At 42.3% G+C, this 115,343-nt stretch carries 93 protein-coding genes and 1 tRNA gene (1 of these 94 running past the window's edge); 48 read left to right on the top strand and 46 right to left on the bottom strand.

Annotation, left to right across the window (positions count from 1 at the left end; translation table 11 throughout):
- Positions 1–25: 25 nt before the first annotated feature.
- The 5 genes from porN to EJN84_RS05220 all read right to left on the bottom strand — a co-directional run bounded on the left by porN (position 26) and on the right by EJN84_RS05220 (position 6,311).
- Positions 26–1,003: a type IX secretion system ring subunit PorN/GldN gene (gene porN, locus EJN84_RS05240; protein ID WP_129594428.1), complete on the bottom strand. Its 978-nt coding sequence runs from the start codon at positions 1,001–1,003 to the stop codon at positions 26–28.
- 308 nt (positions 1,004–1,311) lie between these two features.
- A complete protein-coding gene (gene porM, locus EJN84_RS05235; RefSeq protein ID WP_129594427.1) occupies positions 1,312–2,871 on the bottom strand; it encodes a type IX secretion system motor protein PorM/GldM in 1,560 nt (519 codons plus the stop codon).
- Positions 2,872–2,929: 58 nt separating this feature from the next.
- Positions 2,930–3,856, bottom strand: coding sequence for a type IX secretion system motor protein PorL/GldL (gene porL / locus EJN84_RS05230; protein ID WP_129594426.1), 927 nt, complete (start codon positions 3,854–3,856; stop codon positions 2,930–2,932).
- Positions 3,857–3,878: 22 nt separating this feature from the next.
- On the bottom strand, positions 3,879–5,297 hold the full coding sequence (gene porK, locus EJN84_RS05225; RefSeq protein WP_129594425.1) for a T9SS ring complex lipoprotein PorK/GldK: 1,419 nt from the start codon (positions 5,295–5,297) through the stop codon (positions 3,879–3,881).
- A 36-nt stretch (positions 5,298–5,333) separates the two neighbouring features.
- The gene (locus tag EJN84_RS05220) at positions 5,334–6,311 is read right to left on the bottom strand and encodes a PorP/SprF family type IX secretion system membrane protein (protein ID WP_129594424.1); all 978 of its coding nucleotides are present in this window, start codon (positions 6,309–6,311) and stop codon (positions 5,334–5,336) included.
- 1,545 nt (positions 6,312–7,856) lie between these two features.
- Here EJN84_RS05220 and EJN84_RS05215 point away from each other — a divergent pair.
- From EJN84_RS05215 to EJN84_RS05145, 15 genes are all read left to right on the top strand, one after another.
- The gene (locus tag EJN84_RS05215) at positions 7,857–9,680 is read left to right on the top strand and encodes a DUF349 domain-containing protein (RefSeq protein ID WP_394343084.1); all 1,824 of its coding nucleotides are present in this window, start codon (positions 7,857–7,859) and stop codon (positions 9,678–9,680) included.
- A 463-nt stretch (positions 9,681–10,143) separates the two neighbouring features.
- Positions 10,144–13,152, top strand: a complete 3,009-nt coding sequence (locus EJN84_RS05210) for a SusC/RagA family TonB-linked outer membrane protein (RefSeq protein ID WP_129594422.1) — start codon at positions 10,144–10,146, stop codon at positions 13,150–13,152.
- A 27-nt stretch (positions 13,153–13,179) separates the two neighbouring features.
- A complete protein-coding gene (locus EJN84_RS05205; RefSeq protein ID WP_129594421.1) occupies positions 13,180–14,760 on the top strand; it encodes a RagB/SusD family nutrient uptake outer membrane protein in 1,581 nt (526 codons plus the stop codon).
- Entirely contained in the window at positions 14,760–15,719 is a 960-nt protein-coding gene (locus tag EJN84_RS05200; RefSeq protein WP_129594420.1) for a glycoside hydrolase family 43 protein, read from the top strand. The genes EJN84_RS05205 and EJN84_RS05200 overlap by 1 nt, the downstream gene beginning before the upstream one ends.
- A gap of 35 nt (positions 15,720–15,754) precedes the next feature.
- Complete coding sequence (locus EJN84_RS05195; protein ID WP_129594419.1) at positions 15,755–16,093, top strand: DUF1793 domain-containing protein; 339 nt, start codon at positions 15,755–15,757, stop codon at positions 16,091–16,093.
- 156 nt (positions 16,094–16,249) lie between these two features.
- Positions 16,250–18,304, top strand: a complete 2,055-nt coding sequence (locus EJN84_RS05190; protein ID WP_129594418.1) for a beta-L-arabinofuranosidase domain-containing protein — start codon at positions 16,250–16,252, stop codon at positions 18,302–18,304.
- 56 nt (positions 18,305–18,360) lie between these two features.
- Positions 18,361–20,640, top strand: coding sequence for a GH92 family glycosyl hydrolase (locus tag EJN84_RS05185; protein ID WP_129594417.1), 2,280 nt, complete (start codon positions 18,361–18,363; stop codon positions 20,638–20,640).
- Positions 20,641–20,728: 88 nt separating this feature from the next.
- Positions 20,729–24,736: a hybrid sensor histidine kinase/response regulator transcription factor gene (locus EJN84_RS05180; RefSeq protein WP_165004082.1), complete on the top strand. Its 4,008-nt coding sequence runs from the start codon at positions 20,729–20,731 to the stop codon at positions 24,734–24,736.
- 172 nt (positions 24,737–24,908) lie between these two features.
- Positions 24,909–25,862, top strand: a complete 954-nt coding sequence (locus tag EJN84_RS05175) for a glycoside hydrolase family 43 protein (RefSeq protein WP_129594415.1) — start codon at positions 24,909–24,911, stop codon at positions 25,860–25,862.
- A 24-nt stretch (positions 25,863–25,886) separates the two neighbouring features.
- Entirely contained in the window at positions 25,887–26,987 is a 1,101-nt protein-coding gene (locus EJN84_RS05170) for a glycoside hydrolase family 2 TIM barrel-domain containing protein (RefSeq protein WP_129594414.1), read from the top strand.
- Positions 26,988–27,029: 42 nt separating this feature from the next.
- Positions 27,030–28,841: a glycoside hydrolase family 2 protein gene (locus tag EJN84_RS05165; RefSeq protein WP_129594413.1), complete on the top strand. Its 1,812-nt coding sequence runs from the start codon at positions 27,030–27,032 to the stop codon at positions 28,839–28,841.
- Positions 28,820–29,983: a sialidase family protein gene (locus tag EJN84_RS05160; RefSeq protein ID WP_129594412.1), complete on the top strand. Its 1,164-nt coding sequence runs from the start codon at positions 28,820–28,822 to the stop codon at positions 29,981–29,983. Before EJN84_RS05165 ends, EJN84_RS05160 begins: the two co-directional genes overlap by 22 nt.
- A gap of 78 nt (positions 29,984–30,061) precedes the next feature.
- Entirely contained in the window at positions 30,062–31,174 is a 1,113-nt protein-coding gene (locus EJN84_RS05155) for a glycoside hydrolase family 88/105 protein (protein ID WP_129594411.1), read from the top strand.
- Positions 31,175–31,182: 8 nt separating this feature from the next.
- Positions 31,183–32,172, top strand: a complete 990-nt coding sequence (locus EJN84_RS05150; RefSeq protein WP_394343083.1) for a family 43 glycosylhydrolase — start codon at positions 31,183–31,185, stop codon at positions 32,170–32,172.
- A 53-nt stretch (positions 32,173–32,225) separates the two neighbouring features.
- Entirely contained in the window at positions 32,226–33,368 is a 1,143-nt protein-coding gene (locus EJN84_RS05145) for an aldose epimerase family protein (RefSeq protein ID WP_165004087.1), read from the top strand.
- A 125-nt stretch (positions 33,369–33,493) separates the two neighbouring features.
- On the opposite strand, the gene EJN84_RS05140 is transcribed toward EJN84_RS05145, so the two are convergent.
- Positions 33,494–34,393: an energy transducer TonB gene (locus EJN84_RS05140; RefSeq protein WP_129594408.1), complete on the bottom strand. Its 900-nt coding sequence runs from the start codon at positions 34,391–34,393 to the stop codon at positions 33,494–33,496.
- Positions 34,394–34,652: 259 nt separating this feature from the next.
- On the opposite strand from EJN84_RS05140, the gene typA reads away from it, so the two are divergent.
- Positions 34,653–36,455, top strand: coding sequence for a translational GTPase TypA (typA, locus tag EJN84_RS05135; RefSeq protein WP_129594407.1), 1,803 nt, complete (start codon positions 34,653–34,655; stop codon positions 36,453–36,455).
- Positions 36,456–36,521: 66 nt separating this feature from the next.
- Here the strand turns inward: typA and folE are convergent, their stop codons facing one another.
- The 7 genes from folE to ndk all read right to left on the bottom strand — a co-directional run bounded on the left by folE (position 36,522) and on the right by ndk (position 41,971).
- Complete coding sequence (gene folE, locus EJN84_RS05130; protein WP_129594406.1) at positions 36,522–37,100, bottom strand: GTP cyclohydrolase I FolE; 579 nt, start codon at positions 37,098–37,100, stop codon at positions 36,522–36,524.
- A gap of 28 nt (positions 37,101–37,128) precedes the next feature.
- Positions 37,129–37,629, bottom strand: coding sequence for an SPOR domain-containing protein (locus EJN84_RS05125; protein ID WP_129594405.1), 501 nt, complete (start codon positions 37,627–37,629; stop codon positions 37,129–37,131).
- 81 nt (positions 37,630–37,710) lie between these two features.
- The gene (gene tpiA, locus EJN84_RS05120) at positions 37,711–38,466 is read right to left on the bottom strand and encodes a triose-phosphate isomerase (protein WP_129594404.1); all 756 of its coding nucleotides are present in this window, start codon (positions 38,464–38,466) and stop codon (positions 37,711–37,713) included.
- Between the two features lie 34 nt (positions 38,467–38,500).
- Positions 38,501–39,775 carry a BT_3928 family protein gene (locus EJN84_RS05115; protein WP_129594403.1) on the bottom strand — a complete coding sequence of 425 codons (1,275 nt, stop codon included), beginning with the start codon at positions 39,773–39,775 and terminating at the stop codon, positions 38,501–38,503.
- Positions 39,772–40,323, bottom strand: coding sequence for a DUF1599 domain-containing protein (locus tag EJN84_RS05110; RefSeq protein ID WP_129594402.1), 552 nt, complete (start codon positions 40,321–40,323; stop codon positions 39,772–39,774). Before EJN84_RS05110 ends, EJN84_RS05115 begins: the two co-directional genes overlap by 4 nt.
- Positions 40,324–40,440: 117 nt before the next feature.
- Positions 40,441–41,457 carry a peptidoglycan DD-metalloendopeptidase family protein gene (locus EJN84_RS05105; protein ID WP_129594401.1) on the bottom strand — a complete coding sequence of 339 codons (1,017 nt, stop codon included), beginning with the start codon at positions 41,455–41,457 and terminating at the stop codon, positions 40,441–40,443.
- Between the two features lie 52 nt (positions 41,458–41,509).
- Positions 41,510–41,971: a nucleoside-diphosphate kinase gene (gene ndk, locus EJN84_RS05100; protein ID WP_129594400.1), complete on the bottom strand. Its 462-nt coding sequence runs from the start codon at positions 41,969–41,971 to the stop codon at positions 41,510–41,512.
- 598 nt (positions 41,972–42,569) lie between these two features.
- Between ndk and EJN84_RS05095 the strand changes: the two genes are divergently transcribed.
- The 8 genes from EJN84_RS05095 (at position 42,570) to EJN84_RS05060 (ending at position 53,683) form a co-directional block, all read left to right on the top strand.
- Positions 42,570–46,037 (top strand): DUF2723 domain-containing protein, encoded by a 3,468-nt coding sequence (locus EJN84_RS05095; protein WP_129594399.1) that lies wholly within the window; start codon positions 42,570–42,572, stop codon positions 46,035–46,037.
- A gap of 80 nt (positions 46,038–46,117) precedes the next feature.
- A complete protein-coding gene (locus EJN84_RS05090) occupies positions 46,118–46,735 on the top strand; it encodes a polysaccharide deacetylase family protein (RefSeq protein ID WP_129594398.1) in 618 nt (205 codons plus the stop codon).
- Between the two features lie 297 nt (positions 46,736–47,032).
- Positions 47,033–47,752 (top strand): ABC transporter ATP-binding protein, encoded by a 720-nt coding sequence (locus tag EJN84_RS05085; RefSeq protein ID WP_129594397.1) that lies wholly within the window; start codon positions 47,033–47,035, stop codon positions 47,750–47,752.
- Between the two features lie 17 nt (positions 47,753–47,769).
- Positions 47,770–49,032, top strand: a complete 1,263-nt coding sequence (locus tag EJN84_RS05080; protein WP_129594396.1) for an ABC transporter permease — start codon at positions 47,770–47,772, stop codon at positions 49,030–49,032.
- 80 nt (positions 49,033–49,112) lie between these two features.
- The gene (locus EJN84_RS05075) at positions 49,113–50,366 is read left to right on the top strand and encodes an ABC transporter permease (protein WP_129594446.1); all 1,254 of its coding nucleotides are present in this window, start codon (positions 49,113–49,115) and stop codon (positions 50,364–50,366) included.
- 48 nt (positions 50,367–50,414) lie between these two features.
- Complete coding sequence (locus EJN84_RS05070) at positions 50,415–51,524, top strand: efflux RND transporter periplasmic adaptor subunit (RefSeq protein WP_129594395.1); 1,110 nt, start codon at positions 50,415–50,417, stop codon at positions 51,522–51,524.
- Between the two features lie 65 nt (positions 51,525–51,589).
- Positions 51,590–52,891 carry a TolC family protein gene (locus EJN84_RS05065; protein ID WP_129594394.1) on the top strand — a complete coding sequence of 434 codons (1,302 nt, stop codon included), beginning with the start codon at positions 51,590–51,592 and terminating at the stop codon, positions 52,889–52,891.
- A 66-nt stretch (positions 52,892–52,957) separates the two neighbouring features.
- Positions 52,958–53,683, top strand: coding sequence for a head GIN domain-containing protein (locus tag EJN84_RS05060; RefSeq protein WP_165004080.1), 726 nt, complete (start codon positions 52,958–52,960; stop codon positions 53,681–53,683).
- A gap of 68 nt (positions 53,684–53,751) precedes the next feature.
- On the opposite strand, the gene EJN84_RS05055 is transcribed toward EJN84_RS05060, so the two are convergent.
- Positions 53,752–54,630: an alpha/beta hydrolase gene (locus EJN84_RS05055; protein WP_129594392.1), complete on the bottom strand. Its 879-nt coding sequence runs from the start codon at positions 54,628–54,630 to the stop codon at positions 53,752–53,754.
- A 106-nt stretch (positions 54,631–54,736) separates the two neighbouring features.
- On the opposite strand from EJN84_RS05055, the gene rlmN reads away from it, so the two are divergent.
- The 3 genes from rlmN (at position 54,737) to pdxA (ending at position 58,030) form a co-directional block, all read left to right on the top strand.
- Complete coding sequence (gene rlmN, locus EJN84_RS05050) at positions 54,737–55,765, top strand: 23S rRNA (adenine(2503)-C(2))-methyltransferase RlmN (RefSeq protein WP_129594391.1); 1,029 nt, start codon at positions 54,737–54,739, stop codon at positions 55,763–55,765.
- A 123-nt stretch (positions 55,766–55,888) separates the two neighbouring features.
- On the top strand, positions 55,889–56,911 hold the full coding sequence (locus tag EJN84_RS05045; protein ID WP_129594390.1) for a DUF4837 family protein: 1,023 nt from the start codon (positions 55,889–55,891) through the stop codon (positions 56,909–56,911).
- Positions 56,912–56,929: 18 nt separating this feature from the next.
- Positions 56,930–58,030 (top strand): 4-hydroxythreonine-4-phosphate dehydrogenase PdxA, encoded by a 1,101-nt coding sequence (gene pdxA / locus EJN84_RS05040; protein ID WP_129594389.1) that lies wholly within the window; start codon positions 56,930–56,932, stop codon positions 58,028–58,030.
- A gap of 17 nt (positions 58,031–58,047) precedes the next feature.
- Here the strand turns inward: pdxA and EJN84_RS12535 are convergent, their stop codons facing one another.
- From EJN84_RS12535 to rpmH, 16 genes are all read right to left on the bottom strand, one after another.
- Positions 58,048–58,278: a DUF2905 domain-containing protein gene (locus EJN84_RS12535; protein ID WP_129594388.1), complete on the bottom strand. Its 231-nt coding sequence runs from the start codon at positions 58,276–58,278 to the stop codon at positions 58,048–58,050.
- A 64-nt stretch (positions 58,279–58,342) separates the two neighbouring features.
- A complete protein-coding gene (gene ilvC, locus EJN84_RS05030; protein ID WP_129594387.1) occupies positions 58,343–59,389 on the bottom strand; it encodes a ketol-acid reductoisomerase in 1,047 nt (348 codons plus the stop codon).
- Between the two features lie 58 nt (positions 59,390–59,447).
- Complete coding sequence (ilvN, locus tag EJN84_RS05025) at positions 59,448–60,026, bottom strand: acetolactate synthase small subunit (RefSeq protein WP_101486359.1); 579 nt, start codon at positions 60,024–60,026, stop codon at positions 59,448–59,450.
- Between the two features lie 44 nt (positions 60,027–60,070).
- Positions 60,071–61,795 (bottom strand): biosynthetic-type acetolactate synthase large subunit, encoded by a 1,725-nt coding sequence (ilvB, locus tag EJN84_RS05020; protein ID WP_238943927.1) that lies wholly within the window; start codon positions 61,793–61,795, stop codon positions 60,071–60,073.
- A 54-nt stretch (positions 61,796–61,849) separates the two neighbouring features.
- Positions 61,850–63,718 carry a dihydroxy-acid dehydratase gene (gene ilvD / locus EJN84_RS05015; RefSeq protein ID WP_129594386.1) on the bottom strand — a complete coding sequence of 623 codons (1,869 nt, stop codon included), beginning with the start codon at positions 63,716–63,718 and terminating at the stop codon, positions 61,850–61,852.
- A gap of 334 nt (positions 63,719–64,052) precedes the next feature.
- Positions 64,053–65,120, bottom strand: a complete 1,068-nt coding sequence (leuB, locus tag EJN84_RS05010; protein WP_129594444.1) for a 3-isopropylmalate dehydrogenase — start codon at positions 65,118–65,120, stop codon at positions 64,053–64,055.
- A 111-nt stretch (positions 65,121–65,231) separates the two neighbouring features.
- A complete protein-coding gene (locus EJN84_RS05005; RefSeq protein ID WP_129594385.1) occupies positions 65,232–66,788 on the bottom strand; it encodes an alpha-isopropylmalate synthase regulatory domain-containing protein in 1,557 nt (518 codons plus the stop codon).
- Between the two features lie 25 nt (positions 66,789–66,813).
- The gene (gene leuD, locus EJN84_RS05000; protein WP_129594384.1) at positions 66,814–67,410 is read right to left on the bottom strand and encodes a 3-isopropylmalate dehydratase small subunit; all 597 of its coding nucleotides are present in this window, start codon (positions 67,408–67,410) and stop codon (positions 66,814–66,816) included.
- A 117-nt stretch (positions 67,411–67,527) separates the two neighbouring features.
- A complete protein-coding gene (gene leuC / locus EJN84_RS04995) occupies positions 67,528–68,910 on the bottom strand; it encodes a 3-isopropylmalate dehydratase large subunit (protein ID WP_129594383.1) in 1,383 nt (460 codons plus the stop codon).
- Between the two features lie 124 nt (positions 68,911–69,034).
- Positions 69,035–70,525, bottom strand: a complete 1,491-nt coding sequence (locus EJN84_RS04990; protein ID WP_394343082.1) for a 2-isopropylmalate synthase — start codon at positions 70,523–70,525, stop codon at positions 69,035–69,037.
- 626 nt (positions 70,526–71,151) lie between these two features.
- Positions 71,152–71,763 (bottom strand): NigD1/NigD2 family lipoprotein, encoded by a 612-nt coding sequence (locus EJN84_RS04985; RefSeq protein ID WP_129594381.1) that lies wholly within the window; start codon positions 71,761–71,763, stop codon positions 71,152–71,154.
- Between the two features lie 20 nt (positions 71,764–71,783).
- Positions 71,784–72,953, bottom strand: coding sequence for a 1-acyl-sn-glycerol-3-phosphate acyltransferase (locus EJN84_RS04980; RefSeq protein WP_129594380.1), 1,170 nt, complete (start codon positions 72,951–72,953; stop codon positions 71,784–71,786).
- 15 nt (positions 72,954–72,968) lie between these two features.
- Entirely contained in the window at positions 72,969–73,952 is a 984-nt protein-coding gene (locus EJN84_RS04975) for a D-alanine--D-alanine ligase (protein ID WP_129594379.1), read from the bottom strand.
- A 15-nt stretch (positions 73,953–73,967) separates the two neighbouring features.
- On the bottom strand, positions 73,968–75,059 hold the full coding sequence (locus EJN84_RS04970) for an RluA family pseudouridine synthase (protein ID WP_129594378.1): 1,092 nt from the start codon (positions 75,057–75,059) through the stop codon (positions 73,968–73,970).
- An 8-nt stretch (positions 75,060–75,067) separates the two neighbouring features.
- Positions 75,068–75,757 (bottom strand): PASTA domain-containing protein, encoded by a 690-nt coding sequence (locus EJN84_RS04965; protein WP_129594377.1) that lies wholly within the window; start codon positions 75,755–75,757, stop codon positions 75,068–75,070.
- A gap of 178 nt (positions 75,758–75,935) precedes the next feature.
- On the bottom strand, positions 75,936–76,082 hold the full coding sequence (rpmH, locus tag EJN84_RS04960; RefSeq protein WP_129594376.1) for a 50S ribosomal protein L34: 147 nt from the start codon (positions 76,080–76,082) through the stop codon (positions 75,936–75,938).
- A gap of 275 nt (positions 76,083–76,357) precedes the next feature.
- Between rpmH and EJN84_RS04955 the strand changes: the two genes are divergently transcribed.
- From EJN84_RS04955 to EJN84_RS04920, 8 genes are all read left to right on the top strand, one after another.
- Positions 76,358–76,429, top strand: a tRNA-Glu gene (locus EJN84_RS04955).
- A 31-nt stretch (positions 76,430–76,460) separates the two neighbouring features.
- A complete protein-coding gene (rpsT, locus tag EJN84_RS04950; RefSeq protein WP_101486347.1) occupies positions 76,461–76,715 on the top strand; it encodes a 30S ribosomal protein S20 in 255 nt (84 codons plus the stop codon).
- A 93-nt stretch (positions 76,716–76,808) separates the two neighbouring features.
- Positions 76,809–77,114, top strand: a complete 306-nt coding sequence (locus EJN84_RS04945; protein ID WP_129594375.1) for a Dabb family protein — start codon at positions 76,809–76,811, stop codon at positions 77,112–77,114.
- Positions 77,115–77,302: 188 nt separating this feature from the next.
- Complete coding sequence (gyrB, locus tag EJN84_RS04940) at positions 77,303–79,261, top strand: DNA topoisomerase (ATP-hydrolyzing) subunit B (protein ID WP_129594374.1); 1,959 nt, start codon at positions 77,303–77,305, stop codon at positions 79,259–79,261.
- A complete protein-coding gene (locus EJN84_RS04935; protein ID WP_129594373.1) occupies positions 79,261–80,169 on the top strand; it encodes a S66 peptidase family protein in 909 nt (302 codons plus the stop codon). The genes gyrB and EJN84_RS04935 overlap by 1 nt, the downstream gene beginning before the upstream one ends.
- Before the next feature lie 4 nt (positions 80,170–80,173).
- Positions 80,174–81,691, top strand: coding sequence for a potassium/proton antiporter (locus EJN84_RS04930; protein WP_129594372.1), 1,518 nt, complete (start codon positions 80,174–80,176; stop codon positions 81,689–81,691).
- Positions 81,692–81,694: 3 nt separating this feature from the next.
- On the top strand, positions 81,695–82,705 hold the full coding sequence (locus EJN84_RS04925; RefSeq protein WP_129594371.1) for a M28 family peptidase: 1,011 nt from the start codon (positions 81,695–81,697) through the stop codon (positions 82,703–82,705).
- Positions 82,706–82,719: 14 nt separating this feature from the next.
- Complete coding sequence (locus tag EJN84_RS04920) at positions 82,720–83,151, top strand: SufE family protein (protein ID WP_129594370.1); 432 nt, start codon at positions 82,720–82,722, stop codon at positions 83,149–83,151.
- A 36-nt stretch (positions 83,152–83,187) separates the two neighbouring features.
- Here EJN84_RS04920 and EJN84_RS04915 read toward each other — a convergent pair whose 3' ends face one another.
- The 3 genes from EJN84_RS04915 to EJN84_RS04905 are packed head-to-tail and all read right to left on the bottom strand — an operon-like array spanning position 83,188 to position 85,956.
- Positions 83,188–83,964 carry a pyrroline-5-carboxylate reductase family protein gene (locus EJN84_RS04915; RefSeq protein WP_129594369.1) on the bottom strand — a complete coding sequence of 259 codons (777 nt, stop codon included), beginning with the start codon at positions 83,962–83,964 and terminating at the stop codon, positions 83,188–83,190.
- A complete protein-coding gene (proB, locus tag EJN84_RS04910; protein ID WP_129594368.1) occupies positions 83,961–84,725 on the bottom strand; it encodes a glutamate 5-kinase in 765 nt (254 codons plus the stop codon). Before proB ends, EJN84_RS04915 begins: the two co-directional genes overlap by 4 nt.
- A 43-nt stretch (positions 84,726–84,768) precedes the next feature.
- Positions 84,769–85,956 carry a glutamate-5-semialdehyde dehydrogenase gene (locus EJN84_RS04905; protein ID WP_129594367.1) on the bottom strand — a complete coding sequence of 396 codons (1,188 nt, stop codon included), beginning with the start codon at positions 85,954–85,956 and terminating at the stop codon, positions 84,769–84,771.
- 231 nt (positions 85,957–86,187) lie between these two features.
- Between EJN84_RS04905 and EJN84_RS04900 the strand changes: the two genes are divergently transcribed.
- Complete coding sequence (locus EJN84_RS04900; RefSeq protein ID WP_129594366.1) at positions 86,188–86,769, top strand: manganese efflux pump MntP; 582 nt, start codon at positions 86,188–86,190, stop codon at positions 86,767–86,769.
- A gap of 22 nt (positions 86,770–86,791) precedes the next feature.
- Here the strand turns inward: EJN84_RS04900 and EJN84_RS04895 are convergent, their stop codons facing one another.
- Positions 86,792–88,849, bottom strand: coding sequence for a S9 family peptidase (locus EJN84_RS04895; protein ID WP_129594365.1), 2,058 nt, complete (start codon positions 88,847–88,849; stop codon positions 86,792–86,794).
- Positions 88,850–89,091: 242 nt separating this feature from the next.
- Here EJN84_RS04895 and EJN84_RS04890 point away from each other — a divergent pair, with 242 nt between their 5' ends.
- From EJN84_RS04890 to EJN84_RS04860, 7 genes are all read left to right on the top strand, one after another.
- On the top strand, positions 89,092–90,021 hold the full coding sequence (locus EJN84_RS04890; protein WP_129594364.1) for a cation diffusion facilitator family transporter: 930 nt from the start codon (positions 89,092–89,094) through the stop codon (positions 90,019–90,021).
- A 179-nt stretch (positions 90,022–90,200) separates the two neighbouring features.
- Complete coding sequence (gene pruA, locus EJN84_RS04885) at positions 90,201–91,832, top strand: L-glutamate gamma-semialdehyde dehydrogenase (protein WP_129594363.1); 1,632 nt, start codon at positions 90,201–90,203, stop codon at positions 91,830–91,832.
- Between the two features lie 114 nt (positions 91,833–91,946).
- Positions 91,947–92,972, top strand: a complete 1,026-nt coding sequence (locus tag EJN84_RS04880) for an FAD-dependent oxidoreductase (RefSeq protein WP_129594362.1) — start codon at positions 91,947–91,949, stop codon at positions 92,970–92,972.
- Positions 92,973–93,097: 125 nt separating this feature from the next.
- Positions 93,098–93,799, top strand: coding sequence for an SIMPL domain-containing protein (locus EJN84_RS04875; RefSeq protein ID WP_129594443.1), 702 nt, complete (start codon positions 93,098–93,100; stop codon positions 93,797–93,799).
- 229 nt (positions 93,800–94,028) lie between these two features.
- A complete protein-coding gene (locus EJN84_RS04870; RefSeq protein ID WP_129594361.1) occupies positions 94,029–95,000 on the top strand; it encodes an HTH domain-containing protein in 972 nt (323 codons plus the stop codon).
- A 195-nt stretch (positions 95,001–95,195) separates the two neighbouring features.
- Positions 95,196–96,602 carry a methyltransferase RsmF C-terminal domain-like protein gene (locus EJN84_RS04865; RefSeq protein ID WP_129594360.1) on the top strand — a complete coding sequence of 469 codons (1,407 nt, stop codon included), beginning with the start codon at positions 95,196–95,198 and terminating at the stop codon, positions 96,600–96,602.
- A gap of 58 nt (positions 96,603–96,660) precedes the next feature.
- Positions 96,661–97,797, top strand: coding sequence for a sensor histidine kinase (locus tag EJN84_RS04860; protein WP_129594359.1), 1,137 nt, complete (start codon positions 96,661–96,663; stop codon positions 97,795–97,797).
- Between the two features lie 117 nt (positions 97,798–97,914).
- On the opposite strand, the gene EJN84_RS04855 is transcribed toward EJN84_RS04860, so the two are convergent.
- On the bottom strand, positions 97,915–98,622 hold the full coding sequence (locus EJN84_RS04855; protein ID WP_129594358.1) for a B3/B4 domain-containing protein: 708 nt from the start codon (positions 98,620–98,622) through the stop codon (positions 97,915–97,917).
- A gap of 152 nt (positions 98,623–98,774) precedes the next feature.
- Here EJN84_RS04855 and EJN84_RS04850 point away from each other — a divergent pair, with 152 nt between their 5' ends.
- The 3 genes from EJN84_RS04850 (at position 98,775) to rny (ending at position 101,133) form a co-directional block, all read left to right on the top strand.
- Complete coding sequence (locus EJN84_RS04850; RefSeq protein WP_129594357.1) at positions 98,775–99,065, top strand: coiled-coil domain-containing protein; 291 nt, start codon at positions 98,775–98,777, stop codon at positions 99,063–99,065.
- 21 nt (positions 99,066–99,086) lie between these two features.
- A complete protein-coding gene (locus EJN84_RS04845) occupies positions 99,087–99,389 on the top strand; it encodes a cell division protein ZapA (RefSeq protein ID WP_129594356.1) in 303 nt (100 codons plus the stop codon).
- Positions 99,390–99,603: 214 nt separating this feature from the next.
- Positions 99,604–101,133: a ribonuclease Y gene (rny, locus tag EJN84_RS04840; RefSeq protein ID WP_129594355.1), complete on the top strand. Its 1,530-nt coding sequence runs from the start codon at positions 99,604–99,606 to the stop codon at positions 101,131–101,133.
- 127 nt (positions 101,134–101,260) lie between these two features.
- On the opposite strand, the gene EJN84_RS04835 is transcribed toward rny, so the two are convergent.
- The 8 genes from EJN84_RS04835 to EJN84_RS04800 all read right to left on the bottom strand — a co-directional run bounded on the left by EJN84_RS04835 (position 101,261) and on the right by EJN84_RS04800 (position 108,268).
- The gene (locus tag EJN84_RS04835) at positions 101,261–102,526 is read right to left on the bottom strand and encodes a DUF6600 domain-containing protein (RefSeq protein ID WP_129594354.1); all 1,266 of its coding nucleotides are present in this window, start codon (positions 102,524–102,526) and stop codon (positions 101,261–101,263) included.
- A gap of 184 nt (positions 102,527–102,710) precedes the next feature.
- Complete coding sequence (rsxA, locus tag EJN84_RS04830; RefSeq protein WP_101486330.1) at positions 102,711–103,295, bottom strand: electron transport complex subunit RsxA; 585 nt, start codon at positions 103,293–103,295, stop codon at positions 102,711–102,713.
- 12 nt (positions 103,296–103,307) lie between these two features.
- On the bottom strand, positions 103,308–103,901 hold the full coding sequence (gene rsxE / locus EJN84_RS04825; RefSeq protein WP_101486329.1) for an electron transport complex subunit RsxE: 594 nt from the start codon (positions 103,899–103,901) through the stop codon (positions 103,308–103,310).
- Positions 103,898–104,527: an RnfABCDGE type electron transport complex subunit G gene (locus EJN84_RS04820; protein WP_129594353.1), complete on the bottom strand. Its 630-nt coding sequence runs from the start codon at positions 104,525–104,527 to the stop codon at positions 103,898–103,900. Before EJN84_RS04820 ends, rsxE begins: the two co-directional genes overlap by 4 nt.
- On the bottom strand, positions 104,520–105,482 hold the full coding sequence (locus EJN84_RS04815; RefSeq protein WP_129594352.1) for an RnfABCDGE type electron transport complex subunit D: 963 nt from the start codon (positions 105,480–105,482) through the stop codon (positions 104,520–104,522). Before EJN84_RS04815 ends, EJN84_RS04820 begins: the two co-directional genes overlap by 8 nt.
- Positions 105,483–105,573: 91 nt before the next feature.
- Positions 105,574–106,905, bottom strand: coding sequence for an electron transport complex subunit RsxC (gene rsxC, locus EJN84_RS04810; protein ID WP_129594351.1), 1,332 nt, complete (start codon positions 106,903–106,905; stop codon positions 105,574–105,576).
- 77 nt (positions 106,906–106,982) lie between these two features.
- Positions 106,983–107,840 (bottom strand): Fe-S cluster domain-containing protein, encoded by an 858-nt coding sequence (locus EJN84_RS04805; protein ID WP_129594350.1) that lies wholly within the window; start codon positions 107,838–107,840, stop codon positions 106,983–106,985.
- Positions 107,837–108,268, bottom strand: coding sequence for a SoxR reducing system RseC family protein (locus tag EJN84_RS04800; RefSeq protein ID WP_129594349.1), 432 nt, complete (start codon positions 108,266–108,268; stop codon positions 107,837–107,839). The genes EJN84_RS04805 and EJN84_RS04800 overlap by 4 nt, the downstream gene beginning before the upstream one ends.
- A 395-nt stretch (positions 108,269–108,663) precedes the next feature.
- Between EJN84_RS04800 and EJN84_RS04795 the strand changes: the two genes are divergently transcribed.
- Positions 108,664–110,823: a S9 family peptidase gene (locus tag EJN84_RS04795; protein WP_129594348.1), complete on the top strand. Its 2,160-nt coding sequence runs from the start codon at positions 108,664–108,666 to the stop codon at positions 110,821–110,823.
- 246 nt (positions 110,824–111,069) lie between these two features.
- The gene (locus EJN84_RS04790; protein WP_129594347.1) at positions 111,070–112,170 is read left to right on the top strand and encodes an NUDIX hydrolase; all 1,101 of its coding nucleotides are present in this window, start codon (positions 111,070–111,072) and stop codon (positions 112,168–112,170) included.
- Positions 112,171–112,223: 53 nt separating this feature from the next.
- Here EJN84_RS04790 and EJN84_RS04785 read toward each other — a convergent pair whose 3' ends face one another.
- The 3 genes in view from EJN84_RS04785 to EJN84_RS04775 are tightly spaced (at most 26 nt apart) and all read right to left on the bottom strand, a layout consistent with a single transcriptional unit that may run on beyond the window.
- Entirely contained in the window at positions 112,224–113,474 is a 1,251-nt protein-coding gene (locus EJN84_RS04785) for a tagaturonate epimerase family protein (protein ID WP_129594346.1), read from the bottom strand.
- Between the two features lie 21 nt (positions 113,475–113,495).
- The gene (gene uxaC, locus EJN84_RS04780; protein WP_129594345.1) at positions 113,496–114,905 is read right to left on the bottom strand and encodes a glucuronate isomerase; all 1,410 of its coding nucleotides are present in this window, start codon (positions 114,903–114,905) and stop codon (positions 113,496–113,498) included.
- 26 nt (positions 114,906–114,931) lie between these two features.
- Positions 114,932–115,343, bottom strand: partial view of a DUF4861 domain-containing protein gene (locus EJN84_RS04775; protein WP_129594344.1) — the final stretch only. The gene runs 797 nt beyond the window's last position; the window shows 412 of its 1,209 coding nt (coding positions 798–1,209); its start codon lies beyond the right edge, outside the window; the stop codon is at positions 114,932–114,934.

The raw sequence follows: 115,343 nt of genomic DNA, 5'->3' as shown, positions 1-115,343 counted from the left end.
AGCAAGTTAAGCAATGACTTTTCTTTCAGAATCTTCTGTCGCGCATCGACACGGTGGGAGAACCGGAATCGGACGATGCCGGGTTTTTTGTTTTTTTGACCTTGTTACCCTTCGGTGGAGTGGGAATGGCGGTGTCCTGCTTCCACAAGTGGTCTTCGAAATCCTTCAATTGTTTTTCGATTTTCTCCTGTTCGGCTTTCAATGCTTCGGGAGAAGGCGCAATTTCGGCGAGAGTTTTGCCTTGCAAATTCAGAGTTTTGTAGATTTCTCCGTTGTAGCGGTGCATGCGAAAGAAGTCGTCCACCGTGCTGTTGATCACATTGTTGAGGCTTGAGGTCATGATCTGCATTTGCAAAGCAAAGGGCTGGATTTCGGAGTAGGGAATCCAGAACAGCGGATAGCGCGCCGGTGAGGTTTCGAAGTCGCTTTGGCGCACCAGGATAGGGCAAACGGCGAGTGTTCGGATGCCAAAACTCGAGGTTACCGAGTCGAAAAAATAGGCTTCCTTGACATAATAACCCGTCACCTCGCTCGAAGGAATGTCCGCGTCGTTCACGACGATACGTGAGTCTTGCACTTCATAATAAATGCCAAAGCGATCGAGAAACTCCCTGAAATCGATTTTGTAGTTGTCGGCAAACACTTCGTTGCCGTCCACGTATTCGTAAGCATCTATTTTTCCTTCGGAAAGCAGTCGGAAAATAGAAGTAAAGAAATTGGTTCGGCCCGGTGCGGGTTGCACAGGGTAGTAGAGTGGAGCATTTCTATCGTCGCTGAGATCGAGATATCGATAAACGACTCGCAACCATTTGGCATTATCGGGATCGAACGACGAATAGCGACCGAGCTGTTCGGCCCGCAGCGAACTCGACGCTAAAGGCGATGAGGTGGAAGTCGCGGGTTGCTGCCGCTGAATTCGTTCGCGCACTGTTTCTTGTGCGTGTGTATGAAAGGCACTCATTCCTACAACTGCCATTGCGATAATCCATGTAAGTCTTTTCATTGCGTGATGGCTATTTTTTTATCATTGTTTAAATGCGAAATGCGAATTGCAAAAGTTCATAAAGTTCCACTTTTCACTTTCTACTTAATTATCCGTTATCCATTAAATCATACCCCCCTTCTGCTTTCGGCAGTACCCCTCTTATCTTAAGAGGGGCGTAGTTTCGGGATTACGCCATCATAACTGTCTCCTTAAGATAAGGGACAAGCGCTGCCGGCGGGCAGTGCAGGGGTTATGATATTTTCATCATCAAATCATCTCTTCATTTTTCTTTCTCGCTTTGCAAATCTGTGAGGGCGAGGAAGAGTTCAATTGACCCGAACTTCGATAACGGAAATTTCGCGTTCGATACCATCGGGGCCAACGGCTCTAACACCGGAAATATAAAAATACTTACCACGCGAGAGGCGTCGGAACTGTTCCTTCTGACGATCGGAAAAACGGTTTCCATTCGAAACTTCGGGAATGGCATTGCCCATAGCATCGAAAAAAACAGTTCGAAAACTCAGCACACGGAATGGTATGTTGAGTATTCCGTCGTCGATAGCCGCCCGGATGCCATCCGCATTCATTAGCACACCTTTGGCTATTGCGCCGCCTTTGAACATTGCCGGGTTGCCATTGGCATCCGTATATTCGATATAAGGCGTGGGATCGGGAAGTGCACGCACGCGAAACTCTTTTTTCGCCAGTTGTCGCACTTGGTCGCCTATCCTTGCCGTGATGGAAATCACGGCGTTTTGTCCCACTCCGGAAGGTTTGGCACTCCACATATTTCCTTTCCTCACCAAACTGCCGTTGGTCATTGCAGCGCCGATATCCTGTGGTGCAACACCCGGAACAGAAATGCTGATTTCGTTATCGATGCCGGCGTAAAGGACGTTCATAAGGGTAGGGGCTACCGTGGCTGTTGGTTCAATAACGGTATAACTGTTGCTAAAATCGCGTCGGAGCACCGAACCATCAGCACGGGGCAGTTCCACATAACCTTGTATGCTGTGTGAGCCGATACTTCCTGCCACAGCCGAAAAAATGCCGTTACTTTCCGGATCGAGGACATTGCCATTGACGAAAATATTCGGATGACGGGTAGAATCTTCTGCCGAAAGCACGATGCGGGCTTTATAGGTACCTCCCTGAATGACAATATTCGACTCGGGAATTACGTAAGCATTGATTTGGTTTACACGGAAATCGCTCACATCCACACTGTTGAGTAGATGTGCTAAAGTTTCACCTTCGGCGCTGCGAACATCGCTTTGCAGCTTAGTAAGTAATGAGACTGCGGCTGCTACAGGCATTTGTTCGAAAAGCGACTGTTCCCAATTGCGGTATTGCTTTCCCCTCGCGGACGAGGGTTGAGTGGAGAGACCCGAGTTGATGATTTTTTTCCTATTTTCGTCCGTTACGAGTTGTGAAAGCGTGTGGCGAAAGGAGTCAACCGCCGAACGAAGACGTTTACCTTCGCCCGAAACCGGCGATAACATCACTTCCGATGCCGCGTTGAGATCATCTTTGTGACGGATATGCCCGAGATCAGCCTTGTTGCCGTCGGCTCTTCTCACCATTTTCAATTTGAGAGTTTCGATATACCTGAACAGCGAGTCGCTCATCTGATGCACCTCCAAACTCTTGCGATACCACGAACCGGCCTTTTCGGGATTTTGTTCGTTGTAAGATGCCAGTTCGTGCATAATAAGCAGGTTGCGTTGCAACGATATGTCCGACGAATTGGCCAGGCTATCTTCCATGAGTTCGAAACCATCGAGCACTTCTGCCGACACGTTGAGCGCAAGCATTGCAATGAAAACCAAATACATGAGGTTGATCATCTTTTGCCGGGGCGAGTTGGGACTGTTGACTGCCATCTGTTACTTGAATCTATCCATTACGAATTACAAATTCTGTTTTTCTGTTCCGAAACATTTAAGGATTATGTCGGTCTGAACCGGCGGTCATGGATTCGATCATACGGGTGTAGATACGGTTGAGCTCTCGCAGCTGATCTGCCAGTTTTTCGGTTTCGTGTCTGATAACCGATCCGTCGGGCACGGAATCGTTATACATGGTTTTGAGACGGAGAAGTCCGGCATTGATTTGATCGATTGTTTCGATTTGACCACTGATGCTGCGCAGTTGGATTTCGTATATCGTATTCAATCCCGAGATATTTCGATTGAGAGCTTCCATTTGCTGAACGTAACCAAGCGAATTTTGGCCGATCTCTTGCGAATGGTCGATGATGTACCGATAAGAGTCTTGCAGCGATTCCGAAATGCGGGTCAACGTCTCGACTGCGTGGGTAAACTTTTGAACATTCTCTGCAACAGCGTCGAGCGAGCCAACGATGTTGTCGTTGACCTCGAGGGAATCTGCTGCACTTGACGAAAGAACAGGATCATGCACGGAGGCTTGTGCCGACTTCTGACGCGTAGAATCGCCACCCTCGGTCGAAGTGGAATGAAAGACGGACGCTTCGCGGGAAACTTTTTCTTTCGGATTGCTGCCGAGATTGGTGACTGCGGATGAAATAGCAGATTTGGCTGCAATTCCTGTCCCCGACGAAAAGTCGGGACGATCGTCGGGATTGTCGGCAGCCAACACGGGAAACACTTCTTCCCAACGATAATCTTTCACGGGGGTATCAAACGCCGACAAGACAAAAACACAAATTTCGGTGATCATGCCGATAGCGAGTAGCACATTGCCAAATGGCAGATACAGCAATTTGGCCATTGCACCGAAGATGACAATAGCGGCACCGAAACTGTAAGCATAGTTGAGAAAACGTTTGCCACGTTCGGTTTGTAAAAACTTTTCGATTCGGTTTCTGTATTTTACATATTTTCCCATTTCGGTAAGGTGTTATAAACAATTATTTTGAAAAGCCGATCTGAGTGCGCACACAGCGAAAGCCGATGAAGGAACGTCCCCTGTTCTGGTATTCCGAATCGCGCAGGTCGGAACGGATGAAAGTAGAAATATCTTTCCATGATCCGCCTTTTACAACTTTCTTTTTCATTGCATACGGATCTTCAGGGGCTGCATTGTATCGATATTCGGGGTTCATGTCGCTCATTTGCAGATTGCCCGATTCGGTATAGGCGGTTGAAGTCCATTCGGCCACGTTGCCTGCCATGTCGTACAGACCAAAATTATTGGGACTGAAACTACCCACCTTAGCCGGAATCAAGAAATTATCGGCTGCATAAGCTCCTTCTCCCGGTTTGAAATTGGCATTATAGCAACCGCTTTCGCCGGTTGTGGCATTGGAATCCCACGGATAGCGATTGTCCGAATTGGCGTTGCGGGCAGCCATTTCCCATTCGGCTTCGGTCGGGAGACGGTATTTTTCGATTAGAACATTTTTTTCCTTCAGAGAATTTTTCAGGAACATTGTTCGCCATTCGCAGAATGCGGTGGCAGCTTCCCACGAGACCCCGACAACCGGATAATGGGCATAACCGGGATGCGAAAAATAATTGCGCATGTAATACTCGTTGTTGGCATTGTCGAAATCGTTTACCCAACAAGTGGTGTCGGGATAGATATTTACGATTTTGGTGTGAACAAAATCGTAGAGACCGGATAACGGACGGGTAATGGTTTCGTTGACGATGCGTCCGTTTTCGTCGATATAGGCCGTATCTTTCGAAATCATGATCACTTCGTCGGGATCGATCGAAAGATCGGTGTTGAGGATTCTCTCATTGGGATTCAACCGATTTTGCCTTTTGGCAGCTTCTGCGGCATCGAACCACTCATAGCGAAAATTCATTTGGGCAGCGTCGAGCATTTTCTCACCGGTGATCGGATGAATTGTATATACACTGTTGATGGCTGCTTCTTCCTCTTCGGTGTTGCGCGACCAGGGGATAGGAATCGACCAGTCGAGGCGGGGAGGAACGGGATCGCCATATTCGTTTTCGGTAATCTTGTAATAATCTTCGCCCGCATAAGCGGGATCGGCCAATCGTTCGCGGATGATGGAGTCGCGCACCCAATATACGAACTGTTTGTATTGCGCGTTGGTGATCTCTTTTTCGTCCATCCAGAAATTGTCCACCGAAACCCCTTTGGACGGAACCGAAAACCCCCACAAAGAATCGATTTCGGCAGGTCCCATGCGATAAGCACCACGTGTAACCAAAACCATATTATAGGGCGTGGGTTCTTCCCAAACCTTTCCCACCGGAATGCCCGTGAGTTCGCCCCCCACACTGCTTCCGATTCCCCTTCGGCCACAGGAGAAAATGATGATCGAAAGCAATGCGGAAATCAAGACTTTTCTCATATCGATATGTATGTTGTTGTTTCCAAATTTGCGAATTTACAATAGGCGGATACTTTTGCCCGGAGTCGATTTTTTATCGAAAGCATCGATCGGAATTCGGTAACCGATGTATATTTCATGACTTCCGTTACCTTGTTTTCCGATTCCTTGCGTATGCAGACTGTAAGCATAGCCAATCTCAACGCCGCGGATAAGCGCTCCGGCAAAGAAAACGTACCCGTCGTTCTTGACCCATGAAGCGCCTCCCGAATATTTTTGTCTGAAAATCGCCTTCATCGTTGCCCTAATTTGTGTTGTAGCGTTTGTGCCTTGAACCCAAATCATCGGTTGTATGTCTAACGGATAAAACAGGGAAATATTGTATGAAGCCATAAAATTATATGATCGGGGAATATGTCGGCGTATGGAATCGGGGCTTGCGACGGGCACCAGGGTAGAGTCGCTTTGTGCATAAAACCACGGCGACGTGAGATGCATCACCGAAATGCCCGCAAAAAAATGCCTTCCCTTCCACGACAGACCTGCGTTGAAATCGAAGACACTTCGGTCGGTGAAGTTGGTGCGAATCATTACTGTATTATTTGCAACGGAATCGTTTGCAAGTGTCAGATTACCGGCATCGAAGGCCAATTGGTATATTCCGGCCTGAATACCTGCCGAAAGATAACCACTCCCAACTTTTTGCCGATAGGCATATTGTGCGGCGAGGAGCGAGTTGCGTTTTTGACCCATGATTTCGGTGCTGACCACCATGCCCATACCGTGCTGTTTGCCGATAAACCGAAAAGGCGTGTCGGCGGTAACAATCGCTGTTTTCGGTGATCCTTCGATTCCTGACCATCGATGTTGATAAGCTCCCGAAATCCTGATTCCTTCGGTTGCGCCTGCCACCGAAGGGTTGTAGTATCCTTTGATAGACCAATGTTGTGCGAGTGATACATCCCATTGAGCCCATGCCGTTGCTTTGCAAAGCAAGAGCGATAATGTAAATAATATGGTTTTCGTGTTCGACATCGATATTATTAACCGAAAATATCGAAAAAAATTGTGTGGAACAAGAGTTTTGTTTGAGGTTGGTGGTTGGATATTTTGTTGAAAGTCCGTAGAGGTAGAATTGATAGTGTATAATGTATAATTTTCCGATTTGATAATTCATTGAAATTCTTATTTCTCTACTTCCCATTTCTCTATTTCTTGTTAATTCTCAATTGTCAATTATACATTATCCATTAACATCATAACACCCCCCCCAGCCTTCGGCGGTACCCCTCTTATCTTAAGAGGGGAGTAGTTTCGTGATCACGCCCATCTTAACTGTCCCTTTAAAATAAGGGGACAAGTGCTGCCTTCAGGCTGTGCAGGGGTTATGACATTCTGAGGACGAAGCCAACTTCGCGTCTTTGCATCTTCGTGGCAAATAAAAGTACTGCCTTTCAGGCAGGTTTCTGACGACGATTCATGCCGCAGAATGAATTCTGCGGTTATGAAAATTCGGCTTTTCAAGCCAAAAACACCCTCGAATACAGAAATATCCATCACAGTCGAAGTTTTCAATTCACCGGCTCACTTTTGCCTGAAAGGCAATAACCTTCATAACCGCAGGTCACGACCTGCGGACAAAAACGTCCCTACCATTACTGCCTGAAAGGCAGTACCACTGCAGTTACACAAACGAATATCCACATCGGCAAAAAAAGAACAAACAAAACGAAAATTCGTAGTTTAAAATTCTTATTTCTCTACTTCCCATTTCTCTATTTCTTGTTAATTCTCAATTGTCAATTATCCATTACATCATAACACCCCTCTGCCTTTGGCAGTCCCCTCTTATCTTAAAGAGGGGAGTAGTTTCGTGATCACGCCATCTTAACTGTCTCTTTAAAATAAGGGGACAAGCGCTGCCGCCGGGCAGTACAGGGGTTATGATATTCCTTCATTTCCGACTTCTTCATTTCTTTCTTGATAGCGCAGTTTCCAAATTGCCTGTCGTTTTGCGTCCAAGTTACGCCATCGGTAAACTTGAACGAGTCGGGCAACACAGATAAACACCGGCTTTTCAAGTCGTAAAAAGGATTCAATTCACGAATTCATCTTATCCTTATATCATTTGATACCTCTTCTCCTTATTCATATTCCCTCAAATAAATAAGAGTTTGCATGGTGTGATTAAATAAGTTGGACAAAAACGATGAAATCCCAAAAAATAGTTGTTATTTTGTGAAAACTATCAAAATAGTATAACACCGATTGAACAGATAAACGATTGATGAAATTTACGATTGCTTGGCAATCCATTGAAAAAGAATAATAAAGCTGATGAGTACTGACGAAAAACTGGAGAACCCGCAAAACGCGCAAACTCGAATGAATGACAACAATGCAACTCCCATGAACGCCTCTGAGGAAAAAGTGGATGAGAAAACGGAGCAAACTTCGGTAGAAGACGTAAGAGAAGAAGATTTGGAGGCAGCCTCCGAGTCGGCGAGTGCGTCGGCAGCCGACGAGAAAGCGTCACCTTCCTCTGAGTCGGATTTGGCAGACGAGTTTGCCGAAAGAGAGATGAATGAAATTGTTCACGAACAGGAGGATTTGTCCGAAATTTCGATATCGGGGCATGACGAAGAGGAAGAGGACGATGCCACGGATGATGCGGATTCCGAGAATAGTTCTTTTCCATTGTTATCAATCGAAGAGATCGTTTCCAAACTACGCGAGCTTGCTTCGTCGGAAGATCTGCAGCGAAAAGAGATGGACGAACTCAAGAGCCAGTTTTATCGTTCGATTCGAAACGAAACTGCCGAACAAAAGGCCAAATTCTTAGCCAATGGTGGCGAGGAGATCGATTTTGTTCCCGAAGAATTGCCCCTCTACACCGAAGGAAAAGAGTTGCTCGCCAAAATTAAGGAAAAACGTGCGCAGATTCAGGCACGCGAAGAGGCAGAAAAAGAACAAAATGTTGCCAAAAAATTGGCAATCATCGAACAAATAAAGCAATTGACAGAAAATCCCGGTCAAGAGGATTTCAATAAAACCTATCAGGAATTCAGATTGCTACAGCAACAGTGGAACGACATCAAGCTCATTCCCCAAGCCAAAGCCAACGAGTTGTGGAAATCGTATCAGCTCTACGTTGAACGTTTTTATGATTTGGTTCGCATTAACAATGAATTCAGAGAATACGATTTCAAGAAAAACCTGGAACTGAAAACCGAGTTGTGTGAAGCAGCCGAACGACTAGACGAAGAACCGGATGTGATTTCCGCTTTTCATCAGTTGCAAAATCTGCATCAGCAGTGGCGTGAAATCGGCCCTGTATCACGTAAGGATCGCGAAGAAATCTGGAATCGCTTCAAGGAAGCATCCAACAAAATCAACAAAAAATACCAGGCGCATTTCGAAGAAATTAAATTGCAAGAGAATGAAAACCTGGAGAAAAAAACCGCCATTTGCGAACAACTGGAATCGATTGACTATTCGGCTCTGACTACACAAAAAGCATGGAGGGAGCAACTCGATAAGGTGCTGGCCCTACAGGACGAATGGCGTAAAATCGGATACGTTCCGAAAAAATGGAATTCCAAAATTTACGAACGCTACCGTGCAGCCTGCAATATCTTTTTCGAAAAGAAAAATCAATTTCAGAAATCCATACGGGACGAATTAGACGAAAATCTTCGAAAAAAGACGGCTCTTTGTGAACAGGCCGAAGCACTGAAAGATAGTAAGGATTGGCGCACAACCACACAAGAAATGATTCGGATACAGAAAGAATGGAAAGAGATCGGTCCTGTACCCCGAAAATTTGTTGATTCGTTGTGGCAGCGGTTTATTTCGGCGTGCGACTACTTCTTCGAACAGAAAAAACTATCTTCCTCATCGCACCTTGCTGAAGAACAAAACAATCTGGAAGCCAAAAAGGCAATTATTGAAAAAATTAACAATATCGACCCACAATTACCCATAGATGAAGCGAGCGCCTTGCTTCATCAGCTCATTGAAGAATGGCACAACATAGGTCATGTGCCCTTTAAACAGAAAGATACGATTTATAGCGATTTTTACGAAGCTACCGAAGCTCAGTTCAATCGACTGAACATCGACAAAGGCGACCGAAAACTTCAGAGCTATAGAAACAGTATTTCGGATATGGCGAAGTCGGACAACGGTCGGGGGCAACTTCTGCGCGAACGCGAAAAACTGATGCGCCAATACGACCGAATGAAAAACGAATTGCAGACTTACGAAAATAATCTCGGCTTTCTGTCCGTTTCTTCCAAAAAAGGCAATAACTTGATAGACGAGATGAATCAACGGGTGAAAAGACTCAGATCGGATCTCGATTTACTTATCAAAAAAATTGATGCAATAGACAAAGAGCTATAAAAATAAATTAAGACAAATTTCAATAGCGTAAAAGCTCGAACTTATGGTTCGGGCTTTTTTTATACAGGTTCGGTTCATTTCTTAACATTTGCAATATATTGACAAACAGTGTTATAATAAGCATGATAAAAATGTTGTATTTTTTGAGATGATTTTGGGATAGACATCGAAACATTTAGGTTTATTTTGAAACCTGTTTATAAATCTAAAAAATTGATGCATGAAAAAAGATTTGAAATTTTATCGGAACATCAGCGAGAAGATGAAACCGTTTCTTCTTTTGTCTGAAAGAGAGGGCTCGTCAGCTATTTTTCACAACCGAATAAAGAAGAAAAAGACCATTCGAAATTTTGGAGGTCGTGAGATTAATATAGCTATTCTATTTTTTGAGACAAAAATAGGAGTAAAACTGTTTTGTTTTTCATTACTTTGACGTGTAAAAATCTTTTAAAAAATATCGAATATGAAAAAAAAATTAAGTTCATTATTAATTTTAATTGGTTTCCCATTTCTTATTTTCGCACAAGCTCAACTATTAAATGTCAAAGGAAGAATTGTTGACGAAAAAGGTGATCCAATTATTGGTGCAAATGTAATTGAAGTTGGCAATCAGATGAATGGTACTGTTTCTGACGCTGATGGCAATTTTGTTATAAAAGTACGAGAAGGGCAATCCTTATCTATTTCTTACATAGGATATTTATCTCAGGAGGTTAAAGTTACTTCAGAGGTCATTAATGTCATTCTAAAAGAAGATACACATAGTTTGCAAGAATTAGTTGTGATTGGTTATCAGACTGTAAAAAAAGCAGATTTGACAGGGGCCGTATCCGTTTTCAAACCTGAAACAATGAAAAATGCCGTTATAACAGGAACAGTAGGTGAAGCACTGTATTCCATTCCGGGTATTTTTGTGCGATCGGGAGGAGCTCCTGGTAATGAGGGCTTTATTCAAATTCGAGGAACTTCGACTTTTGGAACAAGTAATCCTCTTTATATTATTGATGGTATAGATGTCGGCACTGCAAACCGCGATTTTAACTACAATGACATTGAAAGCATTCAAGTTCTTAAAGATGCTTCGGCTGCCGCCATTTACGGATCGAGAGCAGCAAACGGAGTGATTATTATCACGACTAAGAAAGGGCGAAAAGGAAAAATGAATATTGATTTTTCCGCAAAAAACACTTTTCAATGGTTACCCAAATACAATTTGACGAACCGTGATCAATGGATAACTTTGAATGATCTTGCTTTTAAAAACGCAGGAAGACAACCTGCTAATCATAGCGATGGGAACACAAATTGGCAAAACGAGGTTTTCAAAATGGGCATTTTGCAAGATTATGATTTAAGCTTTTCGGGAGGAGGTGATAACAATAATTATTACTTGTCAACTAATTATCAAACCAATAGCGGAACTACTATTGGGGCAGACAGTAAGAGGTTTACGGCACGTATAAACACATCTTCGTTTCGTGATTTTGGAGAGAATGTTAGATTTTCGATTGGTGAAAATTTAATTATTAGTAATTATTCCGTGAACGAGCTAAATACCAATCCAATTACAGATGTATGGAGGATGTTGCCGACTATTCCTATTTATTCCGATAGCAATCCCGGAGGATATGGATATGGAGACGGTACGAAAGATGTTACTTTTGGTACCAATCCAATAGCGCGTGAAAATTTGGAAACTACTGAAAATGAAAATTTCAGGTTGAGGGGCAATGCTTTCGCTGAATTCAATTTCTTTAAAACATTAAAATACAGATTTAATTTTGGTTTAGTTACTAGTTCAGATTCACACCTATATTTACGCAAAGTAGGTAACTGGACTTATAATCAGCCAATAGATCCTTCTAGTTTGAACAGGAACAAGTCTATGTATAAAAATATGGTATATGATAATACGTTGGAATTTAATAAAACATTCGGAATAAATAATATTGCTGCTGTAGCAGGTACGAGCTATTCCACAGAAGATTATTCACAAATTTGGGGAACAAAAAATAACGTATTAACAACCGGAGACGATTATTTTACCCAATTAGATGCAGCATTGCTGGATCCTAAGACTGGAAGTTATCAAAATTTGGCCAAATTATTCTCTGTTTTCGGACGTATAAACTACAGTTACGATGATAAATACATTGTTAGCGGTACAATCCGAAGTGATGCTTCCTCGAAATTTGGACCAAATTACAGAAACGGAGTATTTCCTTCGATAGCCGGCGCATGGAGAATCAGTAAAGAGAAATTTTTCAATGTGTCGTGGATTGATGATTTAAAGATAAGAGCTAATTATGGAATTTTGGGAAGTTCCAATATTGGTTATTGGGATTGGGTCCCATTTATCAACATATTTCCTCAGGCAATTTTTGGTGCAGACCAAAACATTAATACCGGCATGACACAAGTTCAATTGGTCAATACCGATCTCAAGTGGGAAGAACTGCATGAAACAAATGTAGGTTTTGATGCTTATTTGCTAAATAGACGTTTAGAGGTTGTTGGCGATTATTTTCATAAAACTACTCAGGATGTTTTGACCCCCATGCAAATATTACTCACAACGGGTAATAATGGAGGCAACCCAATGGTAAACGCTGCTACTTTAAAGAACACCGGTTTTGAAGTTACGTTAAATTGGAGAGATCGCATTAACAATGATTTGAATTATTCGGTTGGTGTGAGTACTTCTTACCTGAAAAATGAGATTGTTGAACTTGGATATGGCCGCCAAAGTTTCACACAATGGGATACAAAATCTTTTGTGGGAAAACCAATTGGTGATTGGTATCTGATTAAAACTGACGGAATTTTCCGGTCGGCCAATGAAGTATTGAACCATGTTAATAGCAAAGGACAAGTTATCCAACCCAATGCACAGCCAGGTGATATTCGTTATGTGGATTTTAACGACGATGGACAAATCACAGATGCCGACCGACAATATTGCGGCCATTCTTTTCCATCTTGGAATATGGCTTTGAGCGGAACCCTCGAATATAAAGGGTTTGATTTAATGTTGCAGTTTACCAGCTCCTTTGGTAAAGATTTTAAATTGTTCAATGGACCTAGGAGTGGTTACGATCGTTTTGACGATAATTCAAATTACAGAGTCGATTATGATGGCTACGATGCAGTAACCAATCCTGATGGAGTTGATCCTCGTCCATTATATGCTGATGCTCGCAATGCACGTGGCGATCAAGATCGTTGGCTGGAAAATGGTAATTATCTTCGCCTGAAACAGGCGGGTATTGGATATACATTACCAAAAAATGCTTTTAATAATGTACTCACTAATTGCAGATTGTTTGTCAATGCACAAAATCTTTTCACCATTACCAAATATCGTGGATTAGATCCTGAATTTCTTAATTCCAATATATGGGATAGAGGTTACGATGCTGCGGCTTTTCCAAATCCTTATGGAATAACACTTGGAGTGCAAATAACTTTTTAATCATCGACCATTTTAATTTAGAACGCAATGAAAAAATATCTTTATCTATTAATTATATCAGTATCATCACTCATTTTAAATGGATGTGATGTGGATGTTATAAATCCAAATACACTTACCAAGGCAACATTCTGGAAGACAGAACGTGATGCCGAATATGGCGTAAACGCTATTTACAATATGTTTTACAAACCCGGTACTTACAGCCGGTGGATTTGGTTTCGGCTTGATTTAACTTCCGACGAAGGGTGGAGTCAAAGCCCATGGGCAGAACTGAAAGAATGGACGCGATTTCAGTATGTTAATTACAATTTTTGGGAAGGTAATGCATGGACTTACAGAGATTGTTATGAAGCGATTTTTAGAGCCAATCAGGCTTTGGAAAACATTCCCAATATAGAAATGGATGAAACAGTCAAAAATCAGCTGCTGGGTCAGGCCTACTTTTTAAGAGGACTTTACTACTATAATCTGGCTCTCTTGTGGGGTAGTGAAAATAATAGTCTGCCGATTATTTTGACCCCGTCAAATCCGGCAGATACACCTCAAGGGTATAATGGTGAGGATGTTTATAATCAATCCATAAGCGATCTGTCGCAAGCAGTAAATATGTTGCCAGAGCAATGGGACAGTAATAATTTAGGACGGGCAACAAAAGGAGCTGCTTATGCTTTACGCGCTAAATGTTATATGCAACTGCATAAGTGGGAGGAAGCAAAGAATGACTTATACTGGCTGGTTGAAGGAAATGGCAAACAATATTACGATTTGGTAGCAAAATATGAGGATAACTTCACAAAAGATACGGAAAATAACAAAGAATCTGTATTTGAAATTCAATATTCAGACGTCCACAAAGCTCCTGCTGGTGATGGCGATTTTGATGTAGATCCTAACTTGGGATTGAATCGTGGACAATTTTTTGCTCCTCCAGGAATAGGTTGGACCGATGGCGAATTACGACCATGGATTGTAAATGAGTTTAAGAAAGAAAAAGATCTGAGTGGAAATTATGATATTCGTCTAAAATACACTGCCTTTTATGAAGGCATGAATCAGGATTTTCCTGAGAATAACCGAATTTATCGTTATAGATTGGATGGTGCTGATTCAGATATATGGAATCTGCAAAATTGGAAAGGACGTGTATTCTTCAGAAAATATGGGTCCGATTATTATCGAGATTATGATGATTATCACAACCCGACTAATGTCAGATTAATTCGTTTTGCCGATGTTCTGCTTATGTATGCCGAATGTATTGCCAATACTGACAACGATTTATCAAAAGCGGTTGGATTAGTCAATAGGGTACGTCAAAGAGTAAACATGCCTGAACTCAAAGTGAACCATTTTGATGCGACTCAATCAAAAAACGCATTCTTAAAAAGACTTCAAATGGAAAGATCATTGGAGCTATGTTCTGAAGGACTAAGATGGGCAGATATTAAAAGATGGGGGTTAGTTGACAATCAGGGAGGTATTGATGAGCTGATTGCTCGTGACGAAGATTTTAGAAATTTTGTAATAGGAAAGCATAATTGTTTACCTATTCCATCTGATGATGTAAATAATAATCCGAATCAACAACAAAATCCAAATTACTAATGCGGTTAAAATATCTTATATTAGTGAGTCTGGCTTTTCTGTCCTGTGGAAATGGGAAAATTGATGATCAGGAAACAAAACAAATTTTGGTGCCATTAGCTGATCCATACATTCTGCTTTACGATGGAATGTATTATGCATACGGAACAGGAGCAGACAAGGGCATTGAAGTGATGACGTCATCTGACCTCAAAACCTGGAAACGAACTGCAAATACTCCTAGTGGACTTGCACTTTACAAGGATGATTCGTATGGCGAAAAATGGTTTTGGGCACCGGAAGTGTATTCCGTAAATGGGAAATTTTACATGTACTATTCGGCTGAAGAACACATCTGTGTCGCAGTTTCCGATTCGCCTTTGGGACCGTTCCGGCAGGTGGAACAAAAGCCCATGCTCGAAGAAGAGAAAGCTATCGACAATTCGTTGTTTATTGATGACAACGGAAAAGCCTATTTGTTTTTTGTCCGTTTTAATGATGGGAACAATGTTTGGGTTGGTGAGTTGGAGAATGACCTCATGACCTTTAAAAAAGAAACCATGCATCACTGTATCAGTGTTTCACAACCGTGGGAAGAGGTTTGGCCAAGAGTCAATGAAGGGCCGTTTGTCATTAAGCACAATGGCATATATTACATGACCTATTCGGCCAATAGTTATGAAAGTCCTTTTTATGGCGTGGGTTGTGCCACTGCAACAAATATCATGGGTGAATGGACCAAGTATCCCGATAACCCTTTGTTGCAGAAGCCAGGAAATTTGGTAGGTGTTGGTCATAATTCCCTTTTCTGGGACAAGGATGGCAACTTGCGGATTGTGTTTCATGCCCATCACGATATAAACGCCATTCATCCCCGAAACATGTATATCAGCAATGCAGGTTTCAAGCAGGTAAATGGAATGGACAAATTTTATATTGATCCCAATTATTTGACACCGGTTTTAGATGTAGTTCAATAATTCTCATTTTTATTAATCAATGCGTCGGAGGATTTATGGATTTAATTATCTTTGATCCGAATATTGCGAAGAAGGAAATAGCCTATTATCTTACCAAACAGAATACCTACGGACTTCCGCTTGACAATCGCAAGACCTATTCGAAGTCGGATTGGATAATATGGACTTCGACTTTGGCTGAAAACGACGACGATTTTCATGCCATTGCCGATTTGGTATACAAATATGCTGATGAAACTCCGAGCAGAGTTCCGATGAGCGATTGGTATGAAACGACCGATGCTCGCAGAGTCGGATTTAAGGCTCGTTCGGTGGTTGGGGGATATTTCATGAAGGTATTGGAGCAGAAACTCCAATCCCAATCTTCGAAATAAAATAACGAATTGTTTTCATTATTCGCTTAAATTGAATTTTCAGGGTAAAAGAAGATATGCTCACGAAGCGGTTACCAATCGTTTCGTGGGTATATCGTTTGATAAGGGACACACGTTTCGATTTCATTCTATCTACTTTAAAAAAAACTATAAACAATGAAACATCTATTGCCATTTCTACTATTTCTTTGTATTGCCACAAGTATTTCTTTCGCATTTTCGGCCGACAATATCCGCGCAACTGTTGTGAGTAGACCCAATACACAATCCGTAGCGAAAAATTATATCCAAAATCGTACACCATTGCTCCCGATGAATTTCATCAAACTTCCGGTTGGAAGTGTTCGACCACGGGGATGGCTTTCGGAAGTATTGAACCGACAAAAAGACGGATTAAACGGTCATTTGAGCGAAATAAGCGCTTGGCTCGACAAGAAAAACAATGCCTGGCTGGGCACAGGCAACGATTATGGATGGGAAGAAGTTCCTTATTGGCTGAAAGGTTATGGCGATATGGCTTATATTCTGGGTGACGAAAAAATGATCGATGAAGCTAAAACGTGGATAGAAGCGGTTTTCAAAAGTCAACGTCCCGACGGTTATTTCGGCCCGTGGATCGAGAAAAACGGGAAACCCGATTTGTGGGGTAACATGATTATGCTTAGGTGCTTGCAATCGTATTACGAATATTCCGGTGACCGGCGTGTAATCGATTTGATGACAAAATATTTTAAATGGCAACTCAATTTGCCGGACGATCGTTTTCTGAAAGATTATTGGGAAAACAGCAGGGGTGGAGACAATTTGCTTAGCGTTTACTGGCTTTACAATATTACGGGCGACAAGTTTTTGTTGGAGCTGGCCGAAAAAACACATCGAAACACGGCAAATTGGCAGCAACGTTCCTCATTGCCTAACTGGCATAATGTGAACATTGCTCAATGTTTTCGCGAACCGGCGAGCTATTACATGCTTTCAAAAGATTCGTCAAGTCTGATTGCAACTTACAATGATTTTCGTCTCATCCGTAACACTTTTGGTCAGGTTCCCGGAGGAATGTTCGGGGCCGACGAAAATGCCCGAATGGGATATATCGATCCGCGTCAGGGAACGGAAACCTGCGGATTCGTGGAGCAGATGGCGTCCGACGAGTTGTTGCTTATGATGACCGGCGACCCTTTCTGGGCAGAGCATTGCGAGAATGTGGCATTCAATTCGTTCCCTGCATCGATGATGCCCGACATGAAATCGCTTCGCTATATCACTTCCCCCAATCAATCGATTAGCGATTCAAAAAATCATCATCCGGGAATTGATAATAATGGTCCGTTTCTGGCAATGAATCCTTTCAGCAGCCGTTGCTGTCAGCACAATCATGGACAGGGTTGGCCTTATTATATCGAACATCTCGTCATGGCAACTTCCGATAACGGAATAGCAGCAGCCATTTTTGGAGCTTGCACGGCTTCGGCAAAAGTTTCGGATGGAAAATCGGTAGAGATTGTGGAAGATTCAAATTATCCTTTCGAGGAATCGATATGTTTTACCATTAATCCTTCCGAAAAAGTCTCGTTTCCTTTTTATATCCGAATCCCGATGTGGACGGAAAATCCCACTGTAAGCGTTAATGGAAAATCAATAGCAGTGAAATTACTACCCGGAAAATATCTTTGTTTGGAAAGAGAATGGAAAAAAGGTGATCGGGTTGTGCTCGAAATTCCCATGAAATTGACTCAATCGGTTTGGACTGTCAATCAAAATAGTCGAAGCATCCATTACGGGCCATTGACGTTTTCGTTGAAAATCAAGGAAAATTACAAACAGGTGAGCAGTACCGAAACTGCGATTGGCGACTCGAAATGGCAAAAAAATGCCGATGCGGCCAAATGGCCCTCCTACGAAATTTATCCCGGCAGTGATTGGAATTATGCTCTTGTGATAGATGAAACTCAGCCGTTGGAGAAAAATTTTGAAGTTGTGAAGAAAAAATGGCCTTCGAATAATTATCCATTTACGGTGGACGATGCGCCGATAGAAATCAAAGCGCGCGGGAAGAAATTATTGACATGGCAAATCGATCAGTATGGATTAACGGGTGAATTGCCAATTCCTGAAAATCGTAAATTTGCATCTGACGCCGAAGACATCATGCTTATTCCTATGGGTGCAGCCCGATTGCGCATATCGGCATTCCCCGTTTACGAAAAATAAGGTGAGAAAAAGGATGACTCGAAATGCTAAGTAAGAAAAGAAAAATATATCACGAAATGAAAAAGAAATTTTGGATAATCATCGGTTTTGTAATTTTTGGTATAAATTTATCGGTGCATGCACAAAAAATAGATTTGGTGCGTTATGTGAATGCCTTGCAGGGAACAAATTCATCGTTCGAATTGACACGAGGAAATACTTATCCAACAACGGCTTTGCCATTTGCGATGCACACATGGACGCCGCAAACCGGTATCAATGGAGACGGATGGAAATATCAATATCAAAAAGATTCAATTCGAGGATTTCAGCAGGCTCACCAATGCAGTTCGTGGACGAACGATTATGCTGTTTTTTCGCTCATGCCGGTTACGGGCAAATTGCAGGTCGATCAGTACAGCCGTGCCGCAAAATTTAGTCACAAAAACGAAACAGGACGTCCCAATTATTACAGGGTGGCTTTAGATAATGGGATTACGACTGAAATTTCACCGGTTGAAAGAGGGGCGCATCTTCGATTTTCATTTCCGAAAGGGAAAAGTGCGTTTATCGTTTTGGACGGTTACACCGGCATGAGCGGAGTAAATATTATTCCCGGTGAAAATAAAATAACCGGTTATGTGCATAACGGACGTGGACTACAAAAGAATTTCAAAAGTTATTTCGTTATCGAGTTCGATCGTCCAATTCGCAGTTTCGGAATTTGGAATAACCATACGGGGCAACGTCTGCCCGGCAAAACCGATGCCGAAGGCAAAGGTATGGGAGCATGGGTTGAGTTTGATCGCGGAGCGAAAGTGCAGGTAAAAACGGCATCGTCGTATATTAGTCCGGAGCAGGCCGAATTAAATTTGAAAAACGAACTCGGACAATTTGCTTCGTTAGAAGAAACCAAAGAGGCTGCCTGGAAAATTTGGAATGACCATTTGAGCCGTATTTTTGTAGAAGGCGGTTCAGAGGCTGACAAAGCCACGTTCTATTCCTGTTATTTTCGTGCAAGTCTTTTTTCGCGCAAGTTTTACGAAATAGATCGAAATGGAAATCCTTATTATTTCAGCCCTTATGATGGTAAGATACATTCGGGCTATCTTTACACCGATACCGGATTTTGGGATACGTTTCGGGCGCAATTTCCATTAAATGCACTGTTGCATCCCACGATGCACGGACGTTACGTTTCAGCTCTGCTCGATGCTTACGACCAATGCGGATGGTTGCCGTCATGGTCGTTTCCCGGTGAAGGAGGAAGCATGATTGGCAATCATGCGATATCACTTCTGGCGGATGCGTGGGCTAAAGGCATTCATACGTTCGATCCCGAAAAAGCTTTGAAAGCCTATTATCACGAAGCTACCAACAAAGGCCCCTGGGGCCCTGCAAATGGGCGTGACGGATGGAAAGAATATTTTACATTAGGTTATGTTCCTTATCCGAAATACGGCGAGGCTACTGCCAAAACATTGGAGTATGCTTACGATGATTTCTGTGGCTATCGTTTGGCTGAAATGACCGGAAATGCATTCTTTCAAAATATTTTTTCCCGTCAGATGCACAACTACAAAAATGTGTTTGATCCACAAGTCGATTTCATGCGTGGGCGAGACGAGAATGGCGAATGGACGCCCAAATTCGATCCGTATGAATGGGGTGGCCCTTTCACCGAGGGCAATGCCTGGCATTATCTTTGGTCGGTATTTCACGATGTGAACGGTTTGATAAATTTATTGGGAGGGAAAGAGCGATTTGTGGCCAAACTCGATTCGGTTTTTTCTGTTCCGAATACAGTCAGAGTGGGTACCTATCGGCGCATGATTCACGAAATGACCGAAATGCAGATGGCTGATCTTGGGCAATACGCTCATGGCAATCAGCCTATTCAGCATGCGATTTATCTTTACAACTATGCCGGAACTCCGTGGAAAGCTCAACAGAAAGTGCGGGAGGTGATGAAAAAACTGTATAATGCCACTGAAAATGGTTATCCCGGCGATGAGGATCAGGGACAAACTTCGTCGTGGTATGTATTGAGTGCATTGGGGTTTTACAGTGTTTGTCCCGGTACGGATCAGTATGTGTTTGGAAGTCCGATATTCGAAAAAACGACCATTACGATGGAAAACGGAAAACAATTCGTCATTGAAGCCGAAAATAACAATTCGCAAAATGTGTATATACGTTCCGCAAAACTTAACGGAAAAGAGTATTCAAAAAATTATATTCGATATCGGGATATCATCAATGGTGGAAATCTGGTTTTTGAGATGGATAATCAGCCTAATCTTCAGCGAGGTACTTTGCCGGAAGATATGCCATATTCGGTTTCGATTCGAAAATAATGATGGGATGGGAAAACCGATGCCTTGTTGTACCGCGACCTTAAATTTTTCTGCAAAGATATGATAATAGCTGGTAAATAAGATGATTATGAATTTTAAGCAAATATTCGTTTTTCTTTTTCTCACTGCAAATGTGCTAAGTGTTCGTTTGTCGTTATCCAATTCGGGCTATTCTTTTCGTCATTTCGACATAAATAACGGATTGTCGCAAAATACCGTTCACTGCATTTTTCAAGATCGACAGGGCTTTATGTGGTTCGGTACCAAAGATGGATTGAATCGATTTGACGGAACTTCGTTCAAAGTTTTCCGGTTTTCGCCAAATGAAAACTTGCGCGACAATGTTTTCCATCGCATCGTTCAGGACAAACAGGATAATATATGGGTCGGAACAGAAGAAGGAGTGTATATTTACGACCCAAGACTGGAGAAATTTGAACGTTTCGATCTGAAAACATCCGATGGAAAGTCGATTTACGGCATCGTGAGCGATATGATTCAGGATAACGATGGCGATATTTGGATTTCTGTGGAAGAGAAGGGAGTGTTTCATTACGATATTGTTTCTAAAAAACTTTCGCATTTTTCTATGCCGATACGACCCGATGGCATGGCAATGGTTAGTTTGTGTGCGGGCAAAGAGGGCGATATATGGGTGTTTCCCTATAATCTCCCGGTTTTGAGAATCAATAAGAAAACGGGCAATGTTTCCGAATTTAAATTGAAAGATGATCCAAATTTGTTCAACGAAACCGGAGAAATATGGAAAGTGCAAACCGATGAATATAATCAATTGCTTATTGCATCTTCAACGAAAGGCTTTTTTAGCGTTAATACGGTAAATAAAACGCATCGTCCTTTAGTAGAGAAAGATTCATACGGTCAGCCAATATTTGTACGGTGTTTTGCGCGAATCGATCCGAACACTTTTTGGATTGCCAGCGAATCGGGATTGTATATTTATGATATTCCTTCCGGAAAAGTTCAAAACCTTCGACATGACAATGCCATAGGTACTTCGCTTTCTGATAATGCCGTTTATTCCATTTTTAAGGATAGGGATGGAGGCATTTGGGTAGGAACTTTTTTTGGAGGAGTCAATTATTATTCGAGTGAAAATAACAGTTTCGAGTTGTTTTATCCCCTTTCGGGCGTCAATAAGATGAAAGGAAGTCGAGTTCGCGAGTTTTGCCAAGATCCCGATGGTAAATTATGGATTGGAACCGAAGATAATGGTTTGAATCTTTTCGACCCGCAACGAGGCGAATTTTTGCCGTTGCCTAAGCCTTTGCAATCGATTTATACGAATATTCATGCTCTTTATTCGGACGGCGATTATTTATGGGTAGGTACTTTTTCGAAAGGATTAAATCGATATAATCTGAAAACGGGAAAACTGACGACTTATACACACAACGACGCCCCCAATTCAATCAGTCACAACAGTACTTTTGCAATCTGCAAGGATCGACAAGGTAAACTCTGGATCGGGAATCTTTCAGGACTTGATATTTACAATTATGATACCGACGATTTCACGCCCATTCCACACTTACAGGGAATGTTCATTCAGGATATTTTCGAAGATACCGATGGGAAAATATGGGTTTGTACGTTCGGAAAAGGATTGCATCGTTATGATCCGGCAACCGATACATGGAAAACGTTTCTTTATAATGCCTCCGATCCTCTCAAATCACCATTCAACAAGTTGACCAGCGTATTCGAAGATAGTCGCCGACGTTTGTGGATAACAACCGAAGGAGGAGGTTTTTATTTATTCGATCGCGAAAAGGAAGATTTCGTAATCTATAATACCTCTAATGGATTGGCCAACAATGTAGTGTATCAGATGGTAGAAGATGATGTCCACAAACTTTGGCTTTCTACGAATGGAGGTTTAGTTCGGTTTGATCCCGAAACCGGTATTTTTAGAACTTACACGGTTGATAATGGGTTGAGGACAAACCAGTTCAATTATAAATCGAGTTTTAAGGCTGACAATGGTACTATTTATTTTGGTTCTCTTGAAGGTTTTGTTCGATTCAATCCCTCTGATTTTAAAGAGCCTGCACATATTCCGTCCATTGTGTTTACTGAATTGTATGTAAATAACAAGCCTGCTGTACCTTTAGGCAAAGATTCGCCACTGACTGAAAGTATTTGTTATGCAAAAAAAATTCGATTGAATTATCGACAAAATTCTTTTTCGATTCGGTATGCAGTACTCGATTTTTCGAATACTTATCCTGTAAAAATTTCTTACAAGTTGCAGGGGTTCAACAAGGAATGGATTGAAGCCAATCCGTCGGAACCCCTTATTTTTTCGAATCTCAAGCCGGGAAAATATAATCTTGTCATCAGGTTGGATGATACTGCCGATATTGAATCGACCGGAAGTTATCGAACGATTGACATTCAAGTGCTTCCTCCATTTTGGTTGAGCGGGTGGGCATATCTTATTTATTTTTTGTTTGCCGTAGGTTGTTTGTTATGGTTGATTTCTTATTTGCGCGCTCGTCAACGAAGGTTGCAAAGCGGACAAATGGCTGTTTTTCGGCAACAAAAAGAGCGAGAGCTTTATCAATCGAAGATTGATTTTTTTACGAACGTAGCTCACGAGATTAAAACGCCGCTTTCGCTGATAAAAGCTCCTCTCGACTATGTTTTGATGTCGGAGAAAGTATCGGATACGGTTCGCGACAATTTACAGATCATGAGCAGAAATACCGACAGATTGTTGAACTTGACCAATCAATTGCTCGATTTCAGAAAAACCGAATCAGAGGCTTATCTCCTCAATCCCGAAACGCAAAATGTGTCGCAACTGATTCGCGACACTTACTTACTTTTTACGTCTCTGGCTACTCGGCGAAATATTCATTTCCAACTCGATTTGCCTCGAAACGAAATTTTTGTTCGTCTCGACAAGGAAGCATTTCTGAAAATTGTGAGCAATTTGGTCAATAATGCCATGAAATATTGTGATTCGTACGTGAAACTTTCGGCATTTACAATAGAAAATGAGGGCAAACCGGAATTTCATTTAGTCGTTGAAAATGATGGAGATCTTATTCCTTCACATTTTAAGGATGAAATTTTCAAGCCTTTTATACATATCGATAAGCAAACCGATAAAACAACGACCGGTACCGGCATCGGATTGGCTTTGTCGCGTTCGTTGGCCGAATTGCATAATGGCACTCTTGTGCTGGAAGAAAGTGATGAAGTCAATCGTTTCCATTTGACGCTTCCAATGTCGGAAGCAAAAGCCGATTCTCAAGAACTGCCGGAAACACATGATGCAAAAACGAATGGCCGTAAAGCGGCGGAAGAGAAAACTACGAAATCGGACTATACTGTTTTGCTTGTGGAAGATGATGTGGAATTGCTCGGTTTCGTAACGAAATGCTTATCGCCAATTTACAACATTCTGACTGCCGAAAATGGTCTTCAGGCTTTAGAAGTACTTTCGGGAAATACAGTACATCTTATTGTGACAGATGTGATGATGCCTGAAATGAATGGGTTTGAATTTACACGTAAAGTGAAATCGGATGTCAACTTCAGCCATATTCCGGTGATTTTGCTGACTGCTAAAACCAATGTTCAATCTAAAGTTCAGGGATTTGAAACGGGCGCAGATGCTTACATCGAAAAACCCTTTTCAATCGAAGTGCTGATGGCACAAGTTGCCAATCTGTTACAAAGTCGTGAAAAATTGCGGGAAACGTTTCTTAAACATCCTTTTATCGGCGTAAGTACGGTCGCGATAACAAAGTCAGATGAAGAATTTATCCAAAAATTGCACGGAATTGTTCAGGCAAATCTTGGTAATTCCGATTTTAATGTGGAAGACATTTCGGATGAGTTTAATATGAGTCGGGCAAGTTTCTATCGCAAAATAAAAGGCATTCTCGATTTGACGCCCAACGAATATATTCGCGTTGAACGGCTGAAAAAAGCGGCTCAATTGTTAAAGGAGAACAATTTCAAAGTAAACGAAATTTGTTACATGGTCGGTTTTAACTCTCCTTCGTACTTTTCAAAATGTTTCCAGCAGCAATTTGGTGTGCTTCCGAAGGATTTTATTTAAAAAAGTCGATTGATAGACAAAAGTGATATGTTTTGAGATATTTGTTTCGATTTTCACATCGCAATATTCTACCTTTATGCATCGAATGGTGTGAACATTCACCTTGTTTTTTGCAAAACGAGTTTACAGTTTAAATTATATACTAATGGATAAAAGTTGCGATGCCCATATCATGAGAAAATTTTTTTCGATGTTTCGACAAGCATTGGTTTGTTTCGTTGCTTTTGTTGCAGCCGCAGATATCGGAGCACAAAATGTGGCCTGTCAAAAAGTTCCGCTTGCCGATCCATTTATTTTGCTTTATCGGGGCATGTATTATGCTTATGGAACACATGCTGCTGACGGCATCGAGGTTTATACTTCGAAAGATTTGAAAAGTTGGGACAAATCGGAAAATCTTGCGTTGCACAAAAACGATTCTTTCGGCGAAAAATGGTTTTGGGCACCCGAAGTATATCATGTAAACGGGAAATTCTATATGTATTACTCTGCCGATGAGCATATTTGTGTAGCTGTTTCCGATTCGCCATTTGGGCCATTTAGGCAAACCGTTCAGAAACCAATGTTGGAGGAGGAAAAAGCCATTGACAATTCTCTCTTTATCGATGATGACGGAAAAGCGTATTTGTTTTTTGTCCGTTTCAACGATGGAAATAATGTTTGGGTAGCTGAACTGGAGAACGATTTGATGACGCTGAAAAAAGAAACAATGCATCCATGCATTCATGTATCTCAATCGTGGGAAGAGGTTTGGCCAAGGGTAAACGAATGCCCGTTTGTCATCAAACACAACGGTGTTTATTACATGACCTATTCTGCAAACAGTTACGAAAGTCCTTTTTATGGAGTGGGGTGTGCAACAGCTACCCATATTATGGGCGACTGGCATAAATATCTTGATAATCCTTTGTTGCAAAATCCTGACGGATTGCAAGGGGTGGGGCATAGTGCCATTTTTCGCGATAAAAAGAAAAATCTCCGAATTGTTTTTCATGCGCATCATAGTGCATCGAGTATTCATCCTCGTGAAATGTATATCGGTAGCGTCCGTTTCAGCAAATTGAATGGCGTTGAAAGAATGTTTATCGAAAAGGATGATTTTACCCCTTGTTTGAATATAAAATAACAAACATCATAAATAATCAAGAATATGAAAAGATTCTTTTTCACACTCATGACATTAGTCATTGTTTTTATCGGAATTATTTCCTGTAATCAAGGCAACAACAACGTACCTGATGAGGAAACTCAAGCACGTGAAGTATGGTCTGCCGAACAAGCCCAACAGTGGTACAAGCAATGGGGATGGTTGCGCGGAGCCGATTTTATTCCGAGCACTGCCATCAACCAGATAGAAATGTGGCAAGCCGAAACGTTTGATCCTGAGACTATTGATCGCGAGCTTGGTTATGCCGAAAGTATTGGATTTAACTCGATGCGCGTGTATCTGCACCATCTCGCATGGCAAATTGACACGGCCGGATTTAAAAACCGCATGAAAGAATATTTGAATATCGCCGATCAGCACGGCATTTCTACCTTGTTTGTATTTTTCGACGATTGTTGGAACCCGACTTATAAGGCGGGTAAGCAACCCGATCCGAAACCGGGTATTCACAACTCCGGCTGGGTGCGCGATCCGGGTGATTCTATTTTTATCAATCCTGCTATGATTGGTTCGCTCGAAAAATACGTGAAAGATATTCTTCGTACATTTTCTAACGATTCCCGCATTGTGCTTTGGGATGTTTACAACGAACCCGGCAATTCCGGCTATGGCAACAAAAGTTTGCCTTTGCTCGAAAAAGTTTTCGAGTGGGGTCGTGAAATCAATCCATCACAACCCCTTTCCGCCGGTGTGTGGAATTGGGATTTGGAAGAGCTTTGCGATTATCAGATCAAAAATTCCGACATCATCACCTATCACAATTATGGTGATTCGATCGACCATAAACGGTATATTGATACACTTCGCTTGCTTACCCAAAAGCCGCTTATTTGTACAGAATACATGGCACGTACGCGCAACAGCCTCTTTAAGGACATAATGCCAATACTCAAACGCGAAAATATCGGGGCCTACAATTGGGGGTTGGTTGCAGGCAAAACGAATACCATATATGCTTGGGATACTCCAATGCCCGATGGTTCGGAACCCAAAATCTGGTTCCACGATATTTTCAGAAAAGACGGGACCCCATATAATAAGGATGAAATTAAGCTCATTAAGAGTTTGACCAGTAAAGATTAACGGAAAAATTTCAAAATTTATTAACATCATATTTTTATACTTATGAGAAGAATAAGCTTTTTATCTTTCGTTTTGATTGTTTCTTTAGCTGTATCAGCCCAATGGAAACCTGCCGGCGACAAAATCAAAACGAAATGGGCGTCGCAAATCGATGTAAACAACGTGTTGCCCGTGTATCCGCGTCCTATCATGGAAAGATCGGAATGGCAAAATCTTAATGGCTTGTGGAATTATGCCGTTCGTCCTGTAGGAAAACAAACACCCACTTCTTTTGATGGGCAAATCCTTGTTCCTTTTGCCATTGAGTCGAGCTTATCGGGAGTGCAAAAAAAGGTGGGTAAAGAGAATGAACTTTGGTATGTACGCGAATTTTCAGTCCCCGCAAAATGGAAAAATAATGCAATATTGCTACATTTCGGTGCCGTGGATTGGAAAACGGAAGTTTGGGTTAACGATATTCTCGTCGGAACGCACACCGGCGGATATACCCCATTCACGTTCGACATTACACTTGCTTTGAAGAGCGGACAAAACAAACTCACTGTAAAGGTTTGGGATCCGACCAATGATGGATATCAACCTCGTGGTAAGCAGGTAAACAAGCCTGAAGGAATTTGGTACACTTCGGTTACAGGAATTTGGCAGACGGTTTGGTTGGAACCTGTTCCAAAACAGTATATCGAAAACCTTCGTATAACGCCTGACATCGACAAAAATACATTGACGGTGAATGCACTCACCAATAGTGAACGTAATAATCAGAAATTGGTAGTGAAAGTGATGGACGGTTCACGTCAGGTTGCCATTGGGCAATCAATCAATAACCTTCCGGTGGAAATTGCAATGCCCGAAAACGTGAAATTGTGGTCGCCTGACGATCCATTTCTGTATGATCTGGAAATTACGCTGTTCGATGGCACAACTCCTGTTGACAAGGTAAAAAGCTATGCAGCCATGCGCAAATATTCCACTAAACGCGATAGCAGAGGAATTGTGCGTTTGCAGCTTAACAATAAAGATCTTTTCCAGTTTGGTCCGCTGGATCAGGGTTGGTGGCCTGACGGACTTTACACTGCTCCTACCGATGAAGCGTTGAAGTATGATATTCAGAAGACCAAAGATTTCGGATTCAACATGATTCGCAAGCATGTGAAAGTTGAGCCGGCACGCTGGTACACGCATTGCGATCGGCTGGGTATGATTGTTTGGCAAGATATGCCGAGTGGAGATAGAGGTCCCGGATGGAACAGCCGTGATTATTTTAAGGGTCCCGAGAGCATGCGTACAGCAGAGTCGGAAGCCAATTATCGGAAGGAATGGAAAGAAATCATCGATTATCTTTACTCCAATCCCTCAGTAGGGGTGTGGGTTCCCTTTAACGAGGCATGGGGACAATTTAAAACCAAAGAAATCGTAGAATGGACCAAACAGTACGACCCTTCGCGATTGGTAAATCCCGCCAGCGGTGGAAATCATTATCCCGTGGGTGATATCCTCGATTTGCACAATTATCCTCAACCCGATTTATATCTTTACGATGCGCAACGCGCTACGGTTTTAGGTGAATATGGCGGTATAGGTCTTGCACTCAAGGATCATTTGTGGGAACCGAATCGGAATTGGGGATATGTTCAGTTCGACAATTCCAAAGATGTTACAGATGAATACGTTAAATTTGCCGAAATGCTGAAGCCTCTGATTCTTCATGGATTTTCTGCTGCGGTTTACACGCAGACTACCGATGTGGAAGTTGAAGTCAATGGATTGATGACATACGATCGGGCAGTAGTCAAAATGGATGAACCTCGCATAAGAAAAGTGAATCAGGAAATATGTCGTATTTTAGACAAATAGTATGTTGTTTCATCGTCCTCTTTCTTTTTTCGTGTGCCGGAGAAAACCCGATTTCGGCCCAAACTAAGAATTTGTCCATTGCTTGGCAGCAACATTCGCTCGTATGCATTGCCGAAGAAGGTGGTTATCCACGAATGAAAAGACTGGGTGATGGTTCGTTGCTTGTAGCCTACGAAAATCGTAAGGGCGATGTTTTGATCAAAAAAAGTATCGATGGAGGAGTCACCTGGAGCAATCCGGTGATTGCCTTCACCGGCTTCGACGTTATTGATAACGAAAATGGAAGAAGTGCACGAATAAATATTGCTAATCCTGAAATTATCCAATTGCCCAATAACGATATTTTAATAGCTTGTAATTTTCGCCCGAATAAAGATGAGGTCTATCCTTTCTCTATTGCCATAAAGCGAAGTAGAGATAACGGAAAAACCTGGGGTGAGGAGCAAATTGTATATCGGGCTGCACCTCGATTCATTGACGGTTGTTGGGAACCGTCTTTTCTGCTTTTGCCCGATGGCAGAATACAACTCTATTTTGCCAATGAAAATCCTTATCAGCAAAGCAACGAGCAAGAAATTTCCATGATCGAATCCGGCGATAATGGGTTGACATGGTCATCTGAAATTACCACTGTTTCATTTCGTGCCGGCTTTCGAGATGGAATGCCGGTGCCCGCTACGGATGGTAAGGATATTTATGTTGCTATTGAAGATAATGGGAATGAGCAATTTAAGCCTTTTATTGTAAAAAATTCGATTAAAGATAATTGGAAAGAGCCTGTGTTCGCTCATTCCTCTAATCGTTATTCTCCATTGAAAGTGCCGCTTCCTTCATCGGTTTATGCCGGAGCTCCTTATTTAATTCGTACGAGTGAAGGAATTTATGTGCTGTCATTCCAAACGACCGAGAACCGAACTTACAATTGGGAACTTTCTACGATGGAAGTTGCTATTAGTGACAAACCTTCAGATTTTATTTCTCCATCGCAACCTTTTTCTGTACCCCTAAATAAAGAAGCAAAATGGAATTCGTTGTGCGATTTGGGAAATCGAGAAATTGCTGCTGTTTCTTCAACGAATTTCAGATCGGACAAAATCGGTATTTGGATGATTAAAGGTAAAATTGTGAAGAATGAAAATTGATAAAAAGTGAAGGAAAATCAAAACAAAAGTCCGATATTTGTGAAATGAATTTAATAACGTGTAATAAATTGACTCCAAATGAACAACAAAATCTTTTTATCAATTGTAATCTTGATCGGTCTATCTGTAAACTTATTTTCTCAAGGGCACGATAAAGAGATTTTTGAGGATGAATATATCAAAAATCAATTAGTCAAGGTTACAAATTGGCAATTTCAACACCCAAAACACGATCCTCGTGATTGGACGAATGCTGCGTTTTATGCCGGTGCGTTTGCGGCATGGCAAACAACCCATGATCAAAGTATTTATGACGCATTGATAAACATTGGAAATTCCGTAGATTGGCAACCTTACAAACGCTGGTATCATGCTGATGATATAGCCGTGTGTCAAACTTATATCGATTTATATCGTATCGAGAAAAAGCCTGAAATGCTTCAACGCACGCTCGATACTATCCAGCTGTATATCAGTCGTCCTTATCCTACGAGTGGAGAAATTGACGTTATCAAATATTGGTGGTGCGATGCACTTTTCATGGCCCCTCCTTCACTTGTGAAATTAGGAATAACGACAGGAGACCAACGTTTTCTCGAAGCCAATGATGCCTATTACAAGGAATGTTACGATTTGCTTTTCGACAAGGAGGAACATCTCTTTGCCCGTGATTTGAATTATGTTCTCAAGCCGGATGGGTCGGGATTGAAAGAAGCTAACGGGCAAAAAATATTCTGGTCGCGGGGGAATGGTTGGGTAATGGGCGGATTGGCGCGTGTTTTGCAAGAGTTGCCACATAATTATAAAAATCGACCCTTTTACGAAAATTTATTTAGGGAAATGGCGTCACGCATTGCATCGCTTCAGCAGTCGGATGGTTTGTGGCGTGCAAGTCTGATCGATCCGGCATCTTATCCGGGTGGCGAAGTGAGTGGATCGGGATTTTTTTGCTATGCGTTTGCCTGGGGCATCAACAACGGATTGCTTGATCCTAAAATTTATCTTCCCGTCGTCAGAAAGGCATGGATTGGTTTAAACGAATGTGTTAACGAAGAAGGTCGTGTCGGTTGGGTGCAACCGATTGGAGCCGATCCTCGCAAAAATTTTGATGCCGATAGTTGGGAAGTTTATGGTACCGGAGCGTTTTTGCTCGCAGGTAGTGAAGTTGTCAAATTAAAAAATAGAAAATGATTCAATTCATCAATAACATATTGTTTTCGAGTATTTTTTGTCTGTTGGCATGCAATCCTTCGCAAAATGGAGTTGAAGCCAATCCCGAAGCTACTTATCGTAATCCTGTGATCAATCGCAGTATGCCCGATCCTACGGTAATAAAGGCAGATGATGGATATTTTTATCTATATGCTACGGAAGATATTCGCAATATGCCGATATATCGTTCGAAAGATTTGATTTCCTGGCAGTTTATGGGGACTGTTTTCACCGACCAATCCCGTCCGACTTTTGAGCCAAATGGCGGGTTGTGGGCTCCCGATATCAATTTGATCAATGGCAAATATGTGTTGTATTATTCTATGTCGGTGTGGGGTGGCGAACAAACATGTGGCATCGGCGTTGCGACTGCCGATAATCCAGACGGGCCGTTTACCGATCATGGCAAACTTTTTCGCAGCAACGAAATTGGTGTGCAAAACTCCATTGATCCCTGTTTTGTGGAAGACAACGGAAAGAAATATCTTTTTTGGGGAAGTTTCCACGGAATTTATGCGATTGAACTTTCGGATGATGGTTTGTCATTAAAGCCGGGAGCGGAAAAAATTCAGGTTGCCGGTACAGCTTATGAAGGTACTTATATTCACAAACATAATGGCTATTATTATTTGTTTGCTTCGGTCGGTACATGTTGCGAAGGTCTGAACAGTACATATACAACCGTCGTAGGTCGTTCGAAAAATCTGTTCGGTCCATATCTTGATAAGCAGAACAATCCGATGAAGGATAATCGTCATGAGGTACTTATTCGCAAAAATGCTAAATTTGTAGGCACGGGGCATAATTCGGAAATCGTACAGGACGAAAAAGGACAAGACTGGATGTTATATCACGCCGTTTCGGTAGATAATCCACAGGGACGCGTATTGATGCTCGATCGTATTCGTTGGGATAACGATTGGCCTCTCGTATTGGGATCGACGCCTTCGCTCGAAGCCGAAAGGCCGATATTTTAAGTTGCTTTGATTTTAAAATTCATATTTAATCATTAAAAAAGGAAACAATGAAAATCAACAATCTGATTTGGATGTTGGCAATTATTGCCATTGTTGGTGGTTGTACCAACAAGCAGAAAAAGGTCGTAGAAGAAGAAATGACTCTTTCGGGTTTGAAGAAAAGCAATTTTCAGGCCATTATCAATGGCGACTCCACAAACCTGTATGTGTTGAAAAATGCCAATGGAATGGAGGTATGTATAACCAATTTTGGAGGACGAATCGTTTCGGTGATGGTCCCCGATAAAGATGGGGAAATGAAGGATGTGGTGCTCGGATTCGATTCCATTCTGGGATATACATCCGTAGATAACAATTTTGGAGCTACCATCGGTCGATATGGCAATCGTATCGCAAACGGGAAGATTACCGTTGCCGGTGTTGAATATCAGTTGCCAAAAAACAATTATGGGCATACACTGCACGGTGGCCCGAATGGCTTCGATAAAAAAGTATTCAAAGCCAATCAGCCTGACAGTCAGACAGTAGTGTTGACTTGCGTATCTCCCGACGGTGAAGCGGGTTTTCCGGGAAATCTAAACGTGAAGGTTACGATGAAACTTACCCAAGATAATGCTATCGACATTAGTTACGAAGCCGAAACCGACAAAGAAACCGTGGTAAATCTTACCAATCACTCTTATTTTAATCTGAGCGGCGATCCCAACAATACAATCCTCAACGAATTGTTAACTATCAATGCCGATGCTTATACGCCTATCGATTCTACGTTTATGACAACGGGAAAGATAGAAAAAGTCGATGGAACACCAATGGATTTCAGAACGCCTACTCCAATTGGTGCACGCATAAACGACGATTTCGAACAGCTGAAAAATGGCAAAGGATATGACCACAATTGGGTACTGAATACCAACGGTGACATTTCGCAAGTTGCAGCTACAGTATATGATCAGACGACCGGAATCCGTCTTGACGTATTTACTACCGAACCCGGATTGCAGGTTTATACCGGGAATTTTCTCGATGGTACCATCACCGGAAAAAAGGGAGTTACCTACATGAAGCACTCTGCTATATGTCTGGAATCACAGAAATATCCGGATTCTCCCAACAAACCCAAGTGGCCATCGCCATATTTGAAGCCCGGAGAGAAGTATTCCAGTCGGTGTATCTACAAATTTTCGGTACAGTAGCGATCAATTTGACATTTAAAAAATTAAAGTCCAAATCAACTTTCAAAGGAATAAAGTTGATTTGGACTTTTCTTAAAGAAATACTTCCGAATAAAATTGAGACAGCTTATAGCTTTCCGATAAAATTATGGATTCGGCGATACATTCTGTTCCGGAAGGCTGGTCTTATCTATCTTGAATTCGATTGGAAGTAAACATTTTACATTCACCTTTTGGCCTCCATTCTCTCCGGGATCCCATTTCGGCATCGTGCTAAGCACTCTTACCGCTTCGCGATTAAGAGCTTCGTTTTCGCCTTCGATAACTTCTATATTGTGAATATTGCCATCACGGTCGACAATAAATGCACACACAACTCTCCCTTCTATTCCGCGTTGATATTCAGGATCGGGATATTTGATTTGATTTGACAAGTAAGTGCTTAGTTTTTTCTCCCCTCCGGGAAATTGTGGCATTTTATCAACAATGGCTAAAACTTCCTCGTCGACGGCGAGTGTCGGATTCGATTTTGCCACCGGCTTTGCAGCAATACTTTTGGATTGTTTGGTATTTTTGTTCAAACGGAAATACATAGGCACATAGCCTGTTGAACGTACATTTTCACCATTCAATTTGGCAGGTCGCCAGGGTGGCATCATTTGTAAAATACGCAATGCTTCCGCATCCAGTGCGGGATCGGCGTGATGGATGCACTCAAAATTGGTCAATGTCCCGTCTTTTTCGACCACAAACGTGTACACGACTAATCCTTCGATATTTTTTTCGGATGCTTCTTTGGGATAGACGAGCGCAGATGCGATAAATTTTTTCATCTGATCGCTTCCGCCTGTAAACATTGCCGGGATATCCGGATCTTCCACTATTTTATCGCCGGCCGGAGGCGTTTTTTTCTTTTGAGGAGAAGTTTCCGACAAATAAAAAGTATTTTCATAATAAAGCTTTTTATTTTCTGTAGCCATTGAATGGTCGAAAGAAGCAAATAATGCAAAAACACTTAAAGCAAATGTGACCTTGTGAATAATCATCGAACTTGGATTTTGAAAATATATTGTTTATTTTGTGCACAAATTTAAGTCATAATTTTCGATTTTCCATTGTATTGCAAAGGCTTTTCTATTGGCTATTAAACGATCTTAACACGATTGTCTGATAATTTCTATAAGCAAAAGAGAAAATACGATTAAGAATTTTACATCATTTAATAGTCGATATTGCAATTAACAATTTGGATGTTACGGTTTTTTAGTCAAAAAAGTGTACCTTTGTGCCCTCAAAAGAGTTTACATGCAAGATATTCGTAATATTGCCATTATCGCACACGTCGATCATGGCAAAACCACGCTGGTGGATAAGATGCTGATGGCCGGCCACCTTTTTCGAGACAACCAACCTACCGAAGACCTCATTCTCGATAACAACGATTTGGAACGCGAACGCGGTATCACTATTCTCTCTAAAAATGTCTCCATCCAATACAAAAATACTAAAATAAACATCATCGACACTCCGGGACATGCCGATTTTGGCGGAGAAGTTGAACGAGTTTTAAACATGGCCGATGGTTGTTTATTATTGGTGGATGCTTTTGAGGGGCCAATGCCACAAACGAGGTTCGTATTGCAAAAGGCGATTGAAATCGGTTTGAAACCGATTTTGGTAGTAAATAAGGTCGATAAACCGAATTGCCGTCCGGAGGAAGTTCAAGAAGAAGTTTTCGATTTGATGTACAGTCTCAATGCTTCAGAAGACCAACTCGATTTTCATACCATCTACGGATCAGCCAAACAGGGTTGGATGTCTGATGATTGGAATAAACCTTCGGATAGCATTCAGCCGTTGCTCGATGCAATTCTTAAATACATTCCTGCGCCGAAACGACTTGAGGGCACACCTCAAATGCTTATCACTTCATTGGACTATTCGAATTATGTGGGGAGAATTGCTGTTGGGCGAGTTCATCGGGGCACTTTGGAGTCGGGAAAAGATTATGCACTTTGCAAACGTGACGGCAGTATTGTAAAAACGCGCATTAAGGAGTTGGATGTGTTTGAGGGTCTTGGTAGAACAAAAGTGGAGAAAGTTTCTTCAGGCGATATTTGTGCCCTCATAGGTATCGAATCGTTCGATATTGGCGATACAATCACCGATTTGGAAAATCCGGAACCACTCGATCCGATTGCTATTGACGAACCGACCATGTCGATGCTTTTTACCATCAACAATTCTCCGTTTTATGGACAAGATGGCAAATACGTTACTTCTCGCCATATTTATGAACGTTTGTTGCGCGAATTAGACAAAAATCTTGCTATGCGGCTTGAAGAAACCGATAGTTCCGATTCATGGATCGTATACGGTCGTGGTGTTTTGCACTTATCGATATTGATCGAAACGATGCGTCGAGAAGGCTACGAATTGCAAGTAGGGCAACCGAAAGTAATTATTAAACAAATTGATGGGGAGGGTTATGAACCTGTTGAACAACTTACCATAAATGTTCCTGAAGAATATGCGAGCAAAATAATCGATGTCATTACGCGTCGAAAAGGCGAAATGACATCCATGGAAAATAAAGGCGATCGCATGCATATCGAATTCATTATTCCTTCACGCGGAATAATCGGGCTCAACAACATTGTTCTTACTCTTTCGGCGGGTGAGGCCATCATGGCTCATCGTTTTCTCGAATTTCAACCTTGGAAAGGGCCGATCGAAAAAAGACTAAACGGGTCGATTATTGCCGGCGAATCGGGCAATGCCTATGCTTATGCGTTAGACAAATTGCAGGATAGGGGACGATTTTTTATCGAACCTCAAACCGAAGTTTACGCCGGACAGGTAGTTGGCGAGCATAGTAAAGAGGGCGATTTGGTGGTGAATGTAACCAAATCGAAGAAACTTACAAATATGCGTGCTTCGGGTTCCGACGATAAAGTTCAGCTTCCCCCTCCGGTAATTTTTAGTCTCGAGGAAGCTCTTGAATATATCAAGGAAGATGAATATGTAGAAGTAACGCCTAAAGCAATGCGCATTCGAAAAATCATTCTCGATGAAACAGAACGAAAACGCTTAGCGAAAAAAGGATAATTTATCCATTTTTGTTTTGCATTGAGAGATAAAACGGCGGAGCACGGCTAACGAAGCTTCGTCGTTTTATTTTTTGATAAGGGCAATAAATTCTTCGCGTGTTTTCTGTTCCTTGAAAACGCCTGTAAAATCGGAGGTGGTAGTAATTGAATTTTGTTTTTCGACCCCACGCATTTGCATACACATGTGTTGAGCTTCGATCACGACCATCACGCCCAGTGGATTCAGTGTGTTCTGGATGCACTCTTTGATTTGTGTAGTCAGTCGTTCTTGCACTTGCAATCGTCGGGCAAAGACGTCTACCACGCGTGCAATTTTGCTCAGACCCGTAACGTATCCATTGGGAATATAGGCCACGTGTGCTTTACCGAAAAATGGCAGCATGTGGTGTTCGCATAGCGAAAAAAGATCGATATCTTTCACAATTACCATTTGACGATAATTTTCTTTGAAGAGGGCTGATTTTAAAATTTCTTCCGGATTTTGGTGATAACCTTTAGTTAGGTAGAGTAAAGCTTTTGCAACGCGGTCGGGAGTTTTAATCAACCCTTCGCGGTTAGCATCTTCCCCAATCATTGGGATTATTTCGCTAATAAAGTGGGAAATAGCCTCTTTTCTTTCTTCGGCAGTTTCTTCGAAAGACATGAATTGTCGTTTTTATAGATAGATAGCGTTATTGAACCTGATCGACCGGAATTTTTACTTCGTCGGTTACGATGTACATTTCTTTGCCAAAAGATGGAAATGCCGTGCGGAGTTCATCCAGAACTTGCTCCGCTTCTTCTCGTGTTTTAAAATTGCCCACACGCAGCCGCCAAAAGGGAGAATCGAATAAAACTACCGTTTCCAGTTCAGGAAATGTCTGTTGAATTAATGTTTGTTTGCGGTAAGCTTCGTTTTTGGATGTGCGCTGATTATTGCCGGCAAATGCCTGAATCTTATAACCTCTCATCTTGACATAGGCTGTCGATCCATCTGTGCTTACATACACCGGTCGCGACGGCGTAATGTTTCGTCCCACAATGCCCTTGATAGCTTCGTCTTGATAAATAACCACATGTCCCTGTCCGGAATAACTGGTGTTTAACTCATCCACGATGCTTTTTGTCGGCTGTTGTGCGGACACTGTTAAAACGAAAAAACCGAAAAGAAAGACAGAGATATATTTTTTCATTTTTTTTGGTGAGATTTTGGTGCAAAGATAGGGATTTACCACGGATTATTAATTCGATCCGTGGTAAAAAACTCAAATCAATCAGAATGCTTCAATTATCGGCATGAATTTATCCACGCTTAGCGAGGCGCCACCGATCAGTCCACCATCAACGTCCGGGTTGGCAAAAAGCTCTTTGGCGTTGGATGCATTTGCGCTTCCTCCGTACAGGATGGATGTATTATCTGCAACCTCGTCGCCATATTTTTCGGCAATCGTTTTGCGAATGAATGCATGCATTTCCTGAGCCTGTTCGGGAGTTGCTGTTTTGCCAGTTCCGATAGCCCACACCGGTTCGTATGCGAGTATCAATTTCGAAAAGTCTTCGCTTGACAATTCAAACAGGGATTTTTGAAGTTGCGATTTTACAATTTCGAAATGTTTTTCGGCTTCGCGTTCTGCCAAAACTTCCCCGATGCAGAAAATAGGTGTTAATCCGTTTGCAAGTGCGAGGATCACTTTTTGTTTCAAAATTTCCGGAGTCTCGTGATAGTAAGCTCGGCGTTCACTGTGTCCCAAAATTACGTATTTTGCGCCCGTTGAAGCCACCATTTCAGCAGAAACTTCACCGGTGTAGGCACCGGATGCCTTGTCGGCACAGTTTTGGGCAGCTACTCCGATTTTGTGGGTATCGATTGCCTCTACTACTTTAGCAAGATGGATGAAAGGAGTGCCGATGATGACATCACAATTTACCTTTTTTCCTTTTAATGTTGCATCCAATTCTTTTGCTAGTGCTAATCCTTCTTGCAGGTTTTTGTTCATCTTCCAGTTACCTGCCACAATGTTTTTTCTCATAAACTTGAAAATTTTAAAAATGTAACGATGTTTCTTATTTAATTTTCTTTAGTATTCCAAACGGAACAAATAGCAGGATTGCCAAAAGTGTGATAACGCGAATGTTTTTATTCTTCACATTACCAATTTCTCCCAATTTTGATTGGGAAAGCGGCATATCCAGTTGTTTTTCGGATGGAATAGAGTTACTGTCCCATTTATTGATGATTGTCCCGTGTTTGAGCAAAATTAATCCCGGATTTGTACGAATGATAGTTTTAAGCATTCTTTCGTCGGCATTGCAAAAAGTGAACCCGCTTTGTACGCGTTTTTCCCAATTTCCGATTTCGTCGGGTGTGGAAGCTGTCAACAGATAAAATGGATAACCGTAGATATCGGCATACTTGTTAACCGCTTTTAGTCGATTCAGCGATTCCTCATTCAATTCATTGAGGTTGTACGAAATAGCAAGAAACAGGTATCGGTCGTCCTGTAAAATGCTGTCCGTTATGTCGTTTAATTCTATATATGTTCGCATGTCATTATCATATTGCAGCCGGAGAATCGAGAAATCTTCAATTTCAGGCTGTTCGCCACTTTTGATGAGCCTTGATCTCATTTCTACAAATGTCCATGTACTGTCATTCCACGGGTAGTTTTGCTCGGTAAACTCACGTTGTTCTCCGTTTTTTTCATACACGAAGGTGTTTTCATATACATCTGTTTTCTGAGGATCGATGTACATTTTCTCGGCTATGTTTGATCCTGTTTTATAGGGTCGGAAATCAATGACAGGATCGTTGAAGGTGTTGTAAATCCCCAAAAGAATACCAAACGTCACCGTATAAGAAGCTGCAAAAAATGTGTTTTTTTTCGATTTGAAATAACGGCTCAGCCGGTTTGAATAAAGCGACAAAAAAATTACGCAAATCGAGAGAATAATGTTTTTGTAAAAAGTGGTCCAATTGTCTATCACAATGGCATCGCCAAAACATCCGCAGTCTTTTACCGGATTTTTTAGTGCGACCCATAATGTGAGAGGGGTCATCACCAACATAAACGCGAGCAAGAGGCGAGTAGTATATTTTCTGTAAATTCCGAGCAGCAGAAAAACACCCAAAGTGAGTTCGAGTGTCGAAAGTATTATGGCAAAAGGCAGTGCAATTGGGAATAGTTCCGGCATGCCTAACGAAATCAAATAATCTTGCAGTTTATATTCGAATCCTCTTGGATCGATTAGTTTTACAAATCCTGAGAAAATAAATGTAATCGCAACTATCCATCGCGACAACTCAATGGCTATCTTAATGAATATTCCCGATTTTTTCATACTTGAGGTTCCTCAAAATGCAGTTTGATCAATCCGAAAAGTGCGTAGTTGATAATGTCTTTATAATTAGCATCGATTCCTTCCGAAACAAGTGTTTCGCCTTTATGACTTTCGATTTCCTTTATTCGAAGAATTTTCACCAAAATCAAATCCGTATAAGAAGTGATGCGCATCGACCGCCAAGCTTCGTCGTAGTCGTGATTTTTGGCATACATCAACTCTTTGGTTTCTGCAATGTGTTTGTCATATAGTTGCATTGCTTCCTCACATGAGATATCCGAACAGTCCGAAAATCCTTTTTCGAGTTGAATAAGTCCGATGATTCCGTAGTTGACAATTCCAATAAATTCCGAATATATTCCTTCTTGAATTTTGCTTTCTGTTTTAGTTTCGAGCGAGCGAATGCGTTTCGCTTTGATGAAAATCTGGTCGGTTACTGTTTCGGGACGCATTGCGCGCCATGAAGGCCCGTAGTCTTGCAATTTTTTTTGAAACACATTGCGACAAATCGCAATTACTTCGTCGAACTGTTTATTGGTGTAGCTCATATTGTCGGAATTGAAATTCTCCAATTGTCTTACAAAAGTATAAAAAAAAGAAATAGGTACGAGGGTTGCCGGTACCTATTCCGAAATATATTGTGGGTATTTATTGATGTAAGAAACTTAAGAAACTCGCAAAGATTTTCCGATACGCAATTTGGTTCTTGTAGTGATATTATTTAGGCTACATAATTTTTTGATCGAAACCCCATATTTTTTTGAAATGCCGGAAAGTGTGTCTCCACTTTTAATTCGATGATATTTAACGTCTCCCGAGACATATTTATTGGTTTGGGATGAGGATTCTTTGTAACTTGCGGCAATCGCTCTGTTTACAGCTGATGAACTTCGTGAAGTCTTTTGATAACTTGCATTTGTTACAAGGTATTGATCTTTGTGGCAAACCTTATTTTCGAAATCAACGATAAAATTTGGATTGATCGGGCGCCCCAGAAAGCGTGTCTCAAAATGCAGATGTGATCCGGTTGAACGGCCGGTATTTCCCGCAAGACCTATTGGCTGTCCCGAACGAACGGCTTGGTTCTCCGAAACTAAAAATTTTGACAGATGTCCGTAAACGGTTTCTAATCCATTGGTGTGGCGAATTACCAAATAGTATCCATATCCGCGTCTTTCATAGTCTTTCACCCTGACTTTCCCGTCGAAAGCTGCATAAATCGTATCTCCGGTGCGGGCTTTCAGATCTACGCCATAATGATAGCGCCTTGATCCTCTACGTCCGAAATTAGAAGTCATGTAGCCTGTGGTGGGCATCGTGAAATTTGACAAATCGACGATGAAAGAATCCGGAGCATTGATTGTAGATCCATAAATATTTACGTGACTGTTTGCCCATACACCTCCATAGATATCATCCGCAGGAATTCCACTCATATCCCATGTCTCTCGTTCCGATTCAGCCTCCCTAATAGCCGATAAATCCATTTTCAGCTTCAATCCATCTGCAAAGAGATTCGATTGGGCATCGTTCACTTTTGAACTGTGTACCTGCTTATAAATTAGATCGTTTCGGGTGTTTTTTTCTTTTTGTGGTGTTTGAGAAAAAGCTGTCAAACTAAAAAATGTAAAGGCAATCGGTATCCATGCCTTTGCTTTTTGTGCTACTTTGATATTTTTCATATTCTCTTTCTCTGTATTTCTTTTTCTTATATGATGCATTTTTTTGCTTTGATCAATATTCGTCGTTTGCATAAATATTAGGAAGCAACTGTTGAGGATATTCGAATATTTCATCTTCGCTAAAAAATCTTTTGATTTCAATATCTGCAGTTTCTATAGAGTCGGACGCATGAACGATGTTTTCCTGAACGCTCACGCTATAATCCCCTCTTATTGTTCCCGGCAGAGCTTCTCTTCCATTTGTAACTCCTGCCATTTTTCTTACAACTTCAACTGCTCCAACTCCTTTTGCAACCATTAGAATAACCGGACTGGTTTGCATGGAATTTTTTATTCGTGAAAAAAATGGCTTGTTTTTTAAATGTGCATAATGATTTTCCAAAATTTCATCGCTCAATTCTACCATTTTCATCCCAACAATTTGCAGCCCTTTTTTTTCGAAGCGCGAAATAATTTCTCCTGCAATTCCACGCTGAATGGCCGATGGCTTAAGTATCACTAATGTCTTTTGCATCGAATATTAAAAGAGCATTGATCGCTTCTATGACCGATCAAATAATTATTTTTTCCCTTAATTGATTACCAAAGTAAAGTTTTTCTTTTTTTTTGACCAAATATATTCAGTTGAAATTCCTATCAAAAAGTCTGACAATTTTTTAAAAAAATGAAATATAGGATCTTAAACTACATACTATCAATTTATTGCAGAATGATATGTTTTACAACATATTTGCTTGTTTTTAGGGGTTTTATATGGATTTTAACGATAAATTAAGAATTTGTGTGTTTCTCAAATCAAAGGGTTTTAAAAAGTAATCATTTGTGAGTTTTTTTATCTGTTTTGTATATTTCTGGTAGTATTGAAATGAAATGTGTATCGAAATTTCTCCGCACAGATTATTCATTGTGATTATATATTTGAAATTGATATATATTTCTTATAATAAATTGAATATAAGATGTTTGATAACATTTGCTGATTGCTTCGTTTTTATGTTTTTATTTTTTCACACTATATCTCCAGATGTTAAACGGATTTTACAGATACTTTTATGTATATTTGTAGCCAAATATCCCGCGAATGGGCTTAATGTCAATTTACTTTCAACTCAATGACAAGGTTTAAACTAATCAACAACATTATCGGATGGATGATGTTTGCGGTCGCAGCAATCGTTTATCTGATGACCATCGAACCCACTGCAAGTTTTTGGGATTGTCCCGAGTTTATCGTTTCGGCTTATAAACTCGAAATCGGTCATCCTCCCGGCGCTCCTTTCTTTATGTTAGTAGGCAATCTTTTTACGCAGCTGACTTCCGATCCGACGCAAGTTGCAAAGATGGTTAATGCCTCATCGGCCTTGCTGAGTGCTTTCACTATTCTGTTTCTCTTTTGGTCGATTACCCATCTCACTCGAAAACTTGTGCAAACAGATGATAAAAAAGATCTTTCTATCGGTCAGACAATCCTTATCATTGGATCAGGTGTTGTGGGTGCATTGGTTTATACATTCTCCGATACGTTTTGGTTTTCTGCTGTCGAGGCAGAAGTCTATGCCTTTTCATCCATGCTCACGGCTTTGGTTTTCTGGTTGATTTTGAAATGGGAAGAAAATGCCGAACATCCTCATTCAGACAAGTGGATTATCCTGATTGCTTATGTCATGGGTCTTTCGATTGGTGTGCACTTACTTAATTTGTTATGCATTCCGGCCATTGTGTTGATTTATTACTACAAGAAAAATGAGAAAGCTACATGGAAAGGAGGCCTCGTGTCCTTACTTATTTCATTCGGTTTGATTTTGGTGCTCATGTATGGGATTATTCCGGGTTTTACAAAAGTTGGCGGATGGTTCGAACTGTTTTTTGTCAATTCTGTGGGATTGCCCTACAATAGTGGCTTGTTTATTTTTGTAGCTCTTCTGTTTGGGTCGATTCTCTGGTCTATTTTCGAAACCCTGTCTTCAAAGCCGAATGAAAAACGTGCAAAATTTGCATTTCTATTAAGCCTTGCTTTTTCGGGGATTCTTTTCATGGGTAACAGTGTTTGGTTGTGGGTTATTTTGATTGGCATTGCGTTGTATTTTCTTTTTTCTTCCGGGCATTTGAATATGAAATTGGTTAATCTGATCTCCTCATCGCTATTGGTTATCTGGATCGGATTCTCGGCTTATGCCGTTATTCCAATCCGATCGAGCGCCAATCCACCAATGGACGAGAATTCGCCTGAAGACGTATTTTCATTAGCCGGATATCTCAATCGCGAACAATATGGAGAAACGCCCTTAATCTATGGACATACCTATGCTTCGGAAGTGCTGCGCGATGCTGAAGGAAACGCCGTTGTGAGTAAAAGAGTAAAGAGATATGGGAGAGTTATCAAAAATTCGCCCGATGAAAAAGATCGGTATGTTGTTGTAGGAACGTCGCCTTCCTATAAATATACCAACGAAATGCTTTTCCCTCGAATGCACTCAACTCCGGATGGGCCAAATTTTCAGAATCACATAGTGGGTTATCAACAATGGGGAGGTGTAGAAAATCAGAATATCAAACCGTCTGTTCTTCAGAATATTCAATTTTTCTTCAACTACCAACTTAATTATATGTATTTCCGATATTTCATGTGGAATTTCGCCGGACGTCAAAACGATTTACAGGGTGATGGCGGAATAACAAAAGGGAATTGGATATCGGGGATACCTTTTATTGATCAGCATATTCTCGGATTGGGGCCACAAGACAATATTGCGCCTGACATTGCAGACAACAAAGGCCGGAATGTTTATTTCATGCTCCCATTTATTCTCGGTTTGATTGGAATTTTTTATCAACTTTCGTTGAAAAAAAATGGCTTCAAGAGTTTTTCCATCGTTTTCATGCTGTTTTTCATGACAGGCATTGCTATCGTTCTGTATCTCAATCAAACTCCTTTTGAGCCGCGCGAACGTGATTATGCTTATGCCGGATCTTTTTATGCGTTTTCGATATGGGTAGGAATGGGAGTCGCAGGCATTAGTTTGTTTTTGAGAAAATACCTAAAAAACACCGTTGCTGCAGCGTCAATTGCAACTTTAGCCTCCATTATGGTTCCTTTGCAAATGGCTGCTCAAAATTGGGACGATCATGACCGTTCGGGACGATATATGGCTCGAGATGCAGGAATGAATTATTTGAACAGTGTTGGTCCAAACGGGATTATCTTTTGCAACGGCGATAACGATACTTTTCCGTTGTGGTATTTACATGAGGTCGAAGGATTTCGAACCGATACGCGCGCATGCAATATGAGTTACCTCCAAACTGAATGGTATGTGGATCAGATGGTTAGGCAGGCTTATGAATCCCAACCGCTTCCGATTCGGTGGCCTCGTGCTCGATATGCGAGCGATAAGGGATCGCATGCTTACGTATTGACGAGAAAAGGAATCGAGCAAATACTTCAACAAAACAATATACCTCAACCATCATACGGAATGTATTATGATCAGAATGCTTTTCGTGATACCATTTCCTTAAAACAGACGATGGAAAATCTGAGAACAGGAAATAATGCTACGCCCAAAAATCCTTTTCCTGCTCTCGATAATGAGCCGATCATTCCGGGTAATCTGTTGTATCTCGATGTGGATACTTCCAAAGTGGATTGGAAAAAGCTCAATTCGAAACCTAAATCAAGAATGATTGTCAATCTGGGTAATTCGTCGGTTGTCTATCGACATCAGCTCATGCTTCTCGAAATGCTTACAAACATAAATGACGACAACTGGGAAAGACCTGTTTATTTCGCAGCAACTGTCGATCGAGGATTATATGCGCCTGTGGAGAATAATCTCATCGTTGAAGGAATTACTTATCGTGTAACTCCCGGCGAGCCTTTGTCGAAGGGGGTAAATACCGAAATAGCATACGATAATATGATGAATAAATTTCGCTGGGGTGGAGTTGATAAAGATCCGAACATTTATTTAGATGTTACTTCAAGAAATATGATTTATACTTTTCGAATGTATTTCTCGCAACTTATCGCCGCTCTAATCGAAGAGGGTAAGAACGATATGGCGCTCGCTGCTTTGGATAAGTGTATTGCCGTGATGCCCGATCAGGTTGCTCCTTTCCGCACAGAAGGATTGATTTTTGCCAGAAATTATTTGCAATTGGGCGAAAAGGAAAAAGGTACGGATTTGATCGTCTCCATACTCGATAGAATAAATAAAAATCTTTCGTGGTATGATCGTCTTTCTCCGGTTCAAATTGCAAATTCGTGGATCGACATATCCCGAAACAACCTTGATCCGTTGTTGTTGATAGCCGATATTTATCAAGTGTTTGATCAACAAAAATACATCACGCTTGTGGATGATTTACTGAAGCGTGCACAATTTTATTATGGAACCGGTGTTTATCCGCTCGGTGATGATATTCTGAAAGAGCTAACCAACAGTTCTCTCCGTAGTTATTATGGCTCATCTAACGATACTGTTAGCCGACACGTAGCAGAACAAACAATGCAAAAAACGCTGAAAATGATGCAGCAGTATAATCCCAAATTGTTCGAACAATACGGAAAACTTCAATAATCTTAGATTTTCTTTTTAAAGAGATGTATGGACATATTTCGTACATCTCTTTTTTTGATTTTTGTAAAAAATATTTACTCATGCTTATCGAACAGCCACCTAAGCTATACAGACTTCTCTTTCATAATGCTATTTGGAGAAAAACTATCGACGGACAAAAAACCGTTTATCTTACGTTTGATGATGGTCCTATTCCTGAAATAACCCCTTGGGTGTTAGATCTTCTCCATTCTTATAATATCAAAGCTACTTTTTTTTGTGTGGGAGACAATGTTCGAAAATATCCCGAAGTTTACCAAGATATTTTGAGAAGAGGACATCGTGTAGGGAATCATACATTTAACCATGTTCAGGGATGGAAGTTTCGAACCGGCACATTCTTGGCCAACGTTCGTAAAGCCTCCGAACTCATTCAATCGAATTTGGTGCGTCCGCCTCATGGGCACATGCGTTTGCCCCAAAACGGAGCTTTGGTGTGTTCGGGTTATCAGGTAGTGATGTGGGATGTTGTTACGCGCGACTACAACAAAAAACTTACTCCTGAGCATGTTCTCGACAATGTGAAAAATTATGTAAGAGATGGTTCTGTTATCGTTTTTCACGATTCGCTTAAAGCCGAAAGGAATTTGAAATATGCATTACCTCGAGCTATCGATTGGTTGTTGAGTCAGGGATACTGCTTTGAAACACTACCTTAAAATCTTTTTATTAATTAAATTGAATGTAAATATCGCGCCATTATTTCATCCTTAAAAAATTCGATATCCTATAGGTTAGGTAATCTTGAAGCTTTTTATAGAATCTTCAACCATGACTGAATTTTCTATTAGGATTAAAAAATATTAAAAAATAAAATTATTTAGTATTATGTATTGCAAAGTACAATGTTTTCCATACTTTTGTGCCGGTAATAAATATTCCGATTGGGAAACGTATTCAAATTTGAAATTTAATCTTTCGGATCAACCCAATTGGGTTATTAATTTGTTTGAAGAATGATTGATTTAAAGCAACTTCACAAATCGTATTATACAGAAGCCATTTCACTTCACGTCCTTAAGGGAATCAATTTGCATATCGACGCCGGTGAATATGTCTCGGTGATGGGAGCATCAGGATCGGGCAAATCTACCTTGCTGAATATTTTAGGCATTTTGGATACCTACGATTCAGGAGAATATTACCTGGATGGCACATTAATGAAAAACCTCAGTGAAAAGCAGGCTGCGCACTATCGCAACGAAATGATCGGGTTTGTTTTTCAGTCGTTTAATCTTATCGGCTTCAAAAATGCCTTGGAAAACGTTGCACTTCCGCTTTATTATAAAAATGTCAGTCGGAAAAAGCGCAACATCATTGCCATGGAACTTCTGGAAAAAATGGGATTGAAGGATTGGGCTTATCACATGCCGAGCGAACTTTCGGGAGGACAAAAGCAACGCGTTGCCATTGCGCGCGCAATGATTTCGAATCCCCGCATCATTCTTGCCGATGAGCCAACCGGCGCTCTCGACAGCCAAACCACAGTGGAAGTGATGGATGTGCTCACTAATCTCAACAAACAGGGCATCACCACCATCATTGTAACGCACGAAAAGGCGGTTGCCGATGCAACCAACCGTATAATCCATTTAAAAGATGGAATGATCGAATATGAAACCCGTAAAGAAAACGGCGTGCACAATGCGTACATCCACGCAGTTCAAAACATATAGACAAATACCTACCGGAGATGAACGACCATCTGCAGGAAATATTCAGTACACTAAAGAAAAACAAATTGCGTACCACTCTTACCGGATTATCGGTTTCATGGGGCATTTTCATACTCATTGTGCTTTTGGGTGCCGGCAACGGATTGAAAAACGGGGTGATGTCCAATTTCAGTTCGCGAGCGGTTAACCGCATCAGTTTATGGTCGGGCACTACATCCATTCCCTACAACGGATTGAAGTCGGGACGAAATCTGCATTTCATGGAGAAAGAGATTTCCACTATCCACCATGAGGTAACGCAAAGCGATTTGATTACTGCCCGATCGGACAAAAGTCAAACTATCTCCTACGGGTCGGAATACGGTACCTATCAGGTAAGAGGCGTAATGCCGGCATACTCCGAAATCGAAAAACTGGTCATTCAACAAGGCGACGGACGTTTTATTAATCAATTGGATATAAACCAAACAAACAAAGTGATCGTCCTCGACCGAAAAATCGTGGAAGTGCTCTTCAAAGGTAAACCGGCATTGGGGCAATACGTGAAAGTAGGTCAGTTGATGTTTAAAGTAATCGGCATCAATTCGAAAAAAGAACAGTGGGGTGGGTCGAACGCTTACATTCCTTTTTCAACTTCACAGGTGATTTTCAATCCCGACAAAAAATTTAATCAAATCATGTTCACTGTCAACGGACTCGAAACAAAAGCTGCCAACGAACGCTTCGACGAAGCGTTGCGCAATCTCATGGGACGCAGCCTCAGTTTCGATCCTCAAGACAAACAAGCTCTCTGGGTTAATAATACGCAAGCCGAATACATCGAAACCATGAAGATTTTCGGCGGCATCACCATTTTTGTGTCTATCATCGGAATTTTTACGCTTATTGCAGGTATCGTGGGCGTGAGCAACATCATGTTGGTAACGGTAAAAGAACGAACCCGGGAAATCGGCATCCGTAAAGCCATTGGTGCTCCTCCTTCGTCTATCCTCAAATCGATTATTCTCGAATCGATCATCATTACAGCCATTTTTGGCTACGTTGGGTTGATGCTTGGTATCGGCGTTACCGAATTGGTGAATTTTCTGATGGAACAGGCTGCAGCCGCAAATGCCTCGTCGGATAGCATGCAGATGTCGGTTTTCAAAAACCCTACGGTGGATATCGGATATGCCGTTTTCGCCACCGTCGTCCTCATTATTGCCGGTGTTCTTGCCGGATATTTGCCTGCCCGAAAAGCAGTGAAAGTGCATCCCATTGAAGCCATGAGAGAAGAATAGGCAAATACGACATAACAATGAAATCATCAAAAGATAACCATAGCGATTCCCTTTCCGGCTTGTTCAAAGATTTCGGGAAAATCTTCGATTTGGATCATTGGCAGGAAATTTGGATCACCATTACCCACAACAAATCACGAAGTACACTTACAGCCTTTGGCGTGTTTTGGGGAATGTTCATGCTCGTTGCTATGGTGGGTGCGGGCAATGCACTCGACAAGGGGATATCGTCGCAGATCGAAGGATTTGCCACCAATTCCTGCTTTTTTTGGTCGAATCCCACAACGGAACCCTATCAGGGATTTCGTAAAGGACGCAATTGGAACATGACGAACAGCGATATTCCCATCATTCGGCAGCGGGTAAAGGAGCTGCAGTATATTTCGCCCGTGCTTTTCGGCGGAGGTGGCGGAAGCGAAAAAAACGTGGTAAGAGGCGAAAGAAACGGCGCTTATCTTGTAAAGGGTTGCTATCCCGAGTACGATTTGATTGAAAAGAGCAACATGATTTACGGCCGCTATGTGAATGATATCGATATTGCCGAAAAGCGGAAAGTTTGCGTAATCGGCGAACGAATTTACGAAGTTCTTTTTCAATCGGGAGAAGATCCCGTAGGCAAACAAATTCGCGTTAACGGCATCTATTTTCAGGTAATTGGGGTGGCTCGCAGTACATCGGGGGTCAGCATCGGCGGACAAACAGCCGAAACAGTAGTACTTCCGTTCAGTACAATGCAACAAGCGTTTAATCAGGGAAACATCATTCACTTTGTTGCGGCCACAGCTAATCACGGAACGCCCGTTAAAATCGTACAGGATCAAATTACCGATATATTAAAGCAGCAACATCAAATTTCGCCCGACGACAAGGAAGCTGTTGGCGGCATGAACATCGAAGAGCAGTTCAACATGTTTAATTATTTGGGTATCGGCATTGCTTCGCTCATTTGGATTGTGGGGTTGGGGACACTGTTTGCCGGTGCTATCGGCGTCAGCAACATCATGCTGGTGACTGTTCGTGAACGCACTAGGGAGATCGGGATACGACGTGCTTTAGGTGCGACGCCTCGCGCCATCATCGGACAAATCATGAGCGAAAGTATTGTGCTCACCGTAGTTGCCGGAATACTCGGTATAGTGTTGGGGGTAGGCATTCTTGCTGCTACAGGCATCGTGCTGAGTCAGGGCGATCAGTTTTTCAAAGATCCTCAAATATCTTTCGGGATGGCCGTCGGTTCGTTGATGATTTTGATTGTGATCGGCACACTTGCAGGCATGATTCCTGCTCAACGAGCCATGATGATCAAGCCCATCGAAGCGATCAGGGAAGAATAATTATCGTTTAAAAATGAGAAGAAAAACAACAAACTAAACAAGATATAGATGAAAAAAGTATTGAAAATAGCAGGATTATCCCTGTTGGGACTTTTGGTAATACTCACCTTCGTGTTTCTATGGCAAAAATCGCGCCCCAAAGTGGTTGTTTACCATATCGAAACGGTAACGAAGGGAAATATCGAGAAACGTACGGTAGCCACAGGGAAAGTGGAACCTCGCAACGAAATTCTCATCAAACCGCAAATGTCGGGAATCATTTCCGAAGTATATAAGCAAGCCGGGGAAACGGTTCAGGCAGGCGACATCATTGCCAAGATACAGGTTGTTCCCGATATGGTGAATCTGAGCAGTGCCGAATCGCGCCTGTCACGCGCCGAGATTGCCTTAGATCAAAGTCGCCGCAATTATGAACGCGACAGCAAGTTATACGAAAACAAAGTGATTTCGAAGGAAGAATTCGAAAAAGTGGCGCTTCAATACAAAAACGACCAGGAAGAACTGCGTGCCGCATCCGATAATTTGAGTCTTGTCCGCACGGGAATTACCGCAAGTTCCGCCAAATACAGCAATACCCTCATTCGTTCCACCGTTTCGGGAACCATTCTCGATATTCCGGTCAAAGTGGGCAATTCCGTCATCCAATCCAACAATTTCAACGATGGCACAACGGTGGCTTCGGTTGCCAACCTGAACGATATGCTCTTCGTCGGGAAAATAGACGAAACCGAAGTCGGCAAATTGCACGAAGGCATGCCCATGGAAATTACCATCGGAGCCATCCAAAATCGCGAAATACCAGCGACGTTGGAATATGTTTCCCCGAAAGGAACAGAAGAAAGCGGAGCTATTTTGTTCGAGATGAAAGCTGCAATGAAATTGCCGACAGATGTCTTCATTCGCGCCGGATACAGTGCCAACGCCGAAATCATTCTCGACAAAAGGAACGATGTACTGATGATACCCGAAAGTTCGCTCGAATTTAGTGGGGATTCGGCTTTCGTTTACCTTGTCAAGAGCGAAAAGCCCCAGACTTTCGAACGCAAACTCGTCAAAATCGGTCTTTCTGACGGAATTCACATCGAGGTGCAGAACGGATTGCAACTGAACGATAAAATTCGAGGAACAGAAGTTATCGACAAAAAGAAAAAGTCGTAATTACATGTCAGAAAACGTTGCATCTTAAGATAAACAACAAGCCACAATCGATTAAAAATCTCCACATGAAATATTCATTTCTCATTTTTTCGTTTTGCCTTGCAAGTGTCGTCTCGGCGCAACAGCAACTCACACTCGAACAATGTATTGCCATTGCATTGGAAAATAATCGCAACGTCAAGCAACAGGAGTTAAACAAACAAAACCGTGAAATCTCTTACAATCAGGCGCGCGCCGATCTTTTACCTAACCTGAATGCTTCGGCGGGCCAAAACTTTGTGTTTGGGCGTTCCATCGGATTAGACAACACTTACCAAAACACCAATTCGTCGCAAACCTCCTTCAGCCTCGGAAGCGACATCACACTCTTCGATGGGCTGCGCATGAAGCATAACATTGATGCTCGAAGAGCCGATGTGAACGCATCGCAAGCCGATTTGGATAAAATTCGTGACGATATTGTCATCAGCGTTTCCACCGCCTTCCTTCAAGTTTTGCTCAATAAGGAACTGTTGCAGATTTCGGAGGATCAAATAGAACTTACCAACGCCAATATTTTGCAAAGAAGCGAATTGATAAAAAGCGGTAAAATGGCAGAAGGCGAAATTTATGAGCTTGAGGCTCAAAAGGCGAAAGAAGAACTTAACCGTGTACAGGCCGAAAGCAATCTGAAGTTAGCCTTGCTTGATTTGGCACAAATTATGGAGATAGAAAATGTTTCGGATTTGGACATTACTGCACCTCCTGCCGAAAAACTGATCGGTGAAAGTATTTTGCTTTCGTCGGATGTGGTATATCAAAATGCACTCATCAATCGGCCCGAAATAAGCGGTGCCAATTTCCGATTGGAAAGTGCGCAAAAAGAAGTATTGATGTCCAAAGCTCAACTGTATCCCACGCTCTCCTTTGGTGCAAATGTGGGTACAGGTTATTATCACATGAGCAATCGGACAAACGATTCGTTCAGTTCGCAAATGCGAAACAATATGAGCAATTCTGTAGGCTTTAGCTTGCGAATACCCATTTTCAACCGTTTTCAGGTGCGTAATAGCATTCGCACTGCACAAATTGCGGTCGAAAACAGTCGGTTGGAAATGGATAAAACAAAACTCGATTTGCGTAAACGTATCGAACAGGCCTACTACAATGCACTCGGAGCGAATAGCCGTTGGGAAGCAGCCAAAAAATCGGAAATTGCCGGTCGCGAGGCTTATCGATTTGCCGAACAAAAATTCGAAAACGGTCGGGCCAATTCCTATGAACTGTTTCAGGCGAAAAATAATCTCACACAAGTATTGGGTGAAATGGCGCAAGCCAAATACGAATATGCTTTTCGCCTTAAAATATTGGAGTTGTTAAAAGACTGATTTCTTGTAACTATTCCCGAAATGGGTACGTCTTATCATAAACGTCACGAAAATATTATTCAAAGTATGAAAACAAAAATATTGATGTTCGCTTCTTTCATTTCAATTTGCATTATTGCCACAAGTTGCGTGCTGAATGCGCAACAACGCATCACGTCGAAGACCTTTAATGTGTCTACATTCGAAGCTGTCGAATCAAACTCGGTAGCGAATATCCATTTCTTTCAGGGACCTACTACAAGTTTGAGAGCTGAAGGGAACAAGGACTTGATAGATCGTTTGAACGTGAATGTGGAAAAAGGAAAATTGATTATCGAAATGCAAAAAAGTGCATTCAACAATAATAATCTGAAAAATAAGAAGCTGGATATTTATATTTCATCACCTACTCTGAATTTGATTGAAATGGAAGGAGTAGGGAATTTTTTGTTCGAGAAAGCTTTCAACTCGCCTAAACTTGAAATTGTTTCTGATGGAGTAGGTAATCTGAAAGCTGATAATCTGAATTGCGGGCAAATATTAATTCGTTCGCATGGCGTGGGAAATATCGAACTTGCCGGGAAAGCCAATAACATGACCATTTCATCAAATGGAGTAGGAAACATCAAAGCCGAAAAACTCGTTGCACAACATGCAAGTGTAAATTCGAGCGGGGTAGGCAATGTAACATTCAATTGCTCCGAATCAATGGATGTAGAATTGAGTGGAGTTGGTAATGCAATTTATTACGGAAACCCGAAAGTTAAAAACATGAACAAGGAGGGCGTCGGCAAAATCAAACCGGGTAAATAAATTTTGAATACTCTTTTTTAGGATTAAACATAATTAAATTAATGGCGGAGGCTTGTGAAAGTTTCCGCTTATTTGTTTTGTAACATTCCGATATCGCGCAACCAGTCAATTGCTCTATACGGCCATTCGTTTACCAGATGCCCTGTGTTTCGTAAACCGTATCCATGACCACCCGTGGTGTATAGGTGCAACGATGCAGGAACTTTTGCCTCTTTCAATGCGTAATAATAGAAAATGCTGCTGTTCAGTAATTTCGAATCATCTTCAGTTTGAACAAGAAAAGTCGGAGGCGTTTCGGAAGTTATTTTCAGTTCGGAGGCAACCGTAAAATTTGTTCCATCAAGATATGCCGGATAGATGAGCAGGCAAAAATCGGGACGCAAGCTTTCGTTGTCGGCACTATCCACAGCCGGATAAGTTCTTTCTTTGTATGCAGTGCTTGCCATTGCCGAAAGATGAGCGCCTGCCGAAAAACCGATCACTCCGATTTTGTTCGGATCGATATTCCAATCTTTGGCATGATAACGTGTGTAAGCGATGGCACGTTGCAAATCTTGCAAAGGTGCAACATGTTTTTCCAATCCTTCACGACGAGGAACTCGATATTTCAACAGCACACAATTCACGCCGAAACTGTTGAAACGTTTGCAAATTTCGCTTCCTTCGAGGTTGTAAGCCAGAATATTGTATCCTCCGCCCGGACCCACAATAATGGTTGTTCCCGAATTGTTGTCAACCGGTGCCGGATAAAATGTCAGTGTAGGCTCGCTCACATTACTGATTCTTAACACAGGACAACCTCCCACTTTAGGTCCACTCCAGTCATCGACCTGTTTCATTTTTTTTGTTTCGCCCGGAGCGCCATCGGGAAACAACAGAATCGGTTTTTCTTGTGCTATTACAACCATAGAAAATAAACTAATGAAGATGAATGCATATTTTTTCATAACCCATTGATTATAATTTTAGTTTTGATGCAAAAGTAGGAAAAACTTCCGTTTTATTTGTAAAACATCATTACCTTTGTTTTCTAAAATTAGATGACGATTGCAAATGAATGCGAACCAATATCTTCTCGGTATGACGCTTGCCGAAATTACTTCCGCTGTGTGTGAACTCGAATTGCCTAAATTTACCGCTAAACAAATTGCAGATTGGATTTATGTCAAGCGGGTGAAAAGTATCGACGAAATGACAAATATTTCCATTCGAAATCGCGATGTCCTCAAAAAGCATTTCGAAGTTGGCCGAAAAGAACCTCAAAATTTGCAAACATCGGTGGACGGAACCAAAAAAATGCTTTTCGAAACCATGACCGGCCAATTCATCGAATCGGTTACTATTCCGGAAGATGATCGACTAACGCTTTGCGTTTCGTCGCAAGTCGGATGCAAAATGAACTGCAGTTTTTGCATGACAGGAAAGATGGGTTTCAATGGAAATTTGTCGGCCAATGAAATTTTGAATCAAGTATATTCGGTTCCCGATTCCGAAGCTTTGTCCAATATTGTGTTTATGGGAATGGGAGAGCCGCTCGACAATTACGAAAACGTGATGAAAGCAATCGAAATTCTGACTGCCGATTATGCGTTGGCTTGGAGCCCGAAGCGGATCACACTTTCCACCATAGGTGTTTTGCCCAAATTGAAGCTTTTTCTGGATGAAAGTAAGTGCCATTTGGCTGTAAGTTTACACAGTCCTTTGTCAGTGCAGCGACAGTCGTTGATGCCTATCGAAAAAAAATATGCTTCGAAGGAAATTGTCGAACTGCTTCGAAATTACGATTGGAGTCATCAGCGCCGGCTTTCATTCGAATACATCATGTTTGCGGGCATAAATGATTCGCTCGTGTATGCGCGTGAACTGACCCGTCTTCTCGCAGGGTTGGATTGTCGCATCAATCTCATACGTTTTCATGCAATTCCCGATAGCGAATATCGTCCCTCGGATGATGAAACAATGATTGCATTTCGCGATTTTCTCACTGCAAAAGGCTTCATCAGCACCATTCGCGCTTCGCGCGGCGAAGATATTTCTGCTGCTTGCGGCATGCTTTCCACTCAGTCAAAAAAAGCAGTCTAATGATTGACCAATCCGTAAATTATCATAAATATAGCTCGAAGATATTCATTTCGCGCAAATTGCATTATTTTTGTTGTATGGTTGATGAGATAATTTATGTCTAACGCCTAAAACATTTATATTATGAAACATATTGCTTTATCTGTCACGCTTCTTTTGGCCATTGTCGTTGGTTTTTCATCGTGCAATAACGGCAGCGGTATATTATCTGCCTCTTCGACTGCTAACGAAGTGCTTGTGGTGATGGATGATCAGTCGTGGAAAGAAGGCCTTGCAGGAAGAGCTCTTTTCGATGTGCTCAATTCACCTGTATTAGGGTTGCCTCAAACCGAACCAAATTTCAGGATTATGCAGATTGCACCCGAAAACTTTACAACTACGTTCAGAACGATGCGTAATATCGTGATTCCCGAAATTTCGAATATTTACTCTGCGCCCAAGCTTAGTGCGGAGATCGACAAACATGCTTACGGGCAGGTAATCCTGACTATCAAAGCGCCAGATACCACCTCATTTGTGAACTATGTGACCGAAAATTCAGCCAGTATCGTCGATTATTTAGTAACAAAAGAACTGGAACGTACTGCCGAATGGCTCAAGAAAGATGCATACACTCCCCAAACGCAAATCAGGCAAATGTTCGGAATATCGATCAGTTATCCGAAGGGATTGCCACACGTTACAACGAAAAAAGATTTTTATTGGGCTACGAACAATGCCGGCGAAAAACGGCAGGATATTGTAATCTACCAGTTTCCCTATACCACCGAAAAGGTTTTCGAAAAGGATTCGCTCATTGCAATTCGCAACAAGATTTTGGGCGAACATATCAAAGGTAGTTTTGATTCACAAATGACTACATCGAAGGCTTATGATCCGATTTATAAAAAAATGGAGGTCGATAGTATTTTCCGCGCCGAACTTCGTGGTTTATGGGAGATGACCACTGATATGATGGGCGGGCCTTTTGTTTCGCAGGCGTTTGTCAATCCCTACACCAACAAAGTTATCGTTGTAGATGTTTTTGTTTATGCTCCCGAAAGCAATAAAAGAAATCTAATTCGAACGCTGGAAGCATCGTTCTACACCATTCGGATATTGAAGCCTGAAGAAATGGCTTCGGACGAAGCAGTAAAAAAGAAATAAATCTCAAGTAGTAAAAAAATGTCGGAATTACTCAAAGTTGGCATCACGCATGGAGATATCAACGGCGTCGGTTATGAAATTTTGCTCAAAACTTTCGCCGATGATCGCTTACTCGAACTTTTCAACCCCGTGATTTATGGATCACCCAAAGTGGCATCTTATTATCGCAAAGTACTCAATTATCAACCCATTTCATTCAATTTGATACGTCGTGCCGACGAATGCGAAGAAGGTCAAATTAATATGGTAAATTGCCTGAAAGAAGAATTGAAAATCGAAATGGGTGTCCCGTCCGATGTTTCAGGCGAAGCTTCTTTCGTAGCTCTTGAGGCAGCTTGCAACGATTTGGAAAACTCGAAAATAGATGTTCTGGTTACTCTCCCCATCAACAAAGATGCTATTCAGAGCGAAAATTTTCATTTTCCGGGGCACACAGAATATCTGCAACAACGATTCTCCAAAAAAGGAGAAAAAGCCCTCATGATTTTGGCCAACGAAACTCTCAGAGTTGCTCTCGTAACGGCGCATATGCCTATTTCTGAGGTTTCTCGTCACATTACAAAAGAAAATATAACGGAGAAGCTCGATATTCTGGATCTGTCACTCAGACGCGATTTCAATCTCGAGAATCCACGGATTGCCGTTTTGGGTTTGAATCCTCATGCCGGCGAAAATGGATTGTTGGGTAAGGAAGAAAACGAGATTATCGCTCCTGTTATCAAGGAAGCGCAGGATCGTGGCATTTTGTGTGCAGGACCTTTCCCTGCAGACGGCTTCTTCGGATCGGGGCGATATAAAGATTTCGATGCCGTTTTGGCCATGTATCATGACCAGGGATTGATACCGTTTAAAACGCTGTCAATGGCTTCAGGCGTAAACTTCACCGCCGGTCTTCCCATAGTTCGTACATCGCCCGATCACGGTACAGCCTACGATATTGCGGGGCAGGATAAGGCTTCGGACGAATCTTTTCGTCAAGCCATTTATATGGCTATCGATATTTATAAAAATCGTAAGTTATACGACGAAGCTCGTCGAAATCCTTTACACAAGATGTTCTTCGATAGGGGAAAAGACGACGAAAAACTCGATTTGACCGCAGACGAAGCGGAAGATTGAGCAAAAGCGATTTGTCTTCAAAACATTCCTCCGATTTTACGGATGATCCACAAGACTAAACTTAGAACGGCACTTAGCAAAATCATCGTGGTAATGGGAAAGTAAAACCGGAAATTTTCTCTTTCGATGCGGATGTCTCCGGGTAATCGACCCAAGAATGACAATTTATCGCCAAAAAATAGGAGAATTATTCCGACAATAAGGATAATAATTCCGATTGTTATTAAAATTTTTCCGGATTGTTGCATAGTTGATCAAAGAAAACAAAGACGTGGCCATCCCGACCACGTCTTCCGTTTATATTGAATTGCATCAATTGTTTTCGGGACGAAGTTTGCGAACTACAGCACCCGTTTGCCACATTTCGCTTTCGCGGAGAGCTTTCAGCTCTTCTTCGAGTTTTTCGCGATAATCGGGCTGAGAATTGCTGTCGATCGATCGTTGAGCTTCGTTTCCATTGGCTACCTCCCTGTATAGTTTTTCGAAAACGGGTTTGGTTGCGTCGTGAAATGGTCCCATCCAATCCAAAGCGCCACGCTGTGCGGTGGTTGAACAATTGGCATACATCCAGTCCATTCCTTTTTCGGCGAACAAGGGCATCAGCGATTGAGTAAGCTCTTCAACCGTTTCGTTGAATGCTTCCGAAGGTGAGTGCCCGTTTTCGCGCAATGTTTCGTATTGAGCGAGTAACAATCCCTGAATAGCGCCCATAAGTGTACCGCGTTCCCCAGTTAAGTCGGAATATACTTCGCGCTGAAAAGTTGTTTCGAACAGATATCCTGAGCCAATTCCGATGCCGAGTGCAATTACCCGATCGAAAGCTTTTCCGGTGGCATCCTGATAAATAGCGTAACTCGAATTCAGTCCGCGTCCTTCGAGAAACATCCGACGAAGGCTTGTGCCCGAACCTTTTGGAGCAACCAAAATCACGTCAACGTCGGCCGGAGGAACAATGCCGGTACGATCGTTGTAGGTGATGCCGAATCCGTGCGAAAAATAAAGCGCTTTACCTGCAGTCAGATGTTTTTTTACTGTCGGCCATACTTGTATTTGTGCGGCATCCGAAAGCAGATACTGAATGATGGTGCCTCGTTGGCATGCTTCTTCAATTTCGAATAAAGTTTCGCCCGGCACCCATCCGTCGGCTACTGCTTTGTCCCAAGTTTTGCCACCTTTACGCTGCCCCACAATCACATTAAATCCGTTGTCGCGCAAGTTGAGCGATTGGCCCGGCCCTTGCACGCCATAACCGATGACCGCAATGGTTTCATCTTTCAATACTTCTTTTGCTTTGCTTAACGGAAATTCGTCTCGGGTTACTACATTTTCTTCAACCCCTCCAAAATTCATTTTTGCCATTTTCTTAAAGTTTTTTCCCGGGAAATCTGTTTCCCGTTTTATTAATAATTAAATTGTTTTATTCGTTTGTTTTGTTGTATGATTCCTTAATTCTTTCTTCGGCTTCGCTGCGTTTGGCCAACATATCGCTCAGTCGTTCGACGGGCGATTTGGTGATGGCAATTCTCCCCGAACGGACGAATTGCAATACTCCGATTTTTTCGGCCAATTCTTCGAAAAGTGCTTGCGTTTCGACGTAGTGTCCGGCTTTGAGAAATACGATGCAATCTTTTGAAATTTCCAGCACGCGAATGTTGTATTTTCTTACCAAATATTCTATCGATCCGTGCTCCAATACCTTTTCCGTGGATAATTTATACAAGGCGAGCTCCTGATGTACCAATTCGTCGTTGGTGTTGTAAAAAGCTTTCAGAATATCTACCTGCTTGTCTATTTGATTGACGAGCTTTTTTATCGATTCTTCGGTTTCCGAAAGAGCCGTGATGGTAAATTTGTGAATGCCCGGAATGGCTGAAGGCGAAACGGATAGGGTTTCGATGTTGACTTGTCTTCTTGTAAAAATTGTGGTTATCTGATTGAGTACCCCTACTGCATTTTCAGAAAAAATGGTGATCGTATAGAGTGTTTTATTTTCCATAATTCTCTTTATTATTTTATTTGTTCCGGAAAATTTTCCTACCGTTAAATCTTGTATCCGTTTCCCAGTATGATATTCGTTATATTCCCTCCTGCCGGGACCATCGGATATACCATCCCTTTTGTTTCCACCACTACTTCAAGCAGATATGCTCCTTGATGAGAGAGCATTTCGGCTATTGCATCATCCAATTCGTCACGTTGTGTGACCTTTCGGCCCTTGATTCCGTAGGCATCGGCAATTTTGACGAAATCGGGATTTTTGAGATGTGTTTCGGAATACCTTTCGTCGAAGAAAAGCTCCTGCCATTGACGAACCATACCCAGAAAATTGTTATTTAACAGGACAATTTTAATATCAATATTGTTTTCCATGATCGTTCCCAATTCCTGAATGGTCATCTGAAACCCTCCATCGCCCACGAACACGACAACCGTTCTGTCAGGTGCACCATATTTTGCACCGATGGCTGCGGGTAGCCCAAACCCCATCGTACCCAATCCGCCCGAAGTGATCATGCTGCGTGGTTGGGTGAATTTAAAGTATCGGGTACCCATCATCTGATGTTGTCCCACATCGGTAACGCAAATGGCTTCATTGTGAGTAGCTTCCGCCACTTTATTCACTACTTCTCCCATTTTGATTTCACCCGAATCGGGATAAAGTTCGTTTCTGATGATGTATTCAAACTCTTTATCGTACAAAGGCTTGAAACTTTCAATCCATTCGGTATGCTTTGCGGGTTTCACCAATTCGGTAACCTTTGGCAAAGTTTGTTTTACATCGCCCAACACTTTAACGTCTGCTTTGACATTTTTGTTGATTTCGGCGCGGTCAATATCGAAATGAATGACTTTTGCCTGTTTGGCATACGTATTCAAATCGCCTGTTACACGGTCATCGAAACGCATGCCGATGGCGATCAATACATCGCATTCGTTGGTTTTGATGTTGGTAGCGATGTTGCCATGCATACCCAGCATTCCGCAATTGAGGGGATGATCGGATGGCATGGCCGACAGACCAAGGATGGTTGAGCCAAATGGGATATCGGCTTTTTCGAGAAAAGCACGCAATTCGTTTTCTGCATTTCCCAATGTTACGCCCTGTCCCACCAGTGCAAACGGTTTTTTAGCCTGGTTGATGAGGTCGGCAGCTGCTTCTATTTGTTCGTGGTCGATTTCGGGAACCGGCTCGTAACTGCGAAGAAAAATTGTTTTTTCGTACGAAAAGTTGCATTTGCCAGTTTGAGCATCTTTTGCAATGTCCAATACCACGGGCCCGGGCCGCCCACTCGAGGCGATATAGAATGCTCTCGATACAGCCCAAGCAATATCTTCGGGCCGGCGAATCTGATAGGCCCATTTTGTGATGGGCTGAGTGATGCCGATGACATCCGCTTCCTGAAAAGCATCGGATCCAAGTAACGAAGAAGTTACCTGTCCCGAAATTACGACTAATGGTGTACTGTCCATCAACGCATCGGTGATTCCGGTAATGGCATTTGTTGCGCCCGGTCCCGATGTTACCAATGCAACGCCTACCTTTTTCGACGCGCGGGCATAACCTTCCGCTGCATGTACGGCTCCCTGTTCGTGACGAACAAGGATGTGCCTGATTCGGTCTTTGCAGTCGTATAAGGCATCGAAAACGGGCATGATGGCTCCTCCCGGATAGCCAAATATGGTGCTCACTCCTTCGGCTATCAGCGAGCGAATGAGTGCTTCACTTCCGGTGATCATTTCGTTTGTTGTATCATTCTCTTTCATTGTATGATATATGATTTTGATTGTTGACGTTTTAAAATTGATTCCGATTGAAGTTTAGTCTATGAGTCTGACTGCTCCCAAATCGGCAGAGCTGACCAGTTGTGCATAAGCTTTGAGGGCTTTTGATACTTTTCTGTCGCGCTGCGGCTTAAAGGCATTGTTGCCTTTTGCCTCTTCGGCTTTTCGACGTTCGGTCAATTCGTTGTCGGAAATCTTTAGGTTGATGCTGCGGTTCGGTATATCGATTTCGATGATATCGCCCGATCTAACCAGAGCAATGTTTCCACCGGCTGCAGCTTCGGGTGAGACATGCCCGATGGAAAGACCGGATGTGCCTCCCGAGAATCGTCCGTCGGTAATCAGTGCGCAGGCTTTTCCCAGATGTCGCGATTTGATGTAGGAGGTGGGGTAGAGCATTTCCTGCATGCCGGGACCGCCTTTCGGACCTTCATAAATGATGACCACCACATCGCCGGATTGTACTGTTCCGTCAAGAATTCCTCGACATGCGTCTTCCTGCGATTGAAAAACTTTTGCCGTTCCGGCAAATTTCCAGATACTTTCGTCCACTCCCGCCGTTTTCACCACGCAGCCGTCTTGGGCGATGTTTCCTTTGAGAATGGCCAATCCGCCGTCTTTTGTGTAGGCATGAGCCACGTTGCGGATGCACCCATTTTCGCGATCGGTATCGAAATCCTTAAAACGTGCATTTTGCGAACCCATCACCAGATTAAATCGATTGCCCGGTGCCGACGAATAGATGTTTTTGGCTTCTTCCGACGGATTTGCTTTTGTAATGTCATAGTGTTCGATTGCCTCGGATAAAGTCATCCCGTCAACACGGTGAACCGACGAATCGACGAGTCCTGCCTCTGCCAGTTCTTTCATGATTCCCAAAATTCCGCCGGCTCGATTGACGTCCTGAATGTGATATTTCTTGGTGTTGGGTGCTACTTTGCAAATGCAGGGAACTTTTCGCGACAAGGCATCGATATCGTCGAGTGTGAACGATACTTCGGCCTCGTGTGCAATGGCAAGCAAGTGTAGGATAGTATTTGTAGATCCGCCCATTGCAATATCGAGGGTCATGGCATTGAGAAAAGCTGCTCTCGTGGCTATATTGCGAGGGAGAATGCTTTCGTCGCCGTCGAAATAATAACGATTGGCATTTTCTACGATTTGTTTGGCTGCCTTCACAAACAATTCTTTGCGATTGACGTGGGTAGCCACGATTGTTCCGTTTCCCGGCAGTGCCAACCCGATTGCTTCGGCAAGGCAATTCATCGAATTGGCGGTGAACATTCCCGAGCACGATCCGCAAGTGGGGCAAGCCAGATTTTCGAGTTGGGCGATGCGTTCGTCGCTCACGGAGTCGTCGGCCGACTCAATCATCGCGTCGATCAAATCCACTTGTTCGTCTCCTATTTTGCCGGCTTCCATAGGTCCGCCCGATACGAAAACCGTCGGAATATTCAATCGCATGGCAGCCATCAGCATTCCCGGCGTTATTTTGTCGCAATTGCTGATGCAGACCATCGCGTCAGCCTTATGGGCATTGATCATATATTCTACCGAATCGGCAATCAGATCGCGTGATGGAAGCGAATACAGCATTCCGTCGTGCCCCATGGCGATGCCGTCGTCGATGGCTATCGTATTGAATTCGGCCGCAAAACAGCCCAACTTTTCAATTTCGGCTTTCACCATTTGCCCCACTTCGTGCAGATGCGTGTGTCCCGGCACGAATTGAGTAAATGAATTTACCACCGCAATGATGGGTTTGCCCATTTGTTCGCGCTTCATGCCGGCTGCTTGCCAAAGTGCACGAGCTCCCGCCATCAAACGACCTGAAGTGGAGGTATGGCTTTTCAGCCTGTTTTCGCCGCCGTTATGGTTCGTATGTTTATTCGATTGATCATTCATATTTTTCATCTATTTTAAAAATATCTTCAGACTTTTATCGTAATTGTTCAATCTTTTATCCCAATTATTCAATCTTATTGCTCGGATATTAAATTTTCTATCCCAATTATTCAATCCTACTGCTCGAATATTAAATTTTCTATCTCATTTGTTCAATCCTACAGATAGAATATTAAACCTTTTATCTCAATTATTAAATCCTATTGCTCGAATATTAAATTTTCTATCTCATTTAGTCAATCTTATTGCTCAAAAATTAAATCTTCTATCTCATTTGTTCAATCCTACAGCTAATTCTTGATTCTTGGATCTTGGCTGTGTTGCGTGTTCCGTCTTATTTCCTTATATAGTCCACAATCCATTTTCCCACTTCGCTTGTCTTGTAAGCTTTGCCACCTTCGGCAATATCTTCGGTTACGATGCCGGCCTCCATACTCGCATTCACCGCTTCGCGAATGAGTGCCCCTTCGCGCATGAGGTTGAAGCCAAGTTCGAACATCAGTGCAGCCGAAAGTATCATGGCGACGGGATTGGCTATGTCTTTTCCGGCAGCTTGCGGATACGACCCGTGAATGGGTTCGAAGAGCGATGTGTGCAGCCCGATGGATGCTGAGGGCAACAGCCCGAGCGATCCGGTGATGACCGATGCTTCGTCGGTGAGAATATCGCCGAAAAGATTTTCGGTTACAAGTACGTCGAAACTTTTAGGCCATTGAATGATGCGCATGGCGGCGTTATCCACAAAAAGAAAATCGGTTTCGATGTCGGGATATTGCGGGGCGATTTCTTGTGCAATCTGACGCCACAAACGTGACGTAGCAATGACGTTTGCCTTGTCCACAACCGTAAGTTTTTTGCGACGTTGGCCTGCAAATTTATAAGCCAGATGCAGAATGCGTTCTATCTCCTCGCGAGTGTAGATGCACGTATCGTAGGCCGTGTTTCCGTCTTCGCTGCGACCTTGCGGACGGCCAAAATACATTCCGCCGGTCAGTTCCCGAATGCATATAAAATCGGCTCCTTCAACCAACTCGGCACGAAGTGGAGATTTGTGGATGAGAGACGGAAAAGTGACTACGGGACGAATATTGCCGTACAGGCCCAACTGTTTGCGCATGCGGAGCAACCCTTGTTCGGGACGAACTTTGGCATTGGGGTCGTTGTCGTATTTGGGATCACCAATGGCACCGAAGAGCACTGCATCCGATTGCATGCAAAGCTCATGCGTTTCGGGAGGATAGGGGTCGCCAACGGCATCTATGGCACAAGCCCCCACGAGGGCTTCTTCGAATTCCAATTGATGACCAAATTTTTCGCAGACTGCCTTTGTTACGTCTAAGGCCTGTTTCATGATCTCCGGCCCGATTCCGTCGCCCGGCAGGACAGCGATATGTAAAGTCATTCGGGTATTGTGCGGTGCTTTGTTGAAATCTTGTTGTGAATTATTATCTGACATTCTTATGGGTATATTGTTAAGTTGAATTGCTTATATACGTATATTTCTGAAAAAGAATCAGGGCAACTGCATGTAATTGATGGTCGGAATATTTCCGCTTTCAATCATGTTCAGCATTTTCATTGTTGCCTTGATGGCTGCGGCTGTTTGGTCGGCATCCAGACCTCGTGTTTTGAAGATTTTGCCATCGAATTTCCAAGTGATGATGGTTTGCACATAGGCATTGGTCTGTCCGCCGGGAGGAATCACGACGACATAGTCGAGCAATTCGGGAGTGGGCTTCTTGAGATCCCTGTAGATTTTGAACATTGCTTTCGAAAAAGCATGATATTGTCCTTCACCGGCAGCCGTTTGCTGATATACCTCGCCCTTGATCGATACTTTTACTGTGGCCGTGGGGCGCATTCCGTTAGTGAGCGTAAGCGAATAGTTGAGCATCTGAATATCCTGATTGTCGGTGCCATTTTTCAGTACGTCCGAAACGATGTAGGGTAATTCGTCGGGGCTTACGAGCTCTTTTTTGTCGCCCAGTTCGATAATTCGTTCCGTGATTTTTTTCACCGATTCATCGTCTACTTCGATACCCAAGGCTTCGAGATTTTTGACGATGTTGGCTTTACCGGAGTTTTTGCCTAATGCGTATTCGCGTGAACGACCAAAACGTTCGGGCATCAAATCGTTGAAATAGAGATTTTTCTTTTTGTCGCCATCGGCATGTACACCGGCAACTTGTGTGAAAACATTGTCGCCGATGATGGGTTTGTTGTTCGGAATGCGAATGCCGGAATAACTTTCCACAATTTTGCTTACGTGATAGAGCTTGTCTTCGGCAATATTGGTTTGGAGTTTTAGTTGATCGTGGATCACCGCCACAACACTGGTTATCGGGGCATTTCCTGCTCTTTCGCCCAAACCATTTACTGTTACATGAACGCCGTCGATACCTGCTTTTACTGCTTCGAACACATTGGCAACGGCCAAATCATAATCGTTGTGGGCATGAAAATCGAAATGCAAATCGGGATAACGTTCGATCATAGTTTGACAAAAGATTCGCGCTTCATCCGGATTTAATATACCCAAAGTATCGGGCAACATGAATCTGTCTATCGGCTCGTGTTGCAACTCGTCCATCATGTCAAAAACGTAGTGTTGCGAATCACGCATACCGTTCGACCAGTCTTCCAAATAAATGTTCACGTTCATTCCCCGATTTTTCGCATCGGCAATCACTTTTTTTATGTCGGTAACGTGTTGTTGAACCGTTTTTCGCAATTGAAACGTGCAATGTTTTTCAGACCCTTTGCATAGCAAATTTACCACTTTGCAGCCGGCATTGGTAATCCAATCGAGCGATTCTGTTCCGTCGATAAATCCCAAAATTTCTATCCTGTCAAGATATCCATGTGATTTGGCCCATCGGGCTATTTTTTGAACCGATTTGAATTCTCCTTCCGAAACTCTTGCCGAAGCAATTTCAACGCGATCCACATTGAGTTCTTCGATGAGTAAACGGACAATACTTACCTTTTCTTCTGCTGCAAACGATACGCCCGATGTCTGTTCGCCATCGCGCAGCGTCGTATCCATTATTTCGATTTTTCTTTTTTCCATCAGTTCGCTATAAATTGTACCGTCTTCAATATACGAAAGGGCGTTTTTTTTCGTATGTTTCTATTTTGTCTTTGTTCGAAAGTAGGTAGTCGATATCGTCCAGTCCTTTCAGCAGACATTCTTTTTTGTATGCATTTATTTCGAAAGATTCCTGTTCGCCGGTTTCGTTGTTGCGAATGGTTTGTGCTTCGAGATTCACCGTGATGGTTGCTTTGGGATTTTTTTGAACCGATTCGAAAAGACTGTTCAGGAAATTGCTGCTTACGACTACCGGAAGAACGCCGTTGTTGAGCGCATTGTTGCGAAAAATGTCGGCGAAAAAGCTCGACACAACAACTTTGAATCCATAGCCTGCAATAGCCCAGGCTGCATGTTCGCGACTGCTGCCGCTTCCAAAATTTTTTCCGGCAACCAGTATTTCGCCACTATAGGTGGGATCATTCAGAACGAAATCCGGTTTGGGATTTCCCTCCTTGTCGTAACGCCAGTCGGCAAATAAATTGTTGCCAAATCCTTCGCGCGTGGTGGCTTTCAGGAAACGTGCAGGAATAATCTGATCTGTGTCCACGTTTTCGATGGGCAGTGGAACGTATGTAGATGTGATGGTTTGAAACTTTTGCATAGTTTTTTTATTGTTGGCCGATTAGCCGCCTTTTAAGGCATTGTTGATATTGCTCTCGGTTTATTGATTGAATAAAATGGTTTGAATATTAGTCTGTTTATTTATATTTGATGAAATTTATGGCAAGCTTATTTTCCCGGTGACTGCAGCTGCTGCGGCAACAAGCGGACCGGCCAAAATAGTTCGGGAACCCGGACCTTGACGTCCCTCGAAATTGCGGTTCGAAGTAGAAACGGCATATTTTCCTGCAGGAATTTTGTCGTCGTTCATAGCCAGACAGGCCGAACATCCGGGTTGACGCAGTTCAAAACCTGCTTCTTCGAGTATTTTGTCGAGGCCTTCGGCTTCGATTTGTTTGCGAACTTGCCAGCTTCCGGGCACTAACCATGCAGTTACGTTGTCGGCTTTCTTTTTCCCTCTTACATAATTGGCAAAAACCCGAAAATCTTCGATACGTCCGTTCGTGCAGCTTCCGAGGAAAACATAATCGATTGGTTTTCCCAATAATTTTTCTCCGGGCTTGAATCCCATATAATTCAATGCCTTTTCGAATGTTATTTTGCCGGCCGTGTCCACACTTTCGAGTTCGGGGATCGATCCGTCAATCGGCATTCCCATTCCGGGGTTGGTGCCGTAGGTGATCATCGGTTTGATTTGCGTTGCATCGATGGTTACTTCCTTGTCGAATTTGGCACTTTCATCGGTTTTCAACGTTTTCCAATAAGCAATGGCTTGTTCCCATCTATCGCCTTTTGGCGCGTATTCCCGTCCTTTCAGATAGGCAAAAGTGGTTTCGTCAGGAGCAACCAAACCGCCACGTGCGCCCATTTCGATACTCAGGTTGCACAATGTCATTCGGCCTTCCATCGAAAGGTTGCGAACGGCTTCGCCCGAATATTCGACGAAATAGCCGGTTGCACCGCCGGTAGTAAGTTGCGAAATCATATATAATGCCATGTCTTTAGCCCCAACGCCGTCAGCCAACTTCCCTTCGAAATTTATCCGCATGGTCTTCGGTCGTGTTTGCAGGATACACTGCGAAGCAAGCACCATTTCTACTTCACTCGTGCCGATGCCGAATGCAATAGCCCCGAAAGCACCATGAGTTGAAGTGTGGCTGTCACCGCAGACAATGGTCATTCCGGGTTGTGAATATCCGTTTTCGGGCCCGATCACGTGAACGATCCCATTTTTCGGATTGTTCAATCCGTAGTAGGTAAGGCCGAAGTCTCGTGCGTTTTTGGCAAGGGTATCCACTTGAAAACGCGAAACCTCGTCTCTGATTGGTTGATCCTGATGCATGGTTGGAATATTGTGATCGGCAGTGAGTGTAGTTTGCTCGGGGCGAAACACTTTCAATCCACGAGCACGCAATCCGGCAAATGCCTGTGGACTTGTAACTTCATGCACCAGATGTCTGTCGATATACAATTGTGTGGGGCCGTCTTTTACTTCTGTTACTACATGAGCGTCCCAAATTTTTTCGAAAAGAGTTTTCATAATTTTTTGTGGCTCGAGTTGTTTAACTCTTTGCCGTTTACTGTATTTTAATGATTAAATATCTTGTCTTGAATGTAAATCGAAAATCGAAAAATGAATTTCGGCTGCTAAAAAATAATTCGGATCAATTGTCTGTGAATTTGTTTACGGCGTCAATAAATGCTTCTACCGAGGCTGCCACAATATCTGTGTTGGCCGAAAATCCGTAGTAAACCGAACCTTTGTGTTCGACTTGCATGTGCACTTTTCCCACGTCGTCGCTTCCTCGATCGATGGCTTGAATCAGAAATTCCTTGATCGTCATCTTTCGGCGGATGATGTTTTTAACTGCGCGAATGGCGGCATCAACAGGTCCGTTTCCCGTAGCCGATGCTTCGAAATGTTCTCCTGAAATATCCAATCCGATACTGGCAACATCACGAACTCCGATGCCGCAAAGCACTTGCAGATAATCGATTTTGATGCGATGGAGGCGTGATTCTTTCCCGACGAGCATCAGGATGTCATCGTCATTCACACTTTTTTTCTTGTCGGCTAATTCCAAAAATTTTTGATAAACGGAGTCCAGTTCTTCCACTCCGAGTTTTACGCCAAGCAAATTTAACCTGTTTTTCAGAGCGGCTCGGCCACTTCGTGCCGTAAGCACGATTGAATTGTCGTCAATGCCTACATCCTGTGGATTGATTATTTCGTATGTTTCAACATTTTTAAGTACGCCGTCCTGATGAATTCCCGAAGAGTGTGCAAATGCATTTCGTCCGACGATAGCCTTATTCGGTTGAACGGGCATATTCATCAAGCTTGACACCAATCTGCTCGTGGAATAAATCTCTTTGGTATTGACGTTTGTATCGAATCCCCGATCTTTATGACTTTTCAGCGCCATAACTACCTCTTCGAGTGCGGTGTTGCCGGCGCGTTCTCCGATGCCGTTAACGGTAACCTCTATCTGTCGTGCTCCGTTTATGATCCCTGAAATAGTATTTGCGGTTGCCATTCCCAAATCCTGATGACAGTGCGTGGAAAGAATCGCATTCTTCAAATCCACATTATCGATCAGATATTTGATTTTTGCGCCATATTCGTCGGGGAAGCAATAACCGGTAGTGTCGGGAATATTAACGACTGTTGCACCGGCATCTACAACGGCCTGAACTACCCGAGCCAGATATTCGTTCTCGGTTCGTCCGGCATCTTCGGCATAAAATTCCACATCATCCACATATTTGCGCGCATGTTTGACGGCTTTTACTGCACGTTCGATAATTTCTTCTCTATTTGAATTGAATTTGTATTTGATGTGAGAATCCGATGTCCCAATGCCGGTGTGAATACGTTTTCGCTTGGCAAATTTAAGGGCTTCGGCAGCTACATCGATGTCTTTTTCTACGGCGCGGGTAAGAGCGCAAATAACCGGCCATGTGACGGCTTTCGAAATTTCGACAACAGAATTGAAATCGCCCGGACTCGATATGGGGAATCCGGCTTCGATAATATCAACGCCTAACAATTCCAGAGCTTTGGCTACCTGAATTTTTTCGATTGTATTGAGCTGGCATCCCGGAACTTGCTCACCGTCGCGCAGCGTTGTGTCAAATACATATATTCGCTCCATTATTTTTATATTTCGATTACGATGTTTTTATATTAAAAAACCTTTCTCACGTGGTGAGAAAGGTTATCATTAATTGCTCTTATTATGATTACGTATTCGATATGCCTGTCTCACCTCCCGGAGTTGTCCAGTAGAATTAGGGAAATGACTAGAATATGAATACTGTTATTGGTCATAAGTGTTTTAAGTGCTTAACCTAAATTTTGCTTACAAAGAAAAAGCAAAAAAATGAAACTGCAAAATATTTTTCAATTTTTATAGTGAAAAAATTACACTTTGTAATTTATTTAGCCCGAAAAACTCTCAAACTAATATTTCAAAATTATTTCGAATTAGCATTAAATCAAAAATTTACCTATTCGTTTGATCATATCGGAGAATGTCGTTTCACATCCCCAAAATGGTGATTTCTACAACGTTAATTTTGTCGATCAGCCTATTCTTCATTTTGATTTATGCAATTACTATACATTTCTGACACGCGATTTCGATCCAATTTATTCAAGGGGGGCGTTCTGGTTTCCGATCTATCAACATGAAAGTGACTTATTGGCTTAATAAATGCGGAAAGAAAATTTTGAGAGACAAAGCAAAAGAAGAGAGCCTGTGTCCTATTTTGCCGGATTTTATTTCAATTCAAATCTAAATTCGCGTAATCCTTCGTAGGTATTGATAAAAAAGCGGAAAGGTACGGAATTTGAGGCATTGGCATTGCGCAGGCTGTTTAGCGAAAACGATGCATACATGGTTTGTGGATAACCGGGAGGGTCATCGTTGCGTGAATGGCTGAAATACAAATCTATCTGCGAGAACTCAAAATCACGCAATAGCCCTATTGTATGCGGTTTGCTGTGATATTCGATTTCGATAATCAAATTCAAATAATCGCCGCCAACCCAAACACTTTGAATTTTTACCGGATCAGTGCTCCATCGTATCGGAAATCCGTTTTTTGCAATGGTTGATGTGAAAATATCGGTTACCCGATTGACTATCACGGTGTCAGCTTTGTATGGAGTATAGTCGAGAATAACTCGTTGTCCGTTAATTCCATCGTAACTTGTCGAGGTTTTAGGAATCAGAATTTTTCTATTGTCCAATGCGAACTTTATTTCCCCATTTGATTTCAATACCGTCGCAAATTCCAAAAAATAATCCTCGATGCGCTCGGGTTGTTTTTCGCAAGCCGTTACAAACACGAGAGATAATAAACCAATCAGGAGACACACACGTTTCATTTTTTCTGAAAGGGATGGGATTATGATGAAGTTGAAATTGTTAGAAAATTCTTTAGAGTGTTGCCGTACATTTCGATGATTTTGGAGCGTAAAAACTCGATATCTTTATTCGGAACATCGATTTTCCGAATTTGATTATTGAGGTAGTTTTCGAATTTTTCAACATCATCGGACGTGTATTTATCCGCAAAAGTCGATGTTTCTGTAAGCAAATCGTATGCAACATAATTGAATGGAAAAAATGAATAATTCCGATAAATTTCTTCATCGATAATTTTGGCCACTTCATCCAGCAAAACTCCTTTTTCGTTTATTTCTTTCAAAAGGGTAATTTTTTCGTTAATTTCTTTTCCAAATCTGAAATGAACACGACCTTTCCATCCGGTAATGCCGGTAATCATGTTTTCCAGATCGTCGGCAGGCATTTTTTTGTACAGGGGGTTGTCGCGTTTCAGTTGAAACTCTTTTGCTTTGAGATAATCACAAGGATCGAATTCGTACGAAATCGAAAGAGGCACAATGTTCAATTCCTGCAACATGTCGAGTGGATGTGCACTGTCATGGAGTGTCATCATTTTCAGCAAACCGGTTTGCGTGCGGTCGTTCGAATCTTTGGCGCGACCTTCGCGTTGTGCAATCCAAATGGATTGTTGTCTTTGACAGACGGTATGATGAATATAGTCCGATAAGTGCTTCGATGTTTCGAGCATTTGTCGGATCGAAACGCCGCGTTTGACGATAAAACTTTTGTTGAGTCGAACCAAACGGGTGATCCAGGGATAGATGAGCAAATTATCGCCGATGGCAATCTCTGTGGTGCCTAAATTTTTTTCGAAAAAAAGTATATTCAGAAATGCAGCATCGAGTACGATGTCGCGATGATTGGAGATAACGACATGGCTCTTGCCATTCATGAAATGTTCCCAATTAAACCCAATCAATTCTGAGGTAGTTTTATGAATAAGGTTTAGAACTGTTGGATAGATGATTTTGCTTTGAAACTCGGAAATGGTTTTGCAGCCTCTCATCGCTTTGCTCAATTGCTCCCAGGTGAGAGGTTTTATGACAGGTTCTATCGCGCGCCGGAATTTGTTGTCACTTAGTAACGCTTCTATCGTTTCCTCTACTTCGCTATCGAGTAACGGGCGAATGTCGTCAAATTCTTCCGGGATTGAGTTTCCTTTTTCCATAGCGCATACTAAAGCTTATTTTTTAAGTTTATAATATTCACATTCAATAATTTCGGTCAATACTTGGGTCATCGAAAGATTTGCGGCGGCAACCTGTTGTGGAATGAAGCTGGTAGCAGTCATTCCCGGTGTCGTGTTCACTTCGAGAAGGACCGGTTCGTCATTGGAAATGATATAATCGGCGCGAATAATGCCTTTTGCGTTTACCAAATCATAGATGAGCATTGTTTCGCGGCTAATTTTTTGCGATAACTCTTCCGAAATACGGGCAGGCGTGATTTCTTCCACTTGCCCTTTATATTTAGCATTATAGTCGAAAAATTCGTTGTGCGTAACCACTTCCGAAATTGGAAGGACGGTTGTTCCCTTATCGGTTTTGTAGCATCCGCACGTTACTTCGGTTCCGCTTACGAAACTTTCGATAATAACGTCGGAAGCTTCGCCAAATGCTTCTGCAATCGCCGGGTCGATTTCTTCAATTGATTTTACTTTGTAGGTAGCAAAGCTCGATCCTCCGGCGTTCGGTTTCACAAATAAAGGTAGTCCGAGTTGCTGCACTATTTCGTCTGCGGAGTAGTCTGAGTTCTTGTGAAGGATTACCGAATCGGCAACTTTAATGTTAAAACTTTTTAGAAAATGATTGCAGGTGAATTTACTGAAAGTGACGGCTGAAGCCAGAACTCCGCAATTGGAATAAGGAATGCCGAGCATATCGAAATATCCTTGCAAAGTGCCGTCTTCGCCCGGTGTTCCGTGAATAGTGATATAAGCAAAGTCGAATTTCGTCGTCCAACCATCAGCAGTGAAACTAAAATCGTTTTTATCAATCGAGTAGATATTGCCTCGATGTTCCACTTCCCACGATTTGCGATCGATTTTTACTTTATAGGCATTATATTTGTCTTTATCGATGAAAGAATAGATGCCTTCGGCACTTTTTTCGGATACTTCTTTTTCTGACGAATAACCGCCCCAAACAATGGCTATATTTTTTTTCATTTGATAATTAGAAGATTAGAGTTTCTTTTTTAACTCACGAGCAGCAGTATAAATACGCCATTTTTTGATTACTTCCTGCATATCTTCGGGAATTTCGCTTTCAAAAAACATTTCCTCGCCCGTTCGCGGATGCCTGAAACCGAGAGTTTGTGCATGCAGACATTGTCGTGGACAAGCTACAAAACAGTTATAAACAAATTGTTTGTATCGCACAAAAGTAGTTCCTCTAAGGATTTCGTCGCCGCCATATCGTTCGTCGTTGAAGAGCGGATGTCCGATATATTTCATGTGAACCCTGATTTGATGTGTACGTCCGGTCTCAAGACGGCATTGAACCAAAGTTACATATCCGAATCTTTCCAGCACTTTGTAGTGAGTAACGGCAGGTTTCCCCATTTCTCCGTCCGGAAAAACGCGCATCAGCATGCGGTCTCTTGGATCGCGACCAATATTGCCTTCGATGCGTCCTTCATCGTTTTCCACATTCCCCCAAACGAGTGCGACATATTGTCGTTTAGTGGTTTTGTTATAGAATTGGAGCGACAAATTTGTCTTGGCTTCAGGCGTTTTGGCTACTACTAAGAGTCCCGAAGTATCTTTGTCGATGCGATGAACAAGCCCCAATCGCGGATCGTCAATATTGATGCCATTGTCGTAGTGCAAATAATAAGCAATCGCATTGACGAGTGTACCCGTGTAGTTGCCATGTCCGGGATGTACAACCATTCCCGGTGGCTTATTGACAACCATTAGGTCGTCATCCTCGTAAACGATGTTAAGGGGAATATTTTCCGGAATGATTTCGAGTTCATGTTTGGGCCGATCCATCACAATCGAAATCACATCCATAGGTTTTACTTTATAACTCGATTTGACGGGAACATTGTTTACGAGAATGCAGTCGGCATCGGCCGCCTGTTGAATCCGATTGCGCGAAATCCCCTCGATTCTGTCCGATAAAAATTTGTCGATACGAAGCAATCCCTGCCCCTTATCTGCAATAAATCTATAATGTTCGTATTTAACCGATTCATCAGAAGAATTAACGATGTCGTCTTCTTCTTCTGAAAAGTCGTTTATTTCTTCATAATCTTTCTTCAAAGCCATTTTAGAAATTAGAAAAATGAATCATCAATTTTTGTGGAATTGTTTTCTTTCAAAACTCGATTTGGCGATTGAGTGTGATTTCCCGAATCGACATTGTCTTGGGGAGAAATAATGTACTCATTGTCAATATTGAGTGAGTCGGAAAGTTGGGTGGTTCCTACCACAAGTGTAAGCGGAGCACCGGCCGGTATTTTTTCGTTTGCTCGCAAAGTACGACCTTTATATTCCACCGCAATCACAAGTCCGTCATATTGAGAGGGCACTTTTTCAATAGACAATTGGTCGAAACCCATCGACGAGAGTAGAGCTTCTGCTTGACGCAGGGAGTAATCTGCGAGCTCGGGAATTGAAATTTGCTGTGGGTTTTTTGAATATATTGAAACATAAATATTACGACCTGTTTTAACTCGACTATTGGGTTTTGGAGTTTGTTCGATGATTGCTCCGGGCACGGCATCCTTTCGAAATATAGAGTCGGTTATTTCGATATTCAAGCCTTTAGACTTGAGAATGCTGCTCGCTTCTTCTATCTGCAATCCTTCGAGTTTGGGTACGTAAATGTTTTGATTGTGTCGTGTGTACACTCTCAAATAAAAAAGAAGAAGAATGAGCAATACTAATGCTACAACAATAATTGCCAGAAAATTTTTCCCTATACTGTCGCCCAACATTTTATTTAAAGGTGATTTAATATTCATAAGACACACAATGGTATGAATGTTTTTTTAACTTCGTTCTGTGTTGCGCAAAGGTATAAAAAATGATTGAAGCAGAGCGATGCAAATATGTAGTTTTAGAAAAAGTTATGGTCAAAAAAACAAAAAAAGCAAGAATATGAAGACATGTTCCTGCTTTTGTATGAGTAGAGAGAAAATTTCAAAATTCGTCAGCAACACTGAGCTTGGCTCTACCTTTTGCTCTGCGCGATGCCAACACCTTTCGGCCATTTTTGGTTGCCATTCGGCTACGGAATCCGTGTTTGTTTCTTCTTTTCCTTAAGGATGGTTGGAATGTTCTTTTCATTTCTATATATTTTTTGTTGTTATTATTCGAAGAATGGGCTGCAAAATTACTAATTTTTTTTGAACCCCCAATTTTTTCGGCTTTTATCTTACTATTCGGGTGCGATTTCTATTGGTTTATATTGTATTTGGGTAATAGGTCTATTGCTTTCCGGTGTTGAATGAACAATTGAAAAAAATGCCTCAAAAAAGTTTTGCCATTTTAAAAAAAGAACCTATATTTGCACCCGCAAATTGAACGAGTTATTTTAATTATTAAAAATTCGACAAGAGCAAGGCCGATTCGTCTATCGGTTAGGACGCAAGATTTTCATTCTTGAAAGGGGGGTTCGATTCCCCCATCGGCTACTAAAAATAAAAAAATATTCAGATCGCAAATATGGCAAATCATCAATCAGCTGAAAAACGAATCAGACAAACAAAAATGCGCCGTTTATCCAATCGCTACGCATCTCGTACAACAAGAAATTCGATCAGAAAATTGCGTAGTTTGACTTCGAAGGAAGAAGCGCAGAAAATGTATCCTGAAGTTTGCTCCATGTTAGACAAACTTGCTAAGAAAAACGTAATTCACCAAAATAAGGCTAACAATTTGAAGTCGAAATTGGCCATTCATATTAGCAAGTTATCATAACGGAATTTGTAAAAAACTTTACATAGCAGCCGGGCCGAATGGTTCGGCTTCATTGTTTTCCACTATTTTTGGTGCTTAAAAAAATAAAGAAATATGATAAAGCATATAGTCATGTTCAGGTTGGCAGACGAAGCCAATGGTCGAAACAAGAGGGAGAATGCGCTCATTATCAAAAAGCAGCTCGAAGCATTGAAAGACATAATTCCACAAATTATGGAAATCGATGTATATCTGAATGATGAAAATGCGTCGCCCGACAATTACGATATTATACTCGATAGCAAATTTGCTTCACCGGATGACCTGAAAATATATTCTAATCACCCCGAGCACCTGAAGGTTGCCGCATTTATCGCCGGTGTACGAACCGGGCGGGCCGCTATCGATTACGAGATATAAATTTATTCTGAAATGGAGCGAAAAACGCGATTTTCAAAATACTTTTTGCTCATTGTTATTGCAAAGACAAACCTATAAAAAAACTAAACAAGTTTGTCTCTAAGGTGATTTTTTTGTAAATTTGTTCGATAATAAATACTGCATCATACATTTATGAATGTGTTCATAATCAAGAAGTAAAAAAGCAAATGACAGAAGAACAAAAACAAGTTGCGAGCGGAAATTATTCTGCCCAAAATATTCAAGTGCTCGAAGGTCTCGAGGCCGTACGCAAGCGCCCTGCAATGTATATCGGAGACGTCGGCGAAAGAGGATTGCATCATTTGGCTTACGAAGTCGTGGACAACTCTATAGACGAAGCACTTGCCGGATATTGTACCGAAATTCATGTAACCATAAACGAAGACAATTCTATTACGGTAAAGGATAATGGACGAGGAATCCCTGTCGATTTTCACGAAAAAGAAAAAAAATCGGCGCTGGAGGTTGTCCTTACCGTTTTGCACGCCGGAGGAAAATTCGACAAAGGAACCTATAAGGTTTCCGGAGGATTGCATGGAGTAGGCGTTTCGTGTGTAAATGCGCTTTCTATCTATTTGAAAGCAGAAGTTCATAGAGGAGGTAAAATTTACGTACAGGAATTTTCTCAGGGGAAACCTTTGGCTGACGTAAAGATAGTAGGTGAAACGGAAGGAACCGGAACGATTATTACTTTCAAACCCGACAGTTCGATTTTTAATGTGCTCGAATATCGTTACGATATCCTTGCTACACGACTTCGTGAATTGGCTTTTTTGAATGCGGGTATCACTCTGACGTTAACCGATAAGCGAGTAGTGAAAGAAGACGGGTCATATAAGAGTGAGAAATTCTATTCCGAAAATGGATTGGAGGAATTTGTGAAATATATCGATCGAGCCAAAGAACCGCTCATTTCGGATGCAATTCATATTGTTACCGAAAAACAGGGCATCCCGATCGAAATAGCAATGACTTACAATACTTCCTATAACGAGAATATTTTTTCGTACGTCAATAATATCAACACCATCGAAGGTGGTACGCATCTCACAGGGTTCCGCCGAGGTCTTTCGCGTACGCTGAAAAAATATGCAGAAGATTCGAAAATGCTTGATAAGGTGAAAGTGGAAATCGTTGGCGACGATTTTCGTGAAGGCCTTACTGCTGTTCTTTCGGTGAAAGTTGCTGAGCCTCAGTTCGAGGGCCAAACTAAAACAAAACTTGGCAACAACGAAGTCATCGGAGCTGTGGATCAGGCTACAGGTGAGGCATTGGCCAACTATCTCGAAGAACATCCGCGGGAAGCCAAAATAATTGTCGAAAAGGTGATTTTGGCGGCTACTGCGCGCCATGCTGCTCGCAAAGCACGTGAAATGATTCAGCGCAAATCGCCTTTATCGGGTGCAGGCCTTCCGGGTAAATTAGCCGATTGCTCCGACAAAAATCCCGAAAATTGCGAAATCTTTCTTGTCGAAGGAGATTCTGCCGGCGGAACGGCCAAACAAGGTCGCGATCGCAATTTTCAAGCAATTCTTCCGTTACGAGGTAAAATTCTGAACGTGGAAAAGGCTATGCCTCATAAAGTGTTGGAAAGCGAAGAAATCCGTAATATTTATACGGCATTGGGCGTTACCATCGGTACGGAAGAAGATTCGAAGGAGCTCAATATGGACAAGCTTCGTTATCACAAAGTGATCATCATGACTGATGCCGACGTGGATGGAAGTCATATTGCCACACTTATTCTCACATTCTTTTTCCGCCACATGCGACCACTTATCGAGAAAGGATATGTCTATATTGCTACCCCGCCGCTCTATTTATGCAAAAAAGGGAAAATAGAAGAGTATTGCTGGGACGATCGTCAACGTCAGGCTTTTATAGATAAGTATGCAGACGGCAACGAAAATGCTATTCACACACAAAGATATAAAGGTTTGGGCGAAATGAATGCCGAACAACTTTGGGATACCACGATGAATCCCGAACATCGCACATTGCGACAGGTAACAATCGAAAATGCCGCTGATGCCGATATGGTATTTTCGATGCTTATGGGCGAAGAAGTGGCTCCCCGTCGTGAGTTTATCGAAGAAAACGCTTCTTATGCCAATATCGACGCTTAATGATACGTCCACCGGTTCTCCATAGCGACGATAAAGCCGTCATTGTTTCTCCTGCGGGTAAAATCGATTCGCTTATGGTGGACAAGGCGGCTGCCATATTGTGCGAGTGGGGATTGCGTGTGGAAGTTGCTCCGAATGCTCTACGCCAAGCCGGCCGGTTTAGTGGATTCGTAGATCAAAGATTATCCGATTTGCAAACTGCGATGGACGATCCTGATGTAAAACTAATTCTTTGTTCGCGAGGTGGCTATGGAGTAGTTCATCTATTGGACAAACTCAACTTTGAGGGGATAAAACAATTTCCTAAATGGTTGGTCGGATTTAGCGACATCACTGCATTGCATGCTGTTTTTCAGAAAAACGGAATCGTATCGCTTCATGCGCCTATGGCAAAACATTTGGCAGAAGAAGGTTCATCGGATATTTCTGTTCGTTTTATGAAGTCTGTGCTGTTTGGAAGTCATTTAAAATATGATCTTCCTGCGATGCGGTACGATTTTCTAAACCGATTGGGACAATCTTCCGGAACCCTTTTCGGGGGTAATTTATCCGTTTTTTGCAGTCTGCTGGGGACGAAATATGTCAATATTCCGCGTAAGGGTATTTTGTTTATCGAAGATATTGGCGAAGAGCCTTATCGAGTAGATCGGATGATCCATCAATTGAAACTGGCCGGTGTTTTTGATAAAATTAATGGATTGATAGTCGGACAGTTTACAGATTATGATGAAGATGACCGGATGTATGCTTCACTCAACGAATCTATCATGACGGCTCTTAGAGAATATACTTTCCCTGTTTGTTTCGATTTTCCGGTAGGACACGCGAAGCATAATTTCCCGATGTTAATGGGAGAAAGAGCCTCTTTGAATGTTAAAAAGAAGCAAATTCTTTTCAAACAAAAATAAAATCATGACGGTTATTTCCACTGAATTTTTGCTACTGATAGGATCACTGTTGTTTTTTGTGAGTTTAGTTGTTGGAAAAGCCGGACACAAGTTGGGAGTTCCTGTTTTGTTGCTTTTCCTCGTTGTGGGAATGCTGTTTGGTTCGGATGGATTTGGACTGAATTTCCAAAATGTTCAAATAGCACAAACCATCGGTACGATTTGTTTGTGTATCATCCTTTTTTCCGGTGGACTCGATACCAAATTTCATGAAATAAAACCCATCATCGCGCCGGGTATCGTGATGTCCACTGTGGGTGTCATACTCACGGCTCTGTTCACCGGATTGTTTGTATGGTTCAAGTTTGGCCATTTGTTCTCGGCTGTGGGAGCGGGTTTATTTACCTGTTTCCTTCTTGCTGCTACAGTCTCATCAACCGATTCGGCTTCGGTGTTCGGTATTTTGCGCTCAAGAGGGCTTAATCTTAAAAATAATCTTCGTCCTCTACTCGAATTGGAAAGTGGCAGCAACGATCCAATGGCTTATATGCTTACGATTGTGTTGATGAGTATCATTCAATCGGGGGATCATCCGAGTTTCCTTTCAGTCACGGGATTAATTGTGATGCAGTTGACAATTGGCGCAATTGTCGGTTTTTTGATGGGAAAAATATCCGTAAGGATTATGAACGGTATTCGTATGGATAATCCTTCGCTTTACCCTGTCCTTCTACTCGTATTGGGCGTTTTTTCGTTTTCATCCACCTACTTTTTAAAGGGTAACGGCTATCTTGCCGTTTACATAACGGGGTTGGTACTCGGAAATTCCAAATTTCCTCAACGTCGCAGTTCGATGAAATTTATGGATGGCTTTGCGTGGATGAGTCAGATACTTTTATTCCTTACTTTGGGATTGCTGGTTAATCCCCGTGAATTACTTACCGTACTCATTCCTGCCCTTGTGATCGCTTTTTTCGTGATTTTTGTAGCCCGTCCGTTGAGTATTTTTCTAAGTCTTGCTCCGTTTAGGAATATTCACTTCAAGGATAAAATTTTTGTTTCGTGGGTTGGCCTCAGAGGGGCTGTGCCAATTCTTTTTGCCATCCTTCCTCTTGCTTCCGGTATAGAGGGCGCTCGGATTATTTTTAATAGTGTATTTGTTATAACTATCGTTTCACTTCTTTTTCAAGGAACTACGCTTTCCTTTGTTGCTAAATGTTTGGGCGTTTCCGAAAAACCGAAATATTTTAGAAAAATTGAAGAATTTGATGTCGAATTTTCTGAGGATATAAAATCGGCCATGACAGAAATAAATATCACTAAAGAGACTTTAAAACATGGGAAAAATCTCATAGAACTTCCATTTCCGGAACGAACACTCGTCGTGATGGTGAAACGTGGCGATCATTATTTTGTTCCTACCGGAAAAACGGAACTGCACGAGGGAGATATCTTGCTCGTTATTTCGGATGACGATGAGGCGTTGTTCGAAACCTATCGCCAGCTTGGAATCCTTGATTATTCGTTTCAAAAAAACAGGTAGATAATGAAAAATTACAGTCGCTTATTATATTTAGTAATTTCGATCAATGCTTTGATGCTAAGCGTTTCTTGCAATTCGTGTCAAAGTTCGAAAAATTCGGGATCGCCCATGCAAACTGAACAATATGTGAAAGTTTCACCTGATTTTAATCCCGACAGTGCCTATTCTTTCGTCGCGAAGCAGGTGAGTTTTGGCCCACGAATTCCCAACACACCTCAACATGCAGCTTGCGGTGACTATCTGGTTGCCAAACTGAATGATTTCGGAGCACAGGTAATGGAACAGAAAACGACTGTAACACATTACAATGGGCAAAAAATTCCGATTCGCAATATTATAGGCATTTATCAACCTCAAAAAACAAAACGCGTGGCTTTATTTGCACATTGGGATACACGTCCGTTTGCCGATCAGGAAAATGATCCGACGAGACAGCATCAACCCATTTTTGGCGCAGATGATGGCGCAAGTGGAGTAGGAGTATTACTCGAAATTGCCCGACAATTGAACTTGAAATCTCCAAATATAGGAATCGATATTATTTTCTTTGATTTGGAAGATTGGGGCCCTGCCGAATTTGAAAAAAATCCGCCCGCCGGTGATTGGTGGTGTATGGGGTCACAATATTGGGTAAAAAATCCGCATATAACCAATTACCGGGCAGCTTTCGGCATTCTGCTCGATATGGTTGGTGCGCCCGATGCTACTTTTCTCAAAGAGGGATATTCGGTGCAGTATGCGAGCAACGTGGTGGAAAAGATTTGGCAGACGGCTTCCAAATTAGGATATGGCCAATGGTTCATCAATCGCAAGACGGGCTTCATCACAGATGATCATGTTCCGGTAAACGAAAATCACGTTGCCCCCACAGTCGATATCATCAATTTGAAAGATTCCGGGACAGGATTTGCACCCCACTGGCATACGCTCAACGACAATATGTCCAACATCAATCGCGCAACACTTGAAGCTGTTGGCCAAACTGTTATGGAAGTGATTTATTCGGAACAATAAACGGAAACAGAATTATGAAATCGATAGATGAAGTTCAACAGGAAATAATCGACGAATTCGGTATTTTTGATGACTGGATGGATAAATATGCATTAATTATCGAGCAAGGCAATGCATTGCCACCACTCGACGAGAAGTATAAAACACCCGAAAATATCATACAAGGCTGTCAGAGTCGTGTCTGGCTTCAAACTGACTACCGGGACGGCAAACTTTATTTCCGGGCCGAAAGCGATGCTGTCATCGTGAAAGGCTTGCTGGCTCTTGTTTTGCGCGTTTTCTCCGGACGAACTCCCGACGAAATTCTCGGTGCCGACTTGCGATTCATGAAAGAAATCGGCCTAGCCGAACATCTTTCGCCCACGCGGGCAAACGGATTGTTGGCTGTCATCAAACAAATCAGGTTTTATGCCTTGGCATACAAAGCAAAAGAGGAACAACAATAGTGTGTTCCTCTTCCTCGTTACGACTTTTATCTTTTGTCAGTCTTTACTCATTTCGATGGAGCGATTTTTAGCCGCTTCCAACACCCCTTCGAAAAGTTTTCCTATTTCGTGGTTTCGATAATAATCGAGACCCGCTTGTGTGGTTCCTCCTTTGCTTGTGATATTTTTGATCAATTCTTCGATGCTGAAATCTTTCTGATTTTGAGCAAAATATATAGTTGTTCCCTGAGTAAGTTCAAGCAATAGTTCGTCGAGAAGCGAACCCGGCAAATCAAATTCGCGCATTTTATTCTTGAATATTTGGATAAACGACAAAATAAATGCGGGGCCACTTCCGAAAACGGATGTAAACAAATCGAATCCATTTTCGTCGAGTTTCACGGCTTTGCCCAATTTTCCCAATATTTCGTAAATATGTTCGGTTTGTTCCAATCCGGGATGATTGGTAGCGAAAGCTGTAACCGACTTTTTGTACGCAATTGCCAGATTTGGCATGATTCGAACAATTATTGGATCGGTTCCCAGATATTTTTCGATGAAGGCAATGCTTTTTCCGGCTACGGGCGAAACGATAACTTTTCCGGATAAGTCGAGGGGCTGCAGTTGTTCGAGAATACCGGCCAAATCCTGTGGTTTGATGGCAAGCCACAGTACATCTGCAAATTCTGCAAGTGATTTAGCACTTTCGAAAAAAGGTATCTCCACCTCTTTCTTGTGGCGTGAAAAATATCCGAAATTGATATTCGGTTCGTCTTTCAGCCCTTGATAAACAGCTTTGGCAAGGTTGCCAAACCCAATAAATCCGTAATTCATTTGGAATAAAATTTTGTAAATGGAATTTCGTTGGCTAACGCCTTTATGATATAATTTTCGCGTTGTCCGTTCACAATCCACATTTCCACACCATGATTCATGCAAATGTCGGCTGCATGGATTTTCGATGACATACCGCCGGTACCCAGCATCGATTCCTTTTCTTCAATGCATTGCTTGATATTGTTCAAATCGTTAACTTTCTCGATTAGTCTTGCATCGGCGTGCAGATGCGGATTTGCAGTGAATATGCCGTCGATATCCGAAACCAGAATCAATAAATCGGCTTCAATGATTACGGCAACCAGCGCTGAAAGTTTGTCGTTGTCTCCTAAAACGATTTCTTCGATTGAAACGGTATCGTTTTCGTTTACAACCGGGATATAGTCCGCTTCCCAAAGTTTTTTGATGGTATTTCGCGTATTTTCTTTGGCTGTTGCGTTCTCGAAATCGCGATAAGTCATCAAAATTTGTGCGATGTTCAATCCGAAGGTACTGAAAATAGTGTCATAAATTTCCATTAGCTTGGTTTGCCCGATTGCAGCCATTGCCTGCTTCGAATCTACGCGTTTGTTGTACCCTTTGATTTCGACAAATTGTCGGGCTGTGGCAATAGCTCCCGACGAAACGATCACAATATCGTATTCTTTTTTCAGAACAACTATTTGGCGTGCCAAACTTTCGATTACGGCGAACGAAATTCTATTGGTTCCCGCCGTGAGAGTGGAAGTTCCGATTTTTATAATGAGTTTTTTCTTCATGCAAATATTGAGCGTCGTTTGATAACCTTTTGTGTCAAAAATATTATTCGCGAATATGGCCATTCCCATAAACAAACCATTTGTTCGTTACCAGCTCCTGTGCGCCAAGTGGTCCTCTGAAATGTAGTTTTTGTGTACTGATGGCTATTTCGGCCCCCACGCCAAACTGACCGCCATCCGTAAATCGGGTTGAGGCATTGCGATAGACTGCGGCGCAATCTACTTGCTGCATAAACAAATCGGCATTTGCATCGTCGTTTGTTACGATTGTTGCGGAATGTCCTCCCGAATACGTGTTGATGATATTCACCGCTGCTTCGATGTCGGGGACAATCGATAGATATATTTTGGCCGCCAGGAATTCTTCAGACAGAATATGGCTGTCGTCGTTTTTCTTTATTCGGCTGTCGATGCTGTTGATTTTTTCGTCGCCAACGATTTCGATATTTTTGTGCAGAAGCTCATCCGTCAATCGATGTACTTTTTGTTCCAAATCAGGAATATTTTCATCGATCAAAACCTTATCCAGGGCATTGCATACGCTGATGCGCTGTTTGCCATTGAGGATGATGCGGATAGCCATTTCGAAATCACTGTTTTTGTCAATGAACAGAAAATTGTTGCCTCGTCCGCTTACAATCACCGGAGCGGAAGCATTTTCCTTGACGAATGCAATCAGTTTTTCGCCACCTCGTGGAATAATCAAATCAACCCGATAGGGATTGTTTTTGATTAATTGCTGCGTTTCGGCATGCGAAAGATTTAGGTATCGAACGAAATTTTGGTCGATGCCGTTTTCCGTGAGAGCTTGTTGCCAAAGTTGTGTGAGCAGCATGTTTGTGTTGAGTGATTCTTTGCCGCCTTTCAATAAAATTCGGTTGCCGGCTTTGAATGCTGTGGCCGCAGCTTCGATGGTTACATCGGGACGTGATTCGTAGATGATCAGAATGGTTCCGAAGGGAACACTCCGATTTTCGATGTGAAGTCCGTCGGGACGGGTATATCCGTAAAGTATTTTACCTTCGGGGTCAGGCAGTTCTGCCACGTCGCGGAGCGACTGAATCATGCCGCCGATTTTCTTTTCGTCAACCTTTAACCGATCTTTTGTTGATGCATCCATATCGGGGAAAGCATTCAGATCTTGTCGATTGGCAGCCAGGATTTCGTTTTCGTGAGAAGATATTATCTCCGAAAGTCGAATAAGTACCTTATTTTTTAAAATCGTTTGCACTGTTTTATCAGAATGAAGTGATTTTGAGGTGCAAAGATAACAATTTATTATCCGAATAAGGTGTATAAAATCAAAAATATGTTTTCCGAAGTTTGAAAGAACGATTTTGAATATCTTCGATTATTTGCGTCTAATCCGTATTTTATAGGGTTTACCCTAAGTTTGTTTTTCGGTTTTCGACGTTTTTCATACTTTTGTATTCCTTTTTCACGTATAAATTCTTCTGTCTGAATGGATCTCCTTTCCATATTTTTCATAGCCACAGGATTATCGATGGATTCGTTTGCGGTGTGCATTAGTCAAGGAATGTGCCGGCAGCGATTTGAGACTATTCGCGCTGTAAAGGTGGCTCTTGTCTTCGGCTTTTTTCAGGCTGTTATGCCACTCGTCGGTTTTGCGCTCGGGGTGGGTTTTTCGAAACGGATTGCTTCTGTCGATCATTGGATGGCTTTTGCGATTTTGGGAATCATCGGGGGAAAAATGATTTATGAAGGTCTTCGTGAGGAAAAAGAAGTTCCCTGCGACTGCAATTGCCGGCAGTCGGCTCAAATTAATTTTCGAAAAGTGATTGCCTTGTCATTTGCTACAAGTATCGATGCTTTGGCCGCCGGACTGATATTTGTTCCATTTAAGGATGTTGTTTTCACGGCCGTTGCGATGATCGGAATCGTCTGTTTTGTTTTTTGTTTTGTCGGCATCTATCTGGGCATCCGCTTCGGAAAAAATATCCAAATCAATATGGTACTTATTGGCGGATTGATATTGATTGCCATTGGCCTGAAAATTCTTGCCGAGCATCTTCTCTCCGTTTAAATCGATTCCGTTCGCCGGTTTTCTATTTATCGATACCTACCCGGTTCAGGATAAAAGCATATTCAAAAGCTGTGTCTCGAATGCCTTCGTAGCGACCTGTCGCTCCTCCATGTCCCGATTCCATGTTCATGCGAAGCAACAAAATGTTGTCATCTGTTTTTGTTGCTCGCAATTTTGCCACATATTTTGCCGGTTCGTGAAAGAGCACTTGCGAATCGTTCAATCCTCCTGTTACCAGCATATTGGGATAGTTTTGAGGCTTGATATTGTCGTAAGGCGAATAGGTCAGCATATAGTTGAAATACGTTTCATCATTGGGATTTCCCCATTCTTCGTATTCGCCCGTTGTGAGAGGCAGCGATTCGTCGAGCATTGTGTTGATGACATCCACGAATGGTACCAGAGCCACAATCGTTTGATACAAATCGGGGCGCATGTTGGCTACGGCTCCCATCAGCAAGCCACCTGCACTTCCTCCCATTGCAGCCAGTTTGTCTGGTGCTGTGTAACGATTGTTGATCAATTTTTCGCTGCAAGCAATAAAGTCCGTAAAAGTATTTTTTTTCTTCAACAGCTTGCCGTCTTCGTACCATTGTTCTCCCAAATCGCTTCCACCGCGAATTTGGGCAATGCCGAAAACGAATCCGCGATCGATCAGGCTGTAAACGCTTGCGCTGAAATTGGCATCCGAACTTATGCCGTAACTTCCGTAAGAATAGAGTAGTGCGGGGTTTTTCCCATCCTTTTTCAACCCTTTTTTATAGACGATGGCCATAGGTACTTTTACTCCATCCGGAGCAGTTGCCCAAAGTCGTTCTACGACGTAGTCGTCAGGATTGAATCCTGATGGAATTTCCTGCTCTTTCAGCTTTTTTGTTTGTTCCGAAACGAAATCGTATTCATAGAGCGTGTTCGGCCGGTTGAGCGAAGTGTAGGAATAGCGAACCGAGGTGGAGTCGTATTCGGGATTTCCCTGCAACGAAACGGTGTAAACCGGTTCGGGGAAAGCTATCACCTTACTTTTTCCTCCCGAAATCGGTTTTAACTCAATTTCGGTAAGTCCGTTTTTGCGAAGTTCAAGCGCCACAAATTCTTTCTGCACATCAATGCCGTCAATGCGGATACTGTCGTTGTGTGGTACGAATTCATTCCATGTTTTTTTGTCCTCGAAGCCGGCGAGTGGCGTTTCGTAGATTTTCCCGTTCAGATTTTGCTTATCCTTGTAGCGTACAAAAAATTTGTGCTTATGCGGATAGACTGAATATTCAACATCCTGTGTTCGAGGCATAAATATTTTGAATGATTCTTCGGGCATGTCGGCAGGAATAAATCGCTCTTCGGACGTCGTGGAACTTTCGCTCGAAATAAAAATGAATTGCTTTGTTTTAGTTGCAGAGACGTAAGTCGAGAATTTAGGATCTTTTTCTTCAAATATCAATTTGCTCTTCGTTTCGCCAATTTTTTGACGATGAATCTGATAGGATCGAAGTGTTTTATCGATTGTGCCATAAAACAGTGTTTGACTATCATTCGCCCAAGCTGCCGAAGTTGCTCCGGTTACGCTGAATCCGATGTCTTGTCCTGACGAAAGATCCTTTATTTTCATGATAAATTCGGCATACGATCCGGTTTCGTTGTAGAAATAGGCGGCTTTGCCGTTGTCGGGACTGATAGAATAGCCCATGAAAATGAAAGCCGGTTTGCCTTCGGCCATTTTGTTGACGTCGAAAAGAATTTCTTCGGGTGCATTCATCGATCCTTTGCGTCGGCAGTAGGTGCGATACTGTTTTCCTTTTTCGGTGCGATTATAGTAATAATATCCATCGGAGAACGTGGGATAACTTTCGTCGTCTTCTTTTATTCGTCCAACGATTTCGTTGTAGATGGATTCTTGAAGCTCTTTTGTCGAAGCCATTACAGTCTCGGTATAGGCATTTTCGGCTTTCAGATATTCAATCACTTTGGGATTGTTTTTATCCTTCAACCAATAGTAATTATCGATACGTTGTTTACCGAAGTTGACATATGTGTCGGGAACGATTTCCGCAACCGGCGGCGCAGGGAAATCGGACTGTTTCAAAATTTTTGTTTTTTCTTCCGATGAGTTACAAGATGCAATCATGATCAGTGTCGTGAAAAAAATGAATAATCGAATGGCTTTCATAACGCGTAAGATAAATGAAATGTTGTGATTCGGGGGTAAAATCTTTTTTATCGTTTCGAGATATTATTTTGTAAAGATATACTTTTGGAATGGAATGTCAACTTTTTGAACAATCATTTTTTTGGAATGTTATATCCTCAAAACGGCAAGCAGACGTTATGCACAATCATTCGCACGAATCATCTCATCATCTCGAAAACGAAGATGTGAAAAATATCGGTACTGCATTTTTCCTCAATCTTTTTTTCACGATTGTCGAATTTGTAGGTGGAGCCATTACGAATAGCGTGGCCATTCTTTCCGACGCGGTTCATGATTTGGGCGATTGCATTTCACTCGGCATGTCGTGGTATTTTCAGCATATCTCGAAACGCGCCGGAAATAAGGTTTACACGTATGGATACAAGCGGTTTTCGCTATTGGGCGCCATCATCACGTCTGTTGTGCTTGCCATCGGCAGCATTCTTATCATTGCCAAAGCCGTTCCTCGTTTGTTTCATCCCGAGCAGCCCGATGCACGCGGAATGTTGCTGCTTGCTGTACTGGGGGTGATTATCAATGGTGCTGCCGTTTTGCGATTGCGCAAGGGGCACAGTATCAACGAACGCGTGGTTTCGCTCCACATGCTCGAAGATGTGTTGGGATGGCTGGCTGTGCTCGTCGGAGCTGTTGTGATGTTGTTTGCCAATCTTCCCATATTAGACCCGATTCTTTCGATTGCCATTGCCTTTTATGTCTTGACCAATGTGTATCGCAATGTTAAGGAAAGTCTTCAAATTATTTTGCAGGCTGCTCCTGCCGCAATTGATACGGATGATGTCATCCGAATCGTTTCGGATATTCCCGAAATCGAAAGTGTGCACGATGTGCACGTGTGGTCAACCGATGGGCAATACAATATTATGACCGTGCACGTGGTGCTCAACAAAGAAAAATCCCTGCCCGAACTGCATGAATTAAAAGAAAAAATCCGTCGAAAACTTCAGTCTGTCGGTATTCAACACGTTACGATTGAATTTGAAACGGACAAAGAAGATTGTTCGATGGAAGGTTGCTGCCGATATTATTCTCAAACAGAGAATTTATAACTTCTGTAGATTCGTGAAACTGTCGAATTTTCATTTCTCCTACACACGACATTAACGATTCTTTTCTACCGTTTTCGTCTTTCTTACGAATTACGAAGCTAATTTCGTTTTTTTTGCAAAATAGTTGTATATTTGTATCAAATCAGTTTTGAATCAACCACATCAAAAATACTATCTCTATGCCAAACGCTTTTTTCAAAATTCCCGAAATCAAGAACGAACCCGTGAAGAGCTATGCTCCGGGATCGCCGGAAAGAAAAGCCCTTAAACAGAAACTTTCCGAACTCAACCGTGGGGGATTGGATATCCCGATGATGATCGATGGAAAGGAAGTCCGCACCCATCAATTGAAAGATATTCGTCCGCCGCACGACCATCAGCGGCTGCTGGGGCACTATCATCAGGGCGATAAATCGCATGTGCGTCAGGCAATAGATGCTGCCCTCAAAGCCAAACCTGCATGGGAAGCCATGAGTTGGGAAAGTCGCGCTGCCATTTTCCTGAAAGCTGCCGATTTGATCTCCGGGCCTTATCGTTATGAGATGAATGCAGCAACGATGATTGGCCAGTCCAAAAATGCTTATCAGTCGGAAATCGATGCTGTTTGCGAATTGGCCGATTTTTATCGTTTCAATGTGCGCAATATGGGTACTATCTACGAGATGCAGCCAAACTCGGCACCGGGTGCTTGGAATCGGAATGTTTGGCGTCCGCTCGAAGGATTCATTTTCGCGCTCACACCTTTCAATTTCACTTCCATTGCCGGAAATTTGCCCGGAGCTCCGGCATTGATGGGAAATACCGTTGTGTGGAAACCTTCGAAAACGGCCGTTTATTCGGCAAGCCTCATCATGAAAATACTGATGGAGGCAGGTTTGCCCGATGGTGTCATCAATCTGATATTTACGTCGGGACCTGATGCTGCAGATGTAATTTTCGATGACCGAAATTTTGCCGGTCTTCATTTTACGGGATCGACTGCCGTGTTCAACGGTATGTGGAAAACCATTGCCAATAATGTCGGCAAATATAAATCGTATCCGCGCATTGTGGGCGAAACCGGAGGAAAAGATTATGTGCTGGCCGATGCCACGGCTAATCCCAAACAGGTGGCAACAGCATTGATTAGAGGTGCATTCGAATATCAGGGACAAAAATGTTCGGCAGCTTCGCGTGCTTATATCCCAAGCAATTTGTGGAACGATGTTCGCAATTATATGGCTGAAGATTTAAAAAACATTAAAGTCGGAGGAGTGGACGATTTCCGCAATTTTGTGAATGCCGTGATTGACGAAGAGTCTTTCAATAAACTCGCGAAGGTAATTGATGAAGCCCGTACTTCACCCGACGCAGAAGTTATTCTCGGAGGAGAATACGACAAGTCCAAAGGATATTTTATTCATCCGACGGTCATTCTTGCTAAACGTCCCGATTATGTAACCATGAGGGAAGAGTTGTTCGGCCCCATCCTCACGGTGTATGTGTATGATCCCGATAAGTTGGACGAAACGATGGACCGTCTCGATACCACTACCGATTATGCCCTGACAGGTGCCATTTTTTCCACCGATCGCGCAAATATCGAACGAATGACTGCGCGTTTGACGCATACGGCGGGCAATTTCTATATCAACGACAAGCCCACCGGTGCCGTGGTCGATCAGCAACCCTTTGGTGGCGGACGAGCTTCGGGTACCAACGACAAAGCAGGATCGGTAATTAACCTGTTGCGTTGGGTTTCGCCGCAATGTATCAAGGAGATGTTTGTTCCTCCTACGGATTATAGGTATCCTAATTTTTTGGAGGAATAATCCTTCCATTTTTGTTTTTATACTGGAGCGAAGTGAATTTTCCGGTTTTAGAATCGGAGTTTCACTTCGTTTTTGCTGTAGATCGAATATATTTGCCAATCCGAATGTTGAGTGATGGAAAAGTTTGACGTGATTATTATTGGTGCCGGCCCGGCCGGTTTGAAATGTGCCGAAACGCTCGGCAACTCGTCGTTGCGTGTTTTGTTGCTTGAAAAAAATGCCGAAATTGGGCCAAAAGTTTGCGCCGGAGGCCTCACAGGCAAGGACTTGGCCTTCCTCGATTTGCCGGACGAGTTGATTGAATTTCGTTACAACCAAATCAAATTACATGTCAATGGTTTGTCCACAACTATTAATACGGGGAATGATTTTGCATTTACGATCGATCGCCGCGAATTGGGACAATGGCAACTGCAAAAGCTCAAGCAGTTTTCGAATATCGAAGTGCGGACCAATGCTCGCGTTTTTGAAATCTTAAACGATGCGGTTGTTGTAGATGAACAACCGATCGGTTATTCTTTTCTGGTGGGCGCCGATGGATCCAATTCTTTTGTGAAGCGTTTTTTGGGCTTTCCTCCCCGAAATAGAGGAATTGGAATTCAATATATTATCCCTACCGAAAGGTATCGCGATTTCGAATTTTTTTTTCGGCCCAAATATTTTGCAGCATGGTATGCGTGGATTTTTCCACATCGTCGATATGTTTCGATCGGGTGTGGCGCATTTCGCGATGTCATCGCTCCTGCCGATTTGAAGCGGAATTTTCAACGATGGCTGTCCGACAGGCATATCGATATCCGTAATGGCCGATACGAATCGTTTCCGATGGATTCGGGATATGAGGGTATTCGATTCGGAAATATTTATCTTGCCGGCGATGCGGCAGGTTTGCTTTCGTCGTTCACGGGCGAAGGTATTTATCAAGCGCTGGTTTCGGGCGAAGAAGTCGCAAAAATGATTTTAAATCCCGATTTCGAACCTGTCAAAATTCCTGAAGTACTGGAGACTAAACAGAAACACGATCGCCTCATACAAATGATGATTGATGCGGGTAATGCCCGATCGTTGATTTTTTCGGTAGGAGCACTTCTTTTCAAAATTCCCCGATTTGCCAATAAAGCGATCGAGACATTTGGCTGATTCGATTTTTTCTTGCGAAAAACTTTTCCCTTTCAACTTGCGAAAACGTTGTTTGTTGCCTATGATTGCTTATCTTTGTTTTTCAACTTCAAAATGTGTCTTACTTTACAAAAATATTCAACATGATGAAAAACGGAATTTTAGGATCGATAATCATTGCTGTCGGATTGCTTTCGCTGGGGCTTGCCGTCAGAAGCGGCATTAAAATATTTTCGCAGCGCGATCGTACTGTTTCGGTAAAAGGACTTGCTGAAAAGGAAGTTTTGGCTGATAAAGTTATTTGGCCTTTGCCGTTTAAAGAGGTTGGGAATGACCTGCCGATGCTTTACGACAATTTGAAAACAAAAAATCGGGCTATTGTTTCGTTTTTGAAGAGTAAGGGTATCGCAGATGAAGAGATCGGCATTTCGGCACCTCAGGTTGTGGATATGCAGGCAGAACGATATAATGTGAATCAATCCCCGTTCCGTTATAATATCACGTCGGTTGTAACCGTAATGTCCGACAACGTCGATTTGGTCCGAGAATTGATGAGTGAACAGGGAGAATTGCTGAAGCAGGGGATTGCCGTAACCGGACAGGATTATCAGTATCAGGTACAATTTCTGTTTACAAAGCTCAACGATATTAAACCTTCGATGATTGAAGAAGCTACAAAAAATGCGCGTGTTGCTGCCGAAAAATTTGCCAAAGACTCTGAAAGTAAGTTGGGCAAAATCCAAAGCGCTAATCAGGGACAGTTCACCGTCACCGATCGCGATGCGAATACGCCTTATGTCAAAAACGTCAGAGTAGTAAGTACGATCAATTACTATCTGAAAGATTGATCGTCTGTGCGTAATGATTGTTATGATGGTAATGATTTTTCGGATTTAACTATAAGATAATAAAATAGTTGCAATTTTTAATAAAAGACAATGTGTCAGTGTTTTTATGATTCTCCAATGTCCATGACTTTAGAATAAAGTAATCTGATAAACATTGTCGTGAACTTCTGCACAATGCATACGATCAACGTTATAGAGCTTTGTGAAACAATTCGAAAATATATAACAAATGGCAAAAACAACTTTCTGGGACGTAATTAAAAAAACGATTGAAAAAGTCGGAACGCCGCTTTCTGCAAAAGAAATTTGGGACAAGGCAAATGAACTTGGAACGCTTGGGGACTTTTCTACATCAGGGAAAACGCCGTGGGCAACCATAGCTGCTTACTGCTATACGGATATAAATAAAAATGGTGATAATTCTATGATCGTTCAGACAAGCGAACGACCTGCACAATTCTTTTTAAGAGTACTTGCCACCCAAGTTGACTTACAAAAGGTTCAAAAACAAAAAGAAACAGAATTAACTAACAAAGAAAAGACGGGAATCAAAAAATTTAACGAGAGAGACCTTCACCCATTGCTGGTAGCTTATGCCTTTGGTGACAGTCATTTCAAGGCAAATTTAAAGACAGTTTTTCATGAAAATTCCTCAAAAGTAACTAAAGGTCAAAATGAATGGTTACATCCTGACATAGTTGGAGTTTATTTTCCATTTCGAGATTATAAATCGGAAACACTTGAGGTTCAGAATTATCTTTCAATTACTTCAATTAAATTATTTTCGTTTGAGTTAAAAGTTTCTCTGAATTTTGGAAATTTACGTCAATCATATTTTCAAGCTGTTTCCAATTCGAGTTGGGCTAATGAGGGTTATTTAGTAACCTTGAGAATTGATGATGATCCGACTTTTAAAGATGAAGTGAGACGTCTTAACAATGCTTTTGGTATTGGAATAATAAAACTAAACCCTGAAAATATCTATGAAAGTGAAATATTGTTCCCATCGAGAATAAATCAAGAAATTGATTGGGACACAGTAAACCGATTAGCTAACGAAAATTCGCACTTTAATGATTTTCTTAAATTAATCACTGAAGACTGTAAATTGGGGAAAGTCAAAAGCCAGTATGACAAAGTATTAAATATGGAGGAATTAACCAAATATATAGAAGACAAAGGAATCAACAATACTTTATAATACAAGTTTTACAACAGGATGAAGTCGTTCACAAGTTCATATTTTATTTTTCAATATCGATTTAGGCGCTAGATCAACCCGTTTGTGATTTTAAATCCACCATTACATAAACCGAAGACCGAGATCCAGTTCATAAGCATTTCATTTCCCCATAATTTCGCTGCTTTTCGTATATTTGCAACAAAATATCCGATTATGCAGTTGCCTCCGGAATTTGTCGTCGGCATATCGTCCTTGCTGAAAAATGAAACAGAACCGTTTCTCGCATCGCTGCGAAAGGACGCTCCGACGAGCATACGCCTCAATCCTGCTAAAGCGGCGCGAAACCCGATGGAATTTTCCGAACCCGTTGATCCGGTTGCGTGGTCGCAATGGGGATATATACTTCATAACCGTCCCGCATTCACGTTTGATCCGCTGTTTCATGCCGGTTATTATTATGTGCAGGAGGCTGCTTCGATGTTCATCGAACACATGGTGAGGACAGTGATTGACAAACCGGTTATTTGCCTTGATTTGTGTGCTGCACCGGGTGGCAAGTCGTTGGCGTTGCTTTCCTCGCTTCCCGACGGGAGTTTGCTGGTTAGCAACGAAATCGTCCGTCAACGGTCGAACATATTGGCCGAAACGATCATCAAGTCCGGCATTCCCGATGTAGTGGTTACGAACAATGCCCCTGCAGATATTGGCAGATTACGTTCATTTTTCGATTTGATATTGGTAGATGCGCCATGTTCGGGCGAAGGCATGTTTCGCAAGGACGAAACGGCCATTCTCGAGTGGTCGCCGGCCAATGTGAAGATGTGTGCCGCCCGACAAAAGGAGATCGTTCGCGATGCATGGCCGTCGCTCAAGCCCGGCGGCATTCTTGTTTACAGTACTTGCACCTATAATTTGAACGAAGATGAAGATAACGCTCTTTGGTTTGCTTCTGAATTGGGAGCTGATTTTGTTGAAATTCCAATCAAACCTGAATGGAACATTTCGCCGTCGTTCGACGAAAGGGTGATTGGCTATCGATTTTTCCCGCACAAAACTTCGGGCGAAGGTTTTTTTGCTGCGGTGTTGCGAAAATCGGTCAACGAATCCTCTGAATCGCGTCGCGATCACCGACCGGCGAAAAAGAAATCTTTTATTCCTTTAAAAGACGACTCATTGGAGAGACCGATGTTGAAATCGTCCGAGAGGTTCGATTTCTTTCAGATGAATCAGTCCGTTGTAGCGTTGCCAACCGGTCATGTGGATGAAATGCCGTATTTGATAGAGTCATTCAAAGTGGCCGTCGCCGGAATCGAGATGGGGCAGCAAAAGGGAAAAGATTTCGTTCCTTCGCCCGCTTTGGCGTTGAGTGTGTTTCTTGACGAAACTTCTTTTACGCGATGCGAAGTGTCGTTGTCGGATGCTGTTGCTTACCTTCGGGGTGAAGCCATACATCTTGCAGACGTTCCCTTGGGGATTGTGCTTCTTACCTGCAAAAACGAACCGATCGGGTTTGTAAAAAATATAGGGAATCGTGCCAATAACCTTTATCCGAATGAATGGAGAATCAGGAGCGGATATTTACCCGGTGCGTTACCCGATTTTTTGAGGCCTTCGAAATAAAACGGCTTTCTTTCCGTTTAATGTGATGAAGGTTTGATATTCATTCTTTTTTGTCGCTATGTTTCAGTCGCAACGTTTTTTCCCCGTCTTTTTTACTGCTGTCTCTGTCCTGATAGTTCTTGCCTCGCTGGTGATTTCGAATCACCTGGTGAAGGATTTGGCCCGCGAGGAGCGCAACAAAATGGAAATTTGGGCTACGGCTGCCGAGTTGCTCGCCAAAAGTGAGGAAAGCTCTGATATGGCGCTCGTCCTGAAAGTGCTGCAAACCAATACGACGATCCCTGTTATTTTGTTCGACGAAAGCACCGGAAAACTTTCATCGAATAATATTGCCGTTCCGAAGGATGACTACCAGCATTTTTTGCAGAAAAAAAAAGATGAATTTGCCAAAAAACACGATCCCGTCAGGATGGATGAATTGAATCAATCGTTGTATTACGACGATTCGACTTTGTTGAAACGATTGCATATCTTTCCCTACATTCAGCTGTTGGTGATTGCCATATTCATTGCACTGGCTTTTTTCGGGCTCTACAGTTCACAACGTGCCGAGCAAAACAAAGTATGGATGGGTTTGTCGAAGGAAACGGCTCATCAGTTGGGCACGCCCATTTCCTCACTGTTGGCATGGACGGAATATTTGAAGCTGAAATCGGGAATAGACGAATCGCTCGCCGGCGAGATTGAAAAAGATGTAGAGCGACTTAATAGGATTGCAGAACGATTTTCGAAAATCGGGTCGAATCCCGATTTGCATCCCACATCGGTTCAGCGTGTGGTAACGGATTCCGTGAGTTATTTGCAAAATCGGATTTCGCAGAAAGTTTCAATCGAATACGATTTTCCGGAAAGTCCCGTTTTGTCGCCGCTCAATGCATCACTCTTCGCCTGGGTGATTGAGAATATTGTCAAAAACGCAGTGGATGCCATGGAAGGACAAGGTCGCATTACGTTTACTCTTGAACAAAAAGGGAAGTTCATTTTTCTCGACATCTTGGATACGGGAAAAGGCATTCCGCGATCGAAGCAAAAAACCGTTTTTTCGCCCGGATTTACCACCAAACAACGTGGATGGGGACTTGGCCTTTCGCTTGCCAAGCGCATAGTAGAGCAATATCATCGCGGAAAAATATTCGTAAAAGCTTCCGAAATCGGTAAGGGTACAACCTTCCGCATTGTTTTGCGATCAGCCTGATAGGCCATTTTGGATTACAAAAACATGAACGACTGTCCGAGTCTATTTTCAGTTGACGTCATGATGGCCACCACATGCTATCATTACACTTCTTTTTTATATTTCGAAGCTATATCTTTATTTCGTAGCCTTGAATCCTGAAAAATGTGTGTTAAAAAGTCGCTTCAAATCACTTGCTCCGGCATATTCTCTCAATTTTTTTTCGGCAAGTTCGGCTGTTGGAAGCAGGTCGGAACTGTTTCCGAAATCGTGAATAATCAGCAGCAGTTTTTTTGTGCCGGTATCTATTTTCGTGCGTTCTTCGTCGCTTGTCGGCGTACCGATTGCTCCCGCTTCGTCGCGAAACACGGGCAGTCCCTCGATGTTGAGCAGTCCGCGCCCAATCCCTTCAAATTTCTCGCCGGCTCGACCGATGCCCAATGTAAGCTTGTCTCCCACAATTTTGTTCCTATCGAATCCGCCGATTGAAAAACCGCTTTTCAGCGAAATCAGGTTGATCAAATCTACTAGCGTATTGATCCGGTAAAGTTCTTCGCCTTTCACAACCCTTCGCATCAAAGCTTCGGCTGAAGGTCGATATCGGTTGGGATCTTTGCCCAGAGCCTTGTAAACCATACGAGTGGCGTGTATGTTGGGTTGTTTGTTGATTGCTTCGAGAGCTAAAGTCGATCTTAAACGAGCAGAGACGTCCTCTATTTCTCTCCACAACTTATCGTCATGGAGTGTGTTCGTTACTCCGCATGCAATTGCAATACAACGATAATTGGGACACAACTTAGAAAATTCGTCGGCAATTTCGATGATGATTTCGTTTTTTTGTTCCATGCGATGGATGCTATAATCTGCTTTCAAAAATACGAAATCTCAACCAATTTATACGTATTGGCATCTAAAATGATGAATAAACGAAAAATAACGTCAAAATGTGAGGCCTGTTTCTTTTTAATACTTATATTTGTGTGAAATTTTGTTTTCTCATGGCCGAATATCAGGATAAGTTGCTGATTGATTTGGAAGTACGCATAAAACAGTTGATGTTGTTATGTGACTCTCTCAAAGATGAAAACGTTCGTTTGAAGGCCGAAATTCAGTCGAAACAGCAGGAAATAGATTCCCTGAATATCGAGCTGAAACAATTGAAAATAAAATACGATAATTTGAAATTGGCCCGAACCATTACCGCCGCTTCGGTAAATGTGGACGATGCCAGGGCAAAATTGTCGAAATTAGTGCGAGAAGTAGATAAATGCATAAATTTATTGAAATAGACAACCAATAGAATTTATGTCATGGGCGACGACAAATTGTTAGTAACGCTAAAGATTGATGGCCGAAAATATCCTCTCAAAATCGATCGATCGCAGGAGGAGGCTTTTCGTAGTGCCGAAAAAAAAATAAATAACAAAATCAATCAATATCGTGTGGCCTTCGGTGGCGAAAATTCGGATCTTAATGCGCAAGATTTTATGGCTATGACCACAATTCAGGCATTGGTAGAGAATTTTACGCTCGAGGGTAAGAGTGATACAGCTCCCATGGAAAAAAAAATTGTCGGACTCATCGAAGAATTGGATAAGTATTTGAAAAAATAGATATTCATTTATTTTTTTTCTTGTGTTCGGCAGTCGAAAACGCACTTTTTTTGACATTGAAAGCGTTCAATGCGGAAAAAGTGTTTTTTTATATCGCAAATAAAATAAATCGTTCGAAAAGAATCGTATAGGAAGAAATTCTTTTTGCTGTGAGGCAGGATAAGTATTGCCCGATGCAAAAGATGTTAATCAATTATATTTAAACAAGTTTTTTATGGAAATAGGATTAGGTATAGCCGGACTGATCATTGGCGCGCTTGTGGCGTGGTATCTGACAGGCCAAATGGCTAACTCGCGCGCCAAAAAAATTTTGAGCGACGCGGAGAAGGACGCAGAAGTTATCAAGAAAAATAAGCTTTTGGAGGCCAAGGAAGAAACACTTCAGATGAAGGCCGAGGTTGAGAAGCAAGCCAACGCAAGACTTGCCAAGATTCAAAATGTGGAAAACCGACTCAAGCAGCGTGAAATGCAGCTCAATCAGCGTCATGAGGAGCTCAACAAGAAAAACACCGAGTTGGACGAGCTTAAAGTGAACCTTGACAATCAGCACGAACTTTTGGAAAAGAAGAAACAGGAAATCGAAAAACTGTATCGTCAGTCGCTTGAAAAGCTCGAGACCATTTCGGGCCTTTCAGCAGCCGAAGCCAAAGAAAGACTGGTTGAATCGTTGAAAGATGAAGCTAAGACTGAGGCTCAATCGTATATCAACGAAATTATGGACGAAGCCAAAATGACGGCGAACAAAGAGGCAAAACGTATTGTGGTGCAATCTATTCAACGTGTTGCAACCGAAACGGCCATCGAAAATGCCATCACCGTGTTTCATATCGAATCCGATGAGGTCAAAGGTCGTATTATTGGTCGGGAAGGGCGCAACATTCGTGCTCTCGAGGCGGCTACGGGCGTAGAAATCGTTGTGGATGATACACCCGAAGCCATTGTAATTTCCGGTTTCGATCCCGTACGACGCGAAATAGCACGGCTTTCGCTACATCAACTTGTGGCTGACGGCCGCATTCATCCCGCACGCATCGAAGAAGTGGTATCGAAGGTGCGTAAACAGATTGAGGAAGAAATCGTTGAAACCGGTAAACGTACCGTCATCGATCTCGGTGTTCACGGCATGCATCCCGAACTGGTGCGCATGATAGGAAAAATGAAATATCGTTCGTCTTATGGGCAAAATCTGCTTCAGCATTCTCGAGAAGTAGCCAATCTTTGCGCTATCATGGCTTCGGAGTTGGGCTTGAATCCCAAAAAAGCGAGGCGAGCCGGATTGCTGCACGATATTGGCAAAGTGCCCGACGATGAGCCCGAGCTTCCACACGCAGTGCTTGGCATGAAACTGGCTGAAAAATACAAGGAAAAACCCGATATTTGCAATGCTATCGGTGCTCATCACGACGAAGTGGAAATGACATCGCTCATTTCTCCCATCGTTCAGGTTTGCGACGCAATCTCCGGCGCACGTCCGGGCGCTCGCCGCGAAATTGTAGAAGCATATATCAAACGATTGAACGATCTTGAAAATTTGGCCTTGTCGTATCCCGGTGTGATAAAAACTTATGCCATTCAGGCAGGTCGTGAATTGCGTGTTATCGTTGGTGCCGATAAGATTGATGATGCCGAAACCGAAAAACTTTCTGCAGAAATTGCACGCAAAATCCAAACCGAAATGACTTATCCTGGTCAGGTCAAAATCACGGTTATTCGCGAAACGCGTGCTGTGAGCTTTGCAAAGTGATAACTCAAACGAATAATTTCTACGTATTGTTCTTAAAAGTTGAAAGGCCGCCTCATATTTAGGCGGCCTTTCGCAATGTGTAACACACCTCTCGATCGGACGTTATGAGCAATGTGTTCGTCTATTTTTATCTGCTGCTACGATTCGAATTCGATTGCCGAGACGACCGTTGCGTGGAGTTTCCGGCTGATTTTTCTCTTTTATTCTGATTTTGTGATTGTTGTGCAGTCGATTGGGTGGATCTTGAGTTTGCGGTGGAGCTTTGTATGCTTTTCGATCCGGAGGATGAACGATTCATTGAGCTTGAGTTTTTTTCTGTACTTCTTGGGATTGTCATCCGATTCGCATTGTTTATGTCGCTTCTTCGATTTTGAATTCCCATATCTTTGGCCTGACTTTTGTTGTCCTGAGATGTATTCGTGCTTCTGACAGTAGCGTTTGTCGAAACGCGACCGGAATTGGTATTGATCGAATTGTTTGCATTCCTGCCATTTTGTGGAGAGTCGGCAGATACACTTCTTGTGGTCGAAACATTGTTCCCGTTTCGGTTTGTCTCCGAACGATTTATACTGGAGTTTGAACTATTTCTCGAAGAATTAGTCGATCGAGAGGTGGCTTCGGGACGATAGATGCTTACCGAACGGCTGTTGACCGAGCTTCGTCCGGGTTTTGTGGATGGCTGCAAGGTGCGTACGCTTACTCGTTTGCCGGTAGCTTTATAGTGATCTTCGTCTCTCGGACCGTAAAAATATCTGCTGTTATTGTAGATATAGGTGTTGTGAATGTATGTCGTGTTATGAAAGATTGTTGGTGAGTAGTGCTTGTAGTATCGGTGCATACTTGGATGATACATGTATCGATTGGGTAAGAAAATCCAAAAAATGGAGGGGATGTCCACATGAATGCTTACATTTACTCTCGGACCCATTGGTGCCCAGCCGTAATATCCGCTTCCGCTTCTCCATACTACCCAGGCAGGTGCCCATTCATAGCCCGGAATCCATGCCCAACCGTAAGAATTATCGTAATACCAACGGCCATAATGAAATGGACCCCATCCCCAACTGTAATTAGAAACCCATGTGTTGCCATAGTTTGTCATTGTCCAGTAGCCATTTGTGGCGTAGGGATGAAAATCTCTTCCCACTCGGGGTATCCATACCATACCAAATTCGACGGTCCGAATCCATTGGCCATAGGGAGACAATTCGCGATAGAATACCTGAAAGTTAAGATTAGTATCGTAATATTCGTCGTTATAATACTGGACATCATACCTATTATTGTAATATGGGTATTCTTGGGCCGATGCTCGATTCGATGAAGCTGCTGTCAATGCTATAATAGCAATGCTTCCGACAGCTGCGATCAATATGTGTTTTAATGTTTTCATTTCGAGAAGTTTTATCCGATTCAACATCTTGTTGTTTGTAGTTAAGACAGAATGTTTTTGAAATAGTTTAATACGGAAAGCGATGGCGTTATTACATTATTGATAATCCGTTCGTTATATTAAAAGCGCCGCAACCCTTTGGCTGCAGCGCTTTTAATTAATCTCGATGAAGGACAAGGTTGGCCTATTTAAAAACCTGGTCGATGCCCGAGAAACCCATGAAAGCCATGGCCAGTATTCCGGCAGTGATGAGTGCGATTGGCACTCCCTGCATGGCTTTTGGTATTTTTGTCAGTGTAAGTTGTTCGCGTATGCTCGAAAAGATGATAAGTGCCATTGCGTAACCGATAGCCGTAGAAATTGCGTAAATTATCGATTCCAAAAGATTGTAGTCTTTCTGAATCACCAATATGGCAACCCCCAATATTACGCAATTGGTGGTGATCAGAGGTAAGAATACCCCTAATGCTTGATAAAGAGGGGGTGATATTTTTTTGATGATGATTTCTACCATCTGAACCAGTGAAGCGATCACGAGAATAAAGGTGATAGTTTGAAGGTATTCAAGGCCAAATGGTTCCAGGATACCTTTCTGAATCAGAAATGAAACCAACGTGGCGAGTGTCAATACGAAAGTTACGGCTGCACTCATCCCTATGGCTGTATCCAGTTTTTTTGAAACGCCCAGAAAAGGACATATTCCTAAAAACTGCGAAAAAACAACGTTGTTCACCAATATGGCTACTATAATAATTCCAATGATTTCCATAACAAGCGATTTTTAGTTGGTTTTTTTCTGAAGTTTATTGAAAATGGCGATCATATAACCCAACGCAATGAAAGCTCCAGGAGCGAGAACGAAAAGCAGTGCGCCAAAATTTTCGGGGAAAATGGTCATTGAAAATATTTTTCCTGTTCCGAGAAGTTCGCGTATGGCTCCCAGCAGTGTGAGTGCGCCGGTAAAACCAAGTCCTATTCCAACTCCATCGAAAAATGAAGAGAATACTCCGTTTTTTGAAGCAAATGCCTCTGCACGTCCCAAGACAATACAATTGACCACGATCAGCGGAATAAAAATCCCCAAACTGTCGGCTAATGCCGGAACGTAGGCATTCATCATCATCTGCACCAACGTTACAAAAGTGGCTATGACTACGATAAACGCAGGAATACGTACTTTGTCGGGAATCAGATTTTTAATGAGAGAAATTACAATATTTGAACATACCAACACAAACATTGTAGCCAATCCCATACTCATTCCATTAAGGGCCGAGCTGGTTGTGGCCAATGTGGGACACATCCCCAGCAGCAAAACAAAAATGGGATTTTCTTTGACTAATCCGTTAATCAAAACTTTCAGATTGTTGCTCATTTGCTTTCTCCTTTCTCCTCTTTAGTGATTGCGCCCGAATCGGCATCGCTTTCTTTATAAACGGCGTAGGCCTTGTTCACGGCTTCCAGAAATGCTCTGGATGTGATAGTGGATGCCGTAATGGCATCTACATTGCCTCCGTCTTTGGATACTTTTAATGGACCTGATGATAAGTCTCGTCCGATAATGGATTGATTGGGTTTTGTGGTGTCTTTGAACCATTGGGTCATTTTCGATCCCAATCCGGGTGTTTCGGAATGTTGCAGAACGGAATAATTTACGATTTTGTTCTCGGTGTCGAATCCTACAATTATTTGAATATTTCCTCCGAAACCATTATTGGAACTACTGTTGACCGCAAAACCCACGATTTCGTCGCCTTTTTTTGCAGGATAAACCGTCAATGAATCTCCTTGTCCATCTGGCATTTTATAGGCTTCTGCCACCGGATCGTTGTCAAACGGAGGAACAACCTCTCTGATGGCATTCACAAGTTTCATTGCTTTTGCTTCGGCAATGGGTTTGGCTGTCATTTTATTCACTTGAGCCAAAAGTGCTGCCACCACAAGACAGATTGTGAACAGTGACAGAAACATATTTTTGAAATTTGATTCGAGTTTAGCCATTTTTTTGTTTCTCCCCAAAACGTTTAGGTGTTGTGTAATAATTGATGAGTGGTGTGAATCCATTCATAAGTACAATTGCAAACGAAACTCCTTCAGGATAGGCTCCCCACAAACGAATGCATACCGTGATGATTCCGATGAAAAATCCATAAATCACCATTCCTTTTTTTGTTAGGGGCGACGTTACATAATCGGTTGCCATAAAAATGGCACCCAACATTAATCCTCCCGACGCGAGATGAATGATCGGATTGTACTGTGGCTGCGGATCAAAAATATATAAGATCGCTGTGAAAATCGCAACGGTAACCAAAATGGAGATAGGAATGTGCCAGGTGATGATTTTTTTCCAGAGCATATAGATTAATCCAAGCAGCAGTGCAATCGCACTTGTTTCACCCAGCGATCCACTCTCTGTACCCACAAACATGGATGAAAGCGTTGGAAGAGCACTGCTAAGGTTGAGTTGCGAGAGTACGGTTGCTGATGAAATTGCATCGGTAGCGGACTCCAAGACCGGTGCCGGCCAGGTTGTCATTTGCGCCGGAAACGAAATGAGTAAAAATATTCGTCCTACGAGCGCGGGATTAAAGATATTTTTGCCCAAGCCGCCGAAAGACATTTTTCCAATGCCGATGGCTGCTAATGCTCCGATAGCAAGAATCCATATCGGCAGATTTGATGGCACGTTGAATGCGAGCAGTACTCCGGTGATGATAGCAGATCCATCGCTTATAGTGGGCTCGCTTTTTAATATGAACTTGGAGATAAAATACTCGAACACCACACAAAACAATATGGAGGCTAATGTTAATATAAGTGCATCGAGTCCGAATACGTATAGCGATAACAAAAATGCCGGAATCAGCGCTATAAGCACTCCATACATGTTTTTCGGAATGCTGTCACCACTGTGTATGTGTGGTGAGGGTGATACGATTAATTTATTTTCCATAAAAACATATTCCAATAAAGGAAGATATCGATTGTTGTAATTTGATTTGTTTTCGGTCTTGCCGGAATGAATAGGATCGCGACAAAAATTCTTAGTTTTTTCTTGCTCTTACAATTCCGGTTACTTTTCCTTTGCCAAGTCGAATGTAATCGAGCAAAGGCCTATTTGCAGGGCATGTATAGCTGCAAGAACCACATTCTATGCAATCGGTTATTTTTTGTTTCTCGGCCCTATCCCAAATCTGAAATTCGGTGAGATCCATAAGTAATGTGGGATTCAAACCCATCGGACACACATTTACGCATTTGGCGCATCGTATGCAATCTTTCATTGCTTTGCGCTTTGCTTCCGACGAGGGGATGATAAGAATCCCCGATGATCCTTTCGCAACCGGAATATCGATGTCGGGTAATGCCTTTCCCATCATAGGTCCGCCACTGATGACTTTTCCGGTATCACCGGGAAGTCCTCCTGCAATATCGATTAAATTTTTGAAAGGAGTTCCAATTCTGGCCCGTACGTTGCATGGGTTTTTGACCTCTTTTCCGGTAACCGTAACGATACGTTCGAAAAGAGGTTTGTTTTTTTGAACCGCCTCATACACCGCAAATGTCGTTCCTACGTTCTGAACTATGGCTCCTACCGATATGGGCAGTGCTCCACCGGGTACTTGTCTGCCGGTAATGGCGTCGATCAATTGTTTTTCTCCGCCTTGCGGATATTTAACTTTGAGAGGCTGAACTTCAATTCCCGGATAAGATTTAGAAATTTCCGCAAATCTTGCTATGGCATCTTTTTTGTTGTTCTCGATGCCTATAACGGCTTTCTTCACATCAATGGCTTTCATCAGAATTTCTGTTCCCACAAAAATTTCTTCAGCCTTTTCTAACATTAATTCGTGGTCGGAGGTGAGATAAGGCTCACACTCCACTCCGTTGATAATAAGTATATTGGCCTTTAATCCCGGAGGGGGTGTAAGTTTCACGTGTGTTGGAAAGGTTGCTCCTCCCATGCCGACAATTCCGGCCCCTGCAATTTTTTCGACGATTTCTTTCGAGGACAAACGGCACTCTCTTTTCAGCGTGTCGGATCTGTCAATCGTTGGTTCCCATTCATCTCCGTCAACGTCGATGATGACGGCATCACGTTTGTATCCACTGACATCCGTCACTTTATCGATTTTGTTGACAGTGCCTGAAACCGATGAATGAATGTTGGCCGAAACAAATCCCACACTTTTGCCGATGAGCGTTCCGACCTTTACTTTGTCTCCCTTTTTTACAATGGGCTGGCAGGGTGCTCCGATGTGTTGAGCGAGTGGAATCATGACTTGAGCAGGTAGAGCAGCATTTTCAATCTTTTTGCCTGCTGAAAGTTTATTTTCGGCCGGATGAATTCCTCCTATTCGAAATGTTTTCAACATAAAACAATTTTCTGTGGATATTCCCAATATCGGTAACAATTTTGAGAAAATCCGTATATTATGGTTTTTTTCTCGGATTATGCTTCTGCTTTGGCCGTTTCTTCTTTCGGCTCTTTTCTTGGCGGAAAATTGAGTTCCAAAATCGAATTTGTCGGGCAAACCGGGACACATTTCCGACACAATCGACATTTATCGTCGTCGATGTAGGCCAAATTGTTTTCTATCGTGATCGCATCAAACGGACATACCTGTTGGCACTTGCTACACCCTATACAGGCAACTTCACACGATTTTCGAGCTACGCCTCCTTTATCTTTGTTCATGCAGCTCACGTAGATGCGTCGTGATTTAGGCCCTTGTTTGCGCAATTCGATCAGATTTTTGGGACAGGCTTTCACGCAAGCACCACAGGCCGTGCACTTGTCTTCGACTACTTCAGGGAGCATGGTTTCGGGATTGATATGGATAGCATCGAAAAGACATGAATCAACGCAATCTCCCAGCCCCAGACATCCGAACGAACACCCTGTGTCGCCACCATATAATGCAGCTGCAATAGTGCAATTGGATGCTCCGTCGTAAATGTTCGTTCTGGGTCGATTTTCGCATGTTCCGTTGCATCGAACAACCGCTATTTTTTTTATCGATACGTCAGCCGTTCTTCCCAAAATACGGGCTATGTTATCCATCGTTGTTTGCCCTCCCACCGGACAGTAAAAACCATCCATCGTGTCCGACTTCACAATTGCAGAAGCAAAACCGTTGCATCCGGGAAATCCGCACCCTCCGCAATTGGCGGCGGGAAGAGCTTCCTGCACCAGCTCGATGCGCGGATCTTCTATTGTCTTGAATCGTTGACTGATGATGTATAAAATCGCAGAACTTACTGCCCCTATAACACATAGTACGGCAACGGCTGTCAAAATTACATTCATATTTCGGATGGGTTTGTTGTGTCGGTTTTTTTTATAGTAAATTGGAAGTTACGAGTCATTTTGTTTTTCAACAGGTACAGACAAATATAATAGGGGATGAGAGAAAGAATGGCAACGAATGTGCTCTGTATTTCGGTGAGTTTCCATACAGTTGTAGCCAGAATAACTGTAAACAGAATAAGAATTAACGGTGCTATGTAAGCCCAAAATACAGCTTTGTACCCCATAGATTCAGTACCAAGGACGATAACTTTATCATGTACCTGAATTTTTTCGGTAGAATCTGTAATATGGATAAGCTTGTCTTTTGATTCTGCTGCAGAACAATAGCCTTTTGCACTGCATGTTCCGCAAGCAGATTGTTGCAAAATGCGTACCGTAAGATTATTGTCGCTTATTTCTTCAACGATGCCTTCGTGTTCAATCATGAATAGTCTGATTTTCCTTTGAATGACAATTTGAAATGACGGCGCAAAGATAATGATAATTTTTTGGTTGTAAAAAAAACAATTTAATCTGCTCGTGTTATTTTATTTTTTTGCCGCAAAAACAGGAAATAGGGTTTATTCATTCCCCTATTTTACGTTTAAAATAATTTTCTGATCGTTGCATGTTTCCGTCGTATTTCCGTCGTATTTGCGTCGTATTTGCGCCGTATTTGCGCCGTATTTGCGCCGTACATGGTTCGAATGAACACTAAACGATCCTTTGCCCCGTTATTCTTCCTTATTTGGCAGCCTCGCTGTGTGGTATGCGATAGGATAATAATAAAAAATTGTTCGGACAAAATGGCTATATTTGCAACATAAAACATATTCTCAGAATGAAAAAGACAATTCTTCCTATTCTTTTCGGTATCTGTTTAGGTGGACTATCTGCCCAAAATTATACCTTACAGGATATCGTGAGTGGTAAATTTTCGGAACGTGGCGTCAAGCCACCGGTTTCGTCTGCTGATGGAATGAGTTATTACCAAATGAATGATGAGCGGACGGCTGTCATTAAGTTTTCGTATGAAACGGGGAAAGCTGTAGATACGTTGTTCAACACACGCAAGGCACGCGAATGCTCTTTCGACACATTCGAAGGGTTCCTCGTGAGTCCCGACGAGAATCGGGTATTGGTCTGTCGTGATCGCGAACAAATTTACAGGCATTCGTTTCGCGCTACCTATTATTATCATGATGTGCGGAGGAATTTGGTGAGGAAACTTACCGAAAACAAAAGTAAACAAATGATTCCGACTTTTTCCCCTGACGGGAAAATGCTCGCTTACGTATGCGATAACAATATTTGGCTGGCTAAATTCGATTTTGATACCGAATCACAAATTACAAAGGATGGCGAATTCAATGCAATTATGAATGGCGCTACGGATTGGGTGTATGAAGAAGAGTTCGGCACGACTCGGTTGATGGAATTTTCGCCCGATAACAAGATGCTCGCTTTTGTGCGTACCGACGAATCGAAAGTTCCGCAATATCGTTTTCAAACTTTCGACGAAAAACTATATCCCGATTTTTATACGTATAAATATCCAAAACCGGGCGAAATGAATTCGACTGTGGAATGTCGTGTTTTCGATATCGAAGCACGCACCACACGCACTATGGCGGTACCCCTTGATAAGGATGGTTATATTCCGCGGATTGCATTCACCGACAGTCCCGACGAATTGGCAGTGATGACGCTCAATCGAGATCAAAACCGGTTTGATATGTATTTCGTAAATCCTCGAACCACTGTTGCCAAACTTGTGCTGCGCGACGAAAACAAATATTATATCGATTCCGATTTTCTGACTTCTATCGTTTTCGCAAATGGCAGGTTTACATATATCTCCGAAAAAGATGGGTATAGTCACATTTATCTGTACGGCAAAACGGGAGCATTGCAAAAGCAGCTCACCAAAGGTGCTTTCGATGTAACACGTTTGTTGGCTGTCGATCCGCAAACGAACAATGTGTTTTATGAATCAGCCGATGAAAGCCCTTTGCGCCGCAATATCTATAAGATGAATATGGAAAAAGGCAATTCGATAAAACTTTCGGCCGAACAAGGCTATAACTCGGCCACGTTTAGTAATAACGGGAAATTTTTTGTCTTGCGTCATTCCGATATTCACACACCTACGCAAATTTCCCTTCATGACGCCAATGGCAAGCTGCTTCGCATGCTTGAAGACAATCAGGCAACGGCTCAAAAGATTGTCGAAGCCCGATTGCCTCAAAAAGAGTTTATTGTGGTGACTGCTGCCGACGGTGTAACCGAGTTGAACGGATGGATATTGAAGCCGGCAAATTTTGATGCCTCAAAAAAATATCCTTTGGTTATGGTTCAATATAGTGGACCAAACTCTCAGGAAGTTACTGATCGATTTGGAATTGATTGGGAGTACGCTTTGCTTAACGAAGGATTTCTGGTTGCCTGCGTGGACGGACGAGGTACAGGCGCGCGGGGCGAAGAGTTTCGAAAACAAACCTACATGAAACTCGGCATTTTGGAGTCGGATGATCAAGTAGCTGCCGCTCGATATTTCGCGACATTGCCTTATGTGGATGGCAAACGTATCGGTATATGGGGCTGGAGTTATGGCGGATACAATGTGCTGATGAGTATGAGCCGTGGCAACGGTGTTTTCAAGGCAGGCGTGGCGATTGCGGCCGTAAGCGATTGGCGTTTTTACGATTCGGTTTATACCGAACGTTTCATGCGAACGCCACAACAAAATCAATCGGGCTACGACAATGGTTCTCCGCTCAAACTTGCCAAACAATTGCAGGGGAATCTGCTTCTGATTCACGGCACAGCCGACGATAACGTGCATTTTCAGAATGCGATGGAATATACACGCGCACTTGTGGCAGCCGACAAACAATTCGAGATGTTTGTATTCCCGGACAAAAATCACTCCATTTATGGTGGGAATACACGAAGTTATTTGTACAAAAAAGTGATTGATTTTTACAAGAAAAATCTCTGATCCGATAGCTCTCGTCTTATTAAAAATCCCCGACATGAATATTCACTTATGCCGGGGATTTTTATATACGTTAAAATAGTTATGGAGGCCCTTCTCAAATTCTATGAATAAACAAAACGAGAAAAATGTTGTTATATAGGTGCAAGATGATGATAATGACATAAATTATTCTATTTCACGCGCTTTTCTGCGAAAGTTGATTTTTATCAAATGCGTTTTGCCCATTTTGCATCATTCTTAGGAGATATGGAGAAGAGTATTTTACAGAAAATATTGAAAAACCCCGCATTTGGTCTCATTCCGCTTTTCGTTTTTTCGTTTCTGATTGGGTGGACCGATATGTATGTTTCTCATCTGATTGCTTTTTCGCTTTCGGTTGCGGGATTTTTATTGGTGAAGCGTCATAGTCGTTTGTTGTACGACATTTCGATGGTAACATTTTTATTGTCTTTTCCGCTCATCGTTCTTCTCGGATCGAAAATCGATTCCACCGGAATTTTTGTCGCAGTAGAGGTTATTTTTGTGCTTTCTCTCATCGTCTTACGATTGTCTCGTTCCAAAATCATTTTGCGTTTGGCGAGGAATGATAATCCTTCAGCAAGAAATTACTTGAACGAATCGTTTCGAGTGGCATTTCTTAGTCAATATGGGCTTTCGATTCATTTGCTCATCGTATTGGCATTGTTTCTGTTTTCAGTCGACGGACTTTCGTTAATCGAAATACCTATAGTAAAAATTACGGCGCAACTTATTTTATTGGGAATTATGTGCCTCGAATCTTTAAGATTGAATATTTTTGATAATAAACTCAAGCACGAGGATTGGCTGCCGGTGGTCAACGAAAAAGGAGATATAACGGGAAAAATTGCCAAATCGGTTACGAAAGATCTGAAAAACAAGTTTATGCACCCGGTGGTGCGAGTGGCGCTGATTTTCGATGGCAAGATATATTTAACTAAACGGAAGAATAATCGCATTCTCGACCCCGGCAAGTTGGATTATCCCTTCGAAAAATATATGAACTTCGATGACGATTTGGATCGTGCGGTGCATGACGCAATTGCTTCCGAAACAAAGAACGATGAGATTCCCCTGCGATTTTTGCTGAAGTATGTTTTTGAAAATGCGACCACTAAGCGATTGATTTTTTTGTATGTGTCCGAGATTGAAACCGAAGATATGTTTAACAGTCTTCAACTTCAAGATGGCAAATTATGGACAAAAGCTCAGATTGAAGATAATTTGGGCAACAATTTGTTTTGTGAGTGTTTCGAAATGGAATACGAATACTTGAAAAACACTGTTCTGCTTTTTTGCAAACGCAAAAGAACCGGTTCGTTGGCTTAAAAACAAAGAAAGGCTTACTCGCGCAAGCCTTATCCTGTAATTTTTTTATCCGATTATAGATCGAACAGGCGTTTGAGGTGTCTGTCGTACAGATTTTCTTCGACACAATTGCCCACCACGTCGGCATATTTTTCGAGCAGCGAGGTATATTCTGTTCCCATTTCGGCTGCTACTTTGTAAGCAACGTGGATAAGCTGGCGAAAATTGGGATTGTAATCTGGATGTCCGGGAATATGACGAAGCGTATTGGCAAATTTTTCGCCCGACCATTCTTTCACCTCATCTATTGAAGGTAGTTTCGAAGCATCGATATCAATCACATCGGCATAGGGAGCGCACAATTCTTCTTTTCGATCGTGCGAAGCGGCATAAATTTTCTTTGCAGCATCAAGGCCGTCATCGCCTGCAATGGCCAATCCGATCACTTCTTCGAGCCAGGTTGTTCCGGCTGTTTTCAGGTGAAGGCCTTTATCATACTTTTTGATAATTTTAGCCATGATCGGGTAAATCGAAAATTTGTCACTGCCGGAATGCACGCTCAATTTCAATTCTTTCGGAAGCCCGAATTCTTTAACGGCATAGTCGATCACGAGTACATCTTCCTCGAATTCTTTGGCAAATTGATCAAGATTTCCTACATAATCAACTCCTTTGTTGAAACGACCTGTAAATTTTGGTGCAATAGTTTGTGCCGGAACTCCCTTATCTGCAAGCATTTTCAGGATAAAGAGTAATTCAATGGGTGTTTGCGGAGTTTCTACTTCGTCCATCGATACTTCGGTAATGAAATTGCCTTCGCCTTTTTCTTTTCTCAAATAATTGTAAATTTCCGAAGCTTGTTGGGTGGCCGCCAGAAATTTACCGGCAATTTCTTCAATCAATTCGCGCGTGATATCAAGTGGTTCAGCCATGCCGGGAATAGAAAGCCGTCCGATATAATTTTGGCACGAAGATAGGAATGCTTCGATTTCTGTTTTAGGACTCTCCTTGCCGATATAAGCAGCCACATCAAGCGTGAAGAAATCCGAAACTGGTACGAATGGTGCAACGGTGTTGAGATTAATATGATCGGCATCTACCAGATATTGCCCTTTATAACCCAATGCTTTTACTGCTTCGTCTGCTTCTTTGCGCGTATCGACAGGTGTCGAATGCACGTAGGTATGTTCGCGATTCGATTTGTTCCATACCGGAACGATCTCCAATCCGGCCTTGTTTGCTTTCATAATTGCTTTGAGTTGTGCTTTCCCTTCGTGAGAGAAACGATCTCCGACTCCTAAACTATATTTGGATAATGTTTTCATAATGAATGATGTTTGTGGAATTTAAAAATTAAAAAATGTTTTTGCGTTGTAATAGGAAATATTTTCGACCATTTGCCCCAGAAAATTCATTTCCGAAGCCGGAAGTAATCCGTTTTCAACATCGTTGCCGATAAGATTGCATAAGATTCGGCGGAAATATTCGTGACGGGGATATGAAAGAAAGCTGCGCGAGTCGGTGAGCATTCCCACAAAACGGCTCAACAGCCCCAGATTCGAAAGCGAATTCATTTGTGCTTCCATGCCGTTTTTTTGATCGAGGAACCACCATGCGGCGCCGAATTGGATTTTACCGGGAACAGATCCGTCCTGAAAGTTTCCTGTCATTGTGGCCACAAGATCGTTGTCTCTTGGATTGAGGTTGTAGATAATCGTTTTGGCCAGTTTGTTGTCCACATCCAGACGATCGAGAAAACGACTCATGTTTTTTGCCACCGTGAAATCGCCTATGGAGTCAAATCCGGTATCGGGTCCCAACTGTTTGAACAATCGGGTGTTGTTGTTACGAATAGCTCCAAAGTGAAACTGTTGCGTCCATCCTTTTTCCCAATCCATAATCGCACCTTCGTACAGCATTGCCGATTTGAATTTCAGCATTTCTTCTTTCGATAGTTCCGTTCCGCCATATACTTTGTTGAATATGGATTCGATTTCTGTTTGGGTATAGGGTTCGGCATAGAATTCTTCTATCCCGTGATCGGACAACTTGCATCCCACACTCGCAAAAAAATCGTGACGTTTGCGCAAGGCTTCAATAAGGTCGGAGAATTTGCTGATGGTTACGCCTGAAACTTTTGAGAGTTTTTCCACATAAGCACGATATTCGGCGGGATTTTCAACTGCCATTGCTTTGTCGGGACGCCATGCGGGTAGTACTTTTACTTCGAACCCTTCTTTTTTCAGAGCCAAATGATATTCGAGTGAATCAACAGGATCATCCGTAGTACAAACGGTTTCAACATTGAACATCTTCATAAGTCCACGAGCCGAATATCCCGGAGTACGAAGTTTCTCGGTACAAGTGTCAAAAATCTCTCTGGCCGTTTTCGGACTAAGTAGTTCATCAACACCGAAAGCTCTTTTTAGTTCGAGATGTGTCCAATGATACAATGGATTGCGCATCGTATAAGGTACTGTTTCGGCCCATTTTTCGAATTTTTCCCAATCCGATGTGTCTTTTCCTGTACAATAGTGTTCGTCCACACCATTTGTGCGCATAGCCCGCCATTTGTAGTGATCGCCTTCTAACCAGATTTGGCCCAGGTTGTCGAATTTACGGTCTTTGGCAATAAATTCGGGATTGAGATGACAGTGATAGTCGATGATCGGCATTTTTTCGGCATGATTGTGATACAATTCGCGTGCCGCATCGTTTTGAAGCATAAAATCTTCGTGAATAAAACTTTTTCTCATAACTATATAATTTTTGTTTCAGTTGATTACGGATGGATGATGTATGAAACAGGATTGTTTAATCTGTTTAATACTTCGTCGATACATTTTTCGAAAGCCGCTTTGTCCTTAACCTGTTCCCAATCAAGTTCCCAAGTTGGCATAAAATAATATTCCACTTGTCCGTTAAGCGGTTTCAAAATAATAACATGGTTGAGGTTATCTTCGGTTATTTTGACAAGCTGTTTGGTTTTATAAAAAACTGCCAATCCCATCATATCGTTGTTGAGGCTTTGTTTGCCGAAAGTAGCCATATAAGACCATTCGCCTGATGTTTGTTTTGGAATGATGAGTTCGGCATTGTTGTCTTTGATAATTCCCGTAGCAATGTTATCGATATTTTTGTCTGCTTTTAATTCCATTCGCGAAGCACGACTTCCGGCATCAATAGAGATCAAT

It is taken from the genome of Seramator thermalis (assembly GCF_004138125.1).
GTDB lineage: Bacteria > Bacteroidota > Bacteroidia > Bacteroidales > Dysgonomonadaceae > Seramator > Seramator thermalis.
The sequence above is the reverse complement of the archived record's forward strand: the minus strand, read 5'-3'. Positions and strand labels throughout refer to the sequence as shown.

Coding starts and splice junctions, on each gene's coding strand:
- porN (WP_129594428.1), bottom strand. CDS start 1,003: ATGAAAAGACTTACATGGATTATCGCAATGGCAGTTGTAGGAATGAGT.
- porM (WP_129594427.1), bottom strand. CDS start 2,871: ATGGCAGTCAACAGTCCCAACTCGCCCCGGCAAAAGATGATCAACCTC.
- porL (WP_129594426.1), bottom strand. CDS start 3,856: ATGGGAAAATATGTAAAATACAGAAACCGAATCGAAAAGTTTTTACAA.
- porK (WP_129594425.1), bottom strand. CDS start 5,297: ATGAGAAAAGTCTTGATTTCCGCATTGCTTTCGATCATCATTTTCTCC.
- EJN84_RS05220 (WP_129594424.1), bottom strand. CDS start 6,311: ATGTCGAACACGAAAACCATATTATTTACATTATCGCTCTTGCTTTGC.
- EJN84_RS05215 (WP_394343084.1), top strand. CDS start 7,857: ATGAATGAAATTGTTCACGAACAGGAGGATTTGTCCGAAATTTCGATA.
- EJN84_RS05210 (WP_129594422.1), top strand. CDS start 10,144: ATGAAAAAAAAATTAAGTTCATTATTAATTTTAATTGGTTTCCCATTT.
- EJN84_RS05205 (WP_129594421.1), top strand. CDS start 13,180: ATGAAAAAATATCTTTATCTATTAATTATATCAGTATCATCACTCATT.
- EJN84_RS05200 (WP_129594420.1), top strand. CDS start 14,760: ATGCGGTTAAAATATCTTATATTAGTGAGTCTGGCTTTTCTGTCCTGT.
- EJN84_RS05195 (WP_129594419.1), top strand. CDS start 15,755: ATGGATTTAATTATCTTTGATCCGAATATTGCGAAGAAGGAAATAGCC.
- EJN84_RS05190 (WP_129594418.1), top strand. CDS start 16,250: ATGAAACATCTATTGCCATTTCTACTATTTCTTTGTATTGCCACAAGT.
- EJN84_RS05185 (WP_129594417.1), top strand. CDS start 18,361: ATGAAAAAGAAATTTTGGATAATCATCGGTTTTGTAATTTTTGGTATA.
- EJN84_RS05180 (WP_165004082.1), top strand. CDS start 20,729: ATGAATTTTAAGCAAATATTCGTTTTTCTTTTTCTCACTGCAAATGTG.
- EJN84_RS05175 (WP_129594415.1), top strand. CDS start 24,909: ATGAGAAAATTTTTTTCGATGTTTCGACAAGCATTGGTTTGTTTCGTT.
- EJN84_RS05170 (WP_129594414.1), top strand. CDS start 25,887: ATGAAAAGATTCTTTTTCACACTCATGACATTAGTCATTGTTTTTATC.
- EJN84_RS05165 (WP_129594413.1), top strand. CDS start 27,030: ATGAGAAGAATAAGCTTTTTATCTTTCGTTTTGATTGTTTCTTTAGCT.
- EJN84_RS05160 (WP_129594412.1), top strand. CDS start 28,820: ATGTCGTATTTTAGACAAATAGTATGTTGTTTCATCGTCCTCTTTCTT.
- EJN84_RS05155 (WP_129594411.1), top strand. CDS start 30,062: ATGAACAACAAAATCTTTTTATCAATTGTAATCTTGATCGGTCTATCT.
- EJN84_RS05140 (WP_129594408.1), bottom strand. CDS start 34,393: ATGATTATTCACAAGGTCACATTTGCTTTAAGTGTTTTTGCATTATTT.
- typA (WP_129594407.1), top strand. CDS start 34,653: ATGCAAGATATTCGTAATATTGCCATTATCGCACACGTCGATCATGGC.
- folE (WP_129594406.1), bottom strand. CDS start 37,100: ATGTCTTTCGAAGAAACTGCCGAAGAAAGAAAAGAGGCTATTTCCCAC.
- EJN84_RS05125 (WP_129594405.1), bottom strand. CDS start 37,629: ATGAAAAAATATATCTCTGTCTTTCTTTTCGGTTTTTTCGTTTTAACA.
- tpiA (WP_129594404.1), bottom strand. CDS start 38,466: ATGAGAAAAAACATTGTGGCAGGTAACTGGAAGATGAACAAAAACCTG.
- EJN84_RS05115 (WP_129594403.1), bottom strand. CDS start 39,775: ATGAAAAAATCGGGAATATTCATTAAGATAGCCATTGAGTTGTCGCGA.
- EJN84_RS05110 (WP_129594402.1), bottom strand. CDS start 40,323: ATGAGCTACACCAATAAACAGTTCGACGAAGTAATTGCGATTTGTCGC.
- EJN84_RS05105 (WP_129594401.1), bottom strand. CDS start 41,457: ATGAAAAATATCAAAGTAGCACAAAAAGCAAAGGCATGGATACCGATT.
- ndk (WP_129594400.1), bottom strand. CDS start 41,971: ATGCAAAAGACATTAGTGATACTTAAGCCATCGGCCATTCAGCGTGGA.
- EJN84_RS05095 (WP_129594399.1), top strand. CDS start 42,570: ATGACAAGGTTTAAACTAATCAACAACATTATCGGATGGATGATGTTT.
- EJN84_RS05090 (WP_129594398.1), top strand. CDS start 46,118: ATGCTTATCGAACAGCCACCTAAGCTATACAGACTTCTCTTTCATAAT.
- EJN84_RS05085 (WP_129594397.1), top strand. CDS start 47,033: ATGATTGATTTAAAGCAACTTCACAAATCGTATTATACAGAAGCCATT.
- EJN84_RS05080 (WP_129594396.1), top strand. CDS start 47,770: ATGAACGACCATCTGCAGGAAATATTCAGTACACTAAAGAAAAACAAA.
- EJN84_RS05070 (WP_129594395.1), top strand. CDS start 50,415: ATGAAAAAAGTATTGAAAATAGCAGGATTATCCCTGTTGGGACTTTTG.
- EJN84_RS05065 (WP_129594394.1), top strand. CDS start 51,590: ATGAAATATTCATTTCTCATTTTTTCGTTTTGCCTTGCAAGTGTCGTC.
- EJN84_RS05060 (WP_165004080.1), top strand. CDS start 52,958: ATGAAAACAAAAATATTGATGTTCGCTTCTTTCATTTCAATTTGCATT.
- EJN84_RS05055 (WP_129594392.1), bottom strand. CDS start 54,630: ATGAAAAAATATGCATTCATCTTCATTAGTTTATTTTCTATGGTTGTA.
- rlmN (WP_129594391.1), top strand. CDS start 54,737: ATGAATGCGAACCAATATCTTCTCGGTATGACGCTTGCCGAAATTACT.
- EJN84_RS05045 (WP_129594390.1), top strand. CDS start 55,889: ATGAAACATATTGCTTTATCTGTCACGCTTCTTTTGGCCATTGTCGTT.
- pdxA (WP_129594389.1), top strand. CDS start 56,930: ATGTCGGAATTACTCAAAGTTGGCATCACGCATGGAGATATCAACGGC.
- EJN84_RS12535 (WP_129594388.1), bottom strand. CDS start 58,278: ATGCAACAATCCGGAAAAATTTTAATAACAATCGGAATTATTATCCTT.
- ilvC (WP_129594387.1), bottom strand. CDS start 59,389: ATGGCAAAAATGAATTTTGGAGGGGTTGAAGAAAATGTAGTAACCCGA.
- ilvN (WP_101486359.1), bottom strand. CDS start 60,026: ATGGAAAATAAAACACTCTATACGATCACCATTTTTTCTGAAAATGCA.
- ilvB (WP_238943927.1), bottom strand. CDS start 61,795: ATGAAAGAGAATGATACAACAAACGAAATGATCACCGGAAGTGAAGCA.
- ilvD (WP_129594386.1), bottom strand. CDS start 63,718: ATGAATGATCAATCGAATAAACATACGAACCATAACGGCGGCGAAAAC.
- leuB (WP_129594444.1), bottom strand. CDS start 65,120: ATGACTTTACATATCGCTGTCCTGCCGGGCGACGGAATCGGGCCGGAG.
- EJN84_RS05005 (WP_129594385.1), bottom strand. CDS start 66,788: ATGGAAAAAAGAAAAATCGAAATAATGGATACGACGCTGCGCGATGGC.
- leuD (WP_129594384.1), bottom strand. CDS start 67,410: ATGCAAAAGTTTCAAACCATCACATCTACATACGTTCCACTGCCCATC.
- leuC (WP_129594383.1), bottom strand. CDS start 68,910: ATGAAAACTCTTTTCGAAAAAATTTGGGACGCTCATGTAGTAACAGAA.
- EJN84_RS04990 (WP_394343082.1), bottom strand. CDS start 70,525: ATGGAGCGAATATATGTATTTGACACAACGCTGCGCGACGGTGAGCAA.
- EJN84_RS04985 (WP_129594381.1), bottom strand. CDS start 71,763: ATGAAACGTGTGTGTCTCCTGATTGGTTTATTATCTCTCGTGTTTGTA.
- EJN84_RS04980 (WP_129594380.1), bottom strand. CDS start 72,953: ATGGAAAAAGGAAACTCAATCCCGGAAGAATTTGACGACATTCGCCCG.
- EJN84_RS04975 (WP_129594379.1), bottom strand. CDS start 73,952: ATGAAAAAAAATATAGCCATTGTTTGGGGCGGTTATTCGTCAGAAAAA.
- EJN84_RS04970 (WP_129594378.1), bottom strand. CDS start 75,059: ATGGCTTTGAAGAAAGATTATGAAGAAATAAACGACTTTTCAGAAGAA.
- EJN84_RS04965 (WP_129594377.1), bottom strand. CDS start 75,757: ATGAATATTAAATCACCTTTAAATAAAATGTTGGGCGACAGTATAGGG.
- rpmH (WP_129594376.1), bottom strand. CDS start 76,082: ATGAAAAGAACATTCCAACCATCCTTAAGGAAAAGAAGAAACAAACAC.
- rpsT (WP_101486347.1), top strand. CDS start 76,461: ATGGCAAATCATCAATCAGCTGAAAAACGAATCAGACAAACAAAAATG.
- EJN84_RS04945 (WP_129594375.1), top strand. CDS start 76,809: ATGATAAAGCATATAGTCATGTTCAGGTTGGCAGACGAAGCCAATGGT.
- gyrB (WP_129594374.1), top strand. CDS start 77,303: ATGACAGAAGAACAAAAACAAGTTGCGAGCGGAAATTATTCTGCCCAA.
- EJN84_RS04935 (WP_129594373.1), top strand. CDS start 79,261: ATGATACGTCCACCGGTTCTCCATAGCGACGATAAAGCCGTCATTGTT.
- EJN84_RS04930 (WP_129594372.1), top strand. CDS start 80,174: ATGACGGTTATTTCCACTGAATTTTTGCTACTGATAGGATCACTGTTG.
- EJN84_RS04925 (WP_129594371.1), top strand. CDS start 81,695: ATGAAAAATTACAGTCGCTTATTATATTTAGTAATTTCGATCAATGCT.
- EJN84_RS04920 (WP_129594370.1), top strand. CDS start 82,720: ATGAAATCGATAGATGAAGTTCAACAGGAAATAATCGACGAATTCGGT.
- EJN84_RS04915 (WP_129594369.1), bottom strand. CDS start 83,964: ATGAATTACGGATTTATTGGGTTTGGCAACCTTGCCAAAGCTGTTTAT.
- proB (WP_129594368.1), bottom strand. CDS start 84,725: ATGAAGAAAAAACTCATTATAAAAATCGGAACTTCCACTCTCACGGCG.
- EJN84_RS04900 (WP_129594366.1), top strand. CDS start 86,188: ATGGATCTCCTTTCCATATTTTTCATAGCCACAGGATTATCGATGGAT.
- EJN84_RS04890 (WP_129594364.1), top strand. CDS start 89,092: ATGCACAATCATTCGCACGAATCATCTCATCATCTCGAAAACGAAGAT.
- pruA (WP_129594363.1), top strand. CDS start 90,201: ATGCCAAACGCTTTTTTCAAAATTCCCGAAATCAAGAACGAACCCGTG.
- EJN84_RS04880 (WP_129594362.1), top strand. CDS start 91,947: ATGGAAAAGTTTGACGTGATTATTATTGGTGCCGGCCCGGCCGGTTTG.
- EJN84_RS04875 (WP_129594443.1), top strand. CDS start 93,098: ATGAAAAACGGAATTTTAGGATCGATAATCATTGCTGTCGGATTGCTT.
- EJN84_RS04870 (WP_129594361.1), top strand. CDS start 94,029: ATGGCAAAAACAACTTTCTGGGACGTAATTAAAAAAACGATTGAAAAA.
- EJN84_RS04865 (WP_129594360.1), top strand. CDS start 95,196: ATGCAGTTGCCTCCGGAATTTGTCGTCGGCATATCGTCCTTGCTGAAA.
- EJN84_RS04860 (WP_129594359.1), top strand. CDS start 96,661: ATGTTTCAGTCGCAACGTTTTTTCCCCGTCTTTTTTACTGCTGTCTCT.
- EJN84_RS04855 (WP_129594358.1), bottom strand. CDS start 98,622: ATGGAACAAAAAAACGAAATCATCATCGAAATTGCCGACGAATTTTCT.
- EJN84_RS04850 (WP_129594357.1), top strand. CDS start 98,775: ATGGCCGAATATCAGGATAAGTTGCTGATTGATTTGGAAGTACGCATA.
- EJN84_RS04845 (WP_129594356.1), top strand. CDS start 99,087: ATGGGCGACGACAAATTGTTAGTAACGCTAAAGATTGATGGCCGAAAA.
- rny (WP_129594355.1), top strand. CDS start 99,604: ATGGAAATAGGATTAGGTATAGCCGGACTGATCATTGGCGCGCTTGTG.
- EJN84_RS04835 (WP_129594354.1), bottom strand. CDS start 102,526: ATGAAAACATTAAAACACATATTGATCGCAGCTGTCGGAAGCATTGCT.
- rsxA (WP_101486330.1), bottom strand. CDS start 103,295: ATGGAAATCATTGGAATTATTATAGTAGCCATATTGGTGAACAACGTT.
- rsxE (WP_101486329.1), bottom strand. CDS start 103,901: ATGAGCAACAATCTGAAAGTTTTGATTAACGGATTAGTCAAAGAAAAT.
- EJN84_RS04820 (WP_129594353.1), bottom strand. CDS start 104,527: ATGGCTAAACTCGAATCAAATTTCAAAAATATGTTTCTGTCACTGTTC.
- EJN84_RS04815 (WP_129594352.1), bottom strand. CDS start 105,482: ATGGAAAATAAATTAATCGTATCACCCTCACCACACATACACAGTGGT.
- rsxC (WP_129594351.1), bottom strand. CDS start 106,905: ATGTTGAAAACATTTCGAATAGGAGGAATTCATCCGGCCGAAAATAAA.
- EJN84_RS04805 (WP_129594350.1), bottom strand. CDS start 107,840: ATGAATGTAATTTTGACAGCCGTTGCCGTACTATGTGTTATAGGGGCA.
- EJN84_RS04800 (WP_129594349.1), bottom strand. CDS start 108,268: ATGATTGAACACGAAGGCATCGTTGAAGAAATAAGCGACAATAATCTT.
- EJN84_RS04795 (WP_129594348.1), top strand. CDS start 108,664: ATGAAAAAGACAATTCTTCCTATTCTTTTCGGTATCTGTTTAGGTGGA.
- EJN84_RS04790 (WP_129594347.1), top strand. CDS start 111,070: ATGGAGAAGAGTATTTTACAGAAAATATTGAAAAACCCCGCATTTGGT.
- EJN84_RS04785 (WP_129594346.1), bottom strand. CDS start 113,474: ATGAAAACATTATCCAAATATAGTTTAGGAGTCGGAGATCGTTTCTCT.
- uxaC (WP_129594345.1), bottom strand. CDS start 114,905: ATGAGAAAAAGTTTTATTCACGAAGATTTTATGCTTCAAAACGATGCG.